Genomic DNA, 115,343 nt, shown 5'->3' with positions numbered 1-115,343 from the left:
CGCACCGTCGACGGTGTCCTCCGCGCGTACCCCGACACCTGCGTCGGCACCGACTCGCACACCACGATGGTCAACGGCCTCGGCGTGCTCGGCTGGGGCGTCGGCGGCATCGAGGCAGAGGCGGCCATGCTCGGCCAGCCCGTCTCGATGCTCATCCCCAAGGTCGTCGGCTTCAAGCTCTCGGGCGCGATCCCCACCGGCGTCACGGCCACCGACGTCGTACTCACCATCACCGACATGCTGCGCAAGCACGGCGTGGTCGGCAAGTTCGTGGAGTTCTACGGCTCGGGTGTCGCGTCGGTACCGCTCGCCAACCGCGCGACGATCGGCAACATGAGCCCCGAGTTCGGCTCGACCGCCGCGATGTTCCCCATCGACGACGTCACGCTCGACTATCTGCGCCTCACCGGTCGCAGCGACGAGCAGGTCGCCCTCGTCGAGGCGTATTCGAAGGCCCAGAAGCTCTGGCACGACGCCGACAGCGAGCCCGCGTTCAGCGAGTACATGGAACTCGACCTCGGCACCGTGGTCCCGTCCATCGCCGGTCCCAAGCGTCCGCAGGACCGCATCGAGCTGTCCGGCTCGAAGGCCGCCTTCGAGAAGGACCTGCTGAACTACGCGACGGTCGACCACGACCTCGTCGACCTCGAGATCTCCGAGTCGTTCCCGGCCTCCGACCCGCCCGGCAACACTCCCGAAGACGAGTACAACCACCACGAGCACCACCACCGCAGCCACGCCCCGGCAACGGCCTCGAACCCCACTGCCGTGACGCTCGCCGGCGGCGAGAAGTTCACGCTCGACCACGGTGCGGTCGCGATCGCCGCGATCACCTCGTGCACCAACACGTCGAACCCCTCGGTCATGCTCGCGGCGGGGCTGCTCGCCCGCAATGCCGCCAAGAAGGGCCTCAAGGCGAAGCCGTGGGTCAAGACCACGCTCGCTCCGGGCTCGAAGGTCGTCACCGACTACTACGAGAAGGCCGGTCTCACGAAAGACCTCGAAGACCTCGGTTTCTACACCGTCGGTTACGGCTGCACCACCTGCATCGGCAACTCGGGTCCGCTGATCGACGAGATCTCCGCGGCCGTCAATGAGAAGGACCTGGCGGTCACCGCGGTGCTCTCGGGCAACCGCAACTTCGAGGGACGCATCAATCCCGACGTCAAGATGAACTACCTCGCGAGCCCGCCGCTCGTGATCGCCTACGCCCTCGCCGGGTCGATGAATTTCGACTTCGAGGTCGACGCGCTCGGCAAGGACGGCGACGGCAACGACGTGTTCCTCCGAGACATCTGGCCCGACGCCGCCGAGGTGCAGGAGACGATCGACACCTCGATCGACAAGGACATGTTCACCCACCAGTACGCGAGCGTCTTCGAGGGCGACGAGCGGTGGCGCAACCTCGAGACTCCGACCGGTTCGGTGTTCGAATGGGACGAGGCATCCACCTACGTCCGCAAGCCCCCGTACTTCGACGGCATGACGATGCAGACGACTCCGGTCGCCGACATCGCCGGCGCCCGAGTGCTCGCCAAGCTCGGCGACTCGGTGACGACCGACCACATCAGCCCCGCCGGCTCGATCAAGGCCGACAGCCCGGCCGGCCAGTACCTCACCGAGCACGGCGTCGAGCGCAAGGACTTCAACTCCTACGGCTCGCGTCGCGGCAACCACGAGATCATGATCCGTGGCACGTTCGCGAACATCCGCCTGAAGAACCAGCTCCTCGACGGCATCGAGGGCGGCTACACGCGCGACTTCACCCAGGCCGACGGCCCGCAGTCGTTCATCTACGACGCGAGCCAGAACTACCAGGCGCAGGGCACCCCGCTCGTGATCTTCGGCGGCAAGGAGTACGGGTCGGGCTCGTCGCGCGACTGGGCTGCCAAGGGCACGAGCCTGCTCGGTGTCAAGGCGGTCATCACCGAGAGCTTCGAGCGCATCCACCGCTCGAACCTCATCGGCATGGGTGTCGTTCCGCTGCAGTTCCCCGCGGGCGAGAGCTGGGCGTCACTGGGGCTCGACGGCACCGAGGTCGTCTCGATCACCGGCCTCGAGGCGCTGAACGACGGCGTCACCCCGAAGACCGTGCGCGTCGTCGCCGAGCCGAGCGATCACTCGCCTGCCGGAAAGCAGACCGTCGAGTTCGACGCGGTCGTGCGCATCGACACCCCTGGTGAGGCCGACTACTACCGCAACGGCGGAATCCTGCAGTACGTGCTGCGCTCGCTCGTCTGAGTACGGCAGCTTCGGGGCGATCGGCGCACGTACCGATCGCCCCGAAGTCTGCCCGGGCTCCCAGCGAGCCAAGCGTAGACTCGTTCCGTTCGGCGGCTCGGCCGCGATACCCCGGAGGCAACGAATGACCCTGCTCGAGACCATCTCCGGACCGCGCGATCTCGACGCGTTGACCCACGAGCAGCTCGACCAGCTCGCGCGTGAGATCCGCGACTACCTCGTGGAGTCGGTGTCGAAGACCGGTGGGCATCTCGGTCCGAACCTCGGCGTCGTCGAGATGACGATCGCCATCCACCGCGTCTTCGACTCACCGCGTGACGCGATCGTCTTCGACACCGGGCACCAGTCCTACGTGCACAAGCTGCTCACGGGGCGCCGAGACCTCTCGACCCTCCGCGCGACCGGCGGTCTCGCCGGGTACCCGCAGCGCGCCGAATCCGAGCACGACATCGTCGAGAGCTCGCACGCGTCGAGCTCACTGTCGTGGGCCGACGGCATCTCGCGTGCGTTCGAGATGACCGGCCAACATGATCGCCACGTCGTCGCCGTCGTCGGCGACGGCGCGCTCACGGGCGGCATGACGTGGGAGGCCCTGAACAACATCTCCGACGACAACACCCGCAACCTGGTGGTCGTCGTCAACGACAACGGCAGGTCGTACGCGCCGACGATCGGGGGCATGGCGCGCTTCCTGAACACCGTGCGCACCCAGCAGAGCTACCGCAGCCTGCACCTGTCGAGCCGTCGCGCGTTCGACCGCATGGGCGCGCCCGCTCGCGCGTTCTACCGGGGCGTTCGGGGTGGCCTGCACGGGTTCCTCAGTCGATTCACCGACAACGAGGCCCTGTACTCGAACCTCGAGATCAAGTACATCGGCCCCATCGACGGCCACGACGAGCACGCCATGGAATGGGCCCTCCGCCAGGCGAAGGACTACGGGGCGCCCGTCATCGTGCACGCGATCACCGAGAAGGGCCGTGGGTACGAGCCCGCCCGTCTCGATGCGGCCGACCAGTTCCACGCGGTGGGCCAGATCGATCCCGAGACCGGGGAGTCGCTCGAGTCACCGTCGGCTCCCTCGTGGACCTCGGTGTTCGCCGATGAGCTCGTGCGCCTGGCCGAGCGCGACGACCGCCTCGTCGGCATCACGGCCGCCATGCTGCGGCCCACCGGACTGCACCGCATGGCTGAGCGATTCCCGAGCCGTGTGCTCGACGTCGGCATCGCCGAACAGCACGCCGCGACCTCGGCTGCGGGTCTCGCGTTCGGAGGCCTGCACCCGGTCGTCGCGGTCTACGCGACGTTCATCAACCGGGCGTTCGACCAGGTGCTCATGGACGTGGCGCTGCACAAGGCCGGCGTGACGTTCGTGCTCGATCGCGCCGGGGTCACCGGGCCCGATGGACCGAGCCATCACGGCGTCTGGGATCTCTCGATCCTGCAGGTCGTGCCCGGCATCCGCATCGCCGCGCCGCGCGACTCGGTGCGCCTCGCCGAAGAGCTCGGTGAGGCCGTGGCGGTCGACGACGGGCCCACCGTGGTCCGTTTTCCGAAGGGCACGGTCGGCGTCGACTACGACGCGGTCCGCCGCACCGACGACGGCGTCGACGTGCTCGCGGAATCCGAGCGCAAGGACGTGCTGCTCGTCACCGTCGGACCGATGGCGGGGACCGGACTCCAGGTCGCCGAGCGACTCGAAGCGCAGGGCATCGGGGCCACGGTCGTCGACCCGCGCTGGGTGGTCCCCGTGGCACGAAGCCTCATCGAACTCGCGGCCGAGTACCGCATCGTCGTGAGCCTCGAAGACGGCATCCGCGTCGGCGGCATCGGCACGCGTATCCGCCAAGACCTTCGTGAGGCGGGCGTCGACACGGCCGTCACCGAGCTCGGCCTTCCCGATGAGTTCCTCGACCACGGCGCACGAAGCGACATCCTCGAGCGCGTCGGCCTGACCCCGCAGCACATCGCCCGCGACGTCACCGCCATGGTGCTGGGATCCAAACTGCCGCACGCACGCGGGGCCGGGTCCGAGTCGGGCCTCTCGACCGATACGCGTCCGCAGCCGCGCGTCTGACCTGCGTCGCCGCATCTCGGATCCGGGCAGCGGATGTCCCGCGTCACGGTGTCCCGGAGCCACGAATGGGGCCCTCGACGAGGGCCCCATTCGGTGTCGCGTCGAGCGCTACGCGCCGACTCCCGCGATCGGCGGGTGGTGGAACGTATCGCCGAACACCCGCTCGGACGCGCCGACGCGGTCGAGGTAGGGGGTCACACCGCCCATCTGGAACGGGAAACCGGCGCCGAGGATCATGCAGAGGTCGATGTCCTCGGGGGCGGCGACCACCTGGTCGTCGAGCATGAGCCGCACCTCGCGTGCCAGACCGTCTTGCAGGCTGATGAGGATGTCGTCGGCGCTGCGGGCGTTCTTGCCGCCCGAGACGATCTTCAGCGCACCTTTGTCGAAGCCCCTGACCTTGCCCTTGTCGTCCTTCTCGAGGAGCTTGCCGTACTCGGCGAGCCTGTGCAGGTTCTCGCTGCGGTAGAACCGGTCGGGGAAGGCCGCGTGGTGCGTGTCGAGCACGTGCGCGCCCACCTTGAGGCCGACGAGATCGAGCAGCGCCGACGGCGCCATCGGAAGGCCCAGCGGTGCGATCGCCTGGTCGACGGTCTCGAACGAGGTGCCCTCGTCGACGGCACGCATCGCCTCGCCGAGCAGCACCGCGAGCAGGCGGTTGACGACGAAGCCCGGGGTGTCGGCGGTGATGACCGCGTTCTTCTTGAGGTTCTTCGCCGTCACCATGGCGGTCGACAGCGTCGCGTCGTCGGTGTGCGGCGTCTTCACGACCTCGATGAGCGGCATGACGGCGACGGGCGTGAAGAAGTGGAAGCCCACCAGACGCTCGGGATGCGCGAGCTTCGCGCCGATCTGCTCGACCGAGAGCGACGACGTGTTCGTGGCGAGCACTGCCTCGGGAGAGAGGTGCGGCTCGATCTCGGCGAACACGTTCTGCTTGATCTCGAGTTCCTCGAAGACGGCCTCGATGACCCAGTCGCAATCGGCGAAGTCGGCCTTGTCGGTCGTTCCGGTGACGAGCGCCTTCAGTCGGTTCGCCTCGTCGGGGGAGATGCGGCCCTTCGCCAGCAGGGCGTCGACCTCGCCGGCGATGTAGGCCACGCCCTTGTCGACGCGCTCCTGGTCGACGTCGGTGATGACGACCGGGACCTGCAGTCGCCGCACGAAGAGCAGGGCGAGCTGGCTCGCCATATACCCCGCACCGATCACGCCGACCTTGGTGACCTTCTTCGCGAGCGCCTTGTCGGGGGCGCCGGCGGGCCGCTTCGTGCGCTTCTGCACGAGGTTGAACGAGTACACGGAGGCCTGCAGTTGGTCGCCTGCGATGAGGTCCGCGAGCACCTCGTCTTCGCGCTGGAACCCCTCGGCGCGGGTGCCGCCCTTCGCCGCCTTCATGAGGTCGAGGGCGGCGTACGGCGACTGCGGCACCGAGCCGATGCGGCTCTTCAGCATCTTCGCCGCGATGCCGATCGCGGCGTCCCACTTGACGAGGCGCTCCACCTTTCCGGGCTCATTCGGTCGCTTGACCTTCACGCGACCCGAGATCACGTCATCGGCCCAGCGGAGCGAGTCCTCGAGGTAGTTGACCGAAGGGAAGATCGCGTCGGCGATGCCCAGGTCGAGGGCGTCCTGGCCCTTGAGGGTGCGGTTCTGCTTCAGTGGATTCTCGATGACGACCTTGAGGGCGTTCTCGATGCCGATGAGGTTGGGGAGGATCGTGGCGCCGCCCCACCCGGGGATGAGGCCGAGGAACACCTCGGGCAGTGCCAGCGCCGGCGCGGAGGCATCGACCGTGCGGTAGTCGGCGTGCAGCCCGATCTCGAGGCCGCCGCCGAGTGCGAGACCGTTGTAGAAGGCGAACGACGGCACGCCGACTTCGCCGAGCTTGGCGAGCGCGTAGTGGCCGAGTTGCACGAACTTCTTCGCCGTCTCCTTGTCGGGGATCTCGGCGACTTTCGAGAGATCGGCACCGGCGGCGAGGATGAACGGCTTGCCGGTGACGGCGACCGCGTGGATCTCGCCGGCCGCCGCGCGCACCTTCAGCCCGTCGAGCGTGTTCGCGTACTCGAGCAGCGTTGCCGCCCCGAGCGTGTTCGGCCGCGTGTGGTCGCGTCCGTTGTCGAGGGTGATGAGCGCGAGCGTCTTGCCCGAAGTCAGGGGGATGTCGCGCACGTACGAGTGCGTGACGACCTCGTCGTCGCCCGCGAGGGCCACGAGCGAGTCGAAATCGATGGTCGAGTAGTCGGTCACGCCTTCTTCGCCTTCTTGTTGAAGTTGGGGTTCTCCCAGATCATGGTGCCGCCCTGGCCGAGGCCGACGCACATGCTGGTGATGCCGTAGCGCACGTCGGGACGCTCGGTGAACTGGCTCGCGAGCTGGTTCATCAGGCGTACGCCCGACGATGCCAGCGGGTGGCCCACGGCAATCGCGCCGCCCCACGGGTTGACGCGGGGATCGTCGTCGGCGATGCCGTAGTGGTCGAGGAACGAGAGCACCTGCACGGCGAACGCCTCGTTCATCTCGAAGAGGTCGATGTCGTCGATCGTGAGACCGCCCTTGCGGAGCGCCTTCTCGGTGGCCGGGATCGGTCCGATGCCCATGATCTCGGGGTCGACGCCGGCGAAGGCGTAGCTCACGAGCTTCATCTTGGGGGTGAGCCCGAGTTCCTTCGCAATGCTGCCCGAGGCGAGGATCGCGGCGGTCGCGCCATCGTTGAGCCCCGACGCGTTGCCGGCGGTGATGCGTCCATGGGGGCGGAACGGGGTCTTCAGGCCCGCGAGTCCCTCGAGCGTGGTCTCGGGACGCATGACCTCGTCGCGCGTGGCGAGGCCCCACCCCTCGTCGGTGCGGACCGCGACCGAGACGAGGTCCTGCTGGATCTTGCCCGCATCGTACGCGGCGGCGGTCTTCTGCTGGCTCGCAAGCGCGTAGCGGTCGCTGCGCTCCTTCGTGAGCTGGGGGAACCGGTCGTGGATGCGCTCGGCGGTCGCGCCCATGACGAGGGCGTCCTCGCCGACGAGGCGCTCGCTGAGGAAGCGGGGGTTCGGGTCGACTCCCGAGCCCATGGGGTGATGCCCCATGTGCTCGACGCCGCCGGCGATCGCGAGGTCGTACATGCCGAACCCGATCGAACCGGCCATCATCGCGGCGGAGGTCATCGCTCCGGCGCACATGCGGTCGATCGCGAAACCCGGCACGGTCTTCGGCAGACCGGCGAGGATCGCGGCGGTGCGGCCGATGGTCAGGCCCTGGTCGCCGCTCTGGGTCGTGGCCGCGATCGCGACGTCGTCGATTCGGTCCTTCGGCACGTTCGGATTGCGCTCGAGGAGTCCGACGATCGCCTTCACGACGAGATCGTCGGCCCGGGTGTTCCAGTACATGCCCTTGTCGCCGGCCTTGCCGAACGGGGTGCGGACCCCATCGACGAACACGACTTCAGCTTGATCAGCCACGCTGCAGCTCACTTTCGATCAGGATGCACCGATCCTACGAACCCGTCGTGAACGCGGCGGAATCGGTTGATGGAACCTACGAATCGGTGGAGGTGGCGTCACGCAAGGATTGTGATGCCTCGACAAAGGCTTCGGCGATTGTCTGTGAGGTTGCCTCAACCTGCCAGGCGCGGGCGCCGAGCTCGCCGAGCGCCGCGCTGATCGATGCGGCGTCGGGATTCGCGGGAGGCGACCAGGCGACTCGACGCAGGAAGTCGGGGGTGAGCAGGTTCTCGACGGGCATGCCGAACGACTCGGCCACCTCGGCCACGGCCCCCTTCGCGACCCGCAGTCGCGCGTCGGCCTCGGGGTTGCGCGATGCCCATGCGCGGGGAGGCGGCGGCGAGTCGCTGGGCACCCTCACGGCGGGCAGCTCGGTGGTCGTGATCCCGCGCTCGATCGCGGCCCACCACCGGTCGAGTTCGGTGCGGCTCGCACGCCCGGTGAAGTCGCGCATGTCGGCGAGTGCGCGTCGCGTCGACGGAAGCGTGCGAGCGACGGCGAGGATCGACGCGTCGGGGACGAGGCGGCCGGGCGCACTGTCGAGTTCGACCGCGAGTGCGTCGCGCGAGAGCCACAGTTCACGGGCCACCGCAAGGTTGCGAGGACTCCGCATGGCGTGGATGCCGGAGAGTCGGCGCCAGGGTTCGGCGGCCGGGGGCTTCGCGGCGCGGTGCAGCACTGCGTCGAACTCCTGGGCCGCGAGTTCGCTCTTGCCCGCCTCGACCAGTCGCTCGGCCAGCCGGTCGCGCACGTCGACGAGCAGTTCCACGTCGAGCGCCGCGTACTTGAGCCATGACTGCGGCAGAGGCCGCGTCGACCAGTCGGCCGCCGAGTGCTCCTTCGCCAGCTTGACGTCGAGCAACTCCTCGACGACCGACGCGAGCCCGACGCGCGGCATTCCGAGCAGTCGCGCAGCCAGTTCGGTGTCGAAGATGCGGTCGGGGTCGAGACCGACCTCGCGCAGGCAGGCGAGGTCTTGGCTCGCCGCGTGCAGCACCCATTCGTCGGCACGGATGGCCGTCTCGAGCGCCGAGAAGTCGGGGATCTGCGGCGGGTCGAAGAGGAACGTGCCCGCGCCTCGTCGGTACATCTGGATGAGGTAGGCGCGCTGCGAGTAGCGGAATCCGCTCGCCCGCTCAGCGTCGACCGCAATGGGGCCGTCGCCGTCGAGGAGTCGCCGCACGGCGTCATCGAACTCAGCGGGCGTCTCGATCACCCGGAACTCATCCACGGTGCGACCTCCGACGTGGCAGTGCGGTCACCCCTTCCGAACGGGGCGGGAGCCCTGCAAGCATGCACAACAACTCACCCCAGCCTTCCACATGCGGGCCCACTGCGGCGTCGAGGGGCGTCCACGAGGCGCGCAGTTCGATCTGGGCCCCATCTCCCTGATGCGCCAACTCGCCGAATCCGGTCGAGAGGATCTTGGTCGCGGTCCCCGAGGCGGCGATGTAGCGGGCGCCCCGCGCGTCGAGCGCGTCGATGAGCCACGACCACGCCACATCCGCCAGGAACGGGTCGAGGCCGATGTCGGTCTCGAGCGGCGCCTGCGCGAAGCACACGACGCGGAATCGGCCACCCCACGCCTCGGGTTCGGCCGGGTCGTACAACAGGATGAATCGGCCGGTGCCCAGCTCGGAGTCGTCGCCATGGCGCGAAGGTGAGACATCCGCCGACAATGCGATCGCGAAGGGCGCGAGCGATGCGGGAGCGGTGATCTCGGAGATCGCCAGCTCCTTGCGCGGCGCAGCGGCGCGCAGCGAGGCGAGTGCGGCCTCGAACTCGGCCGGCGTCTGGTTCGCATCGTCGGGCACGTCTGCAGACTAGAGTCTCGATCGGAACGCACGTGGGCGGCACGCCGCGCCCGGGTGCACCTGAGCAGCACCGTCGGGAGGGATCGCATGGTTCGGGGTCGCAGGGTCGGAGTGATCGGTATCGCGACCGCCGCAGCCGCGCTGCTCGCAGCCGGCGTCGCGGCAGCGGCCACGGCCGCCGCAGTGCTCACGGTGGTGATGGCGCGCCGTGTCGTGACGCCGCCCGCCCAGCGCGAGGAGGACATCCGAATCCTCGAGGTGGACCCGGTCGGAGCCGAGATCGTGCTCGAAGACTCCGTCGAGGCGCGAATGCGCGGGCGCTACGGCTTCTGGTTCGACCGCGACGCGGGCCACGCGCGGTTCGGCGATGTCGTCTTCAGCGACGACGGCGTGGTGCGTCGGCGCATCGAGTCGGTCGACTTCGGGCGGCTCGCGCGCGCGTCACGCGGTCGCGTCGACAGCGCGTTCCACCTCGGGCCGTGGGAGCTCGACCTGCCGTACGAGAACGTGATCGTCGAGACGACGCTCGGCCCGGCGCCCGCCTGGTTCGTTCCCTCCGACGATCGTCGACGCTGGGTGATCCAGGTGCACGGCCGGGGCGCGAAGCGCACCGAGGGGCTGCGCGCCGTGAGGCCGACGCACGAGGCCGGTTGGAACTCGCTCCTCATCTCGTATCGCAACGACGGCGAGGCGCCCGAGAGCGTCGACCGCAAGTACGGTCTCGGCGGTACCGAGTGGGCCGATGTGGTCGACGCCGTCCACTTCGCCGAGGGGCAGGGTGCCCGGGAGATCGTGCTGATGGGCTGGTCGATGGGCGGGGCGACCGTGTTGCAGGCCGTCCTGCGCTCCGCGAAGGCTCGCGAGCGGCTCGTCGGCGTCGTGCTCGACTCGCCGGCGATCGACTGGGTCGACATCCTGCGCTTCCAGGGCAGCGCGCTCGGCCTGCCCCGCGCGATCGGCGACAGCGTGTCGCAGCTGCTCGGCGGCCCGTTCAGCGGCGGGCTCACCGGCGTGGCGGCTCCGATCAGCCTCGAGGAGCTCGATCCGGTGGTGCGAGCCGACGAGTTCGACGTGCCGATCCTGCTCATGCACAGCGTCGACGACGGGTTCGTGCCCATCGACGGGTCACGCCGATTCGCGGCATCCCGCCCCGATCTCATCGAGTTCGAGGTGTTCGAGGGTGCCCGCCATACCAAGCTCTGGAATCACGAGCCGGCGCGCTGGACGAACCTCATCACCGGCTGGCTGGAACGACGCTCCGAGAGCACTCAGCAGCTCGGCGACGAGGCCGAGATCGTGGGCTGAACGAGCCCTACGCGCCGGCCACCTGCGCAGCGACGCGCTCGCGCAGCTGCCGTTTGGCGCGTGCGAGCATGCCCGTCATGCCGCGGACGCGCAAGGGAGACACCGCCACGCCGAGCCCGAGCGACTGGGGGTAGTCGGCCGGGACGTCGAGGACCTGCTGCACGGTCAAGCCGTCGAGACCCTGCACCAGGATCGACGCGAATCCACGGGTGGTCGGCGCCTCAGCCGGCGCCGTGGCGAACAGGTGCACGATGCCGTCGATGACCTCGACGAAGATGTACACCGGCGACTGGCATTCGACGACGCGCTCGAACAGGTCGGGGTGGTCGGCGTACCGCTCGGGCAGTTCGGGGAGTTCATTCGAGAACTCGAGCAGCAGCTGAAGCCGGTCGCGCACCTCGAGTGCGAGGAAGTCGTCGCGCGTCTCGGCGAGCGTCGCGGGAAGGGTCGTCTGGTCCATCCGTCCCATTCTCCCATGGCCGGCCGCGACCCCGACCCGACCGCCGTCAGCGTGCGGGGACGTCGCCGCGCTCGGTGCCGGTCACGATCGGGACGCGCACCGCGCTGCCCCACTCGGTCCACGAACCGTCGTAATTGCGCACCTTGTCGAAGCCGAGCAGGTGCGTGAGCACGAACCACGTGTGACTCGAACGCTCGCCGATGCGGCAGTAGGCGATGACGTCGTCGCCGTCGTCGAGCCCGACCTCGCCGCGGTAGATCGCGTCGAGTTCGTCACGGGACTTGAACGTGCCATCGGCGGCGGCGGCACGGGCCCAGGGCACGGATGCCGCGGTGGGAATGTGGCCCGCGCGGAGCGCGCCCTCTTCGGGGTACGCGGGTGCGGTCGTGCGCTCTCCGGTGTACTCCTCGGGTGAGCGGACGTCGATGAGCGGGTTTCCGAGGTGGGAGAGCACGTCATCCTTGAAGGCGCGCACGGCACGGTCGTCTCGTTCGACGACGGGGTACTCGACGAGCGCCACGTCGGGTGCTGCCGTGGTGAGCTCGCGGTTCTCTGCGATCCAGAGGTCGCGGCCGCCGTCGAGCAGGCGCACGTCTTCGTGGCCGAAGAGCGTGAAGACCCAGAGCGCGTAGGCGGCCCACCAGTTGTTCTTGTCGCCGTAGATGACGACCGTCGTGTCGCGGGAGATGCCCTTCGAACCGAGGAGGGCGGCGAACTGCTCGTCGTTCACGTAGTCGCGCACCACAGGGTCGTTGAGCTCGGTGTGCCAGTCGATCTTCACCGCGCCGGGGATGTGCCCCGTCTCGTAGAGCAGCACGTCCTCGTCGGATTCGACGACGACGAGGCCCGGTTCACCGAGGTGCGCGGCGAGCCAATCGGTCGTGACGAGACGCTCGGGGTGGGCGTACTCGGCGAGCTTCGGGGCTGCGTCGAACTCGGCGGACATGACTGCCTCCTGGATCGCCCGGTCGGGCGGGGACGAGTGGGGGAGCGGACTAGGCTGATGACCTGTCCACCACGAATCTACGCGGCGCGCGGGGCGAAGTCACCAGGCCCGTCATCCGATGCAACACGGGAGCTCCACCAGCATGACCTCGGCACCGAGCAAGACCCTCGTCCGCATCGTCGATCGCAATCCCACGATCTCCGGGGCCGAGATCGCGTCGGAACTCACGCCGCCACCGCAGTTCGAGCACGCGTCGTTCGAGTCGTATCGCCCCGACCCCGACTTCCCATCGCAGCAGGCGGCCCTCGACCGGCTCAACGCGTTCGCCGGAGCGTGGCGCGCCGCACAGCGGCCGGGCGGGTTCTTCTCGCGGAAACGGCCCGCGCGCATCGAGCTCCCCGGTGTCTACCTCGACGGCGGATTCGGCGTCGGCAAGACGCACCTGCTCGCCGCGCTCTGGCACGTCGCCCACGGGCCGAAGTACTTCGGCACGTTCATCGAGTACACAGCGCTCGTCGGCGCACTGGGGTACGCGCCGGCCGTGCAGCTCCTCAAGGGCGCGCGCCTCATCTGCATCGACGAGTTCGAGCTCGACGACCCGGGCGACACGATGCTGATGACCCGCTTCCTCGGTGAGCTGATGGCCGGCGGCACGCGGGTGGCGGCGACGTCGAACACGCCCCCGAACGCGCTCGGCGAGGGGCGCTTCGCCGCCGCCGACTTCCTCCGCGAGATCCACGCGCTGTCGTCGAACTTCGAGACGCTGCGCATCGACGGCCTCGACTACCGCCGTCGCGCCACCGAGGGGCATGCGGCCGCGCTCGGCCCCGACCACGACGTCGCGCACACGGCAGACGCACTCGCCGCACGCGGGCACGCGATCTCGCTCGACGGGTTCGACGAGCTCATCGCGCATCTCGCGACCGTGCACCCCTCGAAGTACGTGAAGCTCATCGACGGCATCGAGGTCATCGCGCTCGACGGCGTGCACGAGCTCACCGACCAGAACGCAGCGCTGCGCCTCGTGGCGTTCATCGACCGCGTTTACGACGCCGAGGTGCCGATCGTCGCGAGCGGACTCCCGCTCGACGAGGTCTTCGGCGGCGACATGATGAACGGCGGCTATCGCAAGAAGTACCTGCGTGCGATGTCGCGCATGATCGCCCTCACCACGGGTGAGCTCCCGCCGCACGACTGACACGGCAAACGACATCCGCTGATCTCGGGGTCACTCACGGCGCCCCGAAACACGCTCGTTACACGACGCCCGTTTTCGTAACCGACGCGAAATGAACGATGCAGTCCCGCCGAAACGTCCCGGCACCAGTCTGAACGCTGTACCCGAGACCGGCGCAGGTTCTGACCACCTCGAGTACGTCCCCTGCAGATTCACGAGGTGTGAGGAATTTCAATGGATACGGGAAGCATTGCGTGGGCGATCACGGCCACAGCGCTCGTGCTGTTCATGACGCCGGGTGTCGCCTTCTTCTACGGCGGCCTGGTCAAGGCGAAGAGCGTCGTCAGCATGATGATGATGAGCTTCGGCGCGCTCGGGCTCGTCAGCGTGCTCTGGGTGTTGTACGGCTTCAACATGAGCGCCGTGGGCGGCGTCTGGGACTTCGCGGGCAACCCGTTCTCGGACTTCGGCCTCGGCTCGCTCGCCACGGGCGAGTCGGCGAACACCGACCTGATCGGCGTCGCGTTCGGCGCGACGTTCGCGATCATCACCGTCGCCCTGATCTCGGGTGCCATCGCAGACCGGGCGAAGTTCGGGTCGTGGATGATCTTCGCCGGCATCTGGGCGACGCTCGTCTACTTCCCGGTCGCCGCGTGGGTCTGGGGCGGGGGCTGGATCCTCAACCTCGGTGAGTCCCTCGGCCTGCCGGCCGTCATCGACTACGCCGGCGGAACCGCGGTGCACATCAACGCAGGCGCCGCGGCACTCGCCCTGGCGCTCGTGCTCGGCAAGCGCGTCGGGTTCCAGAAGGGAATGGACAAGCCCCACAACGTGCCGCTGACGCTCCTCGGCGCTGCCGTGCTGTGGTTCGGCTGGTTCGGCTTCAACGCCGGTGCAGAATGGCTCAACGGGCTCGCGAACACCGGACTCATCGTTCTCAACACCCTCGGCGCGACCGCAGCGGCGATCCTCGGCTGGCTCGTCGTCGAGAAGATCAAGGACGGCAAGCCGACGGCCGTCGGTGCCGCATCGGGCGCGATCGCCGGTCTGGTCGCGATCACCCCGGCATGTGCCAACCTCGAGCCCGGCTGGGCGCTGCTGCTCGGTGTCGTCGCCGGTGCGGTCTGCGCCTTCGCGATCGAACTGAAGTTCAAGCTCGGCTTCGACGACTCGCTCGACGTGGTCGGCATCCACCTCGTCGGCGGCCTCATCGGAACGCTGTACCTCGGCTTCTTCGCGATCGACACCGGCCTCTTCACCGGTGGCGGGCTCGGACAGCTCGCGGTGCAGGCCATCGCCGCCTTCGCCGTGCTGATCTACTCGTTCGTCATCGCCTGGGTGCTCGGCTTCGCGATCGAGAAGACGATCGGCTTCCGCGTGAAGAACGAGGACGAGATCGCCGGCATCGACACGGTGGTCCACGGCCACGAGGGGTACGCGCTCGAGAACGTCTGAGCGGTCCTGACTGCCTGAGGGCGGTGGGGTAGTGTGCCGGTGTGACAGACACCAGCCGCTTCCTCACCGCCCTCGGTCGTGTGCTGCGACCCCTGTTCACGAGCGGCTCGAAGCAACGGGCGGATGTCTCGACGCCGCGCCGCGCGCGAACGGCCACGGTGACGCCGGGGGAGGCCGAGGTCTCCCCGGGGCAGGCGGGCGACGACGCCACGATCGAGATCGACCCGCGACGACTGCGCACGGTTCGGCTCGCCTACACCCCTGAGCGCGACGGCGAGCCCGACCCGGGCGAGATCGTGTGGACCTGGGTGCCCTACGAGGAGCGCGACGGGCGCGGCAAGGACCGTCCCGTGGTGATCGTCGCGGCATCGAATGCGGGCGACTTCCTCGCGGTGCAGCTGACGAGCAAGGCCCACGACGGCGATCGCGATTTCGTGGCCCTGGGCGACGGCGCGTGGGACTCCGAGGGCCGCCCGAGCTGGGCGCGCATCGACCGGGTGTTCCGAGTGCGCGCCGGAGGGATGCGCCGTGAGGCGTCATCCCTCGATTCGCGGCGCTATTCCCTCGTTGCCGAGGCGCTCGCCGCTCGGTACGGCTGGGGCTGACGACGCCGGTCCTCCTGGGAGCCGGCGCGCTCGCGTCGTGCGGTGGCGCGTCGGTCAATGACGCGGCGGACGGTGCAGGCCGAAGGGCGAGCCCTGGTCGTCGCGGCACATGCGGAACTCGCCGAAGATCGCAGTCGAGGCCTCGTCGTCGCCCGGTGCCGATTCGACGGTGCCGCCGAGCCGTTCGACCGCGGCCGTCGCGGCGTCGAGGTCGTCGACCCTGAAGAAGACGTACGGCGCGGCACCCTGATCGTCGCCGTGCACGCCCGCCGGAACCCCCGCGCCGTCGATCACGTAGCCACCGCCGCCCGGCCCGGACTCGAAGGACCAGCCGAACAGCTTGCCGTAGAACGTGCGGGCGGTCATCGCGTCGGCCGCCCCGAACTCGATGAACGAGATCTCACCGGACATGGAATCCTCCTCGCGTCGATGCGGGCCAGATGGCGGTCACGCTAGACGCAGGATACGGAGGCCGCAATGGGGTTGACCGAGTGCGGCAACGAAGAACGCCCCCAGTGGAGTGGGGGCGTTCGTGGGCGATGCCGGGCTCGAACCGACGACCTCTTCCGTGTGAAGGAAGCGCGCTACCAGCTGCGCCAATCGCCCATGTGGGATTCGCAGTCACGTGCGGTGACCGCGGACTCGATACTAGCCGACTGGGCAGCGCGAATGCACATCGGCGTGGCGCGCTCGGGTGCGGGGATGCCGTGTCGTCGGCGTCGGTCGGCTCGACACGCCCGGGCTTCTCGGACCGAATCTGGGAATGATCGGGGGGAACGTGCCACGCGGTCGGCTCAGTTTGTGATTCGTTCACCCAATCCGTTAGAGTCTCTCTGCACGCAGAAATGCGGGCAACGCGGATGTGGCGCAGTGGTAGCGCATCACCTTGCCAAGGTGAGGGTCGCGAGTTCGAATCTCGTCATCCGCTCTGATCGGGAATGAGCGCAAGTTCATTCCTGTTCTTCTGGTGGTGAACCCATGCACGGTGGATTGGCCGAGAGGCGAGGCAGCGGCCTGCAAAGCCGTATACACGGGTTCGAATCCCGTATCCACCTCCAAGCTGCGATGACCATCGCGGCTCTGGGCGATTGGCGCAGCGGTAGCGCGCTTCCCTGACACGGAAGAGGTCACTGGTTCGATCCCAGTATCGCCCACCAACACGAAGCCCCGGCCGTCGGCCGGGGCTTCTTTCGTCTCCCGTGGGAGTTCGGCTTACGGCTGGAAGGCCTCAAGTACGAGCGGCGGATGGCTGATGCGGGTGCTGAACCACGACCATGAGGCGCCCGACGTCTGCTCGATCGCCGCCCACGTGTCCTGGCCGGGTTGCACGTTCCGCAGGATCACGGTGATCGTGCGGCGTCCGCTGAACGAGATCGAGCCTGCGGCATCCACGACGCCGCTGCCCGCGTACCCGGTCGGCGCGAACGCGGCCGTGCCGAAGGCCTCGACGGCGAACGTGAACACGTAGGTGCCGGGCCCCGTGGCGCCGTATGCGCCGGGGCTGAAGTGCACCGACACTGCGGGGTTGCGGGTCGGCGACTCGCGGCGGTCGAAGCCGGCGTACGGCGTCGCGGCATCCGTCTGGAGGATGGTCGGGCGGATGAGCGTGATGCCCGTGCGACCCTTGCCGACCGTGCGGATCGGGGAGAGCGCCTCGATCGCGGTCCAGAAGACGGGTCCGCCGACGAGGTCGCCGACGCGGTACTTCGCCACCCAGTCCTCGACAGAGACATCCGGCTCGAAGTCGCCGACGCTGACGATGCGGTCGTCGTAGGCATCACCGAACGGGGATTCCTTCTCAGTGTTCATGAGGGAAACTCTAGAACCAGCTCCGGGTGGACGCGTCAGGGCGCGCCCCGAGGCGGCCGCTGAACGCATGGCCGGGACATCCGATCGCCGTGTTCCGCTGAGTCGCCCACGCAGGGCGGGCGCCCGGCGCACCACTACAGTTGAAGGGTTCGTTTTCGAGAATCCAAGGAGTGGATCAAGGTGGCCGACGGCTTCGCGCTCTTCACCGACCGATCCGTTGTCGCGATGCGCGTCAACGGCGAGCTGAAGGACCTCGCGACGACGGTGACCGACGACGATTCCGTCGAGCCCGTGACGATCGACTCGCCCGACGGACTGAACATCCTGCGGCACTCCGCCGCGCACGTGCTCGCCCAGGCCGTTCAGACCATCAACCCCGAGGCCAAGCTCGGCATCGGCCCGCCCGTCACCGACGGCTTCTACTACGACTTCGACGTGGCTGAGGCGTTCACCCCCGAGTCGCTGAAGGCGCTCGACAAAGAGATGGCCCGCATCATCCGGTCGGGTCAGCGCTTCGTTCGGCGTGTCGTCACCGACGACGAGGCGCGCGCCGAGCTCGCGACCGAGCCCTACAAGCTCGAGCTCATCGGGCTGAAGGGCGCTGCCGGTCACGGCGAAGGCAGCGGCGACGACCACGAGTCGGTCGAGGTCGGTGCGGGCGAGCTCACGATCTACGACAACGTCGACCCGAAGACCGGCGAGACGGTCTGGAAGGACCTCTGCCGCGGACCCCACCTGCCGAACACCCGCATGATCGGCAACGGCTGGGCGCTCATGCGCCTCGCGGCCGCGTACTGGCGGGGCTCCGAGAAGAACCCGCAGCTGCAGCGCATCTACGGCACCGCGTGGGCCACGAAAGACGAGCTGCGCGCCTACCAGCACCGCCTCGAGGAGGCGGCGAAGCGCGACCACCGCAAGCTCGGGCGCGAACTCGACCTGTTCAGCTTCCCCGACGAGATCGGCTCGGGGCTCTCGGTGTGGCATCCGCGCGGCGGCGTCGTGCGCATGGAGATGGAACAGCACGCACGGCGACGCCATATCGCCGACGGGTACACCTATGTGTACACGCCGCACATCTCGAAAGAGGACCTCTTCCTCCAGTCCAACCATCTCGTCACCTACAAAGAGGGCATGTTCCCGCCGATCACGATGGACGAGGAGCGCGACGACGACGGCAACATCACGAAGCAGGGCCAGGACTACTACCTGAAGCCCATGAACTGCCCGATGCACATCCTCATCTACAAGGAGCGGGGGCGCAGCTACCGCGACCTGCCGATGCGACTCGCCGAGAACGGCACCGTGTACCGCAACGAACTCTCGGGCGCGCTGCACGGACTCACCCGGGTGCGCGGCTTCACGCAGGACGACTCGCACCTCTTCGTCACCCCCGACCAGCTCGAGGAGGAAGCGACCAAGGTCATCGACTTCGTCATCTCGATGCTGCGCGACTTCGGCCTCGAGGACTTCGAACTCGAGCTGTCGATGCGCGACGACGAGAGCGACAAGTGGATCGGCTCGGAGGAGTTCTGGGACTACTCCACGAACGCACTGCGCAACGTCGCCCGTGCGAGCGGCCTCAAGCTCACCGAGATGCCCGGTGAGGCCGCGTTCTACGGGCCGAAGATCGACCTCAAGACACGCGACGCGATCGGCCGCACCTGGCAGCTCTCGACCGTGCAGGTCGACCCGAACCTGCCCGAGCGATTCGACCTGGAGTTCACCGACCGAGACGGGCAGAAGAAGCGCCCCATCATGATCCACCGGGCGCTGTTCGGCTCGATCGAACGCTTCTTCGCGATCCTCCTCGAGCACTACGCGGGCGCGTTCCCGGTGTGGCTCGCGCCGGTGCAGGTCGTGGGCATCCCGGTCGCCGACGAGTACGTACCGTACCTCGGTGCGATCATCGAGCTCCTGCGGGGGTACGGGGTGCGTGCCGAACTCGACACGAGCGACGACCGCATGCAGAAGAAGATCCGCACGCACACCACCCAGAAGGTGCCGTTCCAACTCATCGCCGGTGAGCACGACCGCGCCGGCGAGACGGTCAGTTTCCGGTTCCGCGACGGTACGCAGGAGAACGGCGTGGCGATCGACGAGGCGGTCGCGCACATCCGGGCGGCGATCGACGAGCGGCGCCAGGTCACGACTCGCGACGACCTCTTCGCATGACGAGCTATCAGCCTGACGAGTTCGACGGGATCCCGACCGACATGGCGGCCGATCTGGCCGGCGTGCCCGACGCGTTCCAGCGACTGTGGACGCCGCACCGGCTCGTGTACATCCAGCACGGCCAGCAGCCCGACGAACACGCGTGCCCGTTCTGCAGGGCGCCCGAGATGGACGATGAGCAGTCGCTCATCGTCGCGCGAGGGCGCCACGCCTACGTGCTGCTCAACCTGTTCCCCTACAACAGCGGGCACCTGCTCGTCTGTCCGTACCGCCATGTCGCGACGTACGACGAGGCGACCGCCGAAGAAGTCGCCGAGATCGGCGAACTCACGCAGGTGGCGATGCGCGTCGTGAAGCAGGTGTCGCATTGTGACGGCTTCAACATCGGCATGAACCAGGGCCGCATCGCCGGCGCGGGCATTGCCGAGCACCTGCATCAGCACATCGTGCCGCGCTGGGCGCTCGACTCGAACTTCTTCCCGATCATCGCAGGAACGAAGGCGCTGCCCCGACTGCTCGGCGAGGTCCGCCAGGAGATCGCCCAGGCCTGGCCCGCCTGAACCGACCGACCGCGTCCGCTGGACGTGGTGTCCAATGCACCGCCGCACTGCCTCCATCGCGGCGCAGTGCGCACCATACCCGACGATTAGGATTGACACCATGACCGAAGCTTCCGTCCCCGCACCCGCCGCGACCTCGCAGACCGGTTCCAGCCGCGTCAAGCGCGGCCTCGCCGAGATGCTCAAGGGCGGCGTCATCATGGACGTCGTCACCGCCGAGCAGGCCCGCATCGCCGAAGATGCCGGCGCCGTCGCCGTGATGGCGCTCGAGCGCGTGCCCGCCGACATCCGCGCCCAGGGCGGTGTCGCCCGCATGAGCGACCCCGACCTCATCGAGGCGATCATCGCCGAGGTGTCGATCCCCGTCATGGCGAAGGCCCGCATCGGGCACTTCGTCGAGGCCCAGGTGCTGCAGGCGCTCGACGTCGACTACATCGACGAGTCCGAGGTGCTCTCGCCGGCCGACTACGTGAATCACATCGACAAGTGGGCATTCAACACGCCGTTCGTCTGCGGTGCGACCAACCTCGGCGAGGCACTGCGCCGCATCAACGAGGGCGCCGCGATGATCCGCTCGAAGGGCGAGGCCGGCACGGGCGACGTGTCCGAGGCGACCAAGCACATCCGCAAGATCACCTCCGAGATCAACGCGCTCAAGTCGATGACCCGTGACGAGCTGTACGTCGCGGCGAAGGAGCTGCAGGCCCCCTACGAACTCGTGCTCGAGGTGGCCGAGACCGGCAAGCTCCCCGTCGTGCTGTTCACCGCGGGCGGTGTCGCCACTCCCGCCGACGCCGCGATGATGATGCAGCTCGGCGCCGACGGCGTGTTCGTGGGTTCGGGCATCTTCAAGTCGGGCAACCCCGAGGCGCGCGCCGCGGCCGTCGTCAAGGCCACGACGTTCTACGACGACCCGTCGGTGATCGCCGAGGTCTCGCGCGGTCTCGGCGAGGCGATGGTGGGCATCAACGTCGGCGACCTGGCGGCGCCGCACCGCCTGGCCGAGCGCGGCTGGTGACGACGCTCCGCACCGAATCACTCGACGCGGGGGCGGCGGCTTCGGCCGGCCCCCGCGTCGGTGTTCTGGCACTGCAGGGAGACTTCCGGGAGCACGCGCACGTGCTCACGAAGCTCGGCGCGAGCGTGTCGCTGGTGCGCCGGCCCGCCGAACTCGACGCGATCGAAGGCCTCGTGATCCCCGGTGGCGAGTCGACCGTCATGGACAAGCTGTCGCGCGCGTACGGCCTGGCCGAGCCGCTGAAAGCCGCGATCACCGCGGGGCTCCCCGTGTACGGCACGTGCGCGGGCCTCATCATGCTCGCCGACAGCGTGCTCGACGCGATCGCCGGGCAGCAGTCGCTCGGCGGGCTCGACGTCGTGGTGCGCCGCAACGCCTTCGGCTCGCAGAACCAGTCGTTCGAGACCGACCTCGACGTGCCGGCGCTCGGCGACGCGCCCGTGCACGCCGTGTTCATCCGTGGCCCGGTCGTCGAGTCGGTCGGGCCGTCCGCCACTGCACTGGCGACGATCTCCGACGGCCGGGTCGTCGCAGTGGAGCAGGGCAACCTGCTCGGCACGAGCTTTCACCCTGAGATCAACGGGGAGTACCGCTTCCACAAGTATTTCCTCGCCAAGGTCCGGGCGGCGGCGACGACCGCGTAGCGAGGTCAGGGCGTACCCGGGGCCGATCAGCGGGATGGCCCCGGCGCGGCCGCGTGCGTCTTCCGATTGCCTTGCACGCATGACCACTCGACTTCCCAGCACGGGCGCGACCGAGTTCGCCGCCGACCCAAGCTCCACGTGTCGCAGCGACGAGGTCGTCGTCATCCACCGTCTCTTCCGCCGCCTGTTCGCGGAGGCGCCCGACCTGGTGCGGAAGGTCGCCTCCGGCGACACCGCGCACGCCCGGCACGTCGCCAAGCACCTGCGCGGCATCATCGCCCTCCTCCACGTGCACCACCGCACCGAAGACGAGTACTTCTGGGATGTGATGACCGAGCGCGCACCTTCCTGCGGACTGCACGTGGCACTGATGCGGCGCCAGCACGACGCCGTCTCAGATCGGCTCGACATCGCGGACGCGCTCGTCGACGGCTGGGCGCGCCGAGCCGATGACGCGAGTGCCGCGCGGCTCGCCGCAGAACTCGGCGAGATCGACCGGCTGCTCGTGGAGCATCTCGCCGACGAGGAGCGTGAGGCGTTCCCAGTGCTCGATGCGATCCTCTCCGACGCGGAGTGGGACGACATCCACAGGCATGCCCGACGCCACAAGCCGCCACTGCCGATCTTCGTGCTGCTCGGTCTCATGATCGACAGCGTTCCCGAGGCCGAGCGCGACGCCTGGTTCGACACCGAACTGCCCGCGCCGATCCGGGTCGCCTATCGCATGGTCGGCCGACGCCAGTACGAGCGAGCGATCCAGCGGCTCCGCACGGACCGGACTCGAGCCGTGACTCCCGCTACGGCGTGAGCGCTGCCCGAGTATCGTTGCTGGGATGACCAGCTGCATCGCCCTGCTGCGTGGCGTGAACGTCGGGGGAATCACGGTGAAGTCGGCCGAGCTGCGCGAACTCTTCGAGCGTCTCGGCTTCGGGGGAGTGCGCACCGTGCTCGCGAGCGGCAACGTCGCCTTCGAGACCGACGGCGGCGAGTCATCCGCCGCCCTGAAAGAGCGCATCGAACGTGCACTCGGCGAGCGCTTCGGGTACGACGCCTGGATCGTGCTCGTGACCCGGGCCGAACTCGAGCGGGCCGTCGAGGCATTCCCCTTCGATGCCGGCGACGTGCAGCGGCAGCCGTGGGTGATCTTCGCGTCCGATCCCGCGGTCGTCGACGAAATACTGCACGCCGCGGGCGAGGTCGATCCCGACGTCGACCCGATCGCGCCCGGCGAAGGGGTGCTCTACTGGAACCCGGTGAAGGGCACCACCGTCGACACCCCGTTCGCGAAGCTCATCGGCAAGGCGCGGTACAAACCCGTGACGACGAACCGCAACCTCCGCACGTTGCAGAAGATCCTCGGCTGAACACCTGCTCGCGGCATCCGCTCGTCGATCGCGGGCTCTCGCGCACGCTGGCCTAGAATGGTCTGTCGGCGGGCTCACCCCGCCGCGAAAGCGATTCAGGAGACGCATGTCCGGGCATTCCAAGTGGGCCACGACCAAGCACAAGAAGGCGGTCATCGACGCACGCCGAGCCAAGTCGTTCGCCAAGCTGATCAAGAACATCGAGGTCGCCGCCAAGATGGGCGGCGCCGACCTCTCGGGCAACCCGACCCTCGTCGACGCCGTGCAGAAGGCGAAGAAGACGTCGGTCCCGAACGACAACATCGACCGCGCCATCAAGCGGGGCGCGGGGCTCACCGGTGAGTCCATCGAGTACACCACCATCATGTACGAGGGCTACGGTCCCAACGGGGTGGCGCTGCTCATCGAGTGTCTGACCGACAACAAGAACCGCGCCGCAGCCGAGGTGCGCACGCTCATGAGCCGCAACGGCGGCACCATGGCCGACCCCGGTTCGGTGGCCTACAACTTCGCGCGCAAGGGCGTCATCGTGGTGCCGGCCGAGGGCACCACCGAAGATGACATCCTGGCTGCCGTGCTCGATGCCGGTGCCGAAGAGGTCACCGACGAAGGTGACACCTTCGAGGTCGTCACCGAGGCGTCCGACATGGTCGCGGCGCGCACTGCGCTGCAGGAAGCCGGCATCGACTACGACTCGGCCGACGCCGCGTTCGTGCCGAACCTCAAGGTCGAGATCGACGCCGAGACCGCCCGCAAGGTGTTCCGCCTCATCGATGCTCTCGAAGACAGCGATGACGTGCAGAACATCTACAGCAACTTCGACCTGACCCCCGAGGTGCAGGCCGAGCTCGAAGCCGAGGACTAGCCGATCGCCGTGCGTGTGCTCGGCATCGACCCCGGCCTGACGCGATGCGGCGTCGGGGTGGTCGACGTCGAGCCCGATCGCACCGCCAGGCTCGTCGATGTCGTCGTGCTGCGCTCGCCGGCCGACCTCGACACGCCGCGACGGCTCGCGCGTATCGCCGACGGTCTCGAGGCGATCCTCGAGGAGCATCGTCCGCAGGCGGTCGCGCTCGAGCGGGTCTTCGCCCGAAGCGATGTGTCGACGATCATGGGCACCGCCCAGATCTCGGGTGTCGCGATGCTGATCGCCGCTCGACGGGCGATTCCGGTCGCGCTGCACACTCCGAGCGAGGTGAAGGCCGCGATCACCGGGTACGGCCGTGCTGACAAGAAGCAGGTCGGCGCCATGGTCGCCCGCATCCTCGGACTCGAGGCGGTGCCGAAGCCCGCTGACGCGGCCGACGCGCTCGCGCTCGCGATCTGCCACGCCTGGCGAACCGGGGGAGCGGCGGGTGCCGCAATTCAGGATGCCTCGGCTCAGGCCGCGCCGTCGGGTCTGACTCCGGCACAGCGCGCGTGGCTCGCCGCGGAGCGTTCCGCGGCCGTGTCGGGGGGCGCCCGTAGGCTGAAGGAGTGATCTCCTCTCTTCGCGGCCGCGTGATCTCGGCGGGCGGCAACTCGATCGTGATCGACGTCGGCGGCGTGGGCTTTCACGTCAACACGACGCCTGCGCTCGCGCTCGCGAGCCGAGAAGGCAGCGAGGCGAGCGTGCACACGACGATGGTGGTGCGCGAAGACTCGCTCACCCTGTTCGGGTTCGGCACTCGTGACGAGCTCGACGTGTTCGACCTGCTGATCGGCGTCACCGGCGTCGGCCCGAAGTCGGCGCTCGGCGTGCTGTCGGCGCTCTCTCCCGAGCAGGTCGCCGAGGCCGTGCAGCGCGACGATGACGCGGTATTCCGCAAGGTCAGCGGCATCGGCCCCAAGACGGCGAAGCTCATCACCGTCTCGCTCGCGGGCAAGCTCGTCGCGCCTGCCGCGACCGCTCGACCCGCCGTTGCCGCGGGCGGCGCCGCCGACAGCGTGCTCGCGGCACTGACCGGCCTCGGCTGGGCCGAGCGCGTCGCCGCCGAAGCGGTCGAAGAGACGATGGCCGCTGCGTCCGACACCGAGGCGGCATCCGTCCCGACCCTGTTGCGCCTCACGCTGTCGCGGCTCGGGCCCGCGCAGCAGTCGGGGCGTTCACGATGAGCACGAGCGGCATGCAGGGTGGCGACGTCGACCTCACCGACCCGGTGCTCGCGTCAGAGGCCGAGCTCGCGTTCGAGGGGGCGCTGCGCCCGAAGAGCCTCGAGGAGTTCGTCGGGCAGACCCGTGTCCGCGGGCAGCTGCAGCTCCTGCTCACTGCGGCGATGCTGCAGCAGCGAACACCCGACCACATCCTGCTCGCCGGCCCGCCGGGTCTCGGCAAGACGACCCTCGCGATGATCGTGGCCTACGAGGGCGGCCGGCCGCTGCGCATGTCGAGTGGTCCGGCGATCCAGCACGCCGGCGACCTCGCAGCGATCCTGAGCTCGCTCGTGCCAGGCGAGGTGCTGTTCATCGACGAGATCCACCGCATGGCCCGCTCGGCCGAAGAGATGCTCTACCTCGCCATGGAGGACTTCCGCATCGACATCATGGTCGGCAAGGGCGCCGGCGCCACGTCGGTGCCACTCGACCTCGCGCCCTTCACGCTCGTGGGGGCGACGACCCGCGCCGGCCTCCTGCCGAATCCGCTGCGCGACAGGTTCGGGTTCACCGCGCACCTCGAGTTCTACGACGAGGCCGAACTCGAGCGGGTGCTCGAGCGTGCGGCGTCGATGCTCGGGCTCGACGTCGACCGAGAGGCGCTCGCCGAGATCGCCGGGCGCTGTCGAGGCACCCCGCGCATCGCCAACCGACTGCTGCGGCGAGTTCGCGACTACGCGCTCGTGCACGGCGGCCGCGCCGATCTCGGGGCGGTGCGCGCGGCGCTCGAGCTCTACGACGTCGATCCACTCGGTCTCGACCGGCTCGACCGGGCGGTGATGCAGATCATCCTCACCCGCTTCGGCGGCGGGCCCGTCGGCCTCAACACGCTCGCGGTGTCGGTCGGCGAAGAGGCCGAGACCATCGAGGCGGTGGTCGAGCCGTTCCTCGTGCGCATCGGGCTCATCACCCGGACGCCGCGGGGCCGTGTCGCGACGCCGTCGGCCTGGCGGCATTTCGGCCTTGCCGAACGTGCGCCCGGGGCGGCAGCGGCCCTTCCGATCGATGACCTATAATCCTTTGAGGCGACGCTCTCAGCGCCTCTGACTTCGTGCGCACAACGCACACCGGAAGGTAACTCCCCCTCATGACGTTCGATCCGTTCACTATCATCATGCTCGCCGTCCTGGCGGTGCTGATCTTCTTCATGTTCCGCAACTCGCGCAAGCGCAAGGCTGACGCAGAACAACTTCAGTCGAAGGTGCAGCCGGGTGCGAAGGTGATGACGAACTTCGGAGTGTTCGGCACGATCCTCTCGATCGACGACGAAGAGAACCAGGTGCTGCTCGAGACCTCGCCCGGCACGGTGCTCACCGTGCACCGGCAGACGGTCGCCCGCGTGGTCGAGCCGGTGGCGGCCGACGAGGCCCCCGAGTCGCTCGGCAGCGAGCCCGAGTTCGGCGAGCGCGTCGGCGACGAGCCCACCGAAGCCCCGTCGACGAGCGACGAGGCCCCCGACACCAAGAAGTCGGACGACTAGCACCCATCCCCGAGGCTCGGCCCGCGCACTGATGCGCGGGCTCCTGCAGAGAAAGCAGAAACGTGGCTGCACCATCGAAGCGGTCATCCCGGCCGACGCCAGTCCGCAAGGCATGGCGTTCCCTCACCTGGCTGGGTGTCATCATCGCGCTCCTGTTCGGCATCAACGCTGCCGGCGTCATCTGGGGCGGGGGCTCGTGGACTCCGAAGCTCGCGCTAGACCTCGAGGGCGGCACGCAGATCATCCTCGCGCCGAAGGTAGAGACCGGAGCTGACGTCTCGCAGGAGCAGCTCGACCAGGCCGTGTCGATCATCCGGCAGCGTGTCGATGCCTCGGGTGTCGCCGAGTCCGAGATCAACACCGAAGGCGACAACGTCGTCGTCCGCATCCCGGGTGAGCTCGACGACCAGACGCGCGACCGAATCGAGCAGTCCGCCAAGCTCGAGTTGCGTGCGGTGCTCCTCGCCGACGCGGCGACGAACACGGCGGTCAGCCCGACCGAGAGCCCGTCGCCCACCGACCCGGCCGAGGAGCTCGAGTCGACGCCGACCGTCGAGCCCACCGACGGCAGCGACCCGGCGTGGATCACCCCGGCCCTGCAGGACCAGTTCGACAACTTCGACTGCGCTGCACTCGACGACACCTCGACGAACGTCGCACCGGCCGATGAGCCACTGGTCACCTGTGACCGGGAGCGTGCGGCCAAGTACCTCCTCGGTCCGGTCGAGGCGAGCGGTGAGAACATCGTCGACGCCACGAACGGCATGGTGCAGACCCAGACCGGCGCATCCACCGGGCAGTGGGCGGTCAACATCGTGTTCGACGAGGAGGGCACCCAGGACTTCACCGAAGTCAGCACCCGGCTCTTCGGACTGCAAGGACAGACGCCCCGCGACCAGTTCGCCTTCGTGCTCGACGGTGCCGTGCTCACCGCGCCGTCGATGAACGCGGCCATCACCGACGGTCGGCCGCAGATCACCGGCCAGTTCACGCAGGAGACCTCGAAGGCCTTGGCCGACCAGCTGAAGTTCGGCGCGCTGCCGATCAGCTTCACGGTGCAGTCCTCCGACACGATCTCTCCGACCCTCGGCACGTCGCAGCTGCAGTCCGGCCTCATCGCCGGCCTCATCGGCCTCATCCTCGTCGTGATCTACACGATCTTCCAATACCGGGCCCTCGCATCGGTCACGATCGCGTCGCTGGTGATCGCGGGCATCATCACGTACCTGATGATCACGATCCTGTCGTGGCGAGAGGGCTACCGCCTCTCACTCGCGGGCATCGCGGGCCTCATCGTCGCCATCGGCTTCACCGCCGACTCGTTCATCATCTACTTCGAACGCGTCCGCGACGAGCTCCGAGACGGCCGTCAGCTCGTCAGCGCCGTCGAGGCCGGCTGGAAGCGAGCCTTCCGCACGGTGCTCGCATCGAAGGCCACGAACCTGCTCGCGGCGATCGTGCTCTTCGTCCTCGCGGTCGGCAGTGTCAAGGGCTTCGCCTACACGCTCGGCCTCACCACGATCATCGACGTGGTCGTCGTGATCCTGTTCACCCACCCGATGCTGCAGCTGCTTGCGCAGACGAAGTTCTTCTCGAGTGGAAACCCGTGGTCGGGCCTCGACCCCGAGGCGCTCGGCGCGGTGTACCGGGGGCGTGCGGAGTTCCGCAAGCCTGCCGCGGTGACGGCGAAGAAGGCCGCGTCCAGCGCGAAAGAGGCGCAGCGGCGCCAGACCATCGCCGAACGCAAGGCGGCCGCGATGGTCGGTGCGGGCGATACCTCGAACGACGGGAAGGACTCCTGATGGCCAAGGCCAACCGTCTCACGACCTTCGGCAACGACCTCTACACGGGCAAGCGCTCCTTCAACTTCGTCGGCGGACGCAAGAAGTGGTACACGATCGTGGCCGTGCTGCTGCTGCTTTCGGTACTCGTGCCGATCCTCCGCGGGGTCAACTTCAGCATCGAGTTCCGCGGGGGCTCGCAATTCCAGATCGCGGGCGTCGAGAACGCTGAGGAACAGCCGGCGATCGACGCCGTGGAATCCGTCGTGCCCGACGCAACCGCGCATGTGACGATCGTCGGCAGCGATGGCATCCGGGTCCAGACCGACCAGCTCGAACAGGCAGACTCGCGCGCGGTCACAACTGCCCTCGCCGAAGCGTACGGCGTGCCCGAATCCGAGGTCACGTCGTCGTTCATCGGCCCGAGCTGGGGTGCCGACGTCACTCGCCAGGCACTCGTCGGCCTCGTGGCGTTCATGCTGCTGGCCGCCGTCATCATGGCGCTCTACTTCCGCACATGGAAGATGTCGCTCGCGGCGATCCTGGCCCTGATCGCCGACCTCGTCGCCACGGTGGGCATCTACGCGGCGTTGGGTCTCGAGATCAGCCCCGCCGCCACCATCGGCATCCTGACGATCCTCGCCTACTCGCTGTACGACACCGTGGTGGTGTTCGACAAGATCCGAGAGAATACCGCGGAAGACGGGCAGGAGTCGCGGCGCACGTTCGCCGAGTCGGTGAACCTCGCGGTGAACCAGACGCTCGTACGCTCGATCAACACCAGCGTCGTCGCCGCGCTGCCGGTCGCGGCGATCCTCTTCCTCGGCGCAGGCGTGCTCGGAGCCGACACACTCCGTGACATCTCGCTCGCGCTGCTGATCGGCATCCTCGTCGGCACTTGGTCGACGGTGTTCCTCGCGGCCCCGCTCTACTCGCAGCTGCGTGAGGGCGAGCCCGAGATCCGCCGGCATGACCAGAAGGTGCTGAAGGAGCGCGAGCGGGCGGGCGCGCCCTCGGCCGAGGTGCTGCCCACCGCGTGATGTTCGCGACCGGCGTGCGCCCTCAGGCGCACCACACCTCAAGGAACGGTGATAATTGAGGTCTGGAGGTGCTGACGCGTGACCGAAGCCGGAGTCAATTCGACTGCTTCGCTGCGCCGTCTCGTACCGCGTATCTTCTCGAAAGCGCAGCCGACCGGCGCGGTCGACACCCTCATGCGAACGGTTCGGATGCACCATCCGAAGGTCGACCTGTCGCTCATCGAGCGGGCCTACACCGTCGCCGAGCGGGCCCACGAGGGGCAGAAGCGCAAGAGCGGTGAGCCCTACATCACCCATCCGGTCGCCGTCGCCCAGATCCTCGCCGACCTCGGCATCGGGTCGAAGACCGTCGCGGCAGCGCTGCTGCACGACACCGTCGAAGACACCGCATACACGCTCGACCAGGTGCGGGCCGACTTCGGCGACGAGATCGCGATGCTCGTCGATGGCGTCACGAAGCTCGACAAGGTCAAGTACGGTGACTCGACGCAGGCCGAGACCGTCCGCAAGATGATCGTCGCGATGTCGAAAGACATCCGCGTGCTCATCATCAAGCTCGCCGACCGGTTGCACAACGCGCGCACATGGGGATTCGTGCCGGCCGAGTCAGCGACGCGCAAGGCGACCGAGACGCTCGAGATCTACGCGCCGCTCGCACACCGCCTGGGCATCCAGGCCATCAAGTGGGAGCTCGAGGACCTCTCGTTCGCGGTGCTCTACCCGAAGCTCTACGCCGAGATCGAGAGCCTCGTGAAGCAGCGCACGCCGCAGCGCGAGGAGTTCGTGCAGAACGTGATCGATCTCATCAACGACGACCTGAAGGCCGCGAAGATCCGCGGCCGGGTGGTCGGCCGGCCGAAGCAGTACTACTCGATCTATCAGAAGATGATCGTGCGCGGCCGCGACTTCGACGAGATCTACGACCTCGTCGGAATTCGCGTGCTCGTGAACTCGGTGCGCGACTGCTATGCCGTGCTCGGCGCGATCCATGCCCGATGGACGCCGCTGCCGGGGCGATTCAAGGACTACATCGCGACCCCGAAGTTCAACCTCTACCAGTCGCTGCACACCACGGTGCTCGGCCCGAAGGGGCGTGCGGTCGAGATCCAGATCCGAACCCACGACATGCACCAGCGGGCCGAGTACGGTGTCGCAGCGCACTGGAAGTACAAGGAGCAGACGACCGGTCGTTCCGCGGGCGGCCCGGCCATGCAGAACGAAACCGACATGGCGTGGCTCGCGCACATCTCCGACTGGCAGGCCGAGACCGCCGACCCCGGCGAGTTCCTCGATTCACTGCGCTTCGAGATCGGCGCGAAAGAGGTGTACGTCTTCACGCCGAAGGGCCGTGTGATCGGCCTTCCGTCGGGCGCGACACCAGTCGACTTCGCCTACGCCGTGCACACCGAGGTCGGCCACCGCACGATGGGCGCGAAGGTCAACGGACGTCTGGTCCCGCTCGAGAGCGAGCTCACCAGCGGCGATGTCGTCGAGGTGTTCACCTCGAAGAACCCCGACTCCGGACCGAGCCAGGACTGGTTGGGCTTCGTGAAGAGCCCGCGTGCACGCAACAAGATCCGGCAATGGTTCACGAAGGAGCGCCGCGACGAGGCGATCGAGCAGGGCCGCGATGCCATCGCTCGCGCGATGAGAAAGCAGAACCTGCCACTGCAGAAGCTCATGAGCCAGGACTCGTTCGCCGAGGTCGCGGCGCAACTGCGATACGACGACGTCTCGTCGCTCTACGCCGCCGTCGGCGAAGGCCATGTCTCCACCCAGTCGGTGCTCGAGAAGGTCGTCGCGCTCGTTCGCGACATCGATGAGGGCGATGAGCCCGATCTTCCCATCCCCGTACGGTCGCGGCCACTCCCACGTCACTCCGACTCGGGAGTGCTCGTGCGCGGGGCGCCCGACATCCTCGTGAAGCTGGCCCGATGCTGTACTCCGGTGCCCGGTGACGAGATCGTCGGATTCATCACGCGCGGGGCGGGCGTGTCGGTGCATCAGGCGAGCTGCCACAACGTGCAGTCGCTGATGCGTGAACCTGAACGCATCATCGACGTCGAGTGGGCGCCGAGCTCGAAGAGCGTGTTCCTCGTGCAGATCCAGATCGAGGCGCTCGACCGCGCCGGATTGCTCTCGGACGTCACCCGCGTGCTGTCGGAGCACCACGTGAACATCCTCTCGGCCAACGTCTCGACATCGACCGACCGGCTGGCGCTCAGCCGCTTCGTGTTCGAGATGGGTGATACGACGCATCTCGATCGCGTGCTGAACGCGGTGCGGCGAATCGACGCGGTCTACGACGTCTACCGCGTCAGCGACGGCTGAGTCGAGCCCACCGGGGTCGATGACGCGGTCTCGACGGCGTGGTCGAGGCGCACCAACGCCCGGGCGCGGTGCGGCATGCGCTGCGCCCGCGCGAGCCGTTCGCGGATCTGGCTTTCGAGACGCGGGCGCGGTGCGAGCAGCCGTGCCACGATGCCCACCGAATCGGCATCCGGCAGCGAGGTCTCGCGCAGCAGGTCGAACGCGGTGCGGGCCGGCGTCGTGCAGCTCACCCCGCCGAGCTCGGCCACCTCGTCATCGGTGAGCACGACCTCGCGAATCGTGATGCGCCGATCGGCGATCGCTGCGATGCGCGAGCGATGCGGTACGCAGAACTGCGCGGTGCGAGGTGCAGTGTCGAGTGCGTCGTACACCCAGGCTGCCGAGAGTCGCTCGATGATGAGCGAACGCGACACACGCAGTGCGACGACGGCCGCACGCAGGCTCGGGAGGTCGGGTTCATCGATCGGAGCCCACCCCTCGTCGATCGCGAAGAGATCGCCGTCGATGCGCGCGGCGCAGAGCTCGGCGAGCGGAAGGTCATCGGTGCCGAGCACCGCAGGAAGCCTGGCCATGACCCCATGGTGGGGCATCCGCTCGCCGATCGGCGCGTCGAACGACGACCTGTGGAGAACGCGGCGTGACCCGCGATCGTTGCGGGGGAGTGCCCGAGCGTCAGCCGCCGACGGCCTTGAGCCACGCGCGGCGCGCCTCGAGCGCTTCACGAGCGGATGCCGCGGCGCGGGCGTCGCCGGAGGCCTCGGCCGCAGCGAGTTCGGACTCGAGCTTCTCGATCGCCTCGTTGAGCTGCCCGAGCATGCCCTCGGAGCGCGCCTTCTTCTCGGGGTCTTCGCGCTGCCAGTGCTCGTCTTCGAGCGAACGAACGTGGGTCTCGATCTTGCGCAGGCGGTCTTCGACGACGCGGATCTGATCACGAGGGACCTTGCCGATCTCGTCCCACTTGCGCTGGATTCGGTTCAGTCCGGCGCGAGCCTGCTTGGGCTCGGTCTCGGTGAGCAGTGGCTCGGCCTCGGCGAGGAGCGCCAGCTTCTCGTCGAGGTTGGCGCGGTAGGCCTCGTCCTCCTGCGCGTCGATCTCGGCCTTGGCGTTGAAGAGCACGTCGCCGGCGGCCTTGAACCGGGCCCAGAGCTGGTCGTCGAGCTTCTTGCCGGCGCGGCCCGCCTGCTTCCACTCGTCGAGCAGGTTGCGGTAGTCGCCCACCGCGTCGGCTCCACGCGGAGCGAGTGCCTCGGCACGCTCGATGAGCGCCTGCTTGCGCGTGCGGACGTCGCGGTGCGACGCATCGAGCTCGGCGAAGAACGCCTTGCGGTGCGTCTCGATCGTCGAGCGAGCGGCACGGAACCGCTTCCACAGCTCGTTGGCCTCGTTCTTCGGAAGGCGCGGACCGTCTTGCTGGTGGCGCTGCCAGCTCGCGAACACGGCGTCGAGCTCGGCCGTGGCCTGCTTCCACTGCGTCTTCGCCGGATCTTGCGCGGCGAGCGCCTCGGCCTGCTCGACGATGCGCGTGCGCTCGGCGATGGCCTCCGCGAGCGCGGCCTTGGCCTCGGCCTGCTGCTGCTCGGTGAGCTCCTTGGTGGTGCCGGAGAGTGCCTCGAGGCGGCGAGCGAGCGACTCGAGGTCGCCGACGGCGTGCGCATTGGCGACCGATTCACGCAGGGACGCGAGGGCCTTCGCGACGTCGGCGGCGGGAGCCCCGCGCTTCACGCGCTGCTCGAGCAGGGTGACCTGGCCGGCGAGGTCGGCGTACTTGCGCTCGAAGTACGCGAGGGCCTCTTCGGCCGTCGCGTCGGGGTACTGACCGACCTCCCGCTCGCCGTCGCTCGTTCGCACGAAGACGGTGCCCGTCTCGTCGACGCGGCCCCACGGTTGCTGATCTGATTCGGTCACGGCCTCACCCTGTCGTAGGTCGGATGCCGCGCGAGGCGGCAGGTGGCATCAAGCCTATTGCACGGTCGAAGCGTGCTGCCGGTCGTCTACTCGACGGTGAACGAGGTGATCGTCACGGGCACGCTCGGGGGTCCGTCGGGTGCTCCGTCGGCCGGGCCCGCATCGGTCACCCCGGCGCGCAGCTCGTCGAGACCGCTCGTGACGTGTCCGATGACGGTGTAGCCGCCGGCGCTGTCGGCGGGCAGCGTCGTGTCGGCGTAGACGATGAAGAACTGGCTGCCCTGGCTGTCTGCGTTGAGCGGCTGGCGGGCCATCGCGACCGTTCCGGCCGGGTAGACGCCGTCGGCAGGGGCGTTCTCGATCGGACCGTAGCTGAAGCCGGGACCGCCCGAGCCGTCGCCGTTCGGATCGCCGCACTGCAGCACCCAGATGCTGTCCTTCGTGAGACGGTGGCAGCTGAGGCCGTCGTAGAACCCCTCCTGCACGAGGCTGATCGTGCTGGAGACGGCCTGCGGCGCCGCGGCGCCGTCGAGTTCGATTCCGAGCGCGATGTCGTTGACCGTGAGTGCACCCGACCAGGTGCGACCCTCGGCGAGGTCGGGCGACGGCACGTCGGCGGCTTCGGGCGTGGGGGTCGGGGTCGCCGACGACGCGGGCTCGGGGCTGCCCGGCCCGCCGTTGAAGAAGAACAGCTGCGCGCCGACGGCGAGCGCGAGCACGATGACGAGTGCGATGCTCGCGATGACGTTGTCTCGGGTGCGGCGGCGCTTCTTGCCGGCGTGCACCTGCTGGCGGGCCTGATAGGTACGAAGCCGTGCTCGTTCCTCGCGCGCCTGTCGGTCGTTCGTTGCCACGCTGCTCCTTCTCGGGGGTTCTGCGTGCCGACTCTACGCAAGCCCGTGGGTGCGCACCAATCGCCGCACCGCGCGGCGTCGCGGGCGGGGATGGTGTCGGATGCCGCAGCTACGCTTGGCGCATGGTGGAAACGAGTCCGGGGCTGCGCTCAGGCGCGACCCCGCTCGCGGTGCGCATGCGTCCGACGAGTCTCGGCGAGGTCGCCGGGCAGCGGCATCTGCTCACCCCAGGGTCGCCGCTCGTCGCGCTCGCGGGAGACCGTACCGGCGAGTCCGGGTCGGTCTCGGTCATCCTGTGGGGCCCGCCCGGCACAGGCAAGACCACGCTCGCCCAGGCGATCGCCAGGTCGTCGGGCCGCAAGTTCGTCGAGCTCTCGGCCGTCACCGCGGGGGTCCGCGACGTGCGCCAGGTCATGGAGGAGGCGCGCGCCAGTCGCGACCTGTACGGCGTCTCCACGGTGTTGTTCCTCGATGAGATCCACCGGTTCACGAAGGCCCAGCAGGACGCCTTGCTGCCGGGCGTCGAGAACGGCTGGGTCATCCTCGTCGCGGCGACCACCGAGAACCCCTCGTTCTCGGTCATCTCCCCGCTCCTGTCCCGTTCCCTGCTGCTCACGCTCGAGCTGCTCACCGACGACGATCTCGGCACGCTCGTCGACCGCGCCGTCGGCGACACGAGGGGGTTGGGGGGCAGAGTCGAGCTCGAGCCCGACGCACGGGCCGCCATCATCAGGCTCGCCTCGGGCGACGCCCGACGCGCGCTCACCGCACTCGAGGCAGCATCCGTCGCGGCCGCGCAATCGACGGCCGCAGCAGATCCGGCCGGCGAGGCCGAGCCGATCGCACCCGAAGGTGAGGGCGGTGAGTCCGGCGCACCGGTGAAGCCCGTCATCACGGCCGACATCGTGGCGCGCGCCGTCGACCGCGCCCTCTTGCGCTACGACCGCAACGGCGACGAGCACTACGACGTCATCAGTGCCTTCATCAAGTCGGTGCGAGGGAGCGACGTCGACGCAGCACTGCACTACCTCGCCCGCATGATCGAGGCAGGTGAGGATCCGCGCTTCATCGCCCGGCGCATCATCGTGCTCGCCTCCGAAGACATCGGCCTCGCCGATCCGGCCGCCCTGGGCGTCGCGGTCGCGGCTGCCGATGCCGTGCAGTACATCGGCATGCCCGAGGGTCGCATCCCGCTCGCGCAGGCGGTCGTGCATCTCGCGACGGCTCCCAAGTCGAACGCCGCCTACGTCGGCATCGACCGCGCGATCGCCGACGTGCGCGAGGGCAAGGCGGGCCGAGTGCCGAAGCACCTGCGCGATGCCCACTACCCGGGCGCCAAGCGGCTCGGCCACGGCAAGGGCTACCGCTACCCGCACGACGACGCGATCGGCGTCGTCGCGCAGGAGTACCTGCCCGAGTCCCTGCGTGGTGCCGTGTACTACGAACCCACCGAGCACGGGAACGAGCGCGAGGTGTCGGCGAGGCTCGCGAAGCTGCGACGCATCGTGCGCGGCGGGGCCTGACCGTCACCGCCGGCCGAACCGAAACTCATCCGTCTGGGCGCGTGGTAGTATTTCCGTTGGCCTGAAACCTGATTCTCGAGCGCGGCTGCGAGAGAGTCACCGGCGAATGGGTGCGATCTGTAGCCGATCCGCCCTTGGCGAATCCCTCTGACACAGACTTCCGGTGCGCGATCGCGCCGTGAGTACATTTGAGATTCTTCCGAAAGGACATTCGTGTCGAACCAGTCACGCAGCAAGACCCGCCTCTCCCGTGCGCTCGGCGTCGCCCTCACCCCGAAGGCCGCCCGCTACATGGAGAAGCGCCCCTACGCTCCCGGTGAGCACGGGCGTACCAAGCGCAAGCAGGACAGCGACTACGCCGTGCGTCTGCGCGAGAAGCAGCGCCTCCGCGCCCAGTACGGCATCCGCGAGAAGCAGCTCAAGATCGCCTACGTCGAGGCCAAGCGCACCGCCGGCCAGACCGGTGAGAACCTCGTCGAACTGCTCGAGATGCGTCTCGACGCCCTCGTGCTGCGCGCCGGCTTCGCCCGCACCATCACGCAGGCCCGCCAGTTCGTCGTGCACCGCCACATCCTCGTCGACGGCCAGCTCGTCGACCGCCCGTCGTTCCGGGTGAAGCCGGGCCAGCTCGTGCACGTCAAGGCGCGCAGCGAGGGCACCGAGCCCTTCCAGGTCGCCGCTGCCGGCGGTCACGTCGACGTGCTCCCCAAGGTTCCGGGCTACCTCGAGGTCGAACTCGACAAGCTCCAGGCGCGGCTCATCCGTCGCCCGAAGCGCGCCGAGGTCCCCGTGACCTGCGAGGTCCAGCTCGTCGTCGAGTACTACGCCGCTCGCTGACGCACGAGGCGTTCGAACAGGGGTCGCGGGGTTTCCCGCGGCCCCTGTTGCGTCTTCGGCGGGCGCCCGTCGCGCGCCACTAGACTGTTCCGAGCGTGCCGAGCGCACCGCATCGGCGAGAGATCGAGCAGGGAGCACCTCGTGAAGAGCATTCTGTGGTTCACCGTCGGCGTGGCGGCCGGATTCGTCGTCGCGCACCAGGTCAACCAGACCAAGCAGGGCCGCGACTTCTTCTCGTCGGTCGATGCGAAGGCTCGCGCGTTCGGCCAGGCCATCGCCGAGGGCTACCACGAGCGTGACGCCGAGCTCCGCGGCGACGCGGCTCCCGCGAACTGACCACTCGAAACGATTTCGACGGCCCGGATGTCCCGGGCGAAACCCAGAACGGAACCATGCAGACTGCCGACATCCGCCAGCGTTGGCTGGACTTCTTCGCCGAGCGCGGGCACGCTGTGGTCCCCTCGGCATCGCTCGTCTCGGACGACCCGACCCTGTTGTTCACGGTCGCCGGCATGGTGCCGTTCGTCCCGTACCTCACGGGTCTCGTTCCAGCGCCGTACCCGCGCGCGACGAGCGTGCAGAAGTGCATCCGCACGAACGACATCGAAGAGGTCGGCAAGACCCCGAGGCACGGCACCTTCTTCCAGATGAGCGGTAACTTCTCGTTCGGCGACTACTTCAAGGAGGGCGCCATCTCGATGGCGTGGGAGCTGCTCACCACGCCCGAGGCCGACGGCGGCTACGGGTTCGAGCCGAGCGATCTCTGGGTCACCGTCTACGAAGACGACGACGAGGCGATCGAAATCTGGAAGCGCGTCGCCGGGTTGCCCGAGGAACGCATCCAGAGGCTCGGCAAGGACACGAACTACTGGCACACCGGGCAGCCCGGGCCGGCGGGCCCCTGTTCCGAGATCTTCTTCGACCGCGGCCCCGAGTACGGCGTCGACGGCGGTCCGGCGACCGATGACGACCGGTACGTCGAGATCTGGAACCTCGTGTTCATGCAGTACCTCATCGACGACGTGGTGTCGAAGACCGACTTCCGCATCGTCAAGGACCTGCCGAAGAAGAACATCGACACCGGCATGGGGCTCGAGCGCGTCGCCTTCATCAAGCAGGGCGTCGACAACATGTACGAGATCGACCAGGTTCGACCCGTGCTCGACCGCGCGGCCGAGCTCTCGGGCCGCACCTACGGTGCGAATCACGATGACGACGTGCGCATGCGCGTCATCGCCGACCACGTCCGCTCCGCGCTCATGCTCATGAGCGACGGCGTGAGCCCGTCGAACGAGGGGCGTGGCTACATCCTGCGTCGACTGCTGCGTCGCAGCATCCGGGCGATGCGCCTGCTCGGCGTCGAGAGCCCGACGTTCCGCGAGCTGTTCGCGGCGTCCCGCGACGCGATGAAGTCGGCGTACCCCGAGGTCGCGAGCGACTATGCCCACATCGAGCAGCTCGCCCTCGGCGAGGAGGAGACGTTCCTGCGCACCCTGGCGGCCGGAACCTCGATCCTCGACGTCGCGGTCGCCGAGACCAAGCAGTCCGGGCGTGCTGAGCTCGCCGGCGACACCGCGTTCCTCCTGCACGACACCTACGGCTTCCCGATCGAGATCACGCTCGAGATGGCCGACGAGGCCGGTCTCACCGTCGACCGCAGGGCGTTCGACAGCCTCATGACCGAGCAGCGCACGCGCGCGAAGGCCGACGCGAAGTCGAAGAAGAAGGTGCTCGCCGACCTCTCGGTGTACGCCGAGTTCCGTGCCAAGGGCGAGACGATCTTCACGGGCTACTCCGAACTGGCGACCGAGTCGGGTGTGCTCGGCATCCTCGTCGCCGGCGCTCCGGCGAACCGTGCCGTCGCGGGTCAGACCGCCGAGGTCATCCTCGCCGAGACCTCGCTCTACGCGGAGTCCGGCGGACAGGCGCCCGACCAGGGCCGCATCGTCGGTGACGGGTTCGAGCTCGAGGTGCTCGACGTGCAGAAGCCCGTGAAGGGCCTGATCAGCCACACGGTGAAGGTGACCTCCGGCGAGGTCGGCGTGGGCGCACGTGCCACCAGCCTCGTCGACGAGGGGTACCGACGCGGCGCGACCCAGGCGCACTCGGGCACCCACATCGTGCACGCGGCGTTGCGCCAGGTGCTGGGCCCGAACGCACACCAGTCGGGTTCGTTCAACAAGGCGGGCTACCTCCGTCTCGACTACGGCTGGAACTCCGCGCTCTCGGCCGCCACGCGCAGCGAGATCGAGGAGATCTCGAACTCGGCGGTGCGCGACAACCTGCAGGTCGTCACCCGTGAGATGCCGCTCGACGAGGCGAAGTCGCTCGGTGCGATGGCGCTGTTCGGCGAGAAGTACGGCGACGTGGTGCGCGTCGTCGACATCGGCGGACCCTGGTCCCGTGAGCTCTGCGCGGGCACCCACGTGTCGACGAGCGCCGAGATCGGAATGATCAATATCGTCGGCGAGTCGTCGGTCGGCGCATCCAACCGCCGCGTCGAGTCGCTCGTCGGCCTCGAGGCGTTCCAGCGGTTCGCGGCCGAACGCGCACTCGTTTCGGAGCTCACCGCGACGCTGAAGACCCGTCCTGACCTGCTCGTCGACCGCGTCGGCGAACTCGTGACCAACCTGAAGTCCGCCGAGAAGCGCATCCAGGCATTCGAGGCGAAGGCACTGAACGACCGGGTGCCCGAACTCGCGGCGAAGGCCGCGCGCGTCGGCGACGTGCTGCTCGTGGCCGAGTCGCTCGGCTCGCTCGGCTCGGGCGACGAGCTGCGCTCGCTCGCCCTGTCGGTCCGGGCGAAGCTCGGTGATGCGGCATCCGTCGTCGCACTCGCCGGGGAGGTCGGAGGCAAGCCGCTCACCATCGTGGCGACCTCGCCAGCGGCGCGCGACGCCGGCGCGAACGCCGGTGCGCTCGCGAAGACGGCGGCTGGTGTGCTGGGCGGCGGTGGCGGCGGCAAGCCCGACCTCGCGCAGGGCGGCGGCAGCGACGTGTCCGCGATCCCCGCGGCGCTCGCGGCGGTGCGCGCCGGCCTCGCCGGATAGCGGCGCATGCGTTCCGGAGCCAGGCTCGGCATCGACGTCGGTCGTGCCCGAATCGGCGTGTCACGCTGTGACGCCGGCGGACTCCTCGCGGTGCCCGTCGAGACGGTACCCAGATCGACAGACGGTGACGACGATGTGCGGCGCATCCTCGAACTCGCCTACGAGTTCGAGGCGATCGAGCTCGTCGTGGGCAATCCGCTGTCGCTCTCTGGGGCGGAGACACCGTCGACCGACGACGCGACCGCGTTCGCGAAGCGGCTTGCCGCGGCCGGCGCCACGGTGCGGCTCGTCGACGAGCGGCTCTCGACGGTGAGCGCCCAGCAGGCGCTTCGGGCGACGGGGAAGTCGAGCCGCAAGCAGCGTCCCATCATCGACCAAGTTGCAGCCGTTATCATTCTGCAACACGCCATCGACGCCGAGCGCGCCTCGGGGAACCCGCCCGGTCGCTCCGTCGATACCGATGAAGGGCAATTCCCCCTGTGACACAGCTCCCCCCAGAGCGCAACGGCACCGATCCGGCGACCGACTGGCACGCCCTGCTCGCCGGTGACGATTCGCGTCCGGTCGGCGATCGAACCGCCGCGCGGCCCGAGCAGGCACCGCCCGCGGCTGCCCGCGACGCGGGCCAGCCGATGACACGCCGCGAGGCCAGGGAGGCCGAACAGCGGCGTGCCGCAGCGATCGAGGCCGAGGAGCGGCACGCCGCCGCCATCGCAGCGGCGGAGGCCGCAACGGCGGCGGTGACGGCGGTGCCGTCGCAACCTGCCGGGTTCGACACGCTTGGGGCCCCGTCGCGCAGTGAGCGCCGCGCCGAGATCTCGGATCCGCATGAACCCGGGCGACCCCGACGACGCGGGGCGTGGGGCTGCCTGATCGGCCTCGTCGTGGTGATCGCGCTCGGCGTGGGCGCATTCTTCTTCCTGCAGGGCCCGATCACCGCGCTGGTCGACCGGTTCCAGCCCGCCGAGGACTTCGAGGGCACGGGGACGGGTGAGGTCGTGTTCATGATCCACGAGGGCGACACCGGCACTTCGATCGCCGACAACCTCGCCTCCGAAGACATCGTCGCGAGCGCCCAGGCATTCACCGAGGCCCTGGCCGAAGCCGACCCGACCCCGATCTTCTATCCCGGGGCCTACCTGATGGCCGAGCAGATGAGCGCGCAATCCGCGCTCGACGCCCTCCTCGACCCGGCGAACAAGCTCGAGAACACCTTCGTGATCCAAGAGGGCATGTGGGCGAAGAACGCCCTCGCAGAGGCCGCAGCCGTCACCGGCCTGCCGATCGAGGAGCTCGAGGCCGCGGCCGCCGACGTGACGACGCTGGGTCTTCCGGCGGAGGCGACCGGCGTCGAGGGTTTCCTGTTCCCGGCGACCTACACCGTCGACCCCGACATCACCGCACCCGCCCTCGTGAAGATGCTCGTCGACCGCTCGTTCGAAGCGCTCGATGCCGCGGGCGTCGCGCCCGAAGACCGCTGGCGAACGGTGGTCAAGGCCTCGCTCATCGAGCGTGAGGCGGGGCTGCGCGACGACTACTACAAGGTCTCGCGAGTGATCGACAATCGCCTGAATCCCGAACTGTTCGACAGCGGACTGTTGCAGTTCGACTCGACGGTGCACTATGGGCTCGGCGACGACTCGGTCGTCACGACGACCGATGCGCAGCGTGCCGATCCGGCGAACGCGTACAACACCTACGTGCATCCCGGCATGCCGCCCGGTCCGATCGGCAATCCGGGCGATCTCGCGATCGATGCCGCCCTGCATCCGGCCGACGGCTCGTGGCTGTACTTCGTGACGGTCAACCTCGACACCGGCGAGACGGTGTTCTCGGCGACCATCGACGAGCACGATGCGGCCGTCGAGCTGTTCCTCGCCTGGCTCGCCGACCACCCCGAGTACGGAGGCTGACACATGCGACGACTCGCGGTGCTCGGGTCGCCCATCGGGCATTCGCGCAGCCCCGCCCTGCATCGCGCGGCGTACGCCCGTCTCGGGCTCGACTGGGAGTACCACGCGATCGAGATGGACGGCTCCCGCCTCGGCGGTTTCATCGACGGGCTGGATGCCTCGTGGCGTGGCCTGTCGCTCACGATGCCGTTGAAGCAGGACGTGCTGCCGATGCTCGACCACGTCGACGAGGTCGCGCAGTTCACGGGTGCGGCGAACACCGTGGTGTTCGACGGCGGGTCGCGGCGCGGCTTCAACACCGACATCGGCGGCATCGTGCGAACGCTCGCGGAATCCGACGTGCGCCGGGTGGTCCATGGTGCGATCGTCGGCGCGGGGGCGACGGCCCTCTCTGCGCTCGTCGCCATGGCCGCGCTCGGCGCGGGCGACGTGCGCGTGCTCGTGCGCCGTCCGGGCGCGGCGCAGCCGGTCGTCGAACTGGGCCGGCGGCTCGGGGTCGTCGTCGAGGAGTCGCCGATCGCGGCGTTGGCCGATATCGACGACGCCGATCTCGTCGTCAGCACGCTCCCCGGGTCGGCCGGCCTCGACGTGGTGCCCAACCCGACCCTGGCGGCGACCGCACCGCTGCTCGACGTCGCCTACGATCCGTGGCCGACGGCGCTCGGTGCCTCGTGGCTGGAGGGCGGAGGACGCGTCGTTCACGGCCTCGGCATGCTGCTGCATCAGGCGCTCCTGCAGGTGCGCATCTTCGTGAACGGCGACCCGAATGCGCCGCTCGACGATGATGACGACGTGCTCGCCGTCATGCGCGACGCCCTGCGTTGACCCTGTGGAAGGATAGGAGTCATGCTCCGTTGGCTCACTGCCGGAGAGTCGCACGGGCCTGAGCTCGTCGCGATCCTCGAGGGTCTTCCCGCCGGTATCCCCGTTTCGCTCGACTCCATCCGTGCCGACCTCGCGCGCCGAAAGCTCGGCTACGGCCGGGGTGCGCGCATGAAGTTCGAGCAGGACGAACTGTCGATCTCGGGCGGCGTGCGACACGGCGTGAGCCTCGGCAGCCCCGTGGCCCTGCGCATCGGCAACACCGAATGGCCCAAATGGCAGGAGGTGATGAGCCCCGAGCCCGTCGACCCCGCCAGCCTCGGCCGCGGTCGCGGAGCGCCGCTCACGAGGCCCCGTCCGGGCCACGCCGACCTCGTCGGCATGCAGAAGTACGACTTCGACGAGGCGCGCCCGGTGCTCGAGCGGGCGAGCGCCCGCGAGACGGCCGCGCGCGTCGCGCTCGGCGCGGTCGCCAGGTCCTTCCTCGCCGAGCTGGGCATCCGCCTCGTCTCGCACACCCTCTCGATCGGCCCCGTGCGGGTGCCCGAGGGCCGGCCGCTGCCGATGCCCGATGATGTCGAACGGCTCGATGCCGACCCGCTGCGCTGCTTCGACCCCGAGACATCCGCCGCCATGGTCGCCGAGGTCGATCTCGCGCACAAAGACGGCGACACGCTCGGCGGCGTCGTCGAGGTGCTCGCCTACGGCCTGCCGCCGGGGCTGGGCTCGTACGTGCACTGGGACCGCCGGCTCGACTCGCAGCTCGCCGCCGCCCTCATGGGCATCCAGGCCATCAAGGGCGTCGAGGTCGGCGACGGATTCCTGACGACCACGCGTCGCGGCTCCGAAGCGCACGACGAACTGCACCAGGTCGACGGCCGCATCGCACGATCCAGCGATCGCGCCGGAGGCACCGAGGGCGGCATGTCCACCGGCACGGTGCTGCGCGTGCGTGCCGGCATGAAGCCCATCGCGACCGTGCCGCATGCCCTGCCGACGATCGACGTCGCCACTGGCGAGGCCGCCGCCGCGCACCACCAGCGATCCGACGTGTGCGCGGTGCCCGCGGCGGGCGTCGTCGCCGAGGCGATGGTCGCGCTCACACTCGCAGGCGCGGTGCTCGAGAAGTTCGGCGGCGACTCGGTCGAAGAGACCCGTCGCAACCTCGAGTCGTTCCTCGCCGCGATCCCCGACTCCCTGCGCACGGCCGTCGCGTCGGCAGAGGTCGCCCCCGACCGTGTCTGACGGCGAGCGCATCGCGCTGCCGATCGTGCTCGTCGGCCCGATGGGCGCGGGCAAGTCGCGCGTCGGGCAGCGGCTCGCGACATCCGTCGATGCGCCGTTCATCGACACCGACCTGCGCATCGCCGAACGCTACGGGCCGATCGACGAGATCTTCGCACGCGAGGGCGAGGAGTACTTCCGCATCGTCGAGCGCGAGGTCGTCGCCGAGGCGCTGCGCGAAGAGGCGGTGATCTCGCTCGGCGGGGGCGCCGTGCTGCACCCCGACACCCTGGCCGACCTCGCGGGGCTGGCCGTCGTGTGGCTGCGGGTCTCTCGCGAGGCGGTGCGGCCGAGGCTCGCGGGCGGCAACCGGCCGCTCATCGCCGAGGGCGGGCTCGACCGGTGGAGCGCGATCCTCGCGGAACGCCGGCCCCTCTACGAGGCCGTCGCCGATCTCTCCATCGATACGTCGCGCCGCTCGGTCGCACGCATCGTCGATGCCATCACCGAGCGATTCGGAGGAACACGATGACGGCAGGCCAGACGCGCACGAGCATTCGGGTGGGCGGCGAGACCGGCTACGAGGTCGTCATCGGGGCGGGCGTGGTCGGCGAGCTCGCCGACGTGCTCGGCACCGCACCCAGGAAGGTGCTCGTCGTCCACCCCGCCACGCTGGGGGCGCGCGCGGCCGCGCTTCGCGAGTCACTCAGCGACCGCTACGAGGTGCTGCTCGCCGAGGTTCCCGACGCCGAGGCCGGCAAGCGCGTCGAGGTCGCGGCCTTCTGCTGGCAGGTGCTCGGGCAGGCCGACTTCACGCGGAGCGACGCGATCGTCGGGTTCGGCGGGGGAGCGATCACCGACCTCGCCGGGTTCGTTGCCGCGACCTGGTTGCGGGGCGTGCGCGTCGTGCAGGTGCCGACGACGGTGCTCGGCATGGTCGACGCGGCCGTCGGCGGCAAGACCGGCATCAACACGAACGAGGGCAAGAACCTCGTCGGCGTCTTCCATGCACCGGCCGCGGTGCTCTGCGACGTCGAGCTGCTCGACACGCTGCCGAGGAACGAGATCCTCGCCGGATTCGCCGAGATCGTGAAGGCGGGCTTCATCCGCTACCCCGAGATCCTCGATGTCATCGAGGCCGACCCCGAGCGTGCGACCGACCCGTCGACCCCCGAGTTCCGGCGGGTGGTCGAACTGGCGATCCAGATGAAGGCCGATGTCGTCTCAGAGGACTTCACCGAACAGGGCCTGCGCGAGATCCTGAACTACGGCCATACGCTCGGCCATGCGGTCGAGCACGCCGAGCGCTACCAGTGGCGGCACGGCGCCGCGGTCGCGGTCGGCATGATGTTCGCGGCCGAACTCGGCCGGCTCTCGGGGCGCCTCAGCGACGAGGTCGCCGACCGCCACCGGCGGGTGCTCGACCTGCTCAGCCTGCCGACGAGCTACCCCGCCGGCCGCTGGAGCACGCTGCTCGCGACGATGCAGCGTGACAAGAAGGCCCGCGCCGGCCAGCTGCGGTTCGTCGTGCTCGACGACCTCGCCAAGCCGACAGTGATGCTCGCACCCGACCAGTCGCTGCTCTTCGCCGCGTACCAGGAGATCGGCTCGTGAGCGAGCGTCGCCTGCTGCTCGTCAACGGCCCGAACCTCAACCTCCTGGGCACCCGCGAGCCCGAGATCTACGGATCGCACACCCTCGACGACGTCGAGCGGCTCGCGACCGAAGTCGCGTTCGAACTCGGCTTCGACGTGCGCGCGGTGCAGAGCAACCACGAGGGCGTCCTCCTCGACGCGATCCACGCGGCCCGCCTCGATTGCGCGGGCATCGTCATCAACCCCGGCGGGCTCACGCACACCTCGATCGTGCTCCGTGATGCGCTCTCGGGGGTCGCGTTGCCCGTCGCCGAGGTGCACATCTCCGACGTGACGAAGCGCGAACCGTTCCGCCACCACTCGTACGTCGCCGATGTCGCGGTCGTCCACGTCATCGGCGAGGGGGTCGCGGGCTACGGCACCGCGGTGCGGCGCCTCATCGACGTCATCGTGGGGCGGGCCGACGGCTGAGCGAAGCCGTGGCACGCGGCATCCGCACCGCATTGGCGTGGTCGTAGCACAGCGACTAAACTCGACCGACTGAACTTCTGCGGCCCATTCCGGCCGAGCCTCTTCGCAACTGAAACGGATCCCATTCGCATGGCAAGCACCGCGGACATCAAGAACGGCGTCGTCCTCTCGATCGACGGCCAGCTCTGGAGCGTCATCGAGTTCCAGCACGTCAAGCCCGGCAAGGGCGGGGCCTTCGTCCGCACGAAGCTGAAGAACGTCGTCACCGGCAAGACCGTCGACCGCACGTACAACGCCGGCGCGAAGATCGAGATCGAGAACGTCGACCGCCGCGACTTCACCTACCTGTACAACGACGGCGAGGGCTTCGTGTTCATGGACGCGACCGACTACGAGCAGCTCACCGTCTCGAGCACCGTCGTCGGCGACGCCGCGAACTTCATGCTCGAGAACCAGGCCGTGACGATCGCCCTGAACAACGGCAACCCGCTGTACATCGACCTGCCGGCCTCGGTCGTGCTCGAGATCACCTACACCGAGCCGGGCCTGCAGGGCGACCGGTCGACCGGTGGCACCAAGCCCGCCACCGTCGAGACCGGCTATGAGATCCAGGTGCCGCTCTTCCTCGAGACGGGCACGAAGGTCAAGGTCGACACCCGCACGGGCGACTACCTCGGCCGCGTGAACGACTAGTGAGCGCACGCACGAAGGCGCGCAAGCGCGCGCTCGACCTGCTGTACTCGGCCGACATGCGTCAGGTCCCCGTCGAGCAGATGCTCGTCGTCGAGGCCGAGAAGGCCGCGAATGAGCCCGAGCGGGCGGCGTCGTGGCTGTACGCACGTGAGATCGTCGACGGCATCGTCGATCACCGTGACGAGATCGACGAGCTCATCGAGACGCACTCGCGCGGGTGGACCCTCGAGCGCATGCCCGCGGTCGACCGTGCCCTGCTGCGCATCGGCGTGTGGGAGATCGTCTTCAACGACGAGGTGCCCGACCCCGTGGCGATCGCCGAGGCCGTCGAAGCGGCCACCGTGCTCTCGACCGACGACTCGGCGGGGTTCGTGAACGGTCTGCTCGCCGCCGTCTCGCACGCGAAGCCCTAGCCGCTCGGGTCTGCTGCTCGCCGTCGGGTGAGCAGTGCGATGGTGTGGTCGACGACCTCGCGCGGGCCGTCGTGCGCGGCGAGCGACGCCGCCAATCGTTTCCGCGTTCGCGCGATACGACGGGTCGGTGCTCACGCGCCGCCAGGCGGTCAGGATCGCGCGCGGGCGAGGACGACCCGTGCAGAGGTTCACCCCGGCACCGGCCCACGCCACGCGGGCCGCGATCTCGGGCTTGTCGAGGTCGCCGCCGGCGACGATGAGCGGGATGCCCCGCGCAAGCGCAGCGAGCACCCCGCCCCAGCCGCCGTTAGTGATCATGACCTCGAGACGAGGCAGGAGCGGGCCGTAGGGCACCAGCCCCGCCACGCGAGCGTTCGGCGGAGCCGGAAACGGCAGGCCCGGGAAATCCGCTCGCCCGGTCGCGGCGACGAGCAGCACCTGTTGCCTGCCGAGGGCGGCGAACGTCGGCTCGATGAGATCGTGCGGGTCGACGTTGAGCGTGCCCTGCGTGACGTGCACGATCGGAGCATCGGATGACTCGACCTCGGGCCACCACGATGGCAGGGCGACATCGCTCGTGCGCGACCGGGTGAGTTCGCCGACGAAGACGACCTGCGTCGCGAGGTCGGAGCGGGGATACTCGAGTTCGGCGACTCCCGACGCGCACACGAGCTCAGGGGAGATGAAGGCCTGCTCCAGCGAGAGGCCGTCGGGTTGCAGACCGGCACGTTCACGTTCCTCGGCGTAGGCACCCTGGATTCCCCGTGACGCCAGGCGGGACACCGCCCGCAACGCGCGGTCGCGCAGGCGTCCGACGAGGCCCCTGGCCGGTGAGAGTCCGAGTATCGGCGGGGGCAGGTCGCGACTCGGGATGGTGAGCGGCACGATGCTGACGGTGACCCATGGAAGTCGGGCGCCGACTCCATCCCATAACGCGGGGGGTTCGACGCGCACCCCTCGAAGGGGGGAGCCGCGCGCCGATGCCCTGAGGTCGGCGTCGGTGCGCACCCCGACGCGCGTTCAGTGGGACTCCGGGCGACCGTGGTGCGCGTTCCCGGTGTGATGGTCATGTCGCCGCTTCCGGCCACTGAAACCCCCACCGCCTTCGAAAGGAATCATCATGTCCACCACCACCATCGGCAGCGGCCGTACCTCGACTGCCTCGGGTCTCGACAGCGTGCTCGACCGTGCGAACTCCGCACAGGCCGTCGTGCAGCGCTTCCTCGGCCGCGCCGGTCAGCCGACCCTGCGTGTCTCGCTCGGCCTCGTCTTCGTCGTCTTCGGAGCACTGAAGTTCATCCCCGGCGCCAGTCCGGTCGAGGGCCTCGTCAGCAGCACCTGGAATTCGCTGTCGTTCGGAATCATCGGCGGCTACACCGCGCTCGCGGTCACCGCGACCCTCGAGGTGCTCGTGGGGCTGACCTTCATCACCGGCGTCTTCCTGCGCATCGGCCTGCTCGCACTCGCCGCCACGTTCGTCGGCATCTTCTCGCCGCTCGTGTTCTTCACCGGCGAATTGTTCACGACCGCGGGACCGACCCTGACCGCGCAGTACATCCTCAAGGACGTCGTGCTCGTCGCCGCGGCGATGGTGGTCGGTGCCGTGGCACTGAAGCGCCCCATCGGCCGCCGCTGAAGCGCTTCGCAACCGCCGCCGCGGGCGGCCCCTGATGGGATCAGGGGCCGCCCGCGGCGCGTCTCACGCCATCTGGCGTCGCGGTGGCGTCCCGCAGCTCGACGTCGGCACGGGGCGCCCACGCGGCGAGCACCGCGGCCTCGATGCCCAGACCGATGAGGCTTCCGTGCGGCCAGTACGTGAACAGGATCGTCGCACCGACCACGATCGGCAGCGTCGCCGCGAGCAGCAGGCGCTCCCAGACCCGTGCGACGTCGCGCGGCGCGGCGAGCGCGACGACCATCGCCCACAGGCAGATCGCGAGCAGGGCGACGCCCTCGGCGCCCCACAACAGGTGCAATGGGGCATCCGTCGGGTGATTCAGGTACGACAGCAGTGTGAGCGGTGCGGCGACGAGCAGCAGCAGGCTGAGCACGCGGCCGCTCCAGCCGAGCGCGATGAGCGCCGGTCCGGTCGCGAACCAGAGGAGCAGGAACGAAACGGATGCCGCGGCGCCGAAGACGAGGTAGTAGTCGTGCAGTCCCATCGACGCCAACCAGAGGCGGATGCCGTCGTACACCGGTTGCGAGTCGAGTGCGCCGAGCCACGGCGGAATATCGGCGCCCGACCAGACCGCCTGCTGCGGAGGCAGGAGGAAGAACGCCCACGCCGCCGCGATGAGTGCCGTGGCGACGGCCCACGGCCGAGAGGGGTGCTCGCGCATCTTCGCACGCTATCCGTTCGCGCCGTCATGCGACAGCCCGCAGTCGTGGGACACGGTAGACTCGTGCGAGTTGACAACCTTTAAGGCCGTCCCGTGAGGCGGAGAAGGGAGTCGGTTGATGGCACGTGCCGTGCTCAGTCAGGCTGACATCCAGCGGGCGCTCACCCGCATCTCGCACGAGATCCTCGAGTCCAATCGCGGAAGCTCCGATCTCGTCCTCCTCGGCATCCCCACGCGCGGCGTCGCCCTCGCACGTCGTATCGCCGAGATCATCGACCGCATCGAACCCGATGCGCCGGCCGCGCTCGCGGGCGCGCTCGACGTGACCATGTATCGCGACGACCTCGGTCGCACCCGCACCCGCACCCCGGCACCCACCGAGGTGCCCCCCGGCGGCATCGACGGCAAGACCGTCGTGCTCGTCGACGACGTGCTCTACTCGGGCCGCACGATCAGGGCCGCCTTCGACGCACTGGCCGACCTCGGCCGGGCGCGCGCGGTGCGGCTCGCGGTGCTCGTCGATCGCGGACACCGCGAGTTCCCCATCCGCGCCGACTTCGTCGGCAAGAACCTTCCGAGCTCGACGCGCGAGCGCATCAACGTGCGACTCGTCGAGATCGACGGTGACGATGCCGTCACGATCGATGGGGGCGACGAGTGATGCACCTGCTCGGCACGCGCGACCTCGCCCGCGACGAGGCGATCAACCTGCTCGACATCGCCGAGGACATGGCGGCGGTGCAGGAGCGCGAGGTGAAGAAGCTCCCCACCCTGCGCGGCAAGACCGTGGTCAACCTGTTCTTCGAGGACTCCACCCGCACCCGCATCTCGTTCGAGGCGGCGGCGAAGCGACTCTCGGCCGATGTCATCAACTTCAGCGCCAAGGGATCGAGCGTGTCGAAGGGCGAGAGCCTGAAGGACACCGCGCAGACCCTGCAGGCGATGGGCGCCGACGGGGTCGTGATCCGCCACCACGCCTCGGGCGCCCCGCACACCCTCGCCACGAGCGGCTGGATCGACGCGGGGGTTATCAACGCGGGCGACGGCACGCACGAGCATCCGACGCAGGCCCTGCTCGACGCGTTCACGATCCGTCGCCGCTTGCACGGTGCCGCATCGCGTGGTCGCGGGCTCGACGACGTTCGCGTCGTGATCGTCGGTGACATCCTGCACTCCCGCGTCGCCCGCTCCAACGTGTGGCTGCTCACGACGCTCGGTGCCGAGGTCGAACTGGTCGCCCCGCCGACGCTCGTGCCCGTCGACACCGCCGCGTGGCCGGCGACGATCGGCTACGACCTCGACGCCGCGCTCGCAGCGGCGCCCGACGTGGTGATGATGCTCCGCATCCAGGCCGAGCGCATGCACGCCGCGTTCTTCCCCAACAGCCGCGAGTACGCCAGGACGTGGGGGCTCGACGACGCCCGGTTCGACCGGCTGCCCGGCACTACGATGGTCATGCACCCAGGTCCCATGAACCGCGGGCTCGAAATCTCGGCACGAGCAGCCGATTCACCTCGATCGACGGTGCGTGAGCAGGTCGCGAACGGAGTATCAGTGAGAATGGCCGCCCTCTATCTGCTGTTGTCGAGCGAGCGGGGTGAAGCCTGATGAGCGAACGCCACCTCATCACGGGTGCGACGTTGCCGACGGGCGAGCGCGCCGACATCCTGCTCGACGGCGGCATCATCGCCGAGGTCGGCACGATCGCCGATGCCGCGGGCGCGACGGTGTTCGACGCCGACGGGCTCATCGCGCTCCCCGGGCTCGTCGACCTGCACACGCACCTCCGCGAACCGGGCTACGAGCAGAGCGAGACCGTGCTCACCGGCACCCAGGCCGCTGCGGCCGGTGGCTTCACGGCAGTCTTCGCGATGGCGAACACCTTCCCGGTCGCCGACACCGCCGGCGTCGTCGAGCAGGAGACGAGCCTCGGCAAGGCCGCCGGCTACGCCACGGTGCAGCCGATCGGCGCGGTCACGGTCGGCCTGAAAGGCGCCGAGCTCGCGGAGCTCGGGGCGATGGCGCGATCGCGGGCGAACGTGCGGGTGTTCAGCGACGACGGCTTCTGCGTCTCCGACCCGCTCCTCATGCGCCGCGCACTCGAGTACGTCAAGGCGTTCGACGGCGTGATCGCCCAGCACGCGCAGGAGCCGCGCCTCACCGAGGGCGCCCAGATGAACGAGGGTGCACTCTCGGGCGAACTCGGCCTCACCGGCTGGCCGGCCGTCGCCGAGGAGTCGATCATCGCGCGCGACGTCCTGCTCGCCGAGCACGTCGGCAGCCGGCTGCACGTGTGCCACGTCTCGACCGCGGGCTCGGTCGAGGTCATCCGCTGGGCGAAGGCCCGCGGCATCGACGTGACCGCCGAGGTCACCCCGCACCACCTGCTGCTGACCGAAGACCTGGTCTCGGACTACGACCCGCGGTTCAAGGTCAACCCGCCGCTGCGCCGCACCGAAGACACCCTGGCGCTGCGCGCTGCGCTCGCCGACGGCACCATCGACATCGTCGCCACCGACCACGCACCGCACCCCGTCGAGGCCAAGCAGAGCGAGTGGGACGCCGCGGCCAACGGCATGGTCGGGCTCGAGTCCGCCCTGTCGGTCGTGCACGCTGCGGTCGTCGAGACGGGGCACATGAGCTGGGCGGATGTCGCGCGTGTGATGTCGCAGGCGCCGGCACGCATCGGACGGCTCCGTGGCCACGGCGAGGCGATCGCCGTCGGAGCGGCGCCCGAGTTGACGCTGTACGACCCGGCAGCGGCATCCGTCTTCGATCTCGACCGGCTCGCCGGTCGCAGCATCAACTCGCCGTATCTCGGGCGGAGTCTGCCCGGTCGGGTGGTCGCGACGTTCCACGCCGGCTATTCGACCCTCGCGAACGGCGTCGTGCGCGACGCCGGCGAGGTCGCCGCGCTGGCCCTGGCGGTGTCGAATGGATAAGTGGATCGGCGGAATCGTCGCGGTCGTCGTCGTCGCCGTCATCGTCTGGCTCATGTACCGGTCGTGGCGACACCGCACCGTGCGCGACGAATCGCTCACCTCCTACCCGCTTCCCGAATCGCCCGGCGCGCCCGCGCTCGAGGCCGAGGTGCTCTACGTCGCGACGACCCCGGTCGGCGATCCGCTCGAGCGACTCGCCGTGAAGGGGCTCGCGTTCCGGGGCGCGGCGCACGTCGAGGTGGTGAGCCCGGGCGTGATCCTGAGGATCGCCGGAGAGTCGACGACCTTCATCCCGGCCGCCCGACTCGTCGGTGCGTCGACCGCGAGCTACACGATCGATCGCGGCGTCGAACCCGACGGACTCGTCGCGCTCACGTGGTCGCCGCGCGCGGCCGATGAAACCGAGCCGGCTCGCCGCGTCGACAGCTACCTTCGCGCCCGCTACGCGGGCGACGCGGCCAGGATCATCCGGGCCGTCAACGACATCGCCGCGGCGCCCGCCGTGCCGCGGCCCGAACACGAGAGCGAGGCCTCGGATGGCTGAGATCCCCACCACCGCGTCAGCGCCCGTCGACACGACCGAGCCCGCTGCGCCCACGACCGGCCGCACGAGCGAGCCCGCCGTGCTCGTCCTCGAAGACGGCAAGCGGTACGAGGGGCGCGCGTACGGCGCCCGTGGCCGCACGCTCGGAGAGGCGGTCTTCGCCACCGGCATGACCGGGTACCAGGAGACGCTGACCGACCCGTCGTACGCAGGTCAGATCGTCCTGATGACGGCTCCGCACATCGGCAACACGGGCATGAACGACGAAGACGAGGAGTCGGCGCGCATCTGGGTCGCCGGGTTCATCGTGCGCGACCCGTCCCGGGTGGTGTCGAACTTCCGGTCGCAGCGCAGCCTCGATGACGACCTCATCGCGTCGGGCGTCGTGGGCATCTCGGGCATCGACACCCGAGCCGTGACCCGGCACCTCCGGTCGGCGGGGGCCATGCGCGCCGGCATCTTCTCTGGTGACGCCGCCGCCCTCAGCCACGGTGAGCAGCTCGCGCTCGTGCAGTCGGGTGCCCAGATGAGCGGTCGCAACCTCTCAGGAGAGGTGTCGACCGCCGAGCGTTACACGGTCGAGTCCACGCGGGAGCGCGTCGGATCGGTCGCCGTGCTCGACCTCGGGGTCAAGACCTCGACGTTGAACCACCTCGCCGAACGCGGGTTCGACGTACACGTGCTCCCGCAGACCGCGACGGCCGACGAGGTGCTCGCGCTCGAGCCCGACGCGCTGTTCTTCTCGAACGGGCCCGGCGACCCCGGGGCATCCGATCGCCATGTCGACCTGCTGCGCACGGTACTGCGAGAGGGCGTGCCCTACTTCGGCATCTGCTTCGGCAACCAGCTGCTCGGCCGCGCCCTCGGGTTCGGCACCTACAAGCTGACGTTCGGGCACCGGGGCATCAACCAGCCGGTTCTCGACCGGGCCACGGGCCGCGTCGAGATCACCGCGCACAACCACGGCTTCGCCGTCGATGCACCCATCGACCGCGTGAGCGAGTCGAGCGAGGGCTTCGGGCGGGTCGAGGTGAGCCATGTCGACCTCAACGACAACGTCGTCGAGGGCCTCAACTGCCTCGACATCCCCGCGTTCAGCGTGCAGTACCACCCCGAATCGGCGGCCGGCCCGCACGACGCGAACTACCTCTTCGACCGGTTCCGCGACATGGTCATCGCGAGCAAGGAGTCCAAAGCCTGATGCCCAAGCGCGACGACATCAACAGCGTCCTCGTCATCGGATCCGGTCCGATCGTCATCGGACAGGCCGCCGAGTTCGACTACTCGGGCACGCAGGCGTGCCGCGTGCTGCGGGCAGAGGGCGTGCGGGTCATCCTCGTGAACCCGAACCCGGCCACGATCATGACCGACCCCGACTTCGCCGACGCGACGTACATCGAGCCGATCACCCCCGAGATCATCGAGTCGATCATCGTCAAGGAGCGGCCCGACGCGGTGCTGCCGACCCTGGGTGGCCAGACGGCGCTCAATGCGGCCATCGCGCTGCACGACGCGGGCATCCTCGAGAAGCACGGCGTCGAGCTCATCGGCGCGAAGGTCGACGCGATCCGCAAGGGTGAAGACCGCCAGCTCTTCAAGGACCTCGTCATCGAGGCCGGTGCCGACGTCGCGCGTTCGCACGTCGCGAAGACGGTCGACGAGGCCAAGACCTTCGCCGAAGACCTGGGCTACCCCCTCGTGGTGCGCCCCTCGTTCACGATGGGCGGACTCGGATCGGGCTTCGCGTACACCGAGGAGGAGCTCGTGCGCATCGTGACGCAGGGCCTCCATGACTCGCCGACCACCGAGGTGCTCCTCGAGGAGTCGATCCTCGGCTGGAAGGAGTACGAGCTCGAGCTCATGCGCGACACGCACGACAACACGGTCGTCGTGTGCTCGATCGAGAACGTCGACCCCGTCGGCGTGCACACGGGCGACTCGATCACCGTCGCCCCGGCGCTCACGCTCACCGACCGCGAATATCAGCAGCTGCGCGACATCGGCATCGACATCATCCGTGCGGTCGGCGTCGACACCGGCGGGTGCAACATCCAGTTCGCCGTCGACCCGGCCGACGGCCGCATCATCGTCATCGAGATGAACCCGCGCGTCTCACGCTCGTCGGCGCTCGCCTCCAAGGCCACGGGATTCCCGATCGCGAAGATCGCGGCGAAGCTCGCCATCGGCTACCGGCTCGACGAGATCCCGAACGACATCACGCGAGTGACCCCGGCGAGCTTCGAGCCGACGCTCGACTATGTCGTCGTCAAGGTTCCGCGGTTCGCGTTCGAGAAGTTCCCGGCGGCCGACCCCACGCTCACCACGACCATGAAGTCGGTCGGCGAGGCCATGGCGATCGGTCGCAACTTCGCGACGGCGCTGCAGAAGGCCCTGCGGTCGCTCGAGAAGCGCGGCTCGTCGTTCCACTGGGGCGACGAGGAGCGCAGTGTCGACGAACTCCTCGAACTCGCATCCGTCCCCACCGATGGCCGCATCGTGTTCGTGCAGCAGGCGCTGCGCAGGGGCGCCACGATCGAGCAGGCGTTCGACGCGACCAAGATCGACCCGTGGTTCCTCGACCAGATCGTGCTCATCAACGAGGTGGCGCAGACGGTGGCGTCGGCCGAGGCGCTCGACACCGACCTGCTGCGCCTCGCCAAGGACCACGGCTTCTCCGACGCGCAGATCGCGCAGCTGCGCGGGTTCGGCAGCGAGGCCGACGCACGCGAGGTGCGGCACATCCTCGGAATTCGCCCGGTGTACAAGACGGTCGACACGTGTGCGGGGGAGTTCCCGGCGCTCACGCCGTACCACTACTCGAGTTACGACGTCGAGACCGAGGTCGAGCCGTCGACGCGCAGGAAGGTCGTCATCCTGGGGTCTGGGCCGAATCGCATCGGCCAGGGCGTCGAGTTCGACTACTCGTGCGTGCACGCGTCGTTCGCGCTCTCCGACGCCGGGTTCGAGACGATCATGATCAACTGCAACCCCGAGACGGTCTCGACCGACTACGACACGAGCGACCGGCTGTACTTCGAGCCGCTCACGCTCGAGGACGTACTCGAGGTCATCCACGCCGAGTCGCAGTCGGGCGAGCTCGTCGGCGTCGTCGTGCAGCTCGGCGGGCAGACCGCGCTCGGTCTCGCGAAGGGCCTCGAGGCGGCGGGCGTGCCGATCCTCGGCACCACTCCCGACGCGATCGACCTGGCCGAGGAGCGGGGCCTGTTCGCCGGAATCCTCGAGAGCGCCGGGCTGCTCGCGCCGCGCAACGGCACCGCCATCGACCTCGCCGGCGCGGTGCACGTCGCCGAGGGCATCGGCTACCCCGTGCTCGTGCGCCCGAGCTACGTGCTCGGCGGCCGAGGCATGGAGATCGTCTACGACTCGCCCTCGCTCGCCGACTACTTCGCCCGCATCGAAGGGCAGGGCATCGTCGGACCGAGCCACCCGCTGCTCGTCGACCGGTTCCTCGACGATGCCATCGAGATCGACGTGGATGCCCTCTACGACGGCACCGAGCTGTACATCGGCGGCGTGATGGAGCACATCGAGGAGGCGGGCATCCACTCGGGCGACTCGAGCTGCACCCTGCCGCCGGTGACCCTCGGACGGGCCGAGGTCGACCGGGTGCGCGAGGCCACGCGAGCGATCGCAGAGGGAATCGGCGTGCGCGGTCTGCTCAACGTGCAGTTCGCGATCGGGGCGGGCGTGCTCTACGTGCTCGAGGCGAACCCCCGCGCGAGCCGCACCGTGCCGTTCGTGTCGAAGGCGCTCGGCATCGCGCTCGCCAAGGCGGCCAGCCGCATCATGGTCGGCGCGACGATCCGCGAACTCGTGGACGAGGGCATGCTGCCCGAGTCCGACGGCTCGCGCATCCCGCTCGATGCCCCGGTCGCCGTCAAAGAGGCCGTGCTGCCGTTCCACCGCTTCCGCACCCGTGAGGGCATCATGGTCGACTCGGTGCTCGGTCCCGAGATGCGCTCGACGGGCGAGGTCATGGGCATCGACCGCGACTTCCCGCGTGCGTTCGCGAAGAGCCAGCTCGCCGCCTACGGCGGCATGCCGAAGACCGGCACCGTGTTCGTCTCGGTCTCCGACCGCGACAAGCGATCCATCGTGCTGCCGGTGCTGCGTCTGCAGCAGCTCGGCTACGAGCTCACCGCGACCGAGGGCACTGCCGAGGTGCTGCGGCGGCACGGCATCAAGGCGCGCGTGGTGTTGAAGTTCAGCGACAAGCCCACTGAAGACGCGGCGTCGGTCGTCGAGCTCATCCACCGGGGCGAGGTCGACGTCGTCGTCAACACCCCGAGCGGGCGCTCGGCGCGTGCTGACGGCTACGAGATCCGTGCCGCGGCGGTCGCCGCCGACATCCCGCTGTTCACGACGATCGCGGAACTCTCGGCGGCCGTCGCGTCGCTCGATGTCGTCGGTGACGGGTTCGAGGTGACCAGCCTGCAGGAGTACGCCCTGCGCAGGGCGGAAACGGCATGAAGGGCGAACGGATCTCGTTCGGCGACCGGCTCGGGGCCGTGTTCGCCGCATACGGGCACCTCTGCGTCGGCATCGACCCGCACGCGGCGCTGCTCGCCCGTTGGGGTCAGCCCGACTCGGCCGAGGGAGCGCGCGAGCTCGGGCTGCGAACGGTGGAGGCGGCGGCCGGCCGCGTCGGCATCGTGAAGCCCCAGATCGCGTTCTTCGAGCGCCACGGCGCTGCGGGATACGCGGCGCTCGAGCGCGTGCTGCGCGAGGCGCGCGATGCCGGGCTCCTGGTGATCGCCGACGTCAAGCGCGGCGATATCGGCTCCACGGTCGAGGCCTACGGCGAGGCGTGGCTTCGGCCCGGTTCACCGCTCGAGGCCGATGCCATGACGATCAGCGCCTACCAGGGCCTCGGGTCGATCGAACCGGTCATGTCGACCGCCGATGCCGCGGGCAAGGGGCTGTTCGTGCTCGCCGCCACCTCGAACCCCGAAGCGGCGGCGATCCAGCGCGCGGTCCTGCAGCAGTCGTCCCGCGCGGGCAGCACGGTCGCCGACGCCATCACGCACGGCGTCATCGGGTGGAATCACGGGCGACCGGATGCCGCGACACGCGCACTCGGCTCGATCGGCGTCGTCTTCGGCGCCACGACCGACCTCGCGCTCGCGGGCATCGACATCGACGGCGAGGCGCGGCGCCCCGGACTGCCGGTGCTGGCGCCCGGGTTCGGCCATCAGGGAGCCCAACCCCGAGAGCTCCGCGCCCGGTTCGGCGCGTTCGCCGGCGGTGTCATCGCGAACGAATCCCGCTCGATCCTCGAGGCGGGTCCCGACGGGCTGGTCGATGCGATCGCCCGCAGAGTCGACGAGTACGGAGCGGCAATTGCCTGAGCACACGACTGATCCGAGCAGCCGGTCGGATGCGGCCGCGACGCGCACGCCCCCCGAGGTCGACCGGGTCGCGGCATCCCGCGCCGCCGTGGCAGCACGTCGTGCCCGCGCCGCGGTCAAGACGCAGATCGCCGACGGGATTCGCAGTCCGCTCGACGTGCTACGCGAGGCATACGAGCGGCCCGAGGGTGTCGAGGGACGTCTGCGCGTCACCGAGTTCCTGACCTCGATCCCCGCGATCGGGGCGACGAAGTCCGCTCGGATCATGCATGAGCTCGAGATCTCGACGTCGAAGCGGCTCGGCGGTCTCGGGCGCCTGCAGCGCCGCCGCCTGCGCGAGTTCGTCGCCGACTGGATCGCCGCGCACGGCGGCACCGGCGACCGGCTGGTCGTGCTCGCAGGCCCCACCGCGGTCGGCAAGGGCACGGTCGCCTCGTACATCCGCCGCCACCACCCCGAGGTGCGGCTGTCGGTCTCGGCGACGACCCGCGCTCCGCGACCCGGCGAGGTCGAGGGCGAGAGCTACTTCTTCGTCGACGACGCGGAGTTCGACCGCCTGGTCGAGGCGGGCGAACTGCTCGAGTGGGCCACCGTGCACAACGCGTCGCGCTACGGCACCCCGCGCAAGGCCGTCGACGAGGCGATCGCGGCCGGCAACAGCGTGTTGCTCGAGATCGACATCCAGGGCGCACGCTCGGTTCGCCGCGCGATGCCCGAGGCGACGCTCGTGTTCCTGCTGCCGCCATCGTGGGATGAACTCGTGCGCCGACTCGTCGGCCGCGGCACCGAGAGCCCGTCGGAACAGCAGCGTCGGCTCGAGACCGCGAAGGTCGAACTCGCCGCCGTCGACGAGTTCGACCACCAGGTCGTGAACCACGAGGTCGGCGAGGCCGCGCAGAAGGTCGTAGACTTGATGAGATCTCGCAAGGGTCGGCACTGAGCCGAATCGGTTCCGGCTGCCCTCGCCCCGACTTTCCGCGCGCTGCGGGCGCGCACCCCCACTGAAGGAGTCACTCCATGGCTGAGAAGCTGTCCGGCATCATCGACCCGCCCATCGACGACCTGCTCTCGAAGGTCGACTCGAAGTACCAGCTCGTCATCTTCGCGTCGAAGCGCGCGCGCCAGATCAACGACTACTACGCCGACCTCCACGAGGGCAGCCTGTTCGACAACGTCGGCCCCCTCGTCGACTCGTCGATCGACGACAAGCCGCTGTCGGTGGCGATGCACGAGATCAACGAGGACAAGCTCCGGCTCCGCCCGCTGGCCGAGTGAGCCAGAGGGCCGCGTGACCCTCAACATCGTCGTCGGCATCACCGGCGGCATCGCCGCGTACAAGGCCGTCGGTGTCGTGCGGGCGCTCGTGCTCGCCGGACACGACGTCCACGTCGTGCCCACCGAGGGTGCCCTTCGCTTCGTGGGGCTCCCCACGCTCGAGGCGATCTCACGCAACCCCGTGCACGTCGACCTCTACGAGGGCGTCGCCGAAGTGCGTCACGTGGCGATCGGCCAGTCGGCCGACCTCATCGTGATCGCGCCGGCGACGGCGAACACCATCGCGAAGCTGGCCACCGGGCTCGCCGACGACCTGCTCGGCAACACCGTGCTCGCCAGCGAGGCGCCGGTCGTCATCGCGCCCGCCATGCATACCGAGATGTGGCGCAACCCGGCCACGCAGGCGAACATCGCCACACTGCAGGCCCGAGGGGTCACCGTCGTCGGCCCCGCGGTGGGCCAGCTCACCGGCGCCGACAGCGGCCCCGGCCGCATGGAGGAGCCCGAGGCGATCGTCGATGCCGCGCTCGCGGTCGCGGCATCCATTCGATCGAACACACCGGCTGTGCACGGCGACCTCGCCGGTCGCCGTGTGGTGGTCTCCGCCGGCGGCACCCGCGAACCGCTCGATCCGGTGCGGTTCCTCGGCAACCGCTCGAGCGGCAAGCAGGGCATCGCGATCGCCGAGGCCGCCCGTGCGCGCGGCGCGCAGGTCACCCTCGTGGCGGCGAACCTCGAGGTGGCCGAGCCGGCCGGTTGCGACATCCGCCGCGTCTCGACCGCGCTCGAACTGCAGGCGGCGGTGACCGAGGCGTCGCGCGGCGCCGACGTCGTCGTGATGGCGGCGGCCGTGGCCGACTACCGTCCGGCAACCGTGAGCGAGGCGAAGATCAAGAAAGACCAGTCCGACGACGGGCTCACGCTCGAACTCGTGCGCAATCCCGACATACTCGCGGGGCTGGGGCACGGCCCGCACGACGGCACACTGCTCGTCGGCTTCGCCGCCGAGACCGAACCCGACGACGAGCGCATCCTCGAACTCGGGCGCGCGAAACGCGAGGCCAAGCGGGCCGACCTGCTCGTCGTGAACCGAGTCGGCTGGACCGAGGGGTTCGCAGCCGACGAGAACTCGGCCGTCGTCATCGGCGTCGACGGCGAGATCGTCACACGGCTTCACGGAAGCAAGGTGTCGGTGGCCGATGGCATCCTCGACGTGGTTGTCTCGAAGCTGAACTGACGCCCGCACCGCCTCGCGCCGAGCGCGCGGCACCCGCAGCAACACCGAAGGAATCTGACCGCACATGAGCGCACTCCGACTCTTCACCTCCGAGTCCGTGACCGAGGGGCACCCCGACAAGATCTGCGACCAGGTGTCGGATTCGATCCTCGACGCGCTGCTCGCGGAAGACCCGCACAGCCGGGTCGCGGTCGAGACCCTCGTGACGACCGGCCTCGTGCACGTCGCCGGCGAGGTGACGACATCGGGCTACGTCGAGATCCCCGCGATCGTGCGTGAGCGCATCACCTCGATCGGCTACGACTCGTCAGACGTGTGGTTCGACGGGCGTTCGTGCGGCGTCTCCGTGTCGATCGGCGGCCAATCGCCCGACATCGCGCAGGGCGTCGACCGTGCGTTCGAGTCGCGCGAGCGTGCGAGCGACGACGTGCTCGACCAACAGGGTGCCGGCGACCAGGGCATCATGTTCGGCTATGCGACCCGCGAGACGCCCGAGCTCATGCCGGTGCCGATCTGGCTCGCGCACCGCATGGCCGAGCGGCTCGCCGCCGTGCGCAAGAAGGGTGAACTCGACTACCTCCGGCCCGACGGCAAGACGCAGGTCACGGTCGGCTACGACGGTCAGGTGCCGCAGACGATCGACACGGTGGTGCTGTCGACGCAGCACTCGCCGGCGGTCTCGACCGAACAGCTGCGCGCCGAGGTCGAAGAGCTCGTCATCGGGCCGGTGCTCGACACGGTCGAGCTCGCACGGCCCGCCCTCAAGGTGCTCATCAACCCCACGGGCCGGTTCGAGATCGGCGGCCCCCAGGGCGATGCCGGCCTCACCGGGCGCAAGATCATCATCGACACGTACGGCGGCTCGAGCCGCCACGGCGGCGGCGCCTTCAGCGGAAAGGACCCGTCCAAGGTCGACCGCTCGGCGGCGTACGCCATGCGCTGGGTCGCCAAGAACGCCGTCGCGGCCGGCCTCGCCGACCGTCTCGAGCTGCAGGTCGCGTACGCGATCGGCGCGGCATCGCCCGTGGGTCTCTACGTCGAGACGTTCGGCACCGGCGCACTGCCCGACGACCAGATCATCGCCGCGATCCGCGACGTGTTCGACCTGCGCCCGGCCGCGATCATCCGCGACCTCGATCTGCTGCGACCCATCTACGCGCAGACCGCGAGCTACGGCCACTTCGGGCGAGAGCTGCCCGACTTCACGTGGGAGAACCTCGACCGCGTCGACGACCTGCGCGCCGCCGCCGGGCTCTGACGTGAGCGGCGGCCCCGTCGCAAGGGTGCTCGTCGACTCGCCACTGCCGCAGCTCGACCAGCTGTTCGACTACGTCGTCCCCGCGCGCCTTTCGGCGGTCGTCCGCGCCGGGCAGCGCGTGCGGGTTCCACTTCGCAGCGGCGGTCGCATCGCGCAGGGGTGGATCGTCGAGCTCGCCGAATCGAGCGAGTACGGCGGCCGGCTCGCCGAGCTCGACGACATCGTGTCAGAGGTGCCGATGCTCGACGACGACGTGTGGCGGCTCGCCCGCCGGCTCGCCGACCGCGCCGCGGGCACCGCGAGCGACATCCTGCGCCTCGCGATCCCGAGCCGCTACGTGCGCGCCGAGAAGGCGTGGCTCGCCGACATGACGCCACCCGGGCCGCTGCCGGTCGAGCCGCCGCCGATCGCCGGCTACGACGAGGGCGCCGTCGAGCGCGGCCTCCGCGACGGCGAACGGATGACCCTCGCCGCCCTCCCGCAACCCGTGCGCCTCGACAGCGGAGCATGGGTCGGCGCGTGGGCCGTGACCCTCGCCGACGCTGCCGTGCGCACGCTGGCCGATGATCGGAGCGCGATCCTCGTCGTTCCCGACTACCGCGATCAAGACCAGATCGAGGCGGCCCTCGCCGAACGGGTCGACCCGAGTCGGCTCATCCGCACCGATGCGCGTCAGCCTGGCGCCGAGCGCTACCGCGGGCTTCTGCGGGCGGGTGAACCGGTCGCCCGCGTCATCGTCGGAAACCGATCGGCGGTCTACGCACCGGCGCACCGACTCGGGCTCATCGGCCTCTGGGACGACGGCGACGCACTGCAGGCCGAGCCGCTCGCCCCCGGGGTTCACGCCCGCGATGCGGCCCTCGTGCGGCAGGAGCAGTCGGGCGCCGCCCTGCTGTTCCTCGGTCACACGCGCAGCGTCGATGTGCAGCGCCTCGTCGAGATCGGCTGGGTGCATGCGGTGCCTCGTGCCCGGGCCGTCCGCCCGCACGTCGTCATCACCGAGAACCAGGCGGCGGCCGACGAGCGGGCTCGGGCCGCTCGCATCCCGTCGACGGCGTGGACCGCGGCGGCCGAGGCGGTGCGCATCGGACCCGTGCTCGTGCAGGTCTCGCAGCCGGGGTACGCACCGTCGCTCGTGTGCGAGACGTGCCGTGAGCCCGGGTCGTGCACGACGTGCGGCGGAGCGCTGGCATCGCCCACGGCCACGGGCGCGCCGCACTGCCGGCTCTGCGGTCGCAGCGCGGCCGACTGGCATTGCGCCAACTGCGACGGCACCCGCCTTCGCGGCGCGACCGTGGGCTCTGCGCGCACCGCCGAAGACCTCGGTCGGGCGTTCCCGGCCGTTCGCATCGTGCGCTCCGACGGTGAGCATCCCGTGCTCACCGTCGATGCGACGCCGCAGCTCGTCGTCGCGACGCGCGGTGCCGAACCGATCGCCGAGGGCGGCTACCGCGCCGTTCTGCTGCTCGACGGCGAGCGGATGCTCCTGCGCGAGTCGCTGCGTGTGGCCGAGGACTGCCTGCGGTGGTGGTCGAACGCCGCGGCACTCGCGGCGCCCGCAGCGCCCGTGTTCCTCGTCGGGGTGGGCGGCGCCATCGGCACCGCGCTCGCGACGTGGCGGCATGACCGGTGGGCGTCCGCCGAACTCGCCGCCCGTCGAGAACTCCGGTTCCCGCCCGCCGTGAGGGTCGCCACGGTGCGCGCCAGGCGTGAACACCTCGAGCACGCGCTCACCGCCCTCGACGAGCTCGGCACCGCGGTCGACGTGCTCGGGCCGGTGCCCGAGGACGCCGGACTCGAACGCGCGATCGTGCGGGCCGACTACGCCGCCGCCACACGCGTCGCCGAGATCCTCAAGGCCGAGCAGATCCGGGTCGCGACCGAGCGCCGCCGCCCGGTCGCCGGACAGCCCGTGCGCAAGGCGCCGACGTTGCGGGTTCGATTCGACGACCCCGAGGTGTCGTAGGCGAGCAGCGGCCCGCCTGCCGGACTATCCGCCAGAATGGAGTGTGCCCCACTTGCGTCTCGTCTTCGCCGGAACACCGGCGCCCGCTGTGCCGACCCTCGAGCGACTCGTCGCCGGGCCGCACGAGGTCGTTGGCGTCGTGACGCGACCGCCTGCGCCGCTCGGGCGCAAGCGGGTGCTCACGGCGTCTCCCGTGGCGCAGGCCGCGGCGCGGCTCGGCCTGCCGGTGATCGACGCGGCGCGCCTCGATGAACGGGCCACGGCGGCGATCGCCGCGCTCGAACCCGACCTCGGCGTCATCGTCGCGTACGGCGGGCTCGTGCGCGAGCCGCTCCTCTCTCTGCCCGAGTACGGCTGGATCAACCTGCACTTCTCGTTGCTGCCCGCCTGGCGTGGCGCCGCGCCGGTGCAGCGGGCGCTCATCGCGGGCGACGCCGTCACCGGGGCATCCGTCTTCCAGCTCGTCGCCGAGCTCGACGCGGGCGACGTCTTCGCCACCGTGCGGCGCGATGTCGGCGCGGGTGAGACCGCCGGCGAGCTCCTCGATGCCCTCGCGGTGTCGGGCGCTGAACTCACCGCCGGTGTGGTCGACGCGATCGGCGCGCGCACCGCGATCGCGACCCCGCAAGCCGGCGCCCCCTCGTTCGCCCCCAAACTCGCCATCGACGACGCTCGACTCGACTGGGCGCAGTCGACCGCCGCGGTCGACGCGAGGTTCCGCGGGGTCACGCCCGAACCGGGCGCGTTCACCGAGGTCGGCGGCGCGCGGCTGAAGGTGCTCGGGGCTCGGCCGTTCGACGGCCCGGCGAACCTCGCGGCGGGGGTCGCGCGCGCCGAAGGCAGGCGCATCCTCGTCGGTACCGCCGACGGCGCCGTCGAACTGCTGCGGGTGCAGCCCGCCGGGCGCACCCCGATGGGGGCTGCGGACTGGTGGCGTGGGCTCGGCGTCGACGAGGCGGTCGCGCGATGAGCGATCAGCGTGGCGGCAGCACCGACCGCGGCAGCGGCGGCAACCGGCGCACCGGCCGCGGGGGCCGACCGCGTCGCGACGACACGCGCGAACCGAAGCAGGTGCGCGTCTCGCCCGCACGAATCGTCGCCTACGAGGTGCTCGAGGCGGTGCGCATCGACGAGGCGTACGCGAACCTGCTCATGCCGGCCCGCATCGAGCGGTCGCGCCTCAGCCCCGAAGACGCCGCCCTCGCGACCGAGCTCGGCTACGGCACCCTGCGCATGCAGGGCTTCTACGACGCCGTCATCGCGCTCGCAGCAGGGCGCCCGACCGACCGCATCGACCCGCCGGTGCTCGACATCCTGCGGCTCGGTGCCCACCAGCTGCTCGCCACGCGGGTGCCGACGCACGCCGCAGTCAACGAGTCGGTCGTGCTCGCCAAGCGCATCGCGCCCGGCGCGACGGGCTTCGTCAACGCGGTACTCCGCACGATCTCGCGCACGTCGCCCGAGGAGTGGCGCGAACACGTCGCGCGCGAGACCCCGGGCGGTGCCGACGCGAAGCTCGCCGCCGTGTCGTCGCATCCGAAGTGGATCGTCCGCGCGCTGCGCGCCGCCCTCGCCCACGAGCAGCGCGGCGACGAACTCGACGCGCTGCTGGCCGCCGACAACGCCGCACCGCGCGTGAACCTCGTCGCGCTTCCGGGTGCGGATGTCCCGGGCCCCGACGACCTCGGCACGCCGAACGCGTACTCGCCGCTCGGCTTCACGGCGGGTCATCCGCTCGCGCTCGTCGGGCGATCTCAGGGCCGCGTGCGCGTGCAGGACGAAGGGTCGCAGCTCGCGGCGCTCGCGCTGACCCGGGCTCGCCCGGTCGCGCCGGGCGAGCGCTGGCTCGACTTGTGCGCCGGCCCGGGGGGCAAGACCGCGATCCTCGCGGCCGAGGCGCTCGCGACCGGCGCGGTGCTCGCCGCCAACGAGGTCGTTCCCGCACGCGCCGAGCTCGTGCGCAAGGCGATCGCCGGCGTGCCGCTCGCCGTCGAGGTGCATGAACTCGACGGTCGCGAGCTCGACGCCGCGGCGCTCGGCGCCGAGGGCGGATTCGACCGCATCCTGCTCGATGCGCCCTGCACGGGGCTCGGTGCCCTGCGCCGTCGACCCGAGGCGCGCTGGCGCAAGCAGCCGGCCGATGTCGCCGAACTCACGAAACTGCAGGGCGACTTGCTCGACGCCGCGATCCGATCGCTCAGGCCCGGCGGGGTCCTCGCCTACGTCACGTGCTCGCCGCACACGGCCGAGACCTTCGGCACCCTGCGCGCGGCGCTCGAGCGGCACGCCGGCGAGGTCGTGCAGCTCGACACGCGCGCCGTGGTCGCCGAAGTGTCGCGGCATCCGCTCGACCTCGCCGGCACGCCCGACACCGTGCAGCTCTGGCCGCACCGGCACGGCACCGATGCGATGTTCATCGCCCTGCTCGAACGCACCGGGTGACTTCACGCCGTGCGGTGATCGGTAGGCTGACGACATGACGACGCGGATCAACCCGAGCATCCTCGCTGCCGATTTCGCCAACCTCGAGCGCGAGCTCGGGCGCATCTCGACCGCCGACCTGGTGCACGTCGACATCATGGACAACCACTTCGTGCCCAACCTGACGTTCGGGCTGCCGATGGTGCAGCGACTGGCGCAGGTGAGCCCCGTCCCGCTCGACGTGCACCTCATGATTGACGACCCCGATCGGTGGGGGCCGGGCTACGCAGAGGCGGGCGCGTACTCCGTGACCTTCCACGCCGAAGCTGCTGGCGAACCGGTCGCCCTCGCACGGCGGCTGCGCCAGATCGGGGCGCGGGCGGGCATCGCGCTGAAGCCGGGCACCGATGCCACGCCCTACCTCGACCTGCTGCCCGAGTTCGACCAGGTGCTCGTGATGACGGTCGAGCCGGGCTTCGGCGGCCAGTCGTTCATCCCCGAGACGATGCCCAAGCTCGCACGCATCGCCGACGCCGTGCACGATGCCGGGCTCGACGTGTGGCTGCAGGTCGACGGCGGCATCACCGCCGAGACGATCGGCATGGCCGCCGAGGCCGGCGCCGACACGTTCGTCGCAGGATCCGCGGTCTTCAACGGCGACGACCCGGCACAGCGCATCGCCGAGCTCCGTGACGCCGCGGCGGCGCACCCGCATTCGCACCGGTAGCCTAGACGGGTGAAGACATTCGACGAGCTCTTCGTCGAGCTGAGCGACAAGGCCCGCACCCGTCCCGAGGGTTCCGGAACCGTGCGCGAGCTCGATGCCGGAGTGCACGCCATCGGCAAGAAGATCGTCGAAGAGGCGGCCGAGGTGTGGATGGCCGCCGAGTACCAGGGCGACGACGAGACGGCAGGAGAGATCTCGCAGCTGCTCTACCACCTGCAGGTCCTCATGCTCGCGAAGGGCCTCGCACCCGCTGACGTGTACCGACATCTCTGATCACGTCCATGACCGATCAGACCCGTCGACACGAAAGCCGTGAAATGCCGAACCAGCCCATGCTCCGAATCGCCGTGCCCAACAAGGGCTCGCTCGCCGAGACCGCCGCGCAGATGCTCTGGGAGGCCGGGTACACCGGTCGCCGTGACCCGCGTGACCTGCACACCGCCGACCCTCGCAACGGCGTCGAGTTCTTCTACCTCCGCCCGCGCGACATCGCCACGTACGTCGGCTCGGGTGCGCTCGACGTCGGCATCACCGGGCGCGACCTCCTGCTCGATTCCGGGTCGGATGCCGCAGAGATCGCACCGCTCGGATTCGGCGACTCCACCTTCCGCTTCGCCGGCCCCGCCGGAGCGTTCTCACAGCTGGCCGATCTCGAGGGTGTCCGGGTGGCCACGAGCTACCCGGGTCTCGTCGGCGACTTCCTCGCCGGTCACGGAGTCACTCCCGCGAAGCTCGTGAAGCTCGATGGCGCGGTCGAGTCGGCGGTGCGCCTCGGCGTGGCCGACGCGGTCGCCGACGTCGTCTCGACGGGGTCGACGCTCCGCCAGGCCGGACTCGAGATCTTCGGACCGGTCATCCTCGACTCCGAGGCAGTGCTCATCGGATCGGGCGTCGACAAGCCGTCGGCGGCGACGTTGCTTCGGCGTCTGCAGGGTGTGCTCGTCGCCCGGCAGTACGTGCTGCTCGACTACGACATCCCCGTCGAGCACCTCGAGCGGGCGACCGCGGCCGCACCGGGCTTCGAGTCGCCGACGGTCTCACCGCTGCAGGACCCCGAGTGGGTGGCGGTGCGCGTCATGATCCCGCGCATCGACATGAACCACGTCATGGACGAGCTCTACTCGCTGGGCGCCCGCGCGATCCTCGTCAGCGCCATCCACGCCGCGCGGCTGTGAGCCCGACATGTCACTCGCAGTCCGTGTGATCCCGTGTCTCGACGTCGCTGCGGGGCGCGTCGTCAAGGGTGTGAACTTCCAGAACCTGCGTGATGCCGGCGATCCCGTCGAGCTCGCGGCGCGCTACTCCGAGCAGGGCGCCGACGAGCTCACGTTCCTCGACGTCACGGCGACCGTCGACGACCGCTCGACCACCTACGACATGGTGCAGCGGGTCGCCGAGCAGGTCTTCATCCCGCTCACCGTCGGCGGTGGGGTCCGCTCCGCCGAAGACGTCGCACGCCTGCTCGGCCACGGCGCCGACAAGATCGGCGTCAACAGCGCAGCGATCGCCCGCCCGCCGCTCATCGCCGAGATCGCCGACCGGTTCGGCGCGCAGGTGCTCGTGCTCTCGCTCGACGTGAAGCGTTCGGATCGCACCGCGTCGGGCTTCGTCGTGACCACGCACGGCGGGCGCACCGAGACCGACCTCGATGCCCTCGAATGGGCGCGGCAGGCCATCGAACTGGGTGCGGGCGAGCTGCTCGTGAACTCGATCGACGCCGACGGAACCAAGGCGGGCTTCGACCTCGAGTTGACCTCGCTCATGCGCGAGCTCTCGCGGGTGCCGGTGATCGCCTCCGGCGGTGCCGGCGCGGTCGCGCACTTCGCCCCGGCGGTCGCTGCGGGCGCCGACGCCGTGCTCGCGGCATCCGTGTTCCACAACGGTGAGATCACGATCGGCGAGGTGAAGGCCGCGCTGGCGGCCGATGGGAGGATCGTGCGATGACCGACGCCACCGTGTCGACCGCTGCGCAGGCGCTCGATCGCGCCGAGTTCGACGACCAGGGACTGCTGCCGGCGGTCATCCAGCAGTGGGACACGGGCGAGATGCTCATGCTCGGCTGGATGGACCGAGAGGCCCTGCGCCGCACGCTCACCGAGGGGCGCGTGACGTTCTGGTCGCGTTCGCGACAGGAGTACTGGCGCAAGGGCGACACGTCCGGGCACGCCCAGTACGTGCGTTCGGCCGCACTCGACTGCGACGCCGATACGCTCCTCGTACGCGTCGAGCAGATCGGCGTCGCCTGCCACACCGGCACCCGCACCTGCTTCGACGGCGATCCGATCGACGTCGTGCAGGGTTTCCCGCCCGCCGACTGACGACGAGGAGAGACCGTTGGCCGTTGCCACGACCACGTTCGACGAATTCACCCGATTGCTCGCGGGGCGCCGGGTCGTGCCCGTCGTGCGCGAGCTGTTCGCCGACGGCGAGACGCCGGTGGGCATCTACCGCAAGCTCGCCGACGGGCGGCCGGGCACGTTCCTGCTCGAGTCGGCCGAACAGGGCGGCATCTGGTCGCGGTACTCGTTCGTGGGTGTCTCGTCATACGGCGTCATCACCGAAGCCGACGACCGGGTCGAATGGCTCGACTACGGCCTCGACGCCGAGCGGGCACTGGGCGCCGCGGCGGGCCTGCCGCCGCTGAAGGCCCTCGAGGCGATGTTCGAGCGCTGGCGCACCGAAGACGTCCCGGGCGCCCCGCCGCTCACGGGTGGGCTCGTGGGTTTCATCGGCTGGGAGGCGGTGCGGCAGATCGAGCATCTGCCGAACCGGCCGCCGGCCGAGTCGCGGATCCCCGGCCAGGCGTTCTCGTTCGTCGCCGAACTCGTCGTCATCGACCACCGCACGGGAACGGTGCAGCTCATCGCGTCGGTGCTGAATGACTCCGGCGAGCCCGCCGACACCCTCTGGCAGGGTGCGCAAGCCCGCCTCGACCGCATGCAGCAGGGCCTCGCACAGCCGGCCGAGGCGTGGCTCGCCGACATCGACCTGTCGCGCGCCGCCGACCCGCGCCATCGAACCGATCGCGGCGACTTCCTCGGAGCCGTCGATCGCTCGAAGCTGCACATCCACGACGGCGACGTGTTCCAGGTGGTCATCTCGCAGCGGTTCGAACACGAGGTCACGGCGAACCCGCTCGACGTGTATCGCGTGCTGCGCAGCCTCAACCCGAGCCCCTACATGTACTTCGTACACCTCGAGGACGTCACGGGGGAGCCGTACTGGATCGTGGGATCGTCGCCCGAAGCACTGGTCAAGGTGCAGGGCGGTCGGGTGTTCACGCATCCGATCGCCGGGTCGAAGCCGCGCGGCGCGACGCCCGAAGAGGACGCCGATCTCGAAGCGGAGCTCATCGCCGACCCCAAGGAACAGGCCGAGCACCTGATGCTCGTCGACCTCGCACGCAACGATCTCGCCAAGGTCTGCGCGGCGGGTTCGGTCGAAGTGACGGAGTTCATGCGCGTCGAGCGGTTCAGCCACATCATGCACCTCGTCTCGTCGGTCGAGGGCGACCTCACGCCCGGCACCAACGCCATCGAGGTCTTCCGGGCGACGTTCCCGGCCGGCACGCTCTCGGGCGCGCCGAAGCCGCGTGCGCTCGAGATCATCGACGATCTCGAGCCGGCGCAGCGCGGTCTCTACGGGGGAGTCGTCGGCTACTTCGGGTTCGGCGGCGACGCCGACCTCGCCATCGCGATCCGCACGGCGACCATCGCCGACGGCGTCGCGCACGTGCAGGCGGGGGCCGGTCTCGTCGCCGACTCCGACGCCGACTCGGAGTTCGAGGAGTCCCGCAACAAGGCCGCTGCGCCGCTGCGCGCGGTCGCCGTGGCCAACGCGATGCGCCGGATCTCGTCATGAGGGCCGATCGCATGAAACTGCCTGCGATCCTCGCCACCGTCGTCGGCGCGGGACTCGCGCTGCTCTCGTGGAGCCAGACCTGGTACGACCTCGTGCTCGAGAGCAGTGCCGGGGGCGGGGCATCCGGCGATGCCATCGCGGTGCCCGGCAGCATCGCGTCACCGGCGCTCGCGGCGCTCGGACTCGCCGGCCTGGCCCTCGTGGCCGCCCTCGCGATCGCGGGGCCGGGCATCCGCATCGTTCTCGGCGTCCTCGAGGTGCTGCTCGGGGGCTCGATCGTGCTCGCCGCGGTGGTCGCGATCGGCGATCCGGTCGCTGCCGTCTCGCCGGCCGTGACGGATGCCACGGGGGTGGCCGGTTCGGAGCCGACCGCGGCCCTCGTGGCAACGGTCGCGCCCACGTTCTGGCCGACGGCCGCGGTCGTCGGCGGGGTGATCCTGATCCTCGCGGGGGCGCTGGTGCTCGCGACCGCAACACGCTGGCCGGCGTCGTCGCGCCGCTACCGCGGTGCGCGTCTCGAAGAGGATGGCCCGGGCGAGTCCGTGCCGCCGGCGTCGGATCGCGCCATCGACGACTGGGACGAGCTCAGCCGGGGCGACGACCCGACCGACGACGCCGGCCCGACCGATGGCACCGGCCCGACCGATGGCACCGGCCGAACCGAACCGAACCGCTAGACTGGCGGGCGAAACCCCGCGCACGAAGGAGCATCATGAGCATTGAGACCGCAGATCCCGGCCACGGACACTCGCCCGCGGCATGGACCGCCGTCACGATCATGCTCGTGGCCGTCACGATCGGAACGATCGCGTTCTTCTTCGACACGCAGTGGCTCGTCTGGGCGTCAGCCGGGCTTCTCGTCGTCGGTGCCCTCGTCGGCTGGGTGCTGGCGCGCGCCGGCTATGGAGTCGGCGGCTCGAAGGTCGCCGAGAAGGCTCACTGAGTGCTGGCCGACCTGACGGCGAACTCCGTCGCCGACGCACTCGCGCGCCGCGAGACGAAACCGCTCGCCGACGTCGAGGCCGCTGCGCTCGCCCGCACGCCCGCACTCGACGCGCTCGTCGCGCTCCGGCCCGCGTCGCACATCAAGATCATCGCCGAAATCAAGCGATCGAGCCCGTCACGCGGTGCGCTCGCGCAGATCGCCGACCCGGCGGCACTCGCGCGCAGCTATGAACTCGGCGGTGCGAGTGCGATCAGCGTGCTCACCGAGGGCCGCAAGTTCGGTGGATCGCTCGCCGACCTCGAGGCCGTCCGTGCCGCCGTGGCACTGCCGGTGCTGCGCAAGGACTTCATCGCGACGCCCTACCAGGTGTTCGAAGCGCGCGCGGCCGGTGCCGACCTCGTGCTGCTCATCGTCGCGGCACTCGACGACCAGACCCTGCGCGAGTTGTACGACCTCATCGTCGCGCTCGGCATGACCCCGCTCATCGAGACGCACTCCGCCGACGAACTCGAGCGTGCGGCCGCACTCGGCGCGCAGCTCATCGGCGTCAACGCGCGCGACCTGTCGACCTTCGAGCTCGACCGCGACCTCTTCGGACGACTCTCCGATCGATTCCCCGACGGAGCCGTCCGCGTCGCGGAGTCCGCCGTGCTCTCACCGGCCGATGTCACGCACTACCGTGCATCGGGCGCCGACGTCGTGCTCGTCGGCGAGGCGCTCGTCACGGGCGACCCCATCGCAAACCTCTCAGCTTTCCTGGCGGTGTGACATGGCGCTCAGAGCGCAGACCGGTCCGTACTTCGGCGATTTCGGCGGGCGATTCGTTCCCGAATCCCTCGTCGCCGCCCTCGATCAACTCGGCGAGGCCTACGACCTGGCCAAGCTCGACCCGGCGTTCGGCGCTGAACTCGCCGAACTCGGGCGCAGCTACACGGGTCGTCCATCGATCATCACCGAGGTGCCTCGCTTCGCCTCGCACGCCGCAGGGGCCCGCATCATCCTGAAGCGCGAAGACCTCAACCACACCGGCTCGCACAAGATCAACAACGTGCTCGGACAGGCGCTGCTCACGAAGCGCATCGGCAAGTCCCGCGTGATCGCCGAGACGGGGGCCGGGCAGCACGGCGTCGCCACGGCGACGGCTGCCGCGCTGTTCGGACTCGAGTGCACCGTGTACATGGGCGAGGTCGACACCGAGCGTCAAGCCCTCAACGTCGCCCGCATGCGGTTGCTCGGTGCCGAGGTCGTCCCGGTGAAGGCCGGATCGCGCACCCTGAAGGACGCGATCAACGAAGCGATGCGCGACTGGGTCACCAACGTCGCGACGACCAACTACATCTTCGGCACGGTCGCGGGTCCCCACCCGTTCCCCGAGATGGTGCGCGACTTCCAGAAGGTCATCGGCGAAGAGGCCCGGGCCCAGGTGCTCGAACTGACCGGCGCACTGCCCACCGTGGTCGCCGCCTGCGTCGGCGGCGGTTCGAACGCCATCGGCATCTTCCACGCGTTCCTCGACGACGCCGAGGTCGGCCTCTACGGCTTCGAGGCCGGTGGCGAGGGCGTCGACACCGAACGCCACGCCGCAACCATCACCAAGGGACGACCGGGTGTGCTGCACGGAGCCCGCAGCTACCTCCTGCAAGACGACGACGGCCAGACCATCGAATCGCACTCGATCTCGGCTGGCCTCGACTATCCGGGCGTGGGGCCCGAGCACTCCTGGCTCGCCGCGATCGGACGGGCCGAGTACCGACCCGTCACCGATGCCGCTGCGATGCAGGCGCTCCGCCTGCTCACCCGCACCGAGGGCATCATCCCCGCGATCGAGTCGGCGCACGCCCTCGCCGGGGCGATCGAGCTCGGGCGAGAACTCGGCCCCGACTCGACGATCCTCGTGAACCTCTCGGGCCGTGGCGACAAAGACATGGACACGGCGGCGACGTACTTCGGCCTCTACGACCAGGAGGCGGGCGAATGAGAACCGTCGCACCCGTCATCGCGCGGCGCAACGACGAGGCATCCGGAGCCCTCATCGGGTACCTGCCGGTCGGATTCCCCACCTTCGACGAGAGCATCGAGGCGGCCGTGGCGATCGTCGAGAACGGCGTCGACGTGCTCGAACTCGGTTTGCCCTACTCCGACCCCGTCATGGACGGCACGGTCATCCAGGCGGCCACGCAGCAGGCGCTCGCCGGCGGGTTCCGGCTTGCCGACGGCTTCGAGGCGGTGCGTCGCATCACCGCGCGCGTCGACGCGCCGGTGCTCATCATGACCTACTGGAATCCCGTCGTGCAGTACGGCGTCGACCGGTTCGCCGACGACCTTGCCGCGGCCGGCGGCGCCGGCCTCATCACGCCCGACCTGATCCCCGACGAGGCGGCCGACTGGATCGCGGCGTCCGAGCGCACCGGCCTCGACCGCGTCTTCCTCGCGGCGCCGACCTCGAGCGACGCGCGCCTCAGGCTCGCGGTCGAATCGAGCCGCGGCTTCGTCTACACGGTCTCGACGATGGGCATCACGGGTGCACGCAGCGACGTCGACGGGGCCGCACGCACGCTCGTCGCACGCCTTGCCGAGGCCGGCTCGCCGGCCAGCTGCGTGGGACTCGGCATCTCGACTGCGGCACAGGTCGCCGAGGTGCTCGAGTATGCCGATGGTGCCATCGTCGGCTCCGCGCTCGTGAAGGCCCTGGCCGAGGGGGGCGTCGCCGCCGTCGGCGAGCTCGCCGCAGAACTGGCGCGCGGCGCGCGGCGCGAGTGAAGTACGCTGACTCTGGCCTCCACGGCCAGACGTCGCACGAGGAAAGGCAAGAAGCCGAGTGATCGCCCCCTTCAGCATCCCGAGTCCCGGCCCCGAGTGGCGTGCCCTCGAAATCCCCGTGCCGTGGGGTGTGCTCACCATCCAGACCTACGCGCTCTGCATCCTCGTGGGCATCGTCCTCGCGGTCATCATCACGTCGCGCCGCCTGACCAAGCGCGGCGCCGAACCGGGTGTCGTGCTCGACATCGCCCTCTGGGCAGTGCCGCTCGGCATCATCGGCGCGCGCCTGTACCACGTGTTCACGCACCCCGATGACTACTTCTTCGAGGGCGCCAATGTCTGGAATCCCTTCCAGCCGGGTGCCATCTGGAACATCTGGGAGGGCGGCAACGCCATCTACGGCGCGCTCATCGGCGGCGCGATCGGTGTCATCATCGGCTGCAGGTTCACCGGACTGCGCTTCTGGTCGTTCGCCGACGCGCTCGCACCGGGCCTGCTGGTCGCCCAGGCCGTCGGCCGGCTCGGCAACTGGTTCAACCACGAACTGTTCGGCTCGCCGACCGACCTGCCGTGGGGTCTCGAGATCCCGTCCGACAACCCCGCGTTCCCGGCCGGTCTCGCCGACGGCACGCTGTTCCACCCCACGTTCCTCTACGAGCTGATCTGGAACCTCGCCGGGGCGGCGGTGATCGTGCTGCTCGAGCGCAGGGTGAACCTGCGGTGGGGCAAGGCCTTCGCCGTGTACCTCATCTGGTACGGGCTGGGCCGCTCCTACTTCGAGTCCATCCGACTCGACCCGAGCGAGATGTTCCTCGGCATCCGGGTCAATGTCTGGGCCTCCTTCGCCGCGGTCGTGCTCGGCATCGTGATCTACCTCGTCCAGCGTCGCCGGCACACCGGCGACGAGCCGAGCCCCTACGTTCCCGGACGTGAATGGAAGGAACCCGGCGCTGAGGTAGAATCGGACGAAATCGAGTCCGACTCCGACTCTCTCGACGATGGCGTCGAGGGCGAGAACGATCCCCAGGGCGAGACGGCGGCCACAAGCCCGAGCCGTCCCACCTCCTCAGCGAGGTAGCCCCACCGAGTTCTCCGAAGCTGCGCCGCACCACGCGCTGCGACATACCCTTGAAGGGCCGACGACGTCCCCCGCTGCAAACTAGTTGATGAGGACGGTCTCCATGTCGCTCACCCCACCCTTCGCGAGGTTCGGTTCGGTTCCGCCTGCCCAGGGCATGTACGACCCCGGCGCCGAGAAGGACGCCTGCGGCCTGGCGATGGTCGCGACGCTGCGGGGCACGGCGGGGCACGACATCATCACCGCAGCGCTCGACGCGCTGCGGAACCTCGAGCACCGGGGCGCGGTCGGCTCCGACGCGGGTACCGGTGACGGCGCCGGGATCATCACGCAGATCCCCGACGGCTTCCTCCGTGCGGTCACGACCTTCCCGCTGCCAGCGGCCGGTTCGTACGCCGTCGGCAATGCGTTCCTCCCGATCGACCCCACGACACGCAGTTCGGTCAAGCGCAAGCTCGCCGAGCTGGCGGCCGCAGAGGGCCTCGAGGTCCTCGGCTGGCGCGAGGTGCCCGTGCGCCCCGACGAGCTCGGTACGCTCGCACGCGCGGCGATGCCCGTCGTGCAGCAGCTCTTCGTGCAGTCGTCGGCGACGACGTCGATCGGCGATCGGGTGGCGGGCATCGCACTCGACCGCCTCGCCTTCCGTCTGCGCAAGCGCGCCGAACGCGAACTCGAGCTGTACTTCGCGTCGCTGTCGTGCCGCACGATGGTCTACAAGGGCATGGTCACGACGCTGCAGCTCGAGCCGTTCTACCCCGACCTCTCCGACGAGCGATTCGCGTCGAAGCTGGCGCTCGTGCACTCGCGGTACTCGACGAACACCTTCCCGTCGTGGCCGCTGGCACAGCCCTTCCGCATGATCGCCCACAACGGTGAGATCAACACGATCCAGGGCAACCGCAACTGGATGCGGGCACGACAGTCGCAGCTCGATTCCGACGTGCTCGGCGACCTGGCGCCGATCCTGCCGATCGTCACGCCGGGGGCCAGCGACTCGGCGTCCTTCGACGAGGTCGTCGAACTGCTCACCCTCGCCGGCCGCAGCCTGCCGCACGCCATCATGATGATGGTTCCCGAGGCGTGGGAGAACCAGACCGAGATCACGCCTGAACGGCGGGCGTTCTACGAGTACCACTCGATGCTCATGGAGCCATGGGACGGCCCGGCCGCGATCGTCTTCACCGACGGCTCGCTCGTCGGCGCCACGCTCGACCGCAACGGGCTGCGACCGGGCCGGTACGTCGTCACCGACGACGGGCTCGTCGTGCTCGCGAGCGAGATCGGCGTGCTCGACATCGAGCAGAGCCGCATCGTTCGCAAGGGCAGGCTGCAGCCCGGCCGCATGTTCCTCGTCGACACCGAGGCGGGCCGCCTGATCGAAGACGACGAGATCAAGGCCGACCTCGCCGCGGCGGAGCCGTGGGGCGACTGGCTCGACGAGGGTCGAATCCGACTGTCCGACCTACCCGAGCGCGAGCACATCGTGCACCCGCCGGCGTCGGTCAACCGTCGCCAGCGCACGTTCGGCTATACCGAGGAAGAGGTGAAGATCCTGCTCGCGCCCATGGCGCGCACCGGTGCCGAGCCCCTCGGCGCCATGGGATCCGACACCCCGATCGCGGTGCTGTCGAAGCGCCCGCGCCTGCTCTTCGACTACTTCACGCAGCAGTTCGCCCAGGTGACGAATCCGCCGCTCGACTCGATCCGCGAGGCGGTCGTCACGTCGCTCGGCACCTCGCTCGGGCCCGAACGCAACCTCTTGAGCGCGGGCCCCGAGCACGCTCGGCAGGTCTCGCTCTCGTTCCCGGTGATCGACAACGACGAACTCGCGAAGATCGTCCACATCGACCCGTCGCCCGGGCGTCGCACCGCGGTGACGATCCGCGGCCTCTATCGCTTCGATGAAGGACCGAACGCGATGCGCGATCGGCTCGCGGCGATGTGCGCCGAGGTCGACGAGGCCATCGACGAGGGCGCCGCCTTCATCGTGCTGAGCGACCGCGATTCCAACAAGGACCTGGCGCCCATTCCCTCGCTCCTCATGCTCTCGGCGGTGCATCACCACCTGATCCGCGCCGAGAATCGCATGAAGGTCGGCCTCGTCGTCGAAGCCGGCGACGTGCGCGAGGTGCACCACGTCGCGCTTCTGGTCGGGTACGGGGCATCCGCCGTGAACCCGTACCTCGCGATGGAGACGTGCGAAGACCTGGTGCGGTCGGGTGTCATCACGGGCGTCACGCCCGAAGAAGCCGTGCACAACGTCATCAAGGCGCTCGGCAAGGGCGTGCTGAAGATCATGTCGAAGATGGGCGTGTCGACGATCTCGTCGTACGCGGGCGCGCAGGCCTTCGAGGCGATCGGGCTCGCCGACGAGTTCATCGACGGCTACTTCACGGGCACGACCTCGAAGCTCGGCGGCGTCGGCCTCGACGTCATCGCGGCAGAGAACCTCGACCGTCACTCGGTCGCCTACCCCGAGGATGCCGCCGTGCGCGCGCACGAACGCCTCGCCACGGGCGGCGAGTACCAGTGGCGCCGCGACGGTTCGCCGCACCTGTTCAACCCCGAGACGGTGTTCCGCCTGCAGCACTCGACGCGCAACCGTCGATACGACGTGTTCCGCGAGTACACGTCGCTCGTCGACTCGCAGGCCGAAGAGCTGCTCACGCTGCGCGGCATGTTCGCGCTGCGCACCGGAACGCGAGCGCCGGTCCCGCTCGACGAGGTCGAGTCGGTCGAATCCATCGTCACGCGCTTCTCGACCGGTGCGATGAGCTATGGGTCGATCTCGGAGGAGGCCCACGAGTCGCTCGCGATCGCGATGAACCGCCTCGGCGCGAAGTCGAACACCGGTGAGGGCGGAGAGAACCTCGACCGGCTGCTCGACCCCCAGCGTCGCAGCGCGATCAAGCAGGTCGCATCGGGTCGGTTCGGCGTGACGAGCATGTACCTCACGCACGCCGACGACATCCAGATCAAGCTCGCCCAGGGCGCGAAGCCGGGCGAGGGCGGCCAGCTGCCGCCGACGAAGGTGTACCCATGGGTCGCGCGCACACGCCATGCGACCGCGGGCGTCGGGCTGATCTCGCCGCCGCCGCACCACGACATCTACTCGATCGAAGACCTCAAGCAGCTCATCTTCGACCTCAAGCGGGCGAACCCCAAGGCACGCGTGCACGTCAAGCTCGTGAGCCAGTCGGGCATCGGAGCCGTCGCTGCCGGCACCGCGAAGGCGCTCGCCGACGTGATCCTCGTCTCGGGGCACGACGGCGGCACGGGCGCGAGCCCCCTGAACTCGCTGAAACACGCGGGCACGCCGTGGGAGCTCGGCCTCGCCGAGACGCAGCAGACGCTCATGCTGAACGGCATGCGCGATCGCGTCGTGGTGCAGGTCGACGGGCAGTTGAAGACCGGTCGGGATGTCGTCATCGGGGCGCTGCTCGGCGCCGAGGAGTTCGGCTTCGCGACCGCGCCGCTCGTCGTGCAGGGCTGCGTGATGATGCGTGTGTGCCACCTCGACACCTGCCCGGTGGGGGTCGCCACGCAGAACCCCGAGTTGCGCAAGCGCTTCTCCGGAAAGCCGGAGTTCGTCGTGAACTTCTTCGAGTTCATCGCCCAAGAGGTACGCGAGTACCTCGCCGAACTCGGCTATCGCTCGCTCGACGAGATCATCGGACGCCGCGAGCTGCTCGATGTCGACCGCGCCGTCGACCACTGGAAGGCGTCGGGTCTCGACCTCACGCCGGTGCTCCTCGGCCCCGACTTCTCGGAGTCCGACCCGCGTCGCAACACGCGTTCGCAGGATCACGAGCTCGAGCAGCACTTCGACAACGAGCTCATCCGTCGGTCGAGTCTGGTGCTCGACGAGGGCGGCACGGTCGAGATCGCCCTCCCGATCAGGAACACCGAGCGTGCCGTCGGCACGATGCTCGGGCACGAGGTCACCCTGCGTCGCGGCGAGCACGGCCTGCCCAGCGGCTCGATCGACATCACGCTCTCGGGCTCCGCCGGGCAGTCGCTCGGCGCGTTCCTGCCGAGCGGCATCACCCTGCGACTCGAGGGAGACTCGAACGACTACGTCGGCAAGGGCCTCTCGGGCGGCCAGATCGTGGTTCGTCCTTCGCCCGACAGCGGCTTCGCCGCCGAGCGCAATGTCATCGCCGGCAACGTCATCGGCTACGGCGCGACCCGTGGCAGCATGTACATCCGCGGCATCGTGGGCGAGCGGTTCCTCGTGCGCAACTCGGGTGCGACCGCCGTCGTCGAGGGCGTGGGCGACCACGCGCTCGAGTACATGACGGGCGGACTCGCGCTCATCCTCGGCGAGACCGGGCGCAACCTGGGCGCAGGCATGTCGGGCGGAACCGCCTACGTGCTCGGTCTGCGCGAGGGTCGCATGAACCGCGAATCGCTGACGAGCGGCGAGCTCGAACTCCTTCCGCTCGGCAGCGCCGATCGCGAGATCGTGCGCGACCTGCTCGTGCAGCACCGAGCCGAGACCGGCTCCACGGTCGCCGCCGCGCTCCTCGACGAGGGCGACGCCGCGTTCGACCGCTTCACCAAGGTGCTGCCGCGCGATTACGCCGCAGTGCTGCGTACCCGCCAGAGTGCGGTCGACGAGGGGCTCGACCCCGACGGCGACGTGGTCTGGGGAAGAATTCTGGAGGTGACGAATGGCTGAGACCTCTCAGAGACTGGGTCAGGCTGTGCGCACGAACTGCGTGGAGGTGACGAATGGCTGACCCGAAGGGCTTTCTGAAGGTCACCGAACGCGAGCTGCCCAAGCGCAGGCCCGTTCCGGTGCGCATCATGGACTGGAAAGAGGTCTATGAGCAGGGCGACCCCGCGCAGCTGCGCCGTCAGGCGGGTCGCTGCATGGACTGCGGCATCCCGTTCTGTCATCAGGGGTGCCCGCTCGGCAACCTGATCCCCGAGTGGAACGACCTCATGTACCGGGGCGAGGGCCGCGCGGCAATCGAGCGACTGCACGCGACGAACAACTTCCCCGAATTCACCGGCCGTCTCTGCCCGGCGCCGTGCGAGTCCGCGTGCGTGCTCGGCATCAACCAGCCCGCCGTCACGATCAAGCAGGTCGAGGTCTCGATCATCGACCAGGCGTTCGGCAACGGCTGGGTGCAGCCGCAGCCGCCAGGGCGGCTCACGGGCAAGACCGTCGCGGTCGTCGGCTCGGGGCCCGCGGGGCTCGCCGCCGCCCAGCAGTTGACCCGAGCCGGCCACACCGTGGCCGTGTACGAGCGTGACGACCGCATCGGCGGCCTGCTCCGCTACGGCATCCCCGACTTCAAGATGGAGAAGAAGCACCTCGACCTGCGCCTCGCGCAGATGACCGCTGAGGGCACCCGCTTCAGGGCGGGCGTCGACATCGGCGTCGACATCACGTGGGAGCAGTTGCGCGAGCGATACGACGCGGTCGTCGTCGCCACAGGCGCCCTCGTGCCGCGCGACCTGCCGGTCCCCGGGCGCGACCTGCCCGGCGTGCACTTCGCCATGGAGTACCTCACCCAATCGAACCGGCACCTCGCCGGCGACCAGGTGTTCGACCAGATCACGGCCGAGGGCAAGCACGTCGTCGTCCTCGGCGGCGGCGACACCGGTGCCGACTGCATCGGCACCGCCCACCGGCAGGGGGCCCTCTCGGTCACGAATCTCGCCATCGGCAGGCAGCCGGGCGAGGCGCGACCCGAGCACCAGCCGTGGCCGATGCATCCGACCGTCTTCGAGGTGCAGAGCGCCCACGAAGAGGGCGGCCAGCGGCAGTACCTCGCGTCCACCGTCGAGTTCCTCGCGAACGAGGCGGGCGAGGTCCGCGCCATCCGCGTCGCCGAGACCGAGTACCTCGACGGCCGCCGCGTGCCGAAGGCCGGCACCGAGCGCGAAATCCCCGCCGACCTCGTGCTGCTCGCCCTCGGTTTCACCGGCCCCGAGACGCGAACGCTCGACGAGCAGTTGCAGCTCACGGTCACCGACCGCGGCAACCTCGCTCGCGAGGCCGACTATGCGACCGGCCAGCCGGGTGTCTTCATCGCCGGCGATGCGGGCCGCGGCCAGTCGCTCATCGTCTGGGCGATCGCAGAGGGCCGTGCTGCGGCATCCGCCGTCGACCGGTACCTTGAAGGTGACACCTCGCTGCCGAGCCCCATCGAGGCGACGGCCCGCGCGATCTCCATCTGACCCGACGCGCCGAGCGGCGCGCCTTTCGACCATCACGAGCGCTTCGGCGCGGAACACCGGGAGCACAACCACATGAGACGAGCGAAGATCGTCGCCACCCTCGGGCCGGCGACATCGAGCTACGAACAGATCCGGGCGATCATCGATGCGGGCGTCGACGTCGCCCGCATGAACCTCAGCCACGGCACCTATGACGTGCACGAGGGCGTCTACCAGAACGTGCGCAAGGCGGCGAGCGACTCGGGTCGTGCGGTGGCCGTGCTGGTCGACCTGCAGGGACCGAAGATCCGGTTGGGCAAGTTCGAGAACGGCCCCCACGAACTCGCCGAGGGCGACATCTTCAAGATTACGACCGAAGAGATCCTCGGCACGAAGGAGATCGTCGGCACGACCTTCAAGGGCCTCCCGCACGACGTCAAGCCGGGCGACTTCCTGCTGATCGACGACGGCAAGGTGCGCGTCGAGGTCGTCGAGACCGATGGCGTCGTCGTCACGACGCGCGTCGTCGTCGCCGGCCCGGTGTCGAACAACAAGGGCATCAATCTGCCGGGTGTCGCAGTCAACGTACCCGCGCTCTCCGCGAAGGACGAAGCCGATCTGCGTTGGGGCCTCGAGCTCGGCGCCGACCTCATCGCCCTGTCGTTCGTGCGCAACGCCGCCGACATCACCCGGGTGCACGAGATCATGGACGAGGTCGGCCGACGCGTTCCGGTCGTCGCGAAGATCGAGAAGCCGCAGGCCGTCGATGCGCTCGACGAGATCACCGAGGCGTTCGACGCGATCATGGTCGCGCGCGGCGACCTCGGCGTCGAGCTGCCGCTCGAGGCGGTGCCCATCGTGCAGAAGCGCGCGGTCGAGGTGGCCCGCCGGCTCGCGAAGCCGGTCATCGTCGCCACGCAGATGCTCGAGTCGATGATCCACAGCCCGGTTCCCACGCGGGCCGAGACGTCCGATGTCGCGAACGCCGTGCTCGACGGCGCTGACGCGGTCATGCTCTCGGGTGAGACGAGCGTGGGGGAGTACCCCGTCGTCACCGTCGAGACCATGGCGCGCATCGTCGAGTCGACCGAGCAGCACGGGCTCGACCGCATCCTGCCGCTCGGCACGAAGCCGCGCACGCAGGCGGGCGCGATCACGCTGGCCGCCGTCGAGGTGGCCGACTTCGTCGAGGCGAAGTACCTGTGCGTCTTCACCGAGACCGGCGAGACGGTTCGACGGATGTCCCGCATCCGCTCGGTCATCCCGATCCTCGCCTTCACGCCCGACCCGGCCATCCGCCGCCGCATGGCGCTGAACTGGGGCGTCGAGTCCTTCATCGTCGAGCGCGTGACGCACACCGACCAGATGGTCGGCCAGGTCGACGATGTGCTCGCCAAGACCGGAAAGGCCGTGAAGGGCGAGAAGGTCGTCATCATCTCGGGTTCCCCTCCCGGCATCCCCGGCACCACCAACGACGTGCGCGTGCACGTCGTGGGCGAGGTGCTCTAGCTCACGCTTCGAAGGGAGTCGGCCCGGCGGGCCGGCTCCCTTCGGCGTGTCCGGCGTGCGGCATCCGTCGTTCGGCCCGAACGCGTCGACGGGATGGCGAACGGGCGCGATTCGGAGGAGCATGTGACTGCGAGCCGTCGACGCTCCGGCGTCGGACGCGGATCGGAGGATGACGATGTCGACGAAGCCGAGCACGTCGGGTGCATCACGACGCCGTGGGCGACGCACTCCCCGACGACCCGCCTCGAGCCTGGCCGAGCGATGGACCGAGATCGACGGCGTCGACGTCTTCTATCGCGAATCGCCCGAACCGCCTGACGCTCCGGCGATGATGCACGTCCACGGATTCGGGCTCTCGGGCAGGTACCTGCTGCCGACGGCAGCGCGGCTGGCCGACGACTTCCACACGCTGGTTCCCGACTTGCCGGGCTTCGGGCGCAGCGGCAAGGTCGCCGATGCGCTCGACGTTCCCGACCTCGCGCACGCGGCCGCGAGGTTCCTCGACGACCGGGGGGTCGAGCGGGCCACCCTCGTCGGCAACTCGATGGGATGTCCCGTCATCACGGAGTTCGCGTACCACCATCCCGACCGCATCGACCGCGCCGTCCTCGTCTCACCGGCGGGCGGCATCTACAACCAGCCGCTCCGACGCGCGATGGCGCAGATCAGTCGCGACGGCACGCGCGAACCGCCGCGGCTGATGGGCGTGGTGACCCCCGACTACCTGCGATTCGGTGTCTCGAGCACGGTCCGCATGTTCCGCGCGCTCACGCAGTACCCCGCACTCGAGCGACTGCTCGGGCTGCAGATCCCGACCCTCGTCGTGCTGGGCGACCGGGACCCGCTGATGCCCGGGCCGTCACGCGTGCAGGAGGTCGCGAGCCAGACCGACACGCACGTGCTCGTCGTCAGGATCGAGGGCGCCGCGCACGCGATCAACTTCAGTCACTCGGGGGAGCTCGCCCACATCATCCGGCTGTTCATGGCCGATCAGCCGATCGTCGACGACCCGAGCGAGCCCGGGCACGCCCGTCTGTACGAGATCCACCGGGGCGTGCACCACCCGCCCACGCGGGGCGCATAGCGAACACCGGTGCCGGTGGTGGGGGTCGAACCCACACGCCCTTTCGGGCAAAGCATTTTGAGTGCTCCGCGTCTGCCATTCCGCCACACCGGCCAGAGGCCTCGCCCAGAATACCGTAGGCTTTCACCCGTGACAGACACCGAATCTACCCAGCCGGCACCGCGCCGCGTCGTCGTGGCCGAAGATGAGTCGCTCATCCGCCTCGACATCGTCGAGATCCTGCGCGACAACGGCTTCGAGGTCGTCGGCGAAGCAGGTGACGGCGAGACCGCGGTCGCGCTCGCAACCGAGCTTCGGCCCGACCTCGTCATCATGGACGTCAAGATGCCCCAGCTCGACGGCATCTCCGCGGCCGAGCGACTCTCGAAGGGCCACATCGCCCCCGTCGTACTGCTCACGGCGTTCAGCCAGAAGGAGCTCGTCGAGCGGGCGACCGAGGCCGGCGCGCTGGCGTACGTCGTGAAGCCGTTCACGCCCAACGACCTGCTCCCCGCGATCGAGATCGCCCTCGCGCGCTACGCGCAGATCATCGCCCTCGAGGCCGAGGTCGGCGATCTCGTCGAGCGCTTCGAGACGCGCAAGCTCGTCGACCGGGCCAAGGGGCTGCTCAACGAGAAGATGGGCCTGTCCGAGCCCGAGGCGTTCCGCTGGATCCAGAAGGCCTCGATGGACCGCCGCCTCACCATGAAAGACGTCTCGCAGGCGATCATCGAGCAGCTCGCTCAGAAGAAGTGACCGATCGGCCCGCTCGCGCGGGTCGACACACCGGCGATGAATTCGGATGCCGCGACGAGACCTCTCGTCGCGGCATCCGTCGTTCGCACACCCCGGCGTACGCGTCGCCGACTCGGTCGTCCCCGGGCGTCGAGGAGTGTCGGCGGCCGCTTGTAGTCTTGTCGGGTGTCGGACGCAGATAAGCCAACCCTCCTCGTGATCGACGGCCATTCACTGGCCTTTCGCGCCTTCTACGCCCTCCCCGTCGACAGCTTCTCGACGCGCGACGGGCAGCACACGAACGCGATCCACGGGTTCCTCTCGATGCTGCTGCTGCTGCTCGCCAACGAGAAGCCGACGCACCTCGCGGTCGCATTCGACATGTCGCGCCAGTCCTTCCGCACGCGCGAGTACGCCGAGTACAAGGGCAATCGAGGCGAGACTCCGGCCGAGTTCAAGGGGCAGGTCCCGCTTCTCCAGGATGCGCTGCAGGCCATGGGCATTCGCACGATCGAGAAAGAGGACTTCGAGGCCGACGACATCCTCGCGACCCTCGCCGCGAGGGGCGTCGATGAGGGGTATCGGGTGCTCCTCGTCTCGGGCGACCGCGACACCATCCAGCTCGTCAATGACGACGTGACCCTGTTGTACCCGAACACCCAGGGCGTCTCGCAGCTCAAGCGCTACGACACGGCTGCCGTCATCGAGCGCTACGGCATCCGCCCCGAGCAGTATCCCGACGTTGCCGCCCTCGTCGGCGAGGCCAGCGACAACCTTCCCGGCATCACGAAGGTCGGTGAGAAGACCGCGGTCAAGTGGCTCGGCCTCTACGGCGATCTCGAGGGCGTCCTCGCCCACGCGGACGAGATCAAGGGCGTCGCCGGCCAGAACCTGCGCGACCAGCGCGAGAACGCCGAGCGCAACCGACGGCTCAACCGTCTCGTGCCAGACGTGCCGATCGATGTCGTGATCGCCGACCTCGCCGCGAAGCCGGTCGACGTCGAGTCGGTCCGTCCGCTTTTCGAACGGCTCGAGTTCCGCACGCTCCTCGAGCGTCTGACCAAGCTCGCCGCGGGTGAATCCAACGGCAACGGCGTGACCGCAGCCGCGCCGGTCGAAACCGTCGCGACCGAGGTCGTGCCCGTTCCCGATGCACCGGTTTCGCGTGCGTTGGTCGGCGATGAGCTGGGGGGCTGGCTCGAACGCGCCGCCGCGGCCGAGCCCGCCGGTCTGGGCCTCAGCCTCGACGTGCTCGACGGTCAGGTGATCGGGGCGGGAATCGCGACGGCCGACGAGTCGGTGCGGGTTCCGTGGCAGGCGGGTCGACCCGAATACGCACCCTTCGAGGCATGGCTCGCCAGCGACGCCCCGAAGATCGTCTCCGACGCCAAGGGGCAACTGAAGGCGCTGACGAGGTCTGGCCTGGCGTTCGCCGGTCTCGTGCTCGACCCACTCGTGGCCGGATGGCTCGTGCGCCCGGCGCTGCAAGAGAAGTCGCTCGCCGACCTCGTCTCATTCCACCTCGGCGAGACCGTTCCCGAGAGCGACCCGTCGCTGCTCGTCCCCGAAGAGGGCAGCGACGCCGGCGCACCCGAATACGCCTGGTACTCGGTGCGCCTTGCGCCCGTCGTGCTGCGGGCGCTGTCCGAGAACTCGCGTCGGCTCCTCGCCGAGGTCGAGATGCCGTTGCTCCCGGTGCTCGCCGCCATGGAGCTGCGCGGCGTCACGGTCGACCACCCCGAGCTCTCGGCGCTCTCGTCCGAGCTCGGCGACCGAGCCGCCGGGTTGGCGCAGCTGGCGTACGCCGAGATCGGACGCGAGGTCAACCTCGGTTCGCCGAAGCAGCTGCAGGAAGTGTTGTTCGACCAGCTCGGCATGCCGAAGACCCGTGCCACGAAGACGGGCTATACGACCGATGCGAGTGCGCTGGCCGACCTGCAGGATTCCAACCCGCACCCCTTCCTCGGCTATCTGCTCGAACACCGCGACGCGACGAAGCTCCGCCAGATCGTCGAGTCGCTCGACAAGGCGATCGGTTCCGACGGACGCATCCACACGACCTATGGACAGGTCGGCGCCGCGACCGGTCGCATGTCGTCCAACGATCCGAATCTGCAGAACATCCCGATCCGCACGGCCGAGGGTCGGCGCATCCGCAAGGCGTTCCGGCATGGTCCCGAGTTCGTCGAGTTGCTGACCGCCGACTACTCGCAGATCGAGATGCGCATCATGGCGCACCTCTCCGGCGACCCGGGGCTCATCGAGGCGTTCAATGCGGGTGAAGACCTGCACCGCTTCGTCGGAGCGCGGGTGTTCTCGGTCGACCCGGCCGACGTCACGCCGCTCATGCGCACGAAGGTCAAGGCGATGTCCTATGGCCTCGCCTACGGCCTCAGCGCATTCGGGCTCTCGAAGCAGCTGCGCATCGAGCGTGCCGAGGCGCAGCAGCTCATGCGCGAGTACTTCGAGCGGTTCGGTGCCGTTCGCGACTACCTGCGCGGCGTCGTCGAACAGGCGAAGGTCGACGGCTACACCGAGACCATCTTCGGCCGTCGACGTCCGTTCCCCGATCTGAACAGCCCCAATCGCGTGCTTCGCGAGAACGCCGAACGGGCCGCGTTGAACTCGCCCATCCAAGGCTCGGCCGCAGATGTCATGAAGATCGCGATGGTCGGGGTCGAATCCGAAATCGCCGCGCAGGGGCTCGGCAGCCGAATGCTGCTCACCGTGCACGACGAGCTCATCTTCGAGGTCGCCCACGGTGAGTCCGAGTCGCTCGAGGCGATCGTGCGCGACCGCATGGCGAGCGCGGCCGACCTCCTCGTACCCCTCGATGTCGAGATCGGGCGCGGTGCGAACTGGGAGGACGCCGCGCACTGAGTCCCGGCCGCGGCCGTGCCATGCCGCGGTCATCTCGTCGCGGTGCCTGCCGAATCGACGCGCCGCGGCGCTGACCTGCGCAGTGTCGGCGGGCTGCCATATGCTCGCACCTATGTCTTCGAGTGCACGCACCCCGTCCGACGTCGATCGAATCGCCGAGGGGTGGGTCGACACGCTCGTCGTGCTGAACCCGGGCATCGGCACGTACATCGGCCGCACCTCCGAAGACGAGCGCCTCGCCGACTATTCGCCGGCCGGGCACGAGCGCATGGTCGCGGCGACGCGTGAGGCACTCGCCGCGCTTCGTGGCGCCACACCCGTCGACGACATCGACCGCATCACGATCGCCGATCTCGGCAGTGAGCTCGAACTCGAACTCGAGCAGCACGACGCCGGCCTCCACCTGCGCGACCTCAACGTCATCGCCAGCCCGGCACAAGAGATCCGCGAGGTGTTCGACCTCATGCCCACCGACGACCCTGCCGAGTGGGAACGCATCGCCACGCGCCTGCACGCGGTGCCCCGAGCGATCGACGGCTACGTCGAGACCCTGCGCGAGGGCGTGGGTCAGGGAATCGTCCCGGCAGTACGCCAGGTGCGCGAGGTCGCGACGCAGGTGCGCAAGCATGCGCGACCCGATGGGTTCTTCGGCAGCTTCACGGGGTCGGCGAAGGCGGGCGACGCCGAACTCCCCGAGCCGCTCAAGCGGCACCTCGGCGCGGGAGCGGTCGAGGCCTCGGCGGCCTACGGCCGGCTCGCCGACTTCCTCGAAGCCGAGCTCCAGCCCGCTGCCCGCGATCAGGATGCGGTCGGGCGCGACATCTACGCACTGCAGTCGCGGCACTTCCTCGGTGCCGCGATCGACCTCGACGAGACCTACGAGTGGGGCGTCGACGAGCTCGCGCGCATGGTCGCCGAGCAGGAGTCCATCGCGAACGAGATCAAGCCCGGGGCATCCGTCGCCGAGGCGATCGCCCTGCTCGACGCCGACCCGAGCCGCAAGCTTCACGGAACCGACGCCCTGCAGCGGTGGATGCAGGAGACGAGCGACCGCGCGGTCGCCGAACTCGCCGGAACCAAGTTCGACATCCCCGCCGAGATCCGCACGCTCGAGTGCATGATCGCGCCCACGCAAGAGGGCGGCATCTACTACACCGGGCCGAGCGACGACTTCTCGCGCCCCGGGCGCATGTGGTGGTCGGTGCCCGAGGGCGTCACCGAGTTCGACACGTGGCGCGAACTCACCACCGTCTACCACGAGGGCGTCCCGGGCCACCACCTGCAGATCGGGCAGGCGGTCGTCAACCGGGGGCAGCTCAACACCTGGCGCCGCCAGCTCGCCGGAACGTCGGGTCATGCCGAGGGCTGGGCGCTCTACGCCGAACGGCTCATGCAGTCGCTCGGGTACCTCGACGATCCTGCCGATCGCCTCGGCATGCTCGACGGCCAGCGCATGCGCGCCGCCCGGGTGGTGCTCGACATCGGCGTGCACCTCGGCAAGCAGCGACCCGACGGCAATGGCATCTGGACCGGCGACTACGCGTTCGAGTTCCTCGCCCAGAACGTCAACATGAACGCGGGCTTCGTGCACTTCGAGGTCAATCGGTACCTCGGCTGGCCGGGCCAGGCGCCGTCGTACAAGGTGGGGCAGCGCATCTGGGAGCAGCTGCGCGACGAGTTCGCGCGCCGCGAGGGCGCGTCGTTCGACATCCGCGAGTTCCACCGCCGGGCGCTGGGTCTCGGCGGGGTCGGGCTCGACACGCTCAGATCGGCGCTCCTCGGCTGAGTCGGGCGACCCCTGAACACCGGCAACCGGCGCGGTTGCTCGTGGGCGAACGATTCCGTTAGGATGGAGCGTCACTCGTGTGACATCCCTGTCCGCATGCCCATCGCGGAATCACGACAAACGCTCTCCCGCGCGATGGGCTCGATTTTGTCCTTTACGGAGCATTCACTACATGACAACCGCAACGACCAAGGCGCCCAAGCAGGTCGCAATCAACGACATCGGATCTGCTGACGATTTCCTCGCCGCGGTCGAGAAGACTTTGAAGTTCTTCAACGACGGCGACCTCATCGAGGGTACCGTCGTGAAGATCGACCGCGACGAGGTCCTCCTCGACGTCGGCTACAAGACCGAGGGTGTCATCCCCTCGCGCGAGCTTTCCATCAAGCACGACGTCGACCCCAGCGAGGTCGTCGGCGTCGGCGACACGGTCGAAGCCCTGGTTCTCCAGAAGGAGGACAAGGAAGGCCGCCTCATCCTGTCGAAGAAGCGTGCGCAGTACGAGCGCGCGTGGGGCGACGTGGAGAAGATCAAGGAAGCCGATGGCGTCGTGACCGGTTCGGTCATCGAGGTCGTCAAGGGCGGCCTGATCGTCGACATCGGCCTCCGCGGCTTCCTCCCGGCGTCGCTCATCGAGCTCCGCCGCGTGCGCGACCTCACGCCGTACCTCGGCCAGGAGATCGAGGCGAAGATCCTCGAGCTCGACAAGAACCGCAACAACGTCGTGCTCTCGCGCCGCGCGCTCCTCGAGCAGACGCAGTCCGAGTCGCGTTCGACGTTCCTCGCGAACCTCCACCCGGGCCAGATCCGCAAGGGCGTCATCTCGTCGATCGTCAACTTCGGTGCGTTCGTCGACCTCGGTGGCGTCGACGGTCTCGTCCACGTCTCCGAGCTCTCGTGGAAGCACATCGAGCACGCCAGCGAGGTCGTCGAGGTCGGCCAGGAGGTCACCGTCGAGGTGCTCTCCGTCGAGCTCGACCGCGAGCGCGTCTCGCTGTCGCTCAAGGCGACGCAGGAAGACCCGTGGCAGGTCTTCGCCCGCACCCACGCGATCGGCCAGGTCGCACCGGGCAAGGTCACGAAGCTCGTTCCGTTCGGTGCGTTCGTTCGCGTCGCCGACGGCATCGAGGGCCTCGTGCACATCTCCGAGCTGTCGGGCAAGCACGTCGAGCTCGCCGAGCAGGTCGTGTCGGTCGGCGAAGAGGTCTTCGTCAAGGTCATCGACATCGACCTCGAGCGTCGCCGCATCTCGCTCTCGCTCAAGCAGGCGAACGAGGGCGTCGACCCCGAGGGCACCGAGTTCGACCCGGCGCTCTACGGCATGCTCACCGAGTACGACGAGCAGGGCAACTACAAGTACCCCGAGGGCTTCGACCCCGAGACCAACGAGTGGCGTGAGGGCTTCGAGGCCCAGCGCGAGAAGTGGGAGCAGGACTACGCTGCCGCCCAGGCTCGTTGGGAGGCCCACAAGAAGCAGGTCGCCGCGGCGAACGCTGCTGCTGTGGCCGACGACTCGTTCGCCTCGGCGGGTGCTTCGTACTCGAGCGACACCGCCGGCGCGGGCACCCTCGCCGACGACGCGTCGCTCGCGGCACTGCGCGAGAAGCTCTCGAGCAACTGATTCGTCGCGATCCGCGATACCGAAGGCCGGTTCCCGTCAGGGAGCCGGCCTTCGGGCTTTCCCGGGGCATTCGAGTCGCCGCCGCGCGATCAGCAGGCGGTCGACGGATGCTCCGTGCTCCCGGTTCTTCGCGACTTCCGCCTGCGCACCAGTAGGATCACGGCGATCGCGATGAGCACGATGCCGAGGATCACGAGCACGGGAGCGAGGATCGCCGTGAGTATGCGGCGCCTCCGTCCAGCGGGTCGAGTGTCCCACGATTAGAGTGGGGCTGTGTATCTCATCGGTCTGACGGGCGGCATCGCCTCTGGAAAGTCCACTGTCGCGCGGCGCCTCGTCGAGCATGGGGCGGTGCACCTCGACGCCGACCGTCTCGCCCGACGCGTGGTGGAGCCCGGCACGCCGGCCCTCGCGGCGATCGTCGAGGCGTTCGGCGCCGAATTCCTGCGCGCCGACGGCACCCTCGATCGTGAGAAGCTCGGCAAGCGCATCTTCGGCGACGATGCCGCGCGGGCTAGGCTCAACGCCATCGTCCACCCCGCCGTCCGCGAGCTCTCGGGTCGCCTCATCGCCAAGGCCGAGGCCGAAGACCCGTCGGCGGTCGTCGTCTACGATGTGCCGCTGCTCGTCGAGGCATCCGTCGACCACCCGTTCGACCTCATCGTCGTGACCAATGCACCTCGCCGCACGCAGGTGAAGCGACTCGTCGAGGAGCGCGGTCTCGACGCGTTGCAGGCGGAGGCTCGGGTCGACGCACAAGTCGACAACACGGCGCGGCTCGCGATCGCCGATGTCGTCATCGACACCGACGACACACTCGCTCACACCATGAGCCAGGCCGACGCGCTCTGGGCGCGCATCGTCGAGGAGCGCAGCCGGGCCTAGTGTCGGTGGCCGCTCCTAGACTTGAAGGATGCAGGCCACTCGTTCAGTCCGTCCTTTCGAGGTCATCAGCGACTACCGCCCGAGCGGCGATCAGCCGCAGGCGATCGCCGAACTCGCCGGGCGCATCAACGCGGGCGAGACCGATGTCGTGCTGCTCGGCGCCACCGGCACCGGAAAGTCGGCCACGACCGCCTGGCTCATCGAGCAGGTGCAACGTCCGACGCTCGTGCTCGCGCACAACAAGACGCTCGCAGCGCAGCTCGCGAACGAGTTCCGCGAGCTGCTGCCCAACAATGCCGTCGAGTACTTCGTCTCGTACTACGACTACTACCAGCCCGAGGCCTATGTGCCGCAGACCGACACCTTCATCGAGAAGGACTCGTCGATCAACACCGAGGTCGAACGGCTGCGACACTCGACCACGAACTCGCTGCTGAGTCGGCGCGACGTCGTCGTCGTCTCGTCGGTCTCGTGCATCTACGGCCTCGGCACGCCCGAAGAGTATCTCGGCGCGATGATGCCGCTCCAGGTGGGTCAGCGGGTCGACCGCGACTGGCTCATCCGCAAGTTCGTCTCGATGCAGTACCAGCGCAACGACGTCGACTTCTCGAGGGGCACGTTCCGGGTGCGTGGCGACACCATCGAGATCATCCCGATCTACGAAGAACTCGCGATCCGCATAGAGATGTTCGGCGACGAGATCGAAGCGCTCTACAGTCTGCATCCGCTCACGGGCCAGGTGGTCGCCAAGCTCGACTCGGTGCCGGTCTTTCCGGGTTCCCACTACGTGGCGAGCACCGAGGTGATGCAGCGGGCCATCGGCACGATCCGCATCGAGCTCGAAGAACGGCTCGCCGAGCTCGAGCGCGAGGGCAAACTGCTCGAGGCGCAGCGGCTGCGCATGCGAACCACGTTCGACCTCGAGATGATGGAGCAGATCGGGTTCTGCTCGGGTATCGAGAACTACTCGCGCCATATCGACGGCCGGCAGGCGGGCGAGGCGCCGCACTGCCTGCTCGATTACTTCGCCGACGACTTCCTCGTCGTGATCGACGAGTCGCATGTCACGGTGCCGCAGATCGGTGCGATGTACGAGGGAGACTCGTCGCGCAAGCGCACGCTCGTCGAGCACGGGTTCCGATTGCCGAGCGCGCTCGACAATCGCCCCCTCAAGTGGGACGAGTTCAAGAACCGGATCGGGCAGACCGTGTACCTCTCGGCAACGCCGGGTCGCTACGAGATGGGCATCGCCGACGGCGTGGTCGAGCAGATCATCCGGCCCACGGGGCTCGTCGACCCGCAGATCGTCGTCAAGCCCTCGAAGGGGCAGATCGACGATCTGCTCGAAGAGATCCGCATCCGCGCCGAGCGCGACGAGCGTGTGCTCGTCACCACCCTCACGAAGAAGATGGCCGAAGAGCTCACCGACTTCCTCACCGAGGCCGGCGTGCGAGTGCGCTACCTGCACTCCGACGTCGACACCCTGCGCCGAGTCGAGTTGCTCACCGAACTGCGGGCCGGGGTATACGACGTGCTCGTCGGCATCAACCTGCTGCGCGAGGGCCTCGACCTGCCCGAAGTCTCGCTCGTTGCGATCCTCGATGCCGACAAAGAGGGGTTCCTGCGCTCGTCGACCTCGCTCATCCAGACCATCGGGCGAGCCGCACGCAACGTCTCTGGTGAGGTGCACATGTACGCTGATGTGCTCACCGACTCGATGAAGTCCGCGATCGACGAGACGACGCGCCGCCGCGAGAAGCAGGTCGAGTACAACACCGTCAACGGCATCGACCCGCAACCGCTGCGCAAGCGCATCGCCGACATCACCGAGGTGCTCGCGCGCGAAGAGGCCGACACCGCGCGGCTGCTCGCCGGCCGCGACGATCGCAAGCGAGCGCCGGTGCCCAACCTGCGACGCGAGGGCATCGCCGCCGAAGGAGCCAACGACCTCGAAGAACTCATCCGCGACCTCAACGGGCAGATGCTCGAGGCGGCGGGCGAGCTGAAGTTCGAGCTCGCTGCACGCCTGCGTGACGAGGTCTCAGAGCTCAAGCGCGAGCTCCGGCAGATGGAGAAGGCCGGCCATCTCGGGTAGCAATCGAACGTATGTTCGCTGACAGCAGGTGCCGTACCGGCTTCGATGTCGGTGGGCCTCTTTAGACTCGTAGGGTGCCAGTTTCACGTCTCGATGCCCATTCGCACCTGAGTGTTCGCGGGGCCCGCGTCCACAATCTGCAGAACGTCGACGTCGAGATCCCGAGGGACTCGATGGTGGTGTTCACGGGCCTGTCCGGCTCCGGAAAATCGTCGCTCGCCTTCGACACGATCTTCGCCGAGGGCCAGCGCCGCTACGTCGAGTCGTTGTCCGCGTACGCACGCCAGTTCCTCGGCCAGGTCGACCGGCCCGATGTCGACTTCATCGAGGGGCTCAGCCCCGCGGTGTCGATCGACCAGAAGTCGACGAACCGCAACCCGCGGTCGACGGTCGGCACCATCACCGAGATCTACGACTACATGCGACTGCTCTGGGCGCGCATCGGCGTGCCGCATTGCCCGGTCTGCGGTGAGAAGATCCAGCGGCAGACCGTGCAGCAGATCGCCGACCAGCTCATGGAGCTCGATGAGGGCATCCGCTACCAGGTGCTGAGCCCCGTCGTGTCGAAGAAGAAGGGCGAGTTCGTCGATCTCTTCCGCGACCTCGCGGCCCAGGGCTACTCACGTGCGGTGGTCGACGGCGACCTCATCCGGCTCGACGAACCGCCGGCGCTGAAGAAGCAGGTCAAGCACGACATCTCGGTCGTCGTCGATCGCCTCGTCGCCGGCCCTGAACTGCTCGGTCGTCTCACCGATTCGCTCGAGACCGCACTGCGCCTCACCGATGGGCTCGTGCAGATCAACTACGTCGACGAGACCGGCCCCGATGCTTGGGCCACGTTCTCCGAGAAGCTCTCGTGCCCCAACCAGCACCCGATCCAGCTGACCGAGATCGAACCACGCACGTTCTCGTTCAACGCGCCGTTCGGTGCCTGCCCCGAGTGCTCCGGGCTCGGCACGCGCATGTCCGTCGACGAAGACCTGCTGCTGGGCGACCCGTCGCTCAGCATCACCGATGGCGTCATCCTGCCCTGGACCTCGCAGGGCAAGAGCCTCTACAACTACTACGAGAAGCTGCTCGACGGGCTTGCGCGCGACCTCGGCTTCTCGCTCGACACCCCGTGGCACGACCTTCCCGACGAGGCACGTGCCGCGGTGCTGCGCGGTGACAACTTCGAGGTCAAGGTACGGTGGCGCAACCGCTACGGCCGCGAGATGAGCTACACCTCGGGGTTCGAAGGCGTCGTCCCGTACATCGAGCGCCAGTACGTGCAGGCCGAGACCGACGTGCAGCGCGCGCGATGGGCCGAATACCTCCGCGAGGTTCCGTGTCCGGTGTGCGGCGGCAAGCGCCTCAAGCCCGAGGTGCTCTCGGTGCTCATCCACAACCACAGCATCGCCGACGTCGGGCTGCTCAGCCTCACCGATGCCCGCTCCTTCATGGATCGACTGCAGCTCACCGAACGCGAGCAGACCATCGCAGCCCAGGTGCTGCGTGAGATCAAGGTCCGTCTCGACTTCCTGATCCGGGTCGGACTCAGCTATCTCGACCTCGCCCGCGCAGCGGCCACGCTCTCGGGCGGCGAGGCCCAGCGAATCCGACTGGCGACCCAGATCGGGTCCGGACTCACGGGCGTGCTCTACGTGCTCGACGAACCGAGCATCGGCCTGCACCAGCGCGACAACCGCCGGCTCATCGACACGCTCATCGCACTGCGCGACCTGGGCAACACGCTCATCGTCGTCGAGCACGACGAAGACACCATCCGCACCGCCGACTGGATCGTCGACATCGGCCCGGGGGCGGGCGTCAACGGCGGCACCGTGGTGCATTCGGGCAGCTACGCCGACCTCGTGAAGAACACGCGTTCCCTGACGGGTGACTACCTCTCGGGGCGTAAGGAGATCGGCATCCCCGAGCACCGTCGCCCGATCGATCCCGAGCGCATGATCTCGGTCGAGGGGGCCGCTGCCAACAACCTCCGCGGCGTGAACGTCGAGTTCCCGCTCGGCACCTTCACCGCGGTCACGGGGGTGAGCGGGTCCGGCAAGTCCTCGCTCGTGAACGACATCCTGTACAAGGTGCTGGCGAACCGGCTCAACGGAGCCCGCAAGGTGCCGGGCAAGCACCGCCGCGTCACCGGGCTCGATCAGCTCGACAAGGTCGTTCACGTCGATCAGGCGCCGATCGGGCGCACCCCGCGATCGAACCCCGCGACGTACACGGGCGTGTTCGACCGCATCCGAACGCTCTTCTCCGAGACGACCGAGGCGAAGGCGCGGGGGTACCTGCCGGGCCGCTTCAGCTTCAACGTCAAGGGTGGTCGCTGCGAGGCCTGCTCGGGCGACGGCACGATCAAGATCGAGATGAACTTCCTGCCCGACGTGTACGTGGCATGCGAGGTGTGCGGTGGCCAGCGATACAACCGCGAGACCCTGCAGGTGCACTACAAGGGCAAGAACATCGCCGAGGTGCTCGAGATGCCGATCTCCGAGGCCGCCGACTTCTTCGAGCCGATCTCGGCGATCCACCGCTACCTGAAGACCCTCGTCGACGTGGGACTCGGATACGTGCAGCTCGGGCAGAGTGCCACGACCCTCTCGGGCGGCGAGGCGCAACGCGTGAAGCTCGCGACCGAACTGCAGCGGCGCTCGAACGGCCGCAGCGTGTATGTGCTCGACGAGCCGACGACCGGGCTCCACTTCGAAGACGTGCGCAAGCTGCTGAAGGTGCTCGGCAAGCTCGTCGAGAAGGGCAACACCGTCATCGTCATCGAGCACAGCCTCGACGTGATCAAGTCGGCCGACTGGATCATCGACCTCGGTCCCGAGGGCGGCTCCGGTGGCGGTCAGATCATCGCGACCGGCACGCCCGAGCAGGTGGCCGCGGTGACGGGCAGCCACACCGGGTACTTCCTCCGTGAGATCTTCGACACGGCTGCGCGCACCGAGGTCGCCAGCTAGGCGATGAGCACGGCACCGTTGAGCACCCAAGGCGTCCCGTACCGGCCGAAGGCGGGCGAGATCCCGACCTCGCCCGGCGTGTACAGGTTCCGCGATGCCGAGCGTCGCGTGCTCTACGTCGGCAAGGCCAAGAACCTCCGGTCGCGGCTCTCGAACTACTTCGCACCACTGCGAACGCTGCACGAGCGCACCCGGCGCATGGTCACGACGGCAGCATCGGTCGAGTGGACGGTGGTGGGCAGCGAAGTCGAGGCGCTGCAACTCGAGATCACGTGGATCAACGACTTCAAGCCGCCATTCAACGTGCGCTTCAAAGACGACAAGTCCTACCCGTACCTCGCGGTGACCCTCGGCGACGAGGCCCCGCGCGCGGTGGTCACGCGCAACCGCAAGATACCGGGGGCGCGGTACTTCGGCCCGTACCCGAAGATGTGGGCGATCAACGACACCCTCGAGATCCTGCTGAAGCTCTTCCCGATCCGCACGTGCAAGGACTCCGACTACCGGCGGGCGATCGCGAGTGGCAAGCCGTGCTTCGCCGGCCAGATCGGCCGGTGCTTCGGCCCGTGCTCGGGCCGTGTCACGATCGAGGAGCACCGCGACAACGTCGATCGATTCGTCGGGTTCATGCAGAATCAGGACCGACGCATCGTCGGCGAGCTGAACGGTCGCATGCTCACCGCTGCGGCCGCGCAGGACTACGAGTCGGCAGCGCGATTCCGCGACCAGCTGAAGGCCGCGAACGCGTTCTTCGAGCGCAGCGCCATGGTGCTCGGTGAAGCTGTCGACATCGACGTGTTCGGCATCGAACACGACGAGCTCGCTGCAGCCGTACAGCAGTTCATCGTGCGCGGCGGTCGCGTGCGAGGGGTGCGGTCGTGGACTGTCGACAAAGAGCTCGACGTGCCGCTGGGTGAGCTCGTCGACTTCGTGGTGCAGAACGCCTACGGCGACGACGTCAGGCCACCCCGCGAGGTCGTCGTGCCCGAGCTTCCCGACGACACCGAGGCGCTCGAGAGCTGGCTGGGCACGCTCGCCGAGCGCAAGGTGCGCATCCGCGTCGCACAGCGCGGGGACAAGGCGGCACTGCTCGAGACGGCGACGCAGAACGCGAAGCAGACGTTGATGCTCTACAAGACGCGTCGCAGTGCCGACTTCACCACTCGCTCGCAAGCCCTCGAAGACATCCAAGAGGCGCTCGGCATGGCCGACGCGCCACTCCGAATCGAGTGCTACGACGTCTCTCACCTGAGCGGAACCAACATCGTCGCCTCGATGGTCGTGTTCGAAGACGGCCTCGCGCGCAAAGACGAGTACCGCCGGTTCACGATTCCGCAGTCGAGCGACGACACCGACTCGATCCACCAGGTGCTCACCCGTCGGCTGGCGTACCTCGCGCGTCCGGACGAGGACGAGCACGGCGAGGGCGTCTCGGCCGCGAACGGCACCGACGGGGTCGAGGCATCCGGCCGGCGCAGGAGGTTCGCCTATCGACCGAACCTGCTCGTCGTCGACGGAGGCCAGCCGCAGGTCGCGGCGGCGGCCCGCGCCCTCGCGGAGTCCGGCGTCGAGGGGGTCTACCTGTGCGGCATCGCCAAGCGGCTCGAAGAGATCTGGACGCCCGACGCCGACTTCCCCGTCATCCTGCCCCGCAACAGCGATGCGCTCTTCCTCTTCCAGCGCGTCCGCGATGAAGCGCACCGATTCGCGATCACGCACCAGCGCCAGCGCCGAAAGCGCGACATCGGTTCGGTGCTCTCCGAGATCCCGGGGCTGGGTCCGGCACGTGTGAAAGAACTGCTGCGCCACTTCGGTTCGGTCAAGCGACTCCGCGCTGCCACCGAGGCCGAGATCGCCGAGGTGAAGGGCATCGGCCCAGCGCTCGCGACGACGGTGCACGGCCACTTGCGCGCCGACGGCGCGCCCGCGCCCCGCTAGGCTGGGATGTCGACACGCGGAAGGGGAGCAGGATGACCGCGGGGGACTCCGAGCAGCAGGAGATGCTGATCGTCACCGGCATGTCCGGGGCTGGGCGAACGACGGTCGGCAACGCCCTTGAAGACCTCGGATGGTACGTCGTCGACAACCTCCCACCGCAGATGCTGCGGCCGCTCGTCGAACTCGTCGAGCGAGCCGGCACCTCGCTGCCGCGCATCGCGGCGGTCGTCGACATCCGCGGTCGCGACTTCTTCTACGAGCTGCAGGACATCATCCAGGCACTTCGGGCGGGCGTCAACGTGCGGGTCGTCTTCCTCGACGCGAACGACGCGGTGCTCGTGCGCCGCTTCGAGTCGGTGCGGCGCCCGCACCCCCTGCAGGGCGACGGCACGCTGCTCGACGGCATCGGCATCGAGCGCGCGCGCCTTGCCGCGCTCCGTGAGGCGAGCGACATCGTCGTCGACACCTCCGACCTCAACATCCACCAGCTCGCGACGCTCATCACCGAGACGTTCGCACCCGAAGACCACGCGGGGCTGCGGGTCACCATGCTGAGCTTCGGGTTCAAGTACGGCGCTCCGACCGATGCCGACCTCGTCGCCGACGCGAGGTTCCTGCCGAACCCGTTCTGGTCGCCCGAGCTGCGACACCTCACCGGCGAAGACGAGGCGGTCAGCGAGTTCGTGCTCGGCCAGCCCGGCGCGCGCGAGTTCCTCGACGCGTACGCGCAGGCGCTCGAGCCCGTGATGGCCGGCTACCAGCGTGAGAACAAGCGACACGCGACGATCGCGATCGGATGCACCGGCGGCAAGCACCGCTCGGTCGCGCTCGTCCGCGAACTGAGCGAGCGCGTCGCGAAGATGCCCGGCGTCGCCGTGAGCGTCAAGCACCGCGACCTCGGCCGCGAATGACGCCGACGACTGAAACACAGATTGGACGACCTGGTGGCACTGACCGCTGATGTGAAAGAAGAGCTCGCGCGAGTCGACGTATCGAAGACGAGTGTCAGGGTCGCCGAACTCGCCTCGGTGCTGCGTTTCGCCGGTGGGCTGCACATCATCTCGAACCGCATCGCGATCGAGGCCGAACTCGACACGCCCACGATCGCGCGGCGTGTGACGCGCGACCTCGGCGAGATCTACGGTGTCCGTCCCGATGTCTCGGTCATCGCTCCGTCGGGGATGCGGCGTTCGAACCAGTACCTGGTCCGGGTGCTCGACGGCGGGGAGACGCTCGCGCGTCAGACTGGGCTGCTCGACGCCCGCCGTCGGCCGGTTCGCGGCCTCCCCAACAAGCTCACGACGGGCTCGCGCGACGAGGTCGCCGCCATCTGGCGCGGCGCGTTCCTCGCCCAGGGGAGCCTGACCGATCCCGGCCGCTCCGCTGCGCTCGAGGTGACCTGCCCCGGCAACGAGACGGCGATGGCGCTCGTCGGCGCAGCCGGGCGCCTCGGCATCTCGGCCAAGGCGCGCGAGGTGCGGGGGGTGCACCGGGTCGTCATCCGCGACGGCGAGGCCATCAGCGCGATGCTCTCGGTCATGGGCGCCACCGCGACGGTGCGCAACTGGGAAGAGCTGCGGCAGCGCCGCGAGGTGCGGGCGACGGCGAACCGCCTCGTGAACTTCGACGACGCCAACCTGCGCCGGTCTGCGCAGGCCGCCGTGGCCGCCTGCGCTCGAGTCGAACGCGCGATGGAGCTGCTCGGCGATGACATCCCCGAGCACCTGAAGTACGCCGGCGAGCTGCGGCTCGCGCATCGCGAGGCGAGCCTCGACGAGCTCGGCCACCACGCCGACCCGCCCATGACGAAGGACGCCGTGGCGGGCCGCATCCGCCGCCTCCTGGCGATGGCCGACAAGCGCGCCGCCGACCTCGGCGTCCCTGGCACCGAGGCGAGCCTGCCCGCAGACCTCGACGAGGTCTGAGCGCCGCGGGATCGCTCCGCCGCATCACCCGACCGGGGATGATGATCGGTCAGGACATCCGCCGACCCTCGTTTCCCGAGATGTCAACCGCGGACACCCGCCCGCGCAACCGGCATAGACTCGGGAATGCAGCCGCGGATGCCGGGGAGACGCCCGGGTACCCGGCGCATCTGACAAGGAGAAGCTATGGCTGACTACACCCTGCCCGACCTCGCCTACGACTACTCGGCGCTCGAACCTTCGATCAGCGGCACCATCATGGAGCTGCATCACTCGAAGCACCACCAGGCCTATGTCACCGGAGCCAACACGGCGCTCGCGCAGTTGGCCGAAGCCCGCGACTCGGGCAACCTCGCCAACGTGAACAAACTCGAGAAGGACCTCGCGTTCAACCTCGGCGGGCACGTCAACCACTCCATCTTCTGGACCAACCTGTCGCCCGACGGCGGCGACAAGCCCACCGGCGAACTCGCCGCGGCGATCGACGACCAGTTCGGTTCGTTCGACAAGTTCCAGGCGCACTTCACCGCCGCGGCGCTCGGCGTGCAGGGCTCGGGCTGGGCTGTGCTCGCCTGGGACTCGCTCGGGCAACGCCTGATCATCTCGCAGTTCTTCGACCAGCAGGGCAACCTGCCGGCCGGCATCGTGCCCCTGCTCATGCTCGACGTCTGGGAGCACGCGTACTACCTCGACTACAAGAACGTTCGAGCCGACTACGTGAAGGCGTTCTGGAACATCGCGAACTGGGACAACGTTCAGCGGCGGTTCCAGGTCGCCGCTGAGAAGACCTCAGGGCTGCTGCTACTGTCGTAAACGCGATGGTGTCCCCGGACCCGTCCGGGGACACCGCCGTCCGATCAGTTCACCCGTGTACGTGCGCGCCCGCGCAACATCAAACAGGAGACATCTGTGTCTGTAAAGATCGGCATCAACGGCTTCGGCCGCATCGGCCGCAACTACTTCCGTGCCGCCCTCGCCCAGGGCGCCGACCTCGAGATCGTCGCGGTGAACGATCTCACCGACAACAAGACCCTCGCGCACCTCCTGAAGTACGACTCGGTCACGGGCCGCCTCGACGCGACCGTCGACTACGACGACGACCACATCATCGTGAACGGCACCGCGATCAAGGCCTTCGCCGAGCGCGACCCCGCGAACCTGCCCTGGGGCGAACTGGGCGTCGACATCGTCATCGAGTCGACCGGGTTCTTCACCAAGGCGACCGATGCCCGCAAGCACATCGAGGCCGGTGCCAAGAAGGTGCTCATCTCGGCGCCCGCGACCGACGAGGACGCCACCTTCGTCATCGGCGTGAACGAAGACCAGTACGACCCCGAGAAGCATCACATCATCTCGAACGCGTCGTGCACCACGAACTGCCTCGCACCGCTCGCGAAGGTCTTCAACGACACGTTCGGCATCGAGCGCGGCCTCATGACGACGGTGCACGCGTATACCGCCGACCAGAACCTGCAGGACGGCCCCCACAAGGACCTGCGTCGCGCCCGCGCCGCCGCGATCAACATCGTCCCCACCTCCACGGGTGCGGCGAAGGCGATCGGACTCGTGCTTCCCGAGCTCGTCGGCAAACTCGACGGCTTCGCCCTGCGCGTGCCGGTGCCCACCGGCTCGATCACCGACCTCACGGTCACGGCATCGCGTCCCGTCACGGTCGACGAGGTCAAGGCCGCGTACAAGGCCGCTGCCGAAGGCCCGATGAAGGGCATCCTCAAGTACACCGAAGACGAGATCGTCTCGAGCGACATCGTCTCGGACCCGCACTCGTCGATCTTCGACGCAGGCCTCCTGCGCGTACTGGGCGACCAGGTGAAGCTCTCGAGCTGGTACGACAACGAGTGGGGCTACTCCAACCGTCTCGTCGACCTCACCGAGTACGTCGCCGATCGTCTCTGAATCGAGCATCCGTGACCCTGCGAACGATCGATTCCCTCGGTCCGCTCGCCGGCAAGCGCGTCGTCGTCCGTTGTGACCTGAACGTCCCCCTGCGGGACGGCATCATCACGGACGATGGCCGCGTGCGGGCGTCGGTCCCCACGCTCCAAGCCCTCGTGGGCCAGGGCGCACGCGTCATCGTGGTCTCGCATCTCGGGCGGCCCGAGGGTGCGCCCGATGCGAAGTACAGCCTCGCGCCGGTGGCGGCACGCCTCGGCGAACTGTTCGACGCCCCGGTCGCGTTCGCGACCGATACGGTCGGCGCCGATGCCTCGGCCAAGGTCGACGCGCTCGGCGACGGCGAGGCGCTCGTGCTCGAGAACCTGCGGTTCAACCCTGGTGAGACCTCGAAGAACGAGGCCGAACGCATCGCGTTCGCCGGCGAGCTGGCCGCGTTCGCCGACGCCGTCGTCTCCGACGGGTTCGGCGTCGTGCACCGCAAGCAGGCGAGCGTCTACGAGCTCGAGCAGGCTCGGCCCAGCGCGGCCGGGCTCCTGATCGACGCCGAGCTCGATGTGCTCGACCGGCTCACCGAGAAGCCCGAGCGCCCGTACACCGTCGTACTCGGCGGGTCGAAGGTGTCCGACAAGCTCGGCGTCATCGCCCATCTGCTTCCCCGTGTCGACCGGCTGCTCATCGGCGGCGGAATGCTGTTCACGTTCCTCGCCGCACAGGGCCACAAGGTGGGCTCGAGCCTGCTCGAAGCCGACCAGATCGAGACCGTGAAGGGCTATCTCGCCGAGGCCGTCGAGCGCGGCGTCGAGATCGTGCTGCCCACGGATGTCGTGGTGGCTGCATCGTTCTCGGCCGAGGCCGAGCACGTCGTCACGTCCGCCCACGCCATCGAGCAGACCCCGTTCGGGGCCTCGGGCCTCGGGCTCGACATCGGCCCCGAGACATCCGCGACCTTCGCCGCGCACATCCGCGACTCGAAGACCGTGTTCTGGAACGGTCCGATGGGCGTCTTCGAACTCGCGCCCTTCGCCGCAGGCACGCGCGCGGTCGCCGAGGCGCTCACCGAGGTCGACGGGCTCAGCGTCGTCGGAGGCGGCGACTCGGCCGCGGCCGTACGCCAGCTCGGCTTCGACGACGACCGATTCGGCCACATCTCGACGGGTGGAGGCGCAAGCCTCGAATTCCTCGAAGGCAAGCAACTTCCCGGACTGGAGGTCCTCGGATGGCAGTGAAGCGCACCCCGTTCATCGCAGGCAACTGGAAGATGAACCTCGACCACCTGCAGTCGATCGCGTTCGTGCAGAAGCTCGCGTGGTCGCTTGCCGACGCGAGGCATGACTTCGCCGACGCCGAGGTCGCGGTCTTCCCGCCGTTCACCGACCTGCGGTCGGTACAGACGCTCGTCTCGGCCGACTCGTTGCCGATCGGATACGGCGCCCAAGACCTCTCGGCGCACGACTCCGGCGCCTACACCGGCGAGATCTCGGGGGCATTCCTCTCCCAACTCGACTGCGGCTACGTGATCATCGGACACTCCGAGCGTCGCACGCTGCACGGCGAGACCGACGCCGACGTCAACGCCAAGATCAAGGCCGCGCACCGCCATGGGCTCGTGCCGGTCGTGTGCGTGGGCGAGACGGCCGAAGACCTCGAGGCACACGGCCCGAGCGCCGTGCCCGTCGCGCAGCTGCGCGCGGCACTCGACGGCGTGGACGGGTCGAAGGGGCTCGTGGTCGCCTACGAGCCGGTTTGGGCCATCGGTTCAGGACAGGCTGCGACGCCCGCCCAGGCCGAGCAGGTCGCGGTGGCGCTTCGAGCGCTGCTCGTCGAGCTCGTCGGCGACGAGGTCGCGCAGGGAACGCGAGTGCTGTACGGAGGTTCGGTCAAGGCTGCCAACATCGCCTCGTTCCTGCGTGAGCCGAACGTCGACGGCGCGCTCGTCGGCGGTGCGAGCCTCGACATCGACGAGTTCTCCAGCATCGTCCGATTCAAGAAGCACGTCGGCGCCTGACGCGTCGTCCCGAAGTGCGCCGCGATGAGCGGCTATACTCAAATGTCGGCATCGACCCCCTGCGTCGTGCCCGGAAAGGTTCACCGTGGAGATTCTCCAGGTCGTCCTGCAGGTGCTGCTCGGTCTCACGAGCCTCCTGCTGACGCTGCTCATCCTGCTGCACAAGGGCCGCGGTGGCGGTCTCTCCGACATGTTCGGAGGCGGCGTCACGTCGAGCCTCGGAGCGTCGGGAGTCGCTGAGCGCAACCTCAACCGGATCACGGTCATCCTCGGGCTCGTCTGGATCACCTGCATCGTGGTGCTCGGACTGATCACCAAGTTCGACGCCGGAATCTGACGGGGAGGCACCAATGGCTTCAGGCAACAGCGCCATCCGCGGCTCGCGAGTCGGGGCCGGACCGATGGGCGAGCAGGATCGCGGTTTCCACGCGGATCGTGTCGCGGTCAGCTACTGGGACGCGCGCGGCAACGAAACCGTTCGCCACTTCGCAGCGAACCTGCCCGAAGAAGAGATTCCCGACGTCATCGACAGCCCCTCGACGGGCCTCCCCGCCGGTCGCGACCGCGAGAACCCGCCGTCGGTTTCGAAGCTCGAGCCCTACAAGACGCACCTCGCTTACGTGAAGGAGCGCCGCACCGAAGACGAAGCGGCCGCGCTGCTCGACGACGCGCTCACGCAGCTGCGCACTCGCCGCGGCCAGGCTCCGAAGGACTGACGCGCACCGAACACGACTGAGGGGGCGGCCGGCGGCCGCCCCCTCAGTCGTGTTCGGTGGAACGTGCGTCGCACCCGATCAGTAGTCGCGCGCGATGAGCGACTCGGGTACCTCGGCGGCAGCGTCCTGGTCGACGAAGAAGACCGTGCGACGGCGGCCCTTGATGCCCGCGACAGGCACCTCATCGCGGCTCGCGCCAGCGAGGGCGAGTCCGAGCGCCGAGGCCTTGTCGGCGCCGGCCAGCACCAACCAGACGCGCTGCGACGCGTTGATCACGGGACGCGTGAGACTGAGTCGCTCGGGCGGAGGCTTCGGTGAGTCACGCACGACGATGACCGTGCGGTCGGTCACCTGGATTCCCGAACGGTGCGGGAAGAGCGACGCGATATGCCCGTCGGGCCCCACTCCGAGGAACGTGATGTCGAAGATCGGATGCGGCATGCCGTCGACGCCGTGATCGGCGAGTTCGGCCGCATAATCGACGGCAGCCTCATCGAGCGTGAGCCCCGAGTCGGATGTCGGGAACGGATGCAGGTTGCCCTCAGGCAGATCGAGATCATCGAGCAGGGCGACGCGCGACTGCTCATCGTTGCGCTCGGTGTCACGCGCGGGCACCCAGCGTTCGTCACCCCACCAGAAGTGCACACGCGTCCAATCGATCGACATGCGCGCGGGGGAGGCAGCGACCGCCTCGAGCACCGCGGCGCCCATCGAGCCGCCCGTCAGCACGACGTGAACCACGGGTTGCGCGTCGAGCAGGTCGAGCATCTTGGTGATGAAGCGGGCTGCGACCGAGCCGGCGAGGCTCACCTTGTCGGGGTGGACGAGCACACGCCGTTCGTTCGTCACGCAGTGACCTCCTCGACACCGTCCGCGAGCTCAGCGAGACCGCTCCTGATGACTTCACCGTACAGCTCATCGGGGTCGAGGCGTCGCAGCTCGTCGGCGAGGCAGTCGCGAAGTGTCCGACGGGGGAGCGCGACGTCATGCGTCGGCTGGCTCGGCTGGCGAAGCGTCGCCACACCGGGTACGTCGCGCACGAGCTCGATGGCGCCGCTCGGCCGCTCGAGGCGCACCCCGTGGATGCCGTGCGAACCGGCTTCGACACCGGTGAGCCGGCACGCCGATGGAGCGCCGAGTTGCAGCCGGAGCCACGCCGCGAGCAGCGTTGTCGACGGCGAGTCGATCGCCCCGGTGACGTGGACTCCCGTGACCGGTTCGTACGGCGGCTGGTCGAGCACGGCGGCGAGCTGGGCACGCCAGAGGGTCAGCCTCGTCCAGGCGAAATCAGCGTCGCCCGGCATATAGCTCGTCGAGAGCGCTTGCAGCGCCGCCTGCGGGTCGGCCTGGGTCGAGGCATCCGTGATTCGCCGCTGGGCGATGCGCCCGAGCGGGGACGTCCCCGGAACCGCGGGGGCCACTCCCGGCCACCAGGTGACGACTGGGGCATCGGGCAGGAGGAGCCCCATGACGAGGCTCTCCTCATCGCGGGCCGCGTCGCCCCACGCACGCAGGACGATCACCTCGCTCGCACCCGCGTCGCCGCCGACGCGGATCTCGGCGTCGAGGCGCGGGGCGACTTCGGACGTATCGGTGCCCGGCTCGGTGGAGACCACGATGACGCGCATCGGGTGCTCGCGGGAGGCGTCGTTGGCGGCTTCGATGGCCTCTTCCTCGTCGCCGGGCGCCGTCGCGATCACCAGGGTGAGCACGCGTCCGAGCGCGACGACACCGCCCTCTTCGCGGATCTTGACGAGCGCCTTCGAGACGAGGCTCGTGGTGGTGTCGGGGAGGTCGACGATCATGGGCGTCTCCAGGTTCGGCCGTCGCGGGCGAGGAGTTCGTCCGCAGAACTCGGCCCCCACGTTCCGGGGCGGTATTGTTCGGGTTGACCCTTCGTCGCCCAGAACTCCTCGATGGGGTCGAGGATCTTCCAGGAGAGTTCGACCTCCTCTTGGCGGGGGAACAGCGGCGGATCGCCGAGCAGCACATCGAGGATGAGCCGTTCGTAGGCTTCGGGGCTCGCCTCGGTGAATGCGTGGCCGTAGCCGAAGTCCATCGTGACGTCGCGCACCTGCATGCCGGCGCCGGGCACTTTCGAGCCGAAGCGGATCGTCACGCCCTCGTCGGGCTGCACCCTGATGACCAGCGCATTCTGGCCGAGCTGCGACGTCTGGCTGTCGGCGAAGACCTGCTGCGGTGCCCGCTTGAAGACCACGGCGATCTCGGTGACGCGTCGGCCGAGGCGCTTGCCGGCGCGGAGGTAGAACGGCACGCCCGCCCATCGGCGCGTGCCGATGGTGAGCTTCATCGCCGCGTAGGTCTCGGTCGTCGATTCGGGGTTCATGCCGTCTTCGTCGAGGAAGCCGATGACCTTCTCTCCGCCCTGCCACCCGCCGGCGTACTGCCCACGGGCGGTGCCCGTGGCGAGGTCGTCGGGCAGGCGGACCGCTGCGAGGATCTTCTCCTTCTCGGCGCGGAGGTCGCCGGCCTCGAAGGAGATCGGCTCCTCCATCGCCGTCAGGGCGAGCAGTTGCAGCAGGTGGTTCTGGATGACATCGCGTGCCGCGCCGATGCCGTCGTAGTATCCGGCCCGACCGCCGACCCCGATGTCCTCGGCCATCGTGATCTGCACGTGGTCGACGAAATTGGCGTTCCAGATCGGCTCGTACAGCTGGTTGGCGAACCGCAGCGCCAGGATGTTCTGCACCGTCTCTTTACCGAGGTAGTGGTCGATGCGGAAGACCGAGTCGGGCGGAAACACCGAGGCGACCACGTCGTTCAACTCGCGCGCGGTCTTCAGGTCGCTGCCGAACGGCTTCTCGATGACGACGCGACGCCACTGGTTGTCGCGCTGCTCGGTGAGGCCCGAACGTTTGAGTTGCTCGGTGACGATGGGGAACGACTTCGGCGGGATCGACAGGTAGAACGCGTGGTTGCCCATCGTTCCGCGCTCGCGGTCGAGTTCCTGCACGACATCGCGGAGTCGATCGAATGCCACGTCATCGTCGAAGTCGCCGGGCACGAACCGGATGCCCTGCGCCAGCTGGCGCCAGACGTCCTCACGGAACTCGGTGCGGGCATACTGCTTCACCGAGTCGTGGACGACCTGCTCGAAGTCCTGGTCGGCCCAGTCGCGACGCGCGAATCCGACGAGCGCGAAGCCCGGCGGCAGCAGGCCGCGGTTCGCGAGGTCGTACACCGCCGGCATCAGTTTCTTGCGCGACAGGTCGCCGGTGACGCCGAAGATGATGAGACTCGACGGGCCGGCGATTCGGTTGAGCCGGTAGTCCTTCGGGGAACGGAGTGGGTTGTGCGCTGCGGTGATCGCGACCGGTTGCATGCGTCTCCTTCGAAGGTCAGCCGACGGCGCCGAGCAGTGCAGCGATGTTCGCGGCAGGATCGGTCAGCGTCAGGGTGAGCACCGGCCGGCCGTGTTCTGCGAGCACGCTCGCGTCACCGGATGCCTGCGCTGCGATGAGCTGGCCGAACGTGAAGGGACGCTCGGGGATCGTGAGGTCGTCGGCCGGCGACTGCGTGATCTGCAGGAACACGCCGACGGCGGGGCCGCCCTTGTGGAACTGCCCGGTGGAGTGCAGGAACCGCGGACCCCAGCCGAACGTGACGGGGCGACCCGACCGCGCCGCGAGAAGATCGCGGATTCGCTCGACCTCGGGGTGCGCGACGCGATCGACGTAGGCCTGCACCGAGATATAGCCGTTCTCGGGCAGCTCCTCGAGGAGCACGTCGATCGCCGACTCGAGGTCGCTCGACGCACCGATGACGTCGGGCGTGCCACGCACCTCGATGCCGTTCGCGACGAACGCTGCGGGCTCGGGCGCGGGGCGGGCGTCGAGCAGGCCGCGTGCCGCGATCTTCGCCGACTCGACGTCGGGCTGGTCGAACGGGTTGATGCCGAGGATGCGACCGGCGACGGCGGTCGCATACTCCCAGACGAGCAGTTGCGCGCCGAGGCTTCCGGACACCCGGATCTCACCGGTGTCGTGGCGGCTGAAGATCTGGTCGCCCGCGTCGTCGACGAGGCGGACCACCTGGACGTCGGGCAGGTTCGCCGTCAGCTCGGGTGCGCCGGTATCGAGCACGACGGGCAGGATGCCGGTGCCCTCTTTGCCCGTGGATTCCGCGATCAGCTGCTCAGCCCAGTCGGCGAAGCCGACGATATGCGTGCCATCGGCGACGATCGCGAGCTTGTCGCGAAGCGGTGCGGTCGCGGCGATCGCCGCGCCGAGCACGAGGCCGGGGTTCTCGGGGCTGTCGATCGCGAGCGAGAGCTCGATCGTCTCGGCCTCGTCGAGGATCTCGGCGATGTCGACGCCGGCGAGGCCCGACGGCACGAGGCCGAATGCGGTCAACGCCGAGTAGCGGCCGCCGACGTTCGGGTCGGCGTTGAACACGCGGTAGCCCGCGGCCCGCGCCGATTCGTCGAGCGGCGAGCCCGGGTCGGTCACCACGATGATCCGCTTCGCCGGGTCGATGCCGGCATCGCGGAACGCCTGCTCGTAGACACGTCGCTGGCTGTCGGTCTCGACGGTCGAACCCGACTTGGACGAGACGACGAGCGCGGATGCCTCGAGCCGGTCGCCGAGCGCGGCGAGCACCTGCCCGGGCTCGGTCGAGTCGAGCACGGTGAGGTCGACGCGCGCCGTGCGCGTGATGACCTCGGGGGCGAGCGAGGATCCGCCCATTCCGCCGAGCACGATGTGGCGGACGCCGTCGGCCTCGAGCTGCTCGCGGAGCGACTCGATCTCTGCGACGAGCGGCCGTGACACGGCGACCGCCTCGGTCCAGCCGAGACGCTTCTCGGACTCGGCTTCGGCATGGGAGCCCCAGAGCGTCGCGTCCTGCGCGGTGATGCCGCTCGCAACGAGGTCGCTCACGAGCCCGGGGACGGTTCGACGAACTGCGTCGGCGGCGGCGCCGCTCACCGAGATGCGAAAGCTCATCGAGCCGCCTCCAACGCGGTGCGGACGCTGTCGATGAGCTCGCCCCACGAGACGATGAACTTGTCGACGCCCTCGTTCTCGAGGGTGAGCGTCACGTCGTCGTAGTCGACGCCCAGCGCGCCGAGCGCGTCGAGCACCGCGCCGGCATCGGCGTAGGCGCCCGTCACGGTGTCGCCCTCGACGACGCCGTGGTCGAACGTGGCCTCGAGCGTCTTCTCGGGCATGGTGTTGACGACGCCGGCGGCCACGAGATCGGTGACGTAGAGGGTGTCGGGCAGCGCCGGGTCCTTGACGCCGGTCGATGCCCAGAGCGGCCGCTGGCGGTTGGCGCCGGCATCGAGCAGCGCGGTGGCCCGCTCGGTGGCGAACTCCTCCTCGAAGAGCTGGTAGGCCAGGCGGGCGTTGGCGACGCCGGCCTTGCTCTTGAGGGCGAGTGCCTCAGGGGTGCCGATCGCGGTGAGACGCTTGTCGATCTCGGTGTCGACGCGCGAGACGAAGAACGACGCGACGGAGTGGATCGTCGACAGGTCGATGCCGGCCGCGTTCGCCTGCTCGAGCCCGGTGAAGTACGCGTGGATCACGTCGCGGTAGCGGTCGAGGCTGAAGATCAGCGTGATGTTGACACTGATGCCGGCCGCCGTCGCAGCGGTGATCGCATCGAGCCCCTCGACGGTCGCCGGGATCTTGATGAGCGCGTTCGGACGGTCGACCTTGGCCCACAGGGCCTTCGCCTCGGCGATGGTGCCCGCGGTGTCGCGAGCCAGGCCCGGGGCGACCTCGATCGAGACGCGACCGTCGACGCCGCCAGTGCGGTCGTAGACGGGCCGGAACACGTCGGCGGCCGCGCGGACGTCGTCGGTCGTGATGTCGAAGATCGCGGTGTCGACGTCGGCGCCGGCAACGGCGAGCTCGTGGAGGTGGTCGTGATACGTGTCGCTCTTCAGCGCGGCGGCGAAGATCGTCGGGTTGGTCGTGACGCCGACGACGTTGCGTTCGGCGATGAGCCGCTCGAGGTCGCCGGTGACGAGGCGTTCGCGCGAGAGGTCGTCGAGCCAGATGCTGACGCCTGCCTCGGAGAGGGCTGCGGTGGGGGAGTTGGTCATGTGGATGTCTCCTCTTCGGGCGCGCGTCAGGCCGACGCGAGCGATTCCTTGGCGGCGGCGACGACGGCGTCAGCCGTGATGCCGAACTCGCGGAACAGGGTCTTGTAGTCGGCGGACGCGCCGAAGTGCTCGATCGACACCGCGCGACCCCGGTCGCCGATGTAGCGCTGCCACGTGAGCGCGACGCCGGCCTCGACCGACACGCGAGCGGTGACCGCCGCCGGCAGTACCTGCTCGCGGTACTCGGCGGGCTGCTCCTCGAACCACTCGAGGCTCGGCGCCGACACCACGCGGGCGTGGACGCCCTCGGCGGCGAGCGTGTCGCGCGCCGCGAGGGCGAGCTGCACCTCGGAACCCGTCGCGATGATGATCACGTCGGGCGTTCCGCCGGCGGCCTCGGCGAGCACGTAGGCGCCCTTCGACAGGTTGGATGCCGCAGCGAGCGTGTCACCGGACGCGTCACCGGCACCCCGTTCGAACACCGGGATGTTCTGGCGGGTCAGGGCGATGCCCGCCGGGGCATCCGCTCGCTTCAGAACTTCGAGCCACGCATACGCGACCTCGTTGGCATCGGCCGGGCGCACCACCGTGAAGCCGGGAATCGCACGCAGGGTCGCGAGCTGCTCGATGGGCTGGTGGGTGGGGCCGTCTTCGCCGAGCGCGACGGAGTCGTGCGTCCAGACGAAGATCGACGGGACCTTCATCAGCGCGGCGAGGCGCACTGCGGGGCGCATGTAGTCGCTGAAGATCAGGAACGTGCCGCCGAACGCGCGGGTCGGCCCGTGCAGGACGATGCCGTTCACGATCGCACCCATGGCGTGCTCGCGGATGCCGAAGTGCAGCACCCGGCCGTAGGGGTCGCCTGAGAACTCGTGCGTGGACCACTCGGTCGGAATGAACGAGGGCGCGCCGTTGATGGTGGTCAGGTTCGACTCGGCGAGGTCGGCGGACCCGCCCCAGAGCTCGGGCAGCACACCCGCGAGCGCGTTGATGACCTTGCCCGACGCGGCACGCGTCGACAGTTCGGTGCCGCCCTCGAACACCGGCAGCGCCGACTCGATGTCGTCGGGCAGCTCGCCCGCCTCGAGGCGATCGAGCAGCGCCTTGCGCTCGGGGTTGGCGGCGGCCCAGGCGTCGAACCCGGTCTGCCACTCGGCGTGCGCGGCAGCGCCGCGTTCGCCGGCGAGACGGGTGTGGGCGATCACGTCGTCGGCGACGACGAAGTGCTGCTCGGGGTCGAAGCCGAGTACCTGCTTCGTCGCGGCGAGCTCGGCCGCGCCGAGCGCGGAACCGTGGATCTTGCCGGTGTTCTGCTTGCCAGGGCTCGGCCAGCCGATGATCGTCTTCAGGATGATGATCGACGGCTTCGAGGACTCGCCCTTCGCAGCTTCGATCGCGGCGTGCAGCTCGGCGACGTCTTCGACGTACTCGCCGGTCTTCTTCCAGTCGACGGTCTGCACGTGCCAGCCGTAGGCTTCGTAGCGCTTCGCGACGTCTTCGGTGAACGCGATGTTCGTGTCGTCTTCGATGGAGATCTGGTTCGAGTCGTAGATCATCACCAGGTTGCCCAGCTGCTGGTGCCCGGCGAGTGAGGACGCCTCGCTCGTGACGCCCTCCTGCAGGTCGCCGTCGCCCGCGACCACGTACACGAAGTGATCGAACGGGGAGGTCCCGGCAGGGGCATCGGGATCGAACAGGCCGCGCTCGAAGCGCGAGGCGTACGCGAACCCGACCGCCGACGAAAGGCCCTGCCCGAGCGGGCCCGTGGTGATCTCGACGCCGTCGGTGTGACCGTACTCTGGGTGGCCGGGGGTCTTCGAACCCCAGGTGCGCAGCGTCTCGAGATCATGCAACTCGAGGCCGTCACCCGCGAGGTACAGCTGCACGTACTGCGTGAGCGAGCTGTGTCCGGCGGAGAGGATGAACCGGTCGCGACCGAGCCATGCGTGGTCGGCCGGATCGCGGCGCATGACCTTCTGGAACAACAGGTACGCGGCGGGCGCAAGGCTCATCGCGGTTCCGGGGTGCCCGTTGCCGACCTTCTCGACGGCGTCTGCCGCGAGCACTCGGGCCGTGTCGACCGCCCGATCGTCGATGGGTTCCCACTGGAGATTTGCCACGAGGTGCTGTTCCTTCCGATCGTGACGGGACGGGAACCCTCGGCCCCGACCCGCCGAGGACGTTCTGGCGCGGTTCCGCCACGCGGTGGGAGGCAACCCGGATCGTCGTCTGAATGACTCTGGGGAGCTCCCGCGACACGAGGCGCGTATTCCTCAGTATATGGATCCCGGCACGAGTGTGACGGGCTGTGTCTCACAACGGCAACCGGTCGCCGTGAGGTCTCGGCGCGCGGGCGTCCGCGTCGCCGGGGCCCGTCGCCGCGATGGCCTAGACTCGAGAAGGGTGCGTGGGGAGTCCTGTTGACGTGCCCGCGCCCAGAAGAGGAACGATGAACGCAGCCGTGCACACCCGCGAGTCGCGACCTGAGATGACGGTGCGGCGCAAGCTCACCGCGTATCTCGCGCTCACCAAGCCGCGCGTCATCGAATTGCTGCTGGTGGTCACCGCGCCGACGATGATCCTGGCGCAGCAGGGCCTGCCGAATCTCTGGCTGCTCGTCGCGACGCTCATCGGCGGGGCCATGAGCGCGGGCTCGGCCGGCGCATTCAACTGCTACATCGACCGTGATATCGACCGTGTCATGAAGCGCACGCAGGGCCGACCCCTGGTCACGGGCGAACTCACCGACCGTGAGGCGCTCGTCTTCGCGTACGGGCTCGGCATCGCGTCGATCGTGTGGCTCGGCGTGTTCACGAACTGGCTGGCTGCCGCGCTCTCGCTCGCCGCGATCCTGCTCTACGTCGTGTTCTACAGCCTCATCCTCAAGCGCCGCACGTCTCAGAACATCGTGTGGGGCGGCGTCGCCGGCTGCATGCCCGTGCTCATCGGCTGGGCCGCGGTCACCGGCAGCCTCGACTGGCCGCCGTTCATCCTGTTCCTCATCATCTTCCTGTGGACCCCGCCGCACTACTGGCCGCTGTCGATGAAGTACAAGGACGACTACGCCGCGGCGGGCGTGCCGATGCTCGCCGTCGTCCGCGGCCGCGCGCAGGTGGGCCTGCAGGTCATCCTGTACGCGTGGGC

Annotated in this window: 100 protein-coding genes, 5 tRNA genes and 1 pseudogene (2 of these 106 only partly in view); 84 read left to right on the top strand and 22 right to left on the bottom strand. The window is 69.1% G+C overall.

Going from position 1 to position 115,343, the window contains the following annotated elements:
* Both acnA and dxs read left to right on the top strand, forming a co-directional pair.
* Positions 1–2,241, top strand: partial view of an aconitate hydratase AcnA gene (gene acnA, locus LSF15_RS04495; protein WP_308188420.1) — the 3' portion only. Its footprint begins 570 nt before the window's first position; only the last 2,241 of its 2,811 coding nucleotides appear in the window; its start codon lies beyond the left edge, outside the window; it ends in the stop codon at positions 2,239–2,241.
* A gap of 124 nt (positions 2,242–2,365) precedes the next feature.
* Positions 2,366–4,315 carry a 1-deoxy-D-xylulose-5-phosphate synthase gene (gene dxs / locus LSF15_RS04490; protein WP_232497319.1) on the top strand — a complete coding sequence of 650 codons (1,950 nt, stop codon included), beginning with the start codon at positions 2,366–2,368 and terminating at the stop codon, positions 4,313–4,315.
* Positions 4,316–4,423: 108 nt separating this feature from the next.
* Here dxs and LSF15_RS04485 read toward each other — a convergent pair whose 3' ends face one another.
* From LSF15_RS04485 to LSF15_RS04470, 4 genes are all read right to left on the bottom strand, one after another.
* Positions 4,424–6,565 (bottom strand): 3-hydroxyacyl-CoA dehydrogenase NAD-binding domain-containing protein, encoded by a 2,142-nt coding sequence (locus LSF15_RS04485; protein ID WP_232497318.1) that lies wholly within the window; start codon positions 6,563–6,565, stop codon positions 4,424–4,426.
* Complete coding sequence (locus tag LSF15_RS04480; RefSeq protein ID WP_232497317.1) at positions 6,562–7,767, bottom strand: thiolase family protein; 1,206 nt, start codon at positions 7,765–7,767, stop codon at positions 6,562–6,564. Before LSF15_RS04480 ends, LSF15_RS04485 begins: the two co-directional genes overlap by 4 nt.
* A gap of 76 nt (positions 7,768–7,843) precedes the next feature.
* On the bottom strand, positions 7,844–9,040 hold the full coding sequence (locus LSF15_RS04475; protein ID WP_232497316.1) for a ribonuclease D: 1,197 nt from the start codon (positions 9,038–9,040) through the stop codon (positions 7,844–7,846).
* Entirely contained in the window at positions 9,033–9,623 is a 591-nt protein-coding gene (locus LSF15_RS04470) for a DUF3000 domain-containing protein (RefSeq protein WP_232497315.1), read from the bottom strand. The genes LSF15_RS04475 and LSF15_RS04470 overlap by 8 nt, the downstream gene beginning before the upstream one ends.
* 111 nt (positions 9,624–9,734) lie before the next feature.
* Here LSF15_RS04470 and LSF15_RS04465 point away from each other — a divergent pair, with 111 nt between their 5' ends.
* Entirely contained in the window at positions 9,735–10,928 is a 1,194-nt protein-coding gene (locus LSF15_RS04465; protein ID WP_232497314.1) for an alpha/beta hydrolase family protein, read from the top strand.
* A 7-nt stretch (positions 10,929–10,935) separates the two neighbouring features.
* Here LSF15_RS04465 and LSF15_RS04460 read toward each other — a convergent pair whose 3' ends face one another.
* Both LSF15_RS04460 and LSF15_RS04455 read right to left on the bottom strand, forming a co-directional pair.
* Positions 10,936–11,388, bottom strand: a complete 453-nt coding sequence (locus LSF15_RS04460) for a SufE family protein (protein ID WP_232497313.1) — start codon at positions 11,386–11,388, stop codon at positions 10,936–10,938.
* Positions 11,389–11,434: 46 nt separating this feature from the next.
* Positions 11,435–12,334, bottom strand: a complete 900-nt coding sequence (locus tag LSF15_RS04455; protein WP_232497312.1) for a sulfurtransferase — start codon at positions 12,332–12,334, stop codon at positions 11,435–11,437.
* A 142-nt stretch (positions 12,335–12,476) separates the two neighbouring features.
* Here LSF15_RS04455 and zapE point away from each other — a divergent pair, with 142 nt between their 5' ends.
* The 3 genes from zapE to LSF15_RS04440 all read left to right on the top strand — a co-directional run bounded on the left by zapE (position 12,477) and on the right by LSF15_RS04440 (position 15,571).
* A complete protein-coding gene (zapE, locus tag LSF15_RS04450; protein ID WP_232497311.1) occupies positions 12,477–13,532 on the top strand; it encodes a cell division protein ZapE in 1,056 nt (351 codons plus the stop codon).
* 213 nt (positions 13,533–13,745) lie between these two features.
* Positions 13,746–14,966 (top strand): ammonium transporter, encoded by a 1,221-nt coding sequence (locus tag LSF15_RS04445; RefSeq protein WP_232497310.1) that lies wholly within the window; start codon positions 13,746–13,748, stop codon positions 14,964–14,966.
* A gap of 41 nt (positions 14,967–15,007) precedes the next feature.
* Positions 15,008–15,571, top strand: a complete 564-nt coding sequence (locus LSF15_RS04440) for a type II toxin-antitoxin system PemK/MazF family toxin (RefSeq protein WP_232497309.1) — start codon at positions 15,008–15,010, stop codon at positions 15,569–15,571.
* Positions 15,572–15,625: 54 nt separating this feature from the next.
* On the opposite strand, the gene LSF15_RS04435 is transcribed toward LSF15_RS04440, so the two are convergent.
* Both LSF15_RS04435 and LSF15_RS04430 read right to left on the bottom strand, forming a co-directional pair.
* A complete protein-coding gene (locus LSF15_RS04435; protein ID WP_232497308.1) occupies positions 15,626–15,982 on the bottom strand; it encodes a VOC family protein in 357 nt (118 codons plus the stop codon).
* A gap of 122 nt (positions 15,983–16,104) precedes the next feature.
* Positions 16,105–16,177: transfer RNA gene (locus tag LSF15_RS04430), tRNA-Val, on the bottom strand.
* A gap of 250 nt (positions 16,178–16,427) precedes the next feature.
* Between LSF15_RS04430 and LSF15_RS04425 the strand changes: the two genes are divergently transcribed.
* The 3 genes from LSF15_RS04425 to LSF15_RS04415 all read left to right on the top strand — a co-directional run bounded on the left by LSF15_RS04425 (position 16,428) and on the right by LSF15_RS04415 (position 16,728).
* A tRNA-Gly gene (locus LSF15_RS04425) sits at positions 16,428–16,499 on the top strand.
* A 56-nt stretch (positions 16,500–16,555) separates the two neighbouring features.
* A tRNA-Cys gene (locus tag LSF15_RS04420) sits at positions 16,556–16,629 on the top strand.
* A gap of 24 nt (positions 16,630–16,653) precedes the next feature.
* Positions 16,654–16,728, top strand: a tRNA-Val gene (locus tag LSF15_RS04415).
* 55 nt (positions 16,729–16,783) lie between these two features.
* On the opposite strand, the gene LSF15_RS04410 is transcribed toward LSF15_RS04415, so the two are convergent.
* Positions 16,784–17,380 (bottom strand): hypothetical protein, encoded by a 597-nt coding sequence (locus LSF15_RS04410; RefSeq protein ID WP_232497307.1) that lies wholly within the window; start codon positions 17,378–17,380, stop codon positions 16,784–16,786.
* Between the two features lie 225 nt (positions 17,381–17,605).
* On the opposite strand from LSF15_RS04410, the gene thrS reads away from it, so the two are divergent.
* The 14 genes from thrS (at position 17,606) to LSF15_RS04340 (ending at position 31,903) form a co-directional block, all read left to right on the top strand.
* Complete coding sequence (gene thrS, locus LSF15_RS04405; RefSeq protein ID WP_232497475.1) at positions 17,606–19,552, top strand: threonine--tRNA ligase; 1,947 nt, start codon at positions 17,606–17,608, stop codon at positions 19,550–19,552.
* Entirely contained in the window at positions 19,549–20,112 is a 564-nt protein-coding gene (locus tag LSF15_RS04400) for an HIT family protein (protein WP_232497306.1), read from the top strand. The genes thrS and LSF15_RS04400 overlap by 4 nt, the downstream gene beginning before the upstream one ends.
* A gap of 100 nt (positions 20,113–20,212) precedes the next feature.
* Positions 20,213–21,130 carry a pyridoxal 5'-phosphate synthase lyase subunit PdxS gene (gene pdxS, locus LSF15_RS04395; protein WP_231046798.1) on the top strand — a complete coding sequence of 306 codons (918 nt, stop codon included), beginning with the start codon at positions 20,213–20,215 and terminating at the stop codon, positions 21,128–21,130.
* A complete protein-coding gene (gene pdxT, locus LSF15_RS04390) occupies positions 21,127–21,774 on the top strand; it encodes a pyridoxal 5'-phosphate synthase glutaminase subunit PdxT (protein ID WP_232497305.1) in 648 nt (215 codons plus the stop codon). The genes pdxS and pdxT overlap by 4 nt, the downstream gene beginning before the upstream one ends.
* Before the next feature lie 79 nt (positions 21,775–21,853).
* The gene (locus tag LSF15_RS04385; RefSeq protein WP_232497304.1) at positions 21,854–22,582 is read left to right on the top strand and encodes a hemerythrin domain-containing protein; all 729 of its coding nucleotides are present in this window, start codon (positions 21,854–21,856) and stop codon (positions 22,580–22,582) included.
* Positions 22,583–22,607: 25 nt separating this feature from the next.
* Entirely contained in the window at positions 22,608–23,138 is a 531-nt protein-coding gene (locus LSF15_RS04380) for a DUF1697 domain-containing protein (protein ID WP_232497303.1), read from the top strand.
* Positions 23,139–23,244: 106 nt separating this feature from the next.
* Positions 23,245–24,003: a YebC/PmpR family DNA-binding transcriptional regulator gene (locus LSF15_RS04375; protein ID WP_232497302.1), complete on the top strand. Its 759-nt coding sequence runs from the start codon at positions 23,245–23,247 to the stop codon at positions 24,001–24,003.
* Between the two features lie 9 nt (positions 24,004–24,012).
* The gene (ruvC, locus tag LSF15_RS04370) at positions 24,013–24,618 is read left to right on the top strand and encodes a crossover junction endodeoxyribonuclease RuvC (RefSeq protein ID WP_232497301.1); all 606 of its coding nucleotides are present in this window, start codon (positions 24,013–24,015) and stop codon (positions 24,616–24,618) included.
* A complete protein-coding gene (gene ruvA / locus LSF15_RS04365; protein ID WP_232497300.1) occupies positions 24,615–25,232 on the top strand; it encodes a Holliday junction branch migration protein RuvA in 618 nt (205 codons plus the stop codon). The genes ruvC and ruvA overlap by 4 nt, the downstream gene beginning before the upstream one ends.
* Entirely contained in the window at positions 25,229–26,287 is a 1,059-nt protein-coding gene (ruvB, locus tag LSF15_RS04360; protein ID WP_232497299.1) for a Holliday junction branch migration DNA helicase RuvB, read from the top strand. Before ruvA ends, ruvB begins: the two co-directional genes overlap by 4 nt.
* 98 nt (positions 26,288–26,385) lie before the next feature.
* Positions 26,386–26,751, top strand: a complete 366-nt coding sequence (yajC, locus tag LSF15_RS04355; protein WP_232497298.1) for a preprotein translocase subunit YajC — start codon at positions 26,386–26,388, stop codon at positions 26,749–26,751.
* Between the two features lie 62 nt (positions 26,752–26,813).
* Positions 26,814–28,553 carry a protein translocase subunit SecD gene (gene secD, locus LSF15_RS04350; RefSeq protein ID WP_232497297.1) on the top strand — a complete coding sequence of 580 codons (1,740 nt, stop codon included), beginning with the start codon at positions 26,814–26,816 and terminating at the stop codon, positions 28,551–28,553.
* Positions 28,553–29,572 carry a protein translocase subunit SecF gene (gene secF, locus LSF15_RS04345; protein ID WP_232497296.1) on the top strand — a complete coding sequence of 340 codons (1,020 nt, stop codon included), beginning with the start codon at positions 28,553–28,555 and terminating at the stop codon, positions 29,570–29,572. The genes secD and secF overlap by 1 nt, the downstream gene beginning before the upstream one ends.
* Positions 29,573–29,761: 189 nt before the next feature.
* A complete protein-coding gene (locus LSF15_RS04340; RefSeq protein ID WP_269756155.1) occupies positions 29,762–31,903 on the top strand; it encodes a RelA/SpoT family protein in 2,142 nt (713 codons plus the stop codon).
* Here the strand turns inward: LSF15_RS04340 and LSF15_RS04335 are convergent.
* From LSF15_RS04335 to LSF15_RS04325, 3 genes are all read right to left on the bottom strand, one after another.
* Positions 31,882–32,475: a type IV toxin-antitoxin system AbiEi family antitoxin gene (locus LSF15_RS04335; protein ID WP_232497295.1), complete on the bottom strand. Its 594-nt coding sequence runs from the start codon at positions 32,473–32,475 to the stop codon at positions 31,882–31,884. The genes LSF15_RS04340 and LSF15_RS04335 overlap by 22 nt on opposite strands.
* Before the next feature lie 100 nt (positions 32,476–32,575).
* Positions 32,576–33,808 carry a DUF349 domain-containing protein gene (locus LSF15_RS04330; protein WP_232497294.1) on the bottom strand — a complete coding sequence of 411 codons (1,233 nt, stop codon included), beginning with the start codon at positions 33,806–33,808 and terminating at the stop codon, positions 32,576–32,578.
* A gap of 86 nt (positions 33,809–33,894) precedes the next feature.
* Positions 33,895–34,662 carry a peptidylprolyl isomerase gene (locus tag LSF15_RS04325; RefSeq protein WP_232497293.1) on the bottom strand — a complete coding sequence of 256 codons (768 nt, stop codon included), beginning with the start codon at positions 34,660–34,662 and terminating at the stop codon, positions 33,895–33,897.
* Positions 34,663–34,784: 122 nt separating this feature from the next.
* On the opposite strand from LSF15_RS04325, the gene LSF15_RS04320 reads away from it, so the two are divergent.
* The 13 genes from LSF15_RS04320 (at position 34,785) to nusB (ending at position 47,203) form a co-directional block, all read left to right on the top strand.
* Complete coding sequence (locus tag LSF15_RS04320) at positions 34,785–36,185, top strand: replication-associated recombination protein A (RefSeq protein WP_232497292.1); 1,401 nt, start codon at positions 34,785–34,787, stop codon at positions 36,183–36,185.
* A 213-nt stretch (positions 36,186–36,398) separates the two neighbouring features.
* Positions 36,399–37,022: a 30S ribosomal protein S4 gene (rpsD, locus tag LSF15_RS04315; protein ID WP_232497291.1), complete on the top strand. Its 624-nt coding sequence runs from the start codon at positions 36,399–36,401 to the stop codon at positions 37,020–37,022.
* 141 nt (positions 37,023–37,163) lie between these two features.
* Positions 37,164–37,358, top strand: a complete 195-nt coding sequence (locus LSF15_RS04310; RefSeq protein WP_232497290.1) for a hypothetical protein — start codon at positions 37,164–37,166, stop codon at positions 37,356–37,358.
* Between the two features lie 56 nt (positions 37,359–37,414).
* Positions 37,415–40,072: an alanine--tRNA ligase gene (alaS, locus tag LSF15_RS04305; protein WP_232497289.1), complete on the top strand. Its 2,658-nt coding sequence runs from the start codon at positions 37,415–37,417 to the stop codon at positions 40,070–40,072.
* A gap of 6 nt (positions 40,073–40,078) precedes the next feature.
* Positions 40,079–40,555, top strand: coding sequence for a Holliday junction resolvase RuvX (gene ruvX, locus LSF15_RS04300; RefSeq protein ID WP_232497288.1), 477 nt, complete (start codon positions 40,079–40,081; stop codon positions 40,553–40,555).
* Positions 40,552–41,985: an endolytic transglycosylase MltG gene (gene mltG / locus LSF15_RS04295; protein WP_232497287.1), complete on the top strand. Its 1,434-nt coding sequence runs from the start codon at positions 40,552–40,554 to the stop codon at positions 41,983–41,985. Before ruvX ends, mltG begins: the two co-directional genes overlap by 4 nt.
* Positions 41,986–41,988: 3 nt before the next feature.
* Positions 41,989–42,810, top strand: a complete 822-nt coding sequence (locus LSF15_RS04290) for a shikimate dehydrogenase (RefSeq protein WP_232497286.1) — start codon at positions 41,989–41,991, stop codon at positions 42,808–42,810.
* Between the two features lie 21 nt (positions 42,811–42,831).
* Positions 42,832–44,052 (top strand): chorismate synthase, encoded by a 1,221-nt coding sequence (aroC, locus tag LSF15_RS04285; RefSeq protein ID WP_232497285.1) that lies wholly within the window; start codon positions 42,832–42,834, stop codon positions 44,050–44,052.
* Complete coding sequence (locus LSF15_RS04280) at positions 44,045–44,563, top strand: shikimate kinase (protein WP_232497284.1); 519 nt, start codon at positions 44,045–44,047, stop codon at positions 44,561–44,563. The genes aroC and LSF15_RS04280 overlap by 8 nt, the downstream gene beginning before the upstream one ends.
* On the top strand, positions 44,560–45,645 hold the full coding sequence (aroB, locus tag LSF15_RS04275; RefSeq protein WP_232497283.1) for a 3-dehydroquinate synthase: 1,086 nt from the start codon (positions 44,560–44,562) through the stop codon (positions 45,643–45,645). Before LSF15_RS04280 ends, aroB begins: the two co-directional genes overlap by 4 nt.
* A complete protein-coding gene (locus LSF15_RS04270; protein ID WP_232497282.1) occupies positions 45,642–46,097 on the top strand; it encodes a type II 3-dehydroquinate dehydratase in 456 nt (151 codons plus the stop codon). The genes aroB and LSF15_RS04270 overlap by 4 nt, the downstream gene beginning before the upstream one ends.
* Before the next feature lie 129 nt (positions 46,098–46,226).
* A complete protein-coding gene (efp, locus tag LSF15_RS04265; protein WP_232497281.1) occupies positions 46,227–46,790 on the top strand; it encodes an elongation factor P in 564 nt (187 codons plus the stop codon).
* Positions 46,790–47,203 (top strand): transcription antitermination factor NusB, encoded by a 414-nt coding sequence (nusB, locus tag LSF15_RS04260; protein ID WP_232497280.1) that lies wholly within the window; start codon positions 46,790–46,792, stop codon positions 47,201–47,203. Before efp ends, nusB begins: the two co-directional genes overlap by 1 nt.
* Before the next feature lie 105 nt (positions 47,204–47,308).
* On the opposite strand, the pseudogene LSF15_RS19170 reads toward nusB, so the two are convergent.
* Positions 47,309–47,872: pseudogene (locus LSF15_RS19170) on the bottom strand (glycosyltransferase); the annotation flags it as partial.
* A 451-nt stretch (positions 47,873–48,323) separates the two neighbouring features.
* Here LSF15_RS19170 and LSF15_RS04255 point away from each other — a divergent pair.
* Positions 48,324–48,839 (top strand): DoxX family membrane protein, encoded by a 516-nt coding sequence (locus LSF15_RS04255; protein WP_232497279.1) that lies wholly within the window; start codon positions 48,324–48,326, stop codon positions 48,837–48,839.
* Between the two features lie 40 nt (positions 48,840–48,879).
* Here the strand turns inward: LSF15_RS04255 and LSF15_RS04250 are convergent, their stop codons facing one another.
* Entirely contained in the window at positions 48,880–49,542 is a 663-nt protein-coding gene (locus LSF15_RS04250) for a hypothetical protein (protein ID WP_232497278.1), read from the bottom strand.
* A gap of 115 nt (positions 49,543–49,657) precedes the next feature.
* Here LSF15_RS04250 and pyrR point away from each other — a divergent pair, with 115 nt between their 5' ends.
* The 30 genes from pyrR (at position 49,658) to LSF15_RS04100 (ending at position 84,690) form a co-directional block, all read left to right on the top strand.
* Positions 49,658–50,203 (top strand): bifunctional pyr operon transcriptional regulator/uracil phosphoribosyltransferase PyrR, encoded by a 546-nt coding sequence (gene pyrR, locus LSF15_RS04245; protein WP_232497277.1) that lies wholly within the window; start codon positions 49,658–49,660, stop codon positions 50,201–50,203.
* Positions 50,200–51,150, top strand: coding sequence for an aspartate carbamoyltransferase catalytic subunit (locus LSF15_RS04240; RefSeq protein ID WP_232497276.1), 951 nt, complete (start codon positions 50,200–50,202; stop codon positions 51,148–51,150). Before pyrR ends, LSF15_RS04240 begins: the two co-directional genes overlap by 4 nt.
* On the top strand, positions 51,150–52,484 hold the full coding sequence (locus LSF15_RS04235; protein ID WP_232497275.1) for a dihydroorotase: 1,335 nt from the start codon (positions 51,150–51,152) through the stop codon (positions 52,482–52,484). The genes LSF15_RS04240 and LSF15_RS04235 overlap by 1 nt, the downstream gene beginning before the upstream one ends.
* Positions 52,477–53,028 (top strand): PH-like domain-containing protein, encoded by a 552-nt coding sequence (locus LSF15_RS04230; RefSeq protein ID WP_232497274.1) that lies wholly within the window; start codon positions 52,477–52,479, stop codon positions 53,026–53,028. The genes LSF15_RS04235 and LSF15_RS04230 overlap by 8 nt, the downstream gene beginning before the upstream one ends.
* Entirely contained in the window at positions 53,021–54,229 is a 1,209-nt protein-coding gene (gene carA, locus LSF15_RS04225) for a glutamine-hydrolyzing carbamoyl-phosphate synthase small subunit (RefSeq protein WP_232497273.1), read from the top strand. Before LSF15_RS04230 ends, carA begins: the two co-directional genes overlap by 8 nt.
* On the top strand, positions 54,229–57,519 hold the full coding sequence (gene carB / locus LSF15_RS04220; RefSeq protein WP_232497272.1) for a carbamoyl-phosphate synthase large subunit: 3,291 nt from the start codon (positions 54,229–54,231) through the stop codon (positions 57,517–57,519). The genes carA and carB overlap by 1 nt, the downstream gene beginning before the upstream one ends.
* On the top strand, positions 57,516–58,397 hold the full coding sequence (pyrF, locus tag LSF15_RS04215; RefSeq protein ID WP_232497271.1) for an orotidine-5'-phosphate decarboxylase: 882 nt from the start codon (positions 57,516–57,518) through the stop codon (positions 58,395–58,397). The genes carB and pyrF overlap by 4 nt, the downstream gene beginning before the upstream one ends.
* A complete protein-coding gene (gene gmk, locus LSF15_RS04210) occupies positions 58,390–59,337 on the top strand; it encodes a guanylate kinase (protein WP_232497270.1) in 948 nt (315 codons plus the stop codon). The genes pyrF and gmk overlap by 8 nt, the downstream gene beginning before the upstream one ends.
* A 77-nt stretch (positions 59,338–59,414) precedes the next feature.
* Positions 59,415–59,672, top strand: coding sequence for a DNA-directed RNA polymerase subunit omega (rpoZ, locus tag LSF15_RS04205; RefSeq protein ID WP_022888006.1), 258 nt, complete (start codon positions 59,415–59,417; stop codon positions 59,670–59,672).
* 13 nt (positions 59,673–59,685) lie between these two features.
* Positions 59,686–60,909 (top strand): bifunctional phosphopantothenoylcysteine decarboxylase/phosphopantothenate--cysteine ligase CoaBC, encoded by a 1,224-nt coding sequence (gene coaBC, locus LSF15_RS04200; RefSeq protein ID WP_232497269.1) that lies wholly within the window; start codon positions 59,686–59,688, stop codon positions 60,907–60,909.
* A gap of 64 nt (positions 60,910–60,973) precedes the next feature.
* Positions 60,974–62,167 carry a methionine adenosyltransferase gene (gene metK, locus LSF15_RS04195; RefSeq protein ID WP_232497268.1) on the top strand — a complete coding sequence of 398 codons (1,194 nt, stop codon included), beginning with the start codon at positions 60,974–60,976 and terminating at the stop codon, positions 62,165–62,167.
* A gap of 1 nt (position 62,168) precedes the next feature.
* On the top strand, positions 62,169–64,133 hold the full coding sequence (locus LSF15_RS04190; RefSeq protein WP_232497267.1) for a primosomal protein N' family DNA-binding protein: 1,965 nt from the start codon (positions 62,169–62,171) through the stop codon (positions 64,131–64,133).
* A 52-nt stretch (positions 64,134–64,185) separates the two neighbouring features.
* A complete protein-coding gene (fmt, locus tag LSF15_RS04185; protein WP_232497473.1) occupies positions 64,186–65,103 on the top strand; it encodes a methionyl-tRNA formyltransferase in 918 nt (305 codons plus the stop codon).
* Positions 65,100–66,575 (top strand): RsmB/NOP family class I SAM-dependent RNA methyltransferase, encoded by a 1,476-nt coding sequence (locus tag LSF15_RS04180; RefSeq protein WP_232497266.1) that lies wholly within the window; start codon positions 65,100–65,102, stop codon positions 66,573–66,575. Before fmt ends, LSF15_RS04180 begins: the two co-directional genes overlap by 4 nt.
* A 34-nt stretch (positions 66,576–66,609) precedes the next feature.
* Complete coding sequence (gene rpe / locus LSF15_RS04175) at positions 66,610–67,281, top strand: ribulose-phosphate 3-epimerase (protein WP_232497265.1); 672 nt, start codon at positions 66,610–66,612, stop codon at positions 67,279–67,281.
* Between the two features lie 9 nt (positions 67,282–67,290).
* Positions 67,291–67,554, top strand: coding sequence for a phosphoribosyl-ATP diphosphatase (locus LSF15_RS04170; RefSeq protein WP_232497264.1), 264 nt, complete (start codon positions 67,291–67,293; stop codon positions 67,552–67,554).
* A 59-nt stretch (positions 67,555–67,613) separates the two neighbouring features.
* Positions 67,614–68,456: an ATP phosphoribosyltransferase gene (gene hisG / locus LSF15_RS04165; protein WP_232497263.1), complete on the top strand. Its 843-nt coding sequence runs from the start codon at positions 67,614–67,616 to the stop codon at positions 68,454–68,456.
* 7 nt (positions 68,457–68,463) lie between these two features.
* Positions 68,464–69,225 (top strand): imidazole glycerol phosphate synthase subunit HisF, encoded by a 762-nt coding sequence (hisF, locus tag LSF15_RS04160; RefSeq protein ID WP_232497262.1) that lies wholly within the window; start codon positions 68,464–68,466, stop codon positions 69,223–69,225.
* Positions 69,222–69,599, top strand: coding sequence for a phosphoribosyl-AMP cyclohydrolase (gene hisI / locus LSF15_RS04155; RefSeq protein WP_232497261.1), 378 nt, complete (start codon positions 69,222–69,224; stop codon positions 69,597–69,599). Before hisF ends, hisI begins: the two co-directional genes overlap by 4 nt.
* A 16-nt stretch (positions 69,600–69,615) precedes the next feature.
* A complete protein-coding gene (locus LSF15_RS04150) occupies positions 69,616–71,142 on the top strand; it encodes an anthranilate synthase component I (RefSeq protein ID WP_232497260.1) in 1,527 nt (508 codons plus the stop codon).
* 11 nt (positions 71,143–71,153) lie between these two features.
* Positions 71,154–71,819: a Trp biosynthesis-associated membrane protein gene (locus LSF15_RS04145; protein WP_232497259.1), complete on the top strand. Its 666-nt coding sequence runs from the start codon at positions 71,154–71,156 to the stop codon at positions 71,817–71,819.
* 35 nt (positions 71,820–71,854) lie between these two features.
* Positions 71,855–72,085 (top strand): DUF6704 family protein, encoded by a 231-nt coding sequence (locus tag LSF15_RS04140; RefSeq protein WP_232497258.1) that lies wholly within the window; start codon positions 71,855–71,857, stop codon positions 72,083–72,085.
* Positions 72,086–72,856 (top strand): indole-3-glycerol phosphate synthase TrpC, encoded by a 771-nt coding sequence (gene trpC / locus LSF15_RS04135; protein ID WP_232497257.1) that lies wholly within the window; start codon positions 72,086–72,088, stop codon positions 72,854–72,856.
* A 1-nt stretch (position 72,857) separates the two neighbouring features.
* The gene (gene trpB / locus LSF15_RS04130; RefSeq protein WP_232497256.1) at positions 72,858–74,066 is read left to right on the top strand and encodes a tryptophan synthase subunit beta; all 1,209 of its coding nucleotides are present in this window, start codon (positions 72,858–72,860) and stop codon (positions 74,064–74,066) included.
* On the top strand, positions 74,063–74,848 hold the full coding sequence (gene trpA / locus LSF15_RS04125) for a tryptophan synthase subunit alpha (protein WP_232497255.1): 786 nt from the start codon (positions 74,063–74,065) through the stop codon (positions 74,846–74,848). Before trpB ends, trpA begins: the two co-directional genes overlap by 4 nt.
* 58 nt (positions 74,849–74,906) lie before the next feature.
* A complete protein-coding gene (lgt, locus tag LSF15_RS04120; protein ID WP_232497254.1) occupies positions 74,907–75,926 on the top strand; it encodes a prolipoprotein diacylglyceryl transferase in 1,020 nt (339 codons plus the stop codon).
* 103 nt (positions 75,927–76,029) lie between these two features.
* Entirely contained in the window at positions 76,030–80,607 is a 4,578-nt protein-coding gene (gene gltB / locus LSF15_RS04115; protein WP_232497253.1) for a glutamate synthase large subunit, read from the top strand.
* 53 nt (positions 80,608–80,660) lie between these two features.
* Positions 80,661–82,118, top strand: a complete 1,458-nt coding sequence (locus tag LSF15_RS04110) for a glutamate synthase subunit beta (RefSeq protein ID WP_232497252.1) — start codon at positions 80,661–80,663, stop codon at positions 82,116–82,118.
* A gap of 72 nt (positions 82,119–82,190) precedes the next feature.
* Positions 82,191–83,606, top strand: a complete 1,416-nt coding sequence (pyk, locus tag LSF15_RS04105; RefSeq protein ID WP_232497251.1) for a pyruvate kinase — start codon at positions 82,191–82,193, stop codon at positions 83,604–83,606.
* Positions 83,607–83,781: 175 nt separating this feature from the next.
* Positions 83,782–84,690 (top strand): alpha/beta fold hydrolase, encoded by a 909-nt coding sequence (locus LSF15_RS04100; RefSeq protein WP_232497250.1) that lies wholly within the window; start codon positions 83,782–83,784, stop codon positions 84,688–84,690.
* 10 nt (positions 84,691–84,700) lie between these two features.
* Here the strand turns inward: LSF15_RS04100 and LSF15_RS04095 are convergent.
* Positions 84,701–84,783: transfer RNA gene (locus LSF15_RS04095), tRNA-Leu, on the bottom strand.
* Between the two features lie 36 nt (positions 84,784–84,819).
* Between LSF15_RS04095 and LSF15_RS04090 the strand changes: the two genes are divergently transcribed.
* The 4 genes from LSF15_RS04090 to rpsA all read left to right on the top strand — a co-directional run bounded on the left by LSF15_RS04090 (position 84,820) and on the right by rpsA (position 91,691).
* Positions 84,820–85,425, top strand: a complete 606-nt coding sequence (locus LSF15_RS04090) for an ANTAR domain-containing response regulator (RefSeq protein ID WP_231046740.1) — start codon at positions 84,820–84,822, stop codon at positions 85,423–85,425.
* Between the two features lie 165 nt (positions 85,426–85,590).
* Positions 85,591–88,284: a DNA polymerase I gene (gene polA / locus LSF15_RS04085; RefSeq protein WP_232497249.1), complete on the top strand. Its 2,694-nt coding sequence runs from the start codon at positions 85,591–85,593 to the stop codon at positions 88,282–88,284.
* Positions 88,285–88,396: 112 nt separating this feature from the next.
* Complete coding sequence (locus tag LSF15_RS04080) at positions 88,397–90,070, top strand: DUF885 domain-containing protein (RefSeq protein WP_232497248.1); 1,674 nt, start codon at positions 88,397–88,399, stop codon at positions 90,068–90,070.
* A gap of 172 nt (positions 90,071–90,242) precedes the next feature.
* Positions 90,243–91,691 (top strand): 30S ribosomal protein S1, encoded by a 1,449-nt coding sequence (rpsA, locus tag LSF15_RS04075; protein ID WP_232497247.1) that lies wholly within the window; start codon positions 90,243–90,245, stop codon positions 91,689–91,691.
* 89 nt (positions 91,692–91,780) lie between these two features.
* Here rpsA and LSF15_RS19165 read toward each other — a convergent pair whose 3' ends face one another.
* Positions 91,781–91,885, bottom strand: coding sequence for an LPXTG cell wall anchor domain-containing protein (locus tag LSF15_RS19165; RefSeq protein WP_372459918.1), 105 nt, complete (start codon positions 91,883–91,885; stop codon positions 91,781–91,783).
* A gap of 79 nt (positions 91,886–91,964) precedes the next feature.
* Here LSF15_RS19165 and coaE point away from each other — a divergent pair, with 79 nt between their 5' ends.
* The 12 genes from coaE to LSF15_RS04015 all read left to right on the top strand — a co-directional run bounded on the left by coaE (position 91,965) and on the right by LSF15_RS04015 (position 106,132).
* The gene (gene coaE, locus LSF15_RS04070; RefSeq protein WP_232497246.1) at positions 91,965–92,576 is read left to right on the top strand and encodes a dephospho-CoA kinase; all 612 of its coding nucleotides are present in this window, start codon (positions 91,965–91,967) and stop codon (positions 92,574–92,576) included.
* Between the two features lie 28 nt (positions 92,577–92,604).
* Positions 92,605–94,671, top strand: a complete 2,067-nt coding sequence (gene uvrB / locus LSF15_RS04065) for an excinuclease ABC subunit UvrB (RefSeq protein ID WP_232497245.1) — start codon at positions 92,605–92,607, stop codon at positions 94,669–94,671.
* Positions 94,672–94,745: 74 nt separating this feature from the next.
* Positions 94,746–97,634: an excinuclease ABC subunit UvrA gene (gene uvrA, locus LSF15_RS04060; protein ID WP_232497244.1), complete on the top strand. Its 2,889-nt coding sequence runs from the start codon at positions 94,746–94,748 to the stop codon at positions 97,632–97,634.
* Between the two features lie 18 nt (positions 97,635–97,652).
* On the top strand, positions 97,653–99,572 hold the full coding sequence (gene uvrC / locus LSF15_RS04055; protein ID WP_232497243.1) for an excinuclease ABC subunit UvrC: 1,920 nt from the start codon (positions 97,653–97,655) through the stop codon (positions 99,570–99,572).
* Between the two features lie 32 nt (positions 99,573–99,604).
* A complete protein-coding gene (gene rapZ / locus LSF15_RS04050) occupies positions 99,605–100,483 on the top strand; it encodes an RNase adapter RapZ (RefSeq protein ID WP_232497242.1) in 879 nt (292 codons plus the stop codon).
* 33 nt (positions 100,484–100,516) lie between these two features.
* Complete coding sequence (gene whiA, locus LSF15_RS04045) at positions 100,517–101,497, top strand: DNA-binding protein WhiA (RefSeq protein WP_232497241.1); 981 nt, start codon at positions 100,517–100,519, stop codon at positions 101,495–101,497.
* Positions 101,498–101,683: 186 nt separating this feature from the next.
* The gene (locus tag LSF15_RS04040; RefSeq protein WP_232497240.1) at positions 101,684–102,310 is read left to right on the top strand and encodes a superoxide dismutase; all 627 of its coding nucleotides are present in this window, start codon (positions 101,684–101,686) and stop codon (positions 102,308–102,310) included.
* Positions 102,311–102,406: 96 nt separating this feature from the next.
* Positions 102,407–103,411: a type I glyceraldehyde-3-phosphate dehydrogenase gene (gap, locus tag LSF15_RS04035; RefSeq protein ID WP_232497239.1), complete on the top strand. Its 1,005-nt coding sequence runs from the start codon at positions 102,407–102,409 to the stop codon at positions 103,409–103,411.
* A gap of 11 nt (positions 103,412–103,422) precedes the next feature.
* Positions 103,423–104,637 (top strand): phosphoglycerate kinase, encoded by a 1,215-nt coding sequence (locus LSF15_RS04030; protein WP_232497238.1) that lies wholly within the window; start codon positions 103,423–103,425, stop codon positions 104,635–104,637.
* Positions 104,628–105,416: a triose-phosphate isomerase gene (tpiA, locus tag LSF15_RS04025; protein WP_232497237.1), complete on the top strand. Its 789-nt coding sequence runs from the start codon at positions 104,628–104,630 to the stop codon at positions 105,414–105,416. The genes LSF15_RS04030 and tpiA overlap by 10 nt, the downstream gene beginning before the upstream one ends.
* Before the next feature lie 85 nt (positions 105,417–105,501).
* Positions 105,502–105,753, top strand: coding sequence for a preprotein translocase subunit SecG (gene secG / locus LSF15_RS04020; protein ID WP_130352833.1), 252 nt, complete (start codon positions 105,502–105,504; stop codon positions 105,751–105,753).
* Positions 105,754–105,766: 13 nt separating this feature from the next.
* Positions 105,767–106,132 carry an RNA polymerase-binding protein RbpA gene (locus LSF15_RS04015; protein ID WP_232497236.1) on the top strand — a complete coding sequence of 122 codons (366 nt, stop codon included), beginning with the start codon at positions 105,767–105,769 and terminating at the stop codon, positions 106,130–106,132.
* Between the two features lie 78 nt (positions 106,133–106,210).
* Here LSF15_RS04015 and pgl read toward each other — a convergent pair whose 3' ends face one another.
* From pgl to tkt, 6 genes are read right to left on the bottom strand one after another with little or no spacing between them, the layout of a single operon-like run.
* Positions 106,211–106,981 (bottom strand): 6-phosphogluconolactonase, encoded by a 771-nt coding sequence (gene pgl, locus LSF15_RS04010; RefSeq protein WP_232497235.1) that lies wholly within the window; start codon positions 106,979–106,981, stop codon positions 106,211–106,213.
* A complete protein-coding gene (locus LSF15_RS04005; protein ID WP_232497234.1) occupies positions 106,978–107,937 on the bottom strand; it encodes a glucose-6-phosphate dehydrogenase assembly protein OpcA in 960 nt (319 codons plus the stop codon). Before LSF15_RS04005 ends, pgl begins: the two co-directional genes overlap by 4 nt.
* A complete protein-coding gene (zwf, locus tag LSF15_RS04000) occupies positions 107,934–109,475 on the bottom strand; it encodes a glucose-6-phosphate dehydrogenase (RefSeq protein WP_232497233.1) in 1,542 nt (513 codons plus the stop codon). The genes LSF15_RS04005 and zwf overlap by 4 nt, the downstream gene beginning before the upstream one ends.
* A gap of 16 nt (positions 109,476–109,491) precedes the next feature.
* On the bottom strand, positions 109,492–111,096 hold the full coding sequence (locus LSF15_RS03995; RefSeq protein WP_232497232.1) for a phosphoglucose isomerase-related protein: 1,605 nt from the start codon (positions 111,094–111,096) through the stop codon (positions 109,492–109,494).
* Positions 111,093–112,199 (bottom strand): transaldolase, encoded by a 1,107-nt coding sequence (gene tal / locus LSF15_RS03990; protein ID WP_232497231.1) that lies wholly within the window; start codon positions 112,197–112,199, stop codon positions 111,093–111,095. The genes LSF15_RS03995 and tal overlap by 4 nt, the downstream gene beginning before the upstream one ends.
* A 26-nt stretch (positions 112,200–112,225) precedes the next feature.
* Entirely contained in the window at positions 112,226–114,319 is a 2,094-nt protein-coding gene (tkt, locus tag LSF15_RS03985; protein WP_232497230.1) for a transketolase, read from the bottom strand.
* Positions 114,320–114,648: 329 nt separating this feature from the next.
* On the opposite strand from tkt, the gene LSF15_RS03980 reads away from it, so the two are divergent.
* Positions 114,649–115,343, top strand: the 5' portion of a protein-coding gene (locus LSF15_RS03980) for a heme o synthase (protein ID WP_232497229.1). The gene runs 226 nt beyond the window's last position; only the first 695 of its 921 coding nucleotides appear in the window; its start codon is at positions 114,649–114,651; its stop codon lies beyond the right edge, outside the window.

This window comes from Agromyces humatus (assembly GCF_021228295.1).
GTDB lineage: Bacteria > Actinomycetota > Actinomycetes > Actinomycetales > Microbacteriaceae > Agromyces > Agromyces humatus.
The sequence above is the reverse complement of the archived record's forward strand: the minus strand, read 5'-3'. Positions and strand labels throughout refer to the sequence as shown.

Excerpts from the sequence above, each read along its gene's own strand:
- aroC (WP_232497285.1), top strand. The coding sequence starts at position 42,832 with ATGCTCCGTTGGCTCACTGCCGGAGAGTCGCACGGGCCTGAGCTCGTC.
- LSF15_RS03995 (WP_232497232.1), bottom strand. The coding sequence starts at position 111,096 with ATGAGCTTTCGCATCTCGGTGAGCGGCGCCGCCGCCGACGCAGTTCGT.
- alaS (WP_232497289.1), top strand. The coding sequence starts at position 37,415 with ATGCAGACTGCCGACATCCGCCAGCGTTGGCTGGACTTCTTCGCCGAG.
- LSF15_RS04445 (WP_232497310.1), top strand. The coding sequence starts at position 13,746 with ATGGATACGGGAAGCATTGCGTGGGCGATCACGGCCACAGCGCTCGTG.
- carB (WP_232497272.1), top strand. The coding sequence starts at position 54,229 with ATGCCCAAGCGCGACGACATCAACAGCGTCCTCGTCATCGGATCCGGT.
- metK (WP_232497268.1), top strand. The coding sequence starts at position 60,974 with ATGAGCGCACTCCGACTCTTCACCTCCGAGTCCGTGACCGAGGGGCAC.
- hisF (WP_232497262.1), top strand. The coding sequence starts at position 68,464 with ATGTCACTCGCAGTCCGTGTGATCCCGTGTCTCGACGTCGCTGCGGGG.
- LSF15_RS04320 (WP_232497292.1), top strand. The coding sequence starts at position 34,785 with ATGGTGGAAACGAGTCCGGGGCTGCGCTCAGGCGCGACCCCGCTCGCG.
- LSF15_RS04100 (WP_232497250.1), top strand. The coding sequence starts at position 83,782 with ATGTCGACGAAGCCGAGCACGTCGGGTGCATCACGACGCCGTGGGCGA.
- LSF15_RS04040 (WP_232497240.1), top strand. The coding sequence starts at position 101,684 with ATGGCTGACTACACCCTGCCCGACCTCGCCTACGACTACTCGGCGCTC.
- hisI (WP_232497261.1), top strand. The coding sequence starts at position 69,222 with ATGACCGACGCCACCGTGTCGACCGCTGCGCAGGCGCTCGATCGCGCC.
- LSF15_RS04145 (WP_232497259.1), top strand. The coding sequence starts at position 71,154 with ATGAAACTGCCTGCGATCCTCGCCACCGTCGTCGGCGCGGGACTCGCG.
- LSF15_RS04015 (WP_232497236.1), top strand. The coding sequence starts at position 105,767 with ATGGCTTCAGGCAACAGCGCCATCCGCGGCTCGCGAGTCGGGGCCGGA.
- uvrB (WP_232497245.1), top strand. The coding sequence starts at position 92,605 with ATGCAGGCCACTCGTTCAGTCCGTCCTTTCGAGGTCATCAGCGACTAC.
- LSF15_RS04080 (WP_232497248.1), top strand. The coding sequence starts at position 88,397 with ATGTCTTCGAGTGCACGCACCCCGTCCGACGTCGATCGAATCGCCGAG.
- carA (WP_232497273.1), top strand. The coding sequence starts at position 53,021 with ATGGCTGAGATCCCCACCACCGCGTCAGCGCCCGTCGACACGACCGAG.
- LSF15_RS04340 (WP_269756155.1), top strand. The coding sequence starts at position 29,762 with ATGCACCATCCGAAGGTCGACCTGTCGCTCATCGAGCGGGCCTACACC.
- LSF15_RS04250 (WP_232497278.1), bottom strand. The coding sequence starts at position 49,542 with ATGCGCGAGCACCCCTCTCGGCCGTGGGCCGTCGCCACGGCACTCATC.
- zwf (WP_232497233.1), bottom strand. The coding sequence starts at position 109,475 with ATGCAACCGGTCGCGATCACCGCAGCGCACAACCCACTCCGTTCCCCG.
- LSF15_RS04380 (WP_232497303.1), top strand. The coding sequence starts at position 22,608 with ATGACCAGCTGCATCGCCCTGCTGCGTGGCGTGAACGTCGGGGGAATC.
- trpB (WP_232497256.1), top strand. The coding sequence starts at position 72,858 with ATGGCGCTCAGAGCGCAGACCGGTCCGTACTTCGGCGATTTCGGCGGG.
- LSF15_RS04410 (WP_232497307.1), bottom strand. The coding sequence starts at position 17,380 with ATGAACACTGAGAAGGAATCCCCGTTCGGTGATGCCTACGACGACCGC.
- LSF15_RS04435 (WP_232497308.1), bottom strand. The coding sequence starts at position 15,982 with ATGTCCGGTGAGATCTCGTTCATCGAGTTCGGGGCGGCCGACGCGATG.
- aroB (WP_232497283.1), top strand. The coding sequence starts at position 44,560 with ATGACGGCAGGCCAGACGCGCACGAGCATTCGGGTGGGCGGCGAGACC.
- rpe (WP_232497265.1), top strand. The coding sequence starts at position 66,610 with ATGACGACGCGGATCAACCCGAGCATCCTCGCTGCCGATTTCGCCAAC.
- pyrF (WP_232497271.1), top strand. The coding sequence starts at position 57,516 with ATGAAGGGCGAACGGATCTCGTTCGGCGACCGGCTCGGGGCCGTGTTC.
- LSF15_RS04385 (WP_232497304.1), top strand. The coding sequence starts at position 21,854 with ATGACCACTCGACTTCCCAGCACGGGCGCGACCGAGTTCGCCGCCGAC.
- LSF15_RS04235 (WP_232497275.1), top strand. The coding sequence starts at position 51,150 with ATGAGCGAACGCCACCTCATCACGGGTGCGACGTTGCCGACGGGCGAG.
- LSF15_RS04140 (WP_232497258.1), top strand. The coding sequence starts at position 71,855 with ATGAGCATTGAGACCGCAGATCCCGGCCACGGACACTCGCCCGCGGCA.
- thrS (WP_232497475.1), top strand. The coding sequence starts at position 17,606 with ATGCGCGTCAACGGCGAGCTGAAGGACCTCGCGACGACGGTGACCGAC.
- ruvX (WP_232497288.1), top strand. The coding sequence starts at position 40,079 with ATGCGTTCCGGAGCCAGGCTCGGCATCGACGTCGGTCGTGCCCGAATC.
- ruvB (WP_232497299.1), top strand. The coding sequence starts at position 25,229 with ATGAGCACGAGCGGCATGCAGGGTGGCGACGTCGACCTCACCGACCCG.
- LSF15_RS04335 (WP_232497295.1), bottom strand. The coding sequence starts at position 32,475 with ATGGCCAGGCTTCCTGCGGTGCTCGGCACCGATGACCTTCCGCTCGCC.
- LSF15_RS04460 (WP_232497313.1), bottom strand. The coding sequence starts at position 11,388 with ATGGACCAGACGACCCTTCCCGCGACGCTCGCCGAGACGCGCGACGAC.
- LSF15_RS04255 (WP_232497279.1), top strand. The coding sequence starts at position 48,324 with ATGTCCACCACCACCATCGGCAGCGGCCGTACCTCGACTGCCTCGGGT.
- LSF15_RS04230 (WP_232497274.1), top strand. The coding sequence starts at position 52,477 with ATGGATAAGTGGATCGGCGGAATCGTCGCGGTCGTCGTCGTCGCCGTC.
- LSF15_RS04110 (WP_232497252.1), top strand. The coding sequence starts at position 80,661 with ATGGCTGACCCGAAGGGCTTTCTGAAGGTCACCGAACGCGAGCTGCCC.
- LSF15_RS04180 (WP_232497266.1), top strand. The coding sequence starts at position 65,100 with ATGAGCGATCAGCGTGGCGGCAGCACCGACCGCGGCAGCGGCGGCAAC.
- pdxS (WP_231046798.1), top strand. The coding sequence starts at position 20,213 with ATGACCGAAGCTTCCGTCCCCGCACCCGCCGCGACCTCGCAGACCGGT.
- pyk (WP_232497251.1), top strand. The coding sequence starts at position 82,191 with ATGAGACGAGCGAAGATCGTCGCCACCCTCGGGCCGGCGACATCGAGC.
- gltB (WP_232497253.1), top strand. The coding sequence starts at position 76,030 with ATGTCGCTCACCCCACCCTTCGCGAGGTTCGGTTCGGTTCCGCCTGCC.
- rpoZ (WP_022888006.1), top strand. The coding sequence starts at position 59,415 with ATGGCTGAGAAGCTGTCCGGCATCATCGACCCGCCCATCGACGACCTG.
- yajC (WP_232497298.1), top strand. The coding sequence starts at position 26,386 with ATGCTCGCCGTCCTGGCGGTGCTGATCTTCTTCATGTTCCGCAACTCG.
- rpsA (WP_232497247.1), top strand. The coding sequence starts at position 90,243 with ATGACAACCGCAACGACCAAGGCGCCCAAGCAGGTCGCAATCAACGAC.
- efp (WP_232497281.1), top strand. The coding sequence starts at position 46,227 with ATGGCAAGCACCGCGGACATCAAGAACGGCGTCGTCCTCTCGATCGAC.
- rapZ (WP_232497242.1), top strand. The coding sequence starts at position 99,605 with ATGACCGCGGGGGACTCCGAGCAGCAGGAGATGCTGATCGTCACCGGC.
- LSF15_RS04290 (WP_232497286.1), top strand. The coding sequence starts at position 41,989 with ATGCGACGACTCGCGGTGCTCGGGTCGCCCATCGGGCATTCGCGCAGC.
- dxs (WP_232497319.1), top strand. The coding sequence starts at position 2,366 with ATGACCCTGCTCGAGACCATCTCCGGACCGCGCGATCTCGACGCGTTG.
- LSF15_RS04375 (WP_232497302.1), top strand. The coding sequence starts at position 23,245 with ATGTCCGGGCATTCCAAGTGGGCCACGACCAAGCACAAGAAGGCGGTC.
- LSF15_RS04005 (WP_232497234.1), bottom strand. The coding sequence starts at position 107,937 with ATGATCGTCGACCTCCCCGACACCACCACGAGCCTCGTCTCGAAGGCG.
- hisG (WP_232497263.1), top strand. The coding sequence starts at position 67,614 with ATGCTCCGAATCGCCGTGCCCAACAAGGGCTCGCTCGCCGAGACCGCC.
- tpiA (WP_232497237.1), top strand. The coding sequence starts at position 104,628 with ATGGCAGTGAAGCGCACCCCGTTCATCGCAGGCAACTGGAAGATGAAC.
- tal (WP_232497231.1), bottom strand. The coding sequence starts at position 112,199 with ATGACCAACTCCCCCACCGCAGCCCTCTCCGAGGCAGGCGTCAGCATC.
- LSF15_RS04455 (WP_232497312.1), bottom strand. The coding sequence starts at position 12,334 with ATGTCCGCCGAGTTCGACGCAGCCCCGAAGCTCGCCGAGTACGCCCAC.
- zapE (WP_232497311.1), top strand. The coding sequence starts at position 12,477 with ATGACCTCGGCACCGAGCAAGACCCTCGTCCGCATCGTCGATCGCAAT.
- trpA (WP_232497255.1), top strand. The coding sequence starts at position 74,063 with ATGAGAACCGTCGCACCCGTCATCGCGCGGCGCAACGACGAGGCATCC.
- LSF15_RS04400 (WP_232497306.1), top strand. The coding sequence starts at position 19,549 with ATGACGAGCTATCAGCCTGACGAGTTCGACGGGATCCCGACCGACATG.
- secF (WP_232497296.1), top strand. The coding sequence starts at position 28,553 with ATGGCCAAGGCCAACCGTCTCACGACCTTCGGCAACGACCTCTACACG.